At 63.9% G+C, this 115343-nt stretch carries 92 protein-coding genes, 3 tRNA genes and 1 riboswitch (1 of these 96 cut by a window edge); of the genes, 43 read left to right on the top strand and 52 right to left on the bottom strand.

Annotation, left to right across the window (positions count from 1 at the left end; genetic code table 11):
* On the bottom strand, positions 1–1009 hold the 5' portion of the coding sequence (locus A5724_RS17675; RefSeq protein WP_067804515.1) for an FMN-binding glutamate synthase family protein. The gene continues 569 nt to the left of window position 1, outside the view; the window shows 1009 of its 1578 coding nt (coding positions 1–1009); the start codon lies at positions 1007–1009; its stop codon lies off the left edge, out of view.
* A gap of 87 nt (positions 1010–1096) precedes the next feature.
* On the opposite strand from A5724_RS17675, the gene A5724_RS17670 reads away from it, so the two are divergent.
* Complete coding sequence (locus tag A5724_RS17670; protein ID WP_067804511.1) at positions 1097–1606, top strand: DUF4232 domain-containing protein; 510 nt, start codon at positions 1097–1099, stop codon at positions 1604–1606.
* A 28-nt stretch (positions 1607–1634) separates the two neighbouring features.
* Here the strand turns inward: A5724_RS17670 and A5724_RS17665 are convergent, their stop codons facing one another.
* From A5724_RS17665 to A5724_RS17640, 6 genes are all read right to left on the bottom strand, one after another.
* Positions 1635–2594 (bottom strand): ABC transporter substrate-binding protein, encoded by a 960-nt coding sequence (locus tag A5724_RS17665; RefSeq protein WP_067804508.1) that lies wholly within the window; start codon positions 2592–2594, stop codon positions 1635–1637.
* A 12-nt stretch (positions 2595–2606) separates the two neighbouring features.
* Positions 2607–3425 carry an ABC transporter permease gene (locus tag A5724_RS17660; protein WP_197518701.1) on the bottom strand — a complete coding sequence of 273 codons (819 nt, stop codon included), beginning with the start codon at positions 3423–3425 and terminating at the stop codon, positions 2607–2609.
* A gap of 5 nt (positions 3426–3430) precedes the next feature.
* Positions 3431–4237 carry an ABC transporter ATP-binding protein gene (locus A5724_RS17655; RefSeq protein ID WP_067804502.1) on the bottom strand — a complete coding sequence of 269 codons (807 nt, stop codon included), beginning with the start codon at positions 4235–4237 and terminating at the stop codon, positions 3431–3433.
* A gap of 55 nt (positions 4238–4292) precedes the next feature.
* Positions 4293–5309 (bottom strand): TIGR03617 family F420-dependent LLM class oxidoreductase, encoded by a 1017-nt coding sequence (locus A5724_RS17650; protein WP_067804499.1) that lies wholly within the window; start codon positions 5307–5309, stop codon positions 4293–4295.
* Between the two features lie 59 nt (positions 5310–5368).
* The gene (locus A5724_RS17645) at positions 5369–5647 is read right to left on the bottom strand and encodes an AAA family ATPase (protein WP_067804495.1); all 279 of its coding nucleotides are present in this window, start codon (positions 5645–5647) and stop codon (positions 5369–5371) included.
* A 63-nt stretch (positions 5648–5710) separates the two neighbouring features.
* A complete protein-coding gene (locus A5724_RS17640) occupies positions 5711–6289 on the bottom strand; it encodes a YdcF family protein (protein WP_067804491.1) in 579 nt (192 codons plus the stop codon).
* A 180-nt stretch (positions 6290–6469) separates the two neighbouring features.
* Here A5724_RS17640 and A5724_RS17635 point away from each other — a divergent pair, with 180 nt between their 5' ends.
* Entirely contained in the window at positions 6470–7087 is a 618-nt protein-coding gene (locus A5724_RS17635; protein WP_067804489.1) for a DUF1942 domain-containing protein, read from the top strand.
* A gap of 141 nt (positions 7088–7228) precedes the next feature.
* A complete protein-coding gene (locus A5724_RS17630) occupies positions 7229–7987 on the top strand; it encodes a triacylglycerol lipase (RefSeq protein WP_067804651.1) in 759 nt (252 codons plus the stop codon).
* On the opposite strand, the gene A5724_RS17625 is transcribed toward A5724_RS17630, so the two are convergent.
* On the bottom strand, positions 7975–8415 hold the full coding sequence (locus A5724_RS17625) for an MOSC domain-containing protein (protein ID WP_067804486.1): 441 nt from the start codon (positions 8413–8415) through the stop codon (positions 7975–7977). The two genes, A5724_RS17630 and A5724_RS17625, sit on opposite strands and share 13 nt — an antisense overlap.
* 42 nt (positions 8416–8457) lie before the next feature.
* On the opposite strand from A5724_RS17625, the gene cynS reads away from it, so the two are divergent.
* Together cynS and A5724_RS17615 are read left to right on the top strand one after the other, a co-directional pair.
* Positions 8458–8931 carry a cyanase gene (gene cynS / locus A5724_RS17620; RefSeq protein WP_197518705.1) on the top strand — a complete coding sequence of 158 codons (474 nt, stop codon included), beginning with the start codon at positions 8458–8460 and terminating at the stop codon, positions 8929–8931.
* Between the two features lie 124 nt (positions 8932–9055).
* Positions 9056–10327 (top strand): Ig-like domain-containing protein, encoded by a 1272-nt coding sequence (locus A5724_RS17615; RefSeq protein WP_067804480.1) that lies wholly within the window; start codon positions 9056–9058, stop codon positions 10325–10327.
* A 5-nt stretch (positions 10328–10332) separates the two neighbouring features.
* Here A5724_RS17615 and A5724_RS17610 read toward each other — a convergent pair whose 3' ends face one another.
* Positions 10333–11967 (bottom strand): fatty acyl-AMP ligase, encoded by a 1635-nt coding sequence (locus A5724_RS17610; RefSeq protein ID WP_067804477.1) that lies wholly within the window; start codon positions 11965–11967, stop codon positions 10333–10335.
* A gap of 276 nt (positions 11968–12243) precedes the next feature.
* Between A5724_RS17610 and A5724_RS17605 the strand changes: the two genes are divergently transcribed.
* Positions 12244–12567, top strand: a complete 324-nt coding sequence (locus tag A5724_RS17605) for a hypothetical protein (RefSeq protein WP_369830645.1) — start codon at positions 12244–12246, stop codon at positions 12565–12567.
* Here A5724_RS17605 and recD read toward each other — a convergent pair.
* Genes recD through recC form a run of 3 tightly spaced genes read right to left on the bottom strand, consistent with a single transcriptional unit; the run spans position 12551 to position 20594 of the window.
* Positions 12551–14167, bottom strand: a complete 1617-nt coding sequence (recD, locus tag A5724_RS17600) for an exodeoxyribonuclease V subunit alpha (protein WP_067804472.1) — start codon at positions 14165–14167, stop codon at positions 12551–12553. The two genes, A5724_RS17605 and recD, sit on opposite strands and share 17 nt — an antisense overlap.
* Positions 14164–17346: an exodeoxyribonuclease V subunit beta gene (recB, locus tag A5724_RS17595; protein WP_067804648.1), complete on the bottom strand. Its 3183-nt coding sequence runs from the start codon at positions 17344–17346 to the stop codon at positions 14164–14166. Before recB ends, recD begins: the two co-directional genes overlap by 4 nt.
* Positions 17343–20594, bottom strand: coding sequence for an exodeoxyribonuclease V subunit gamma (gene recC / locus A5724_RS17590; protein WP_067804471.1), 3252 nt, complete (start codon positions 20592–20594; stop codon positions 17343–17345). The genes recB and recC overlap by 4 nt, the downstream gene beginning before the upstream one ends.
* 104 nt (positions 20595–20698) lie before the next feature.
* Between recC and A5724_RS17585 the strand changes: the two genes are divergently transcribed.
* Positions 20699–22165 (top strand): carboxylesterase/lipase family protein, encoded by a 1467-nt coding sequence (locus tag A5724_RS17585; protein ID WP_232004877.1) that lies wholly within the window; start codon positions 20699–20701, stop codon positions 22163–22165.
* Between the two features lie 40 nt (positions 22166–22205).
* On the opposite strand, the gene A5724_RS17580 is transcribed toward A5724_RS17585, so the two are convergent.
* Positions 22206–22847: an HD domain-containing protein gene (locus A5724_RS17580; protein ID WP_067804644.1), complete on the bottom strand. Its 642-nt coding sequence runs from the start codon at positions 22845–22847 to the stop codon at positions 22206–22208.
* 74 nt (positions 22848–22921) lie between these two features.
* A complete protein-coding gene (locus A5724_RS17575) occupies positions 22922–23560 on the bottom strand; it encodes a hypothetical protein (protein WP_082965113.1) in 639 nt (212 codons plus the stop codon).
* Between the two features lie 67 nt (positions 23561–23627).
* Between A5724_RS17575 and A5724_RS17570 the strand changes: the two genes are divergently transcribed.
* Complete coding sequence (locus A5724_RS17570) at positions 23628–24794, top strand: zinc-binding dehydrogenase (protein ID WP_067804465.1); 1167 nt, start codon at positions 23628–23630, stop codon at positions 24792–24794.
* Positions 24795–24805: 11 nt separating this feature from the next.
* Positions 24806–24916, top strand: a riboswitch (SAM riboswitch).
* Between the two features lie 29 nt (positions 24917–24945).
* A complete protein-coding gene (locus A5724_RS17565) occupies positions 24946–25326 on the top strand; it encodes a hypothetical protein (protein ID WP_067804462.1) in 381 nt (126 codons plus the stop codon).
* On the opposite strand, the gene A5724_RS17560 is transcribed toward A5724_RS17565, so the two are convergent.
* A complete protein-coding gene (locus A5724_RS17560) occupies positions 25292–25942 on the bottom strand; it encodes a DUF3060 domain-containing protein (protein ID WP_067804459.1) in 651 nt (216 codons plus the stop codon). The genes A5724_RS17565 and A5724_RS17560 overlap by 35 nt on opposite strands.
* 109 nt (positions 25943–26051) lie before the next feature.
* Between A5724_RS17560 and A5724_RS17555 the strand changes: the two genes are divergently transcribed.
* Positions 26052–28859 (top strand): AAA family ATPase, encoded by a 2808-nt coding sequence (locus tag A5724_RS17555; protein WP_067804456.1) that lies wholly within the window; start codon positions 26052–26054, stop codon positions 28857–28859.
* A gap of 352 nt (positions 28860–29211) precedes the next feature.
* Here the strand turns inward: A5724_RS17555 and A5724_RS17545 are convergent, their stop codons facing one another.
* Genes A5724_RS17545 through A5724_RS17520 form a run of 6 tightly spaced genes read right to left on the bottom strand, consistent with a single transcriptional unit; the run spans position 29212 to position 38022 of the window.
* Entirely contained in the window at positions 29212–29751 is a 540-nt protein-coding gene (locus A5724_RS17545; RefSeq protein WP_067804450.1) for a sigma-70 family RNA polymerase sigma factor, read from the bottom strand.
* A complete protein-coding gene (locus A5724_RS17540) occupies positions 29748–31202 on the bottom strand; it encodes a catalase (RefSeq protein ID WP_082965112.1) in 1455 nt (484 codons plus the stop codon). The genes A5724_RS17545 and A5724_RS17540 overlap by 4 nt, the downstream gene beginning before the upstream one ends.
* Entirely contained in the window at positions 31202–31675 is a 474-nt protein-coding gene (locus A5724_RS17535; protein WP_067804446.1) for a hypothetical protein, read from the bottom strand. Before A5724_RS17535 ends, A5724_RS17540 begins: the two co-directional genes overlap by 1 nt.
* A 12-nt stretch (positions 31676–31687) precedes the next feature.
* The gene (locus A5724_RS17530; RefSeq protein WP_067804443.1) at positions 31688–32341 is read right to left on the bottom strand and encodes an HD domain-containing protein; all 654 of its coding nucleotides are present in this window, start codon (positions 32339–32341) and stop codon (positions 31688–31690) included.
* Between the two features lie 53 nt (positions 32342–32394).
* Positions 32395–35232: a LuxR family transcriptional regulator gene (locus tag A5724_RS17525; protein WP_082965111.1), complete on the bottom strand. Its 2838-nt coding sequence runs from the start codon at positions 35230–35232 to the stop codon at positions 32395–32397.
* A 21-nt stretch (positions 35233–35253) separates the two neighbouring features.
* Positions 35254–38022: a LuxR family transcriptional regulator gene (locus tag A5724_RS17520; protein ID WP_082965110.1), complete on the bottom strand. Its 2769-nt coding sequence runs from the start codon at positions 38020–38022 to the stop codon at positions 35254–35256.
* Between the two features lie 191 nt (positions 38023–38213).
* Here A5724_RS17520 and A5724_RS17515 point away from each other — a divergent pair, with 191 nt between their 5' ends.
* On the top strand, positions 38214–40322 hold the full coding sequence (locus tag A5724_RS17515; RefSeq protein ID WP_067804440.1) for a tyrosinase family protein: 2109 nt from the start codon (positions 38214–38216) through the stop codon (positions 40320–40322).
* Here the strand turns inward: A5724_RS17515 and A5724_RS17510 are convergent.
* Together A5724_RS17510 and A5724_RS17505 are read right to left on the bottom strand one after the other, a co-directional pair.
* On the bottom strand, positions 40319–41641 hold the full coding sequence (locus A5724_RS17510) for a hypothetical protein (protein ID WP_067804633.1): 1323 nt from the start codon (positions 41639–41641) through the stop codon (positions 40319–40321). The genes A5724_RS17515 and A5724_RS17510 overlap by 4 nt on opposite strands.
* A complete protein-coding gene (locus tag A5724_RS17505; RefSeq protein ID WP_067804437.1) occupies positions 41638–43389 on the bottom strand; it encodes a hypothetical protein in 1752 nt (583 codons plus the stop codon). The genes A5724_RS17510 and A5724_RS17505 overlap by 4 nt, the downstream gene beginning before the upstream one ends.
* 216 nt (positions 43390–43605) lie before the next feature.
* Between A5724_RS17505 and A5724_RS17500 the strand changes: the two genes are divergently transcribed.
* The gene (locus A5724_RS17500) at positions 43606–44739 is read left to right on the top strand and encodes an NAD(P)/FAD-dependent oxidoreductase (protein ID WP_067804433.1); all 1134 of its coding nucleotides are present in this window, start codon (positions 43606–43608) and stop codon (positions 44737–44739) included.
* On the opposite strand, the gene A5724_RS17495 is transcribed toward A5724_RS17500, so the two are convergent.
* The 4 genes from A5724_RS17495 to A5724_RS17480 are packed head-to-tail and all read right to left on the bottom strand — an operon-like array spanning position 44681 to position 48725.
* On the bottom strand, positions 44681–45664 hold the full coding sequence (locus A5724_RS17495) for a magnesium transporter CorA family protein (RefSeq protein ID WP_067804430.1): 984 nt from the start codon (positions 45662–45664) through the stop codon (positions 44681–44683). The genes A5724_RS17500 and A5724_RS17495 overlap by 59 nt on opposite strands.
* On the bottom strand, positions 45661–46410 hold the full coding sequence (mddA, locus tag A5724_RS17490) for a methanethiol S-methyltransferase (RefSeq protein WP_067804429.1): 750 nt from the start codon (positions 46408–46410) through the stop codon (positions 45661–45663). Before mddA ends, A5724_RS17495 begins: the two co-directional genes overlap by 4 nt.
* Positions 46411–46458: 48 nt before the next feature.
* Positions 46459–48000: an HD domain-containing phosphohydrolase gene (locus A5724_RS17485; RefSeq protein ID WP_067804428.1), complete on the bottom strand. Its 1542-nt coding sequence runs from the start codon at positions 47998–48000 to the stop codon at positions 46459–46461.
* Positions 47997–48725, bottom strand: coding sequence for a hypothetical protein (locus tag A5724_RS17480; protein WP_067804427.1), 729 nt, complete (start codon positions 48723–48725; stop codon positions 47997–47999). The genes A5724_RS17485 and A5724_RS17480 overlap by 4 nt, the downstream gene beginning before the upstream one ends.
* A gap of 110 nt (positions 48726–48835) precedes the next feature.
* Between A5724_RS17480 and A5724_RS17475 the strand changes: the two genes are divergently transcribed.
* The gene (locus A5724_RS17475; protein ID WP_067804424.1) at positions 48836–49159 is read left to right on the top strand and encodes a hypothetical protein; all 324 of its coding nucleotides are present in this window, start codon (positions 48836–48838) and stop codon (positions 49157–49159) included.
* Between the two features lie 70 nt (positions 49160–49229).
* On the opposite strand, the gene A5724_RS17470 is transcribed toward A5724_RS17475, so the two are convergent.
* Both A5724_RS17470 and A5724_RS17465 read right to left on the bottom strand, forming a co-directional pair.
* Positions 49230–49814: a TetR/AcrR family transcriptional regulator gene (locus A5724_RS17470; RefSeq protein ID WP_067804422.1), complete on the bottom strand. Its 585-nt coding sequence runs from the start codon at positions 49812–49814 to the stop codon at positions 49230–49232.
* Complete coding sequence (locus A5724_RS17465; protein WP_067804419.1) at positions 49814–50515, bottom strand: crotonase/enoyl-CoA hydratase family protein; 702 nt, start codon at positions 50513–50515, stop codon at positions 49814–49816. The genes A5724_RS17470 and A5724_RS17465 overlap by 1 nt, the downstream gene beginning before the upstream one ends.
* 81 nt (positions 50516–50596) lie before the next feature.
* Between A5724_RS17465 and A5724_RS17460 the strand changes: the two genes are divergently transcribed.
* Positions 50597–51250: a YhjD/YihY/BrkB family envelope integrity protein gene (locus tag A5724_RS17460; RefSeq protein ID WP_197518699.1), complete on the top strand. Its 654-nt coding sequence runs from the start codon at positions 50597–50599 to the stop codon at positions 51248–51250.
* A 38-nt stretch (positions 51251–51288) separates the two neighbouring features.
* Positions 51289–51582 carry a hypothetical protein gene (locus A5724_RS17455; protein WP_156752333.1) on the top strand — a complete coding sequence of 98 codons (294 nt, stop codon included), beginning with the start codon at positions 51289–51291 and terminating at the stop codon, positions 51580–51582.
* Here the strand turns inward: A5724_RS17455 and A5724_RS17450 are convergent.
* The 4 genes from A5724_RS17450 to A5724_RS17435 form a co-directional block, all read right to left on the bottom strand.
* Complete coding sequence (locus A5724_RS17450; protein WP_067804630.1) at positions 51579–52379, bottom strand: hypothetical protein; 801 nt, start codon at positions 52377–52379, stop codon at positions 51579–51581. The genes A5724_RS17455 and A5724_RS17450 overlap by 4 nt on opposite strands.
* A gap of 253 nt (positions 52380–52632) precedes the next feature.
* Positions 52633–53556 carry a hypothetical protein gene (locus tag A5724_RS17445; RefSeq protein ID WP_067804413.1) on the bottom strand — a complete coding sequence of 308 codons (924 nt, stop codon included), beginning with the start codon at positions 53554–53556 and terminating at the stop codon, positions 52633–52635.
* Positions 53557–53585: 29 nt separating this feature from the next.
* The gene (locus A5724_RS17440) at positions 53586–58079 is read right to left on the bottom strand and encodes a hypothetical protein (RefSeq protein WP_156752332.1); all 4494 of its coding nucleotides are present in this window, start codon (positions 58077–58079) and stop codon (positions 53586–53588) included.
* Positions 58080–58100: 21 nt separating this feature from the next.
* Positions 58101–61919 (bottom strand): LysM peptidoglycan-binding domain-containing protein, encoded by a 3819-nt coding sequence (locus tag A5724_RS17435; protein ID WP_067804408.1) that lies wholly within the window; start codon positions 61917–61919, stop codon positions 58101–58103.
* A 323-nt stretch (positions 61920–62242) separates the two neighbouring features.
* On the opposite strand from A5724_RS17435, the gene A5724_RS17430 reads away from it, so the two are divergent.
* The 6 genes from A5724_RS17430 to A5724_RS17405 are packed head-to-tail and all read left to right on the top strand — an operon-like array spanning position 62243 to position 71208.
* A complete protein-coding gene (locus A5724_RS17430) occupies positions 62243–63619 on the top strand; it encodes a hemopexin repeat-containing protein (protein WP_067804405.1) in 1377 nt (458 codons plus the stop codon).
* Between the two features lie 45 nt (positions 63620–63664).
* The gene (locus A5724_RS17425) at positions 63665–65569 is read left to right on the top strand and encodes a hypothetical protein (RefSeq protein WP_156752331.1); all 1905 of its coding nucleotides are present in this window, start codon (positions 63665–63667) and stop codon (positions 65567–65569) included.
* 11 nt (positions 65570–65580) lie between these two features.
* A complete protein-coding gene (locus A5724_RS17420; protein WP_156752330.1) occupies positions 65581–66909 on the top strand; it encodes a hypothetical protein in 1329 nt (442 codons plus the stop codon).
* Positions 66906–68999: a caspase family protein gene (locus A5724_RS17415; protein ID WP_197518698.1), complete on the top strand. Its 2094-nt coding sequence runs from the start codon at positions 66906–66908 to the stop codon at positions 68997–68999. Before A5724_RS17420 ends, A5724_RS17415 begins: the two co-directional genes overlap by 4 nt.
* On the top strand, positions 68996–70087 hold the full coding sequence (locus tag A5724_RS17410) for a ComEC/Rec2 family competence protein (RefSeq protein WP_067804396.1): 1092 nt from the start codon (positions 68996–68998) through the stop codon (positions 70085–70087). The genes A5724_RS17415 and A5724_RS17410 overlap by 4 nt, the downstream gene beginning before the upstream one ends.
* 5 nt (positions 70088–70092) lie before the next feature.
* Positions 70093–71208 (top strand): DUF2235 domain-containing protein, encoded by a 1116-nt coding sequence (locus A5724_RS17405; RefSeq protein ID WP_067804623.1) that lies wholly within the window; start codon positions 70093–70095, stop codon positions 71206–71208.
* 1 nt (position 71209) lies between these two features.
* Here the strand turns inward: A5724_RS17405 and A5724_RS17400 are convergent, their stop codons facing one another.
* The 5 genes from A5724_RS17400 to A5724_RS17380 all read right to left on the bottom strand — a co-directional run bounded on the left by A5724_RS17400 (position 71210) and on the right by A5724_RS17380 (position 77234).
* The gene (locus A5724_RS17400; protein WP_067804392.1) at positions 71210–73828 is read right to left on the bottom strand and encodes a LuxR family transcriptional regulator; all 2619 of its coding nucleotides are present in this window, start codon (positions 73826–73828) and stop codon (positions 71210–71212) included.
* Between the two features lie 54 nt (positions 73829–73882).
* Entirely contained in the window at positions 73883–74872 is a 990-nt protein-coding gene (locus A5724_RS17395; RefSeq protein ID WP_067804389.1) for a DUF2235 domain-containing protein, read from the bottom strand.
* A 106-nt stretch (positions 74873–74978) separates the two neighbouring features.
* Positions 74979–75629: a hypothetical protein gene (locus A5724_RS17390; protein ID WP_067804386.1), complete on the bottom strand. Its 651-nt coding sequence runs from the start codon at positions 75627–75629 to the stop codon at positions 74979–74981.
* Positions 75630–75650: 21 nt separating this feature from the next.
* The gene (locus tag A5724_RS17385) at positions 75651–76361 is read right to left on the bottom strand and encodes an MBL fold metallo-hydrolase (protein ID WP_067804384.1); all 711 of its coding nucleotides are present in this window, start codon (positions 76359–76361) and stop codon (positions 75651–75653) included.
* 9 nt (positions 76362–76370) lie between these two features.
* Positions 76371–77234: an NYN domain-containing protein gene (locus A5724_RS17380; RefSeq protein ID WP_067804381.1), complete on the bottom strand. Its 864-nt coding sequence runs from the start codon at positions 77232–77234 to the stop codon at positions 76371–76373.
* A gap of 74 nt (positions 77235–77308) precedes the next feature.
* Between A5724_RS17380 and A5724_RS17375 the strand changes: the two genes are divergently transcribed.
* The 16 genes from A5724_RS17375 (at position 77309) to A5724_RS17300 (ending at position 87837) form a co-directional block, all read left to right on the top strand.
* Positions 77309–77827: a DUF4352 domain-containing protein gene (locus A5724_RS17375; protein ID WP_067804378.1), complete on the top strand. Its 519-nt coding sequence runs from the start codon at positions 77309–77311 to the stop codon at positions 77825–77827.
* An 82-nt stretch (positions 77828–77909) separates the two neighbouring features.
* Positions 77910–77982: transfer RNA gene (locus A5724_RS17370), tRNA-Thr, on the top strand.
* Between the two features lie 29 nt (positions 77983–78011).
* Positions 78012–78085: transfer RNA gene (locus tag A5724_RS17365), tRNA-Met, on the top strand.
* Between the two features lie 36 nt (positions 78086–78121).
* On the top strand, positions 78122–78289 hold the full coding sequence (gene rpmG / locus A5724_RS17360) for a 50S ribosomal protein L33 (RefSeq protein ID WP_006246868.1): 168 nt from the start codon (positions 78122–78124) through the stop codon (positions 78287–78289).
* Between the two features lie 81 nt (positions 78290–78370).
* On the top strand, positions 78371–78823 hold the full coding sequence (hadA, locus tag A5724_RS17355; protein WP_369830647.1) for a (3R)-hydroxyacyl-ACP dehydratase subunit HadA: 453 nt from the start codon (positions 78371–78373) through the stop codon (positions 78821–78823).
* Entirely contained in the window at positions 78810–79238 is a 429-nt protein-coding gene (gene hadB, locus A5724_RS17350) for a (3R)-hydroxyacyl-ACP dehydratase subunit HadB (RefSeq protein ID WP_067804370.1), read from the top strand. Before hadA ends, hadB begins: the two co-directional genes overlap by 14 nt.
* Before the next feature lie 3 nt (positions 79239–79241).
* Complete coding sequence (gene hadC, locus A5724_RS17345; protein WP_067804366.1) at positions 79242–79757, top strand: (3R)-hydroxyacyl-ACP dehydratase subunit HadC; 516 nt, start codon at positions 79242–79244, stop codon at positions 79755–79757.
* Positions 79758–79885: 128 nt separating this feature from the next.
* Positions 79886–79958, top strand: a tRNA-Trp gene (locus tag A5724_RS17340).
* Between the two features lie 70 nt (positions 79959–80028).
* Positions 80029–80466, top strand: coding sequence for a preprotein translocase subunit SecE (secE, locus tag A5724_RS17335; RefSeq protein ID WP_067804620.1), 438 nt, complete (start codon positions 80029–80031; stop codon positions 80464–80466).
* Positions 80467–80491: 25 nt separating this feature from the next.
* Positions 80492–81283: a transcription termination/antitermination protein NusG gene (nusG, locus tag A5724_RS17330; protein ID WP_067804363.1), complete on the top strand. Its 792-nt coding sequence runs from the start codon at positions 80492–80494 to the stop codon at positions 81281–81283.
* Positions 81284–81308: 25 nt separating this feature from the next.
* Positions 81309–81737 carry a 50S ribosomal protein L11 gene (gene rplK / locus A5724_RS17325; protein ID WP_067804360.1) on the top strand — a complete coding sequence of 143 codons (429 nt, stop codon included), beginning with the start codon at positions 81309–81311 and terminating at the stop codon, positions 81735–81737.
* A gap of 74 nt (positions 81738–81811) precedes the next feature.
* Positions 81812–82519, top strand: coding sequence for a 50S ribosomal protein L1 (gene rplA, locus A5724_RS17320; protein WP_067804357.1), 708 nt, complete (start codon positions 81812–81814; stop codon positions 82517–82519).
* Positions 82520–82707: 188 nt separating this feature from the next.
* Entirely contained in the window at positions 82708–83064 is a 357-nt protein-coding gene (locus tag A5724_RS17315) for a hypothetical protein (protein ID WP_156752328.1), read from the top strand.
* Positions 83065–83648: 584 nt separating this feature from the next.
* Entirely contained in the window at positions 83649–85103 is a 1455-nt protein-coding gene (locus A5724_RS17310; RefSeq protein ID WP_067804350.1) for a sugar transferase, read from the top strand.
* Between the two features lie 36 nt (positions 85104–85139).
* Positions 85140–86669: a hypothetical protein gene (locus A5724_RS17305; protein ID WP_067804347.1), complete on the top strand. Its 1530-nt coding sequence runs from the start codon at positions 85140–85142 to the stop codon at positions 86667–86669.
* Between the two features lies 1 nt (position 86670).
* A complete protein-coding gene (locus tag A5724_RS17300) occupies positions 86671–87837 on the top strand; it encodes a glycosyltransferase (RefSeq protein ID WP_082965100.1) in 1167 nt (388 codons plus the stop codon).
* Positions 87838–87864: 27 nt separating this feature from the next.
* Here the strand turns inward: A5724_RS17300 and A5724_RS17295 are convergent, their stop codons facing one another.
* The 4 genes from A5724_RS17295 to A5724_RS17280 form a co-directional block, all read right to left on the bottom strand.
* Positions 87865–88788 (bottom strand): glycosyltransferase family 2 protein, encoded by a 924-nt coding sequence (locus tag A5724_RS17295; RefSeq protein WP_197518697.1) that lies wholly within the window; start codon positions 88786–88788, stop codon positions 87865–87867.
* Between the two features lie 86 nt (positions 88789–88874).
* On the bottom strand, positions 88875–90413 hold the full coding sequence (locus A5724_RS17290; protein ID WP_067804341.1) for an oligosaccharide flippase family protein: 1539 nt from the start codon (positions 90411–90413) through the stop codon (positions 88875–88877).
* A gap of 234 nt (positions 90414–90647) precedes the next feature.
* Positions 90648–91544 carry a glycosyltransferase family A protein gene (locus A5724_RS17285; protein WP_067804338.1) on the bottom strand — a complete coding sequence of 299 codons (897 nt, stop codon included), beginning with the start codon at positions 91542–91544 and terminating at the stop codon, positions 90648–90650.
* Between the two features lie 260 nt (positions 91545–91804).
* Positions 91805–93037 (bottom strand): O-antigen ligase, encoded by a 1233-nt coding sequence (locus A5724_RS17280; protein ID WP_067804334.1) that lies wholly within the window; start codon positions 93035–93037, stop codon positions 91805–91807.
* A gap of 1296 nt (positions 93038–94333) precedes the next feature.
* Between A5724_RS17280 and A5724_RS17275 the strand changes: the two genes are divergently transcribed.
* Together A5724_RS17275 and A5724_RS17270 are read left to right on the top strand one after the other, a co-directional pair.
* Positions 94334–96607 carry a nucleotide sugar dehydrogenase gene (locus A5724_RS17275; RefSeq protein WP_232004876.1) on the top strand — a complete coding sequence of 758 codons (2274 nt, stop codon included), beginning with the start codon at positions 94334–94336 and terminating at the stop codon, positions 96605–96607.
* Between the two features lie 174 nt (positions 96608–96781).
* On the top strand, positions 96782–98101 hold the full coding sequence (locus tag A5724_RS17270; RefSeq protein ID WP_255397283.1) for a sugar transferase: 1320 nt from the start codon (positions 96782–96784) through the stop codon (positions 98099–98101).
* A 74-nt stretch (positions 98102–98175) separates the two neighbouring features.
* On the opposite strand, the gene A5724_RS17265 is transcribed toward A5724_RS17270, so the two are convergent.
* The 4 genes from A5724_RS17265 to A5724_RS17250 all read right to left on the bottom strand — a co-directional run bounded on the left by A5724_RS17265 (position 98176) and on the right by A5724_RS17250 (position 101446).
* Positions 98176–98685, bottom strand: a complete 510-nt coding sequence (locus tag A5724_RS17265) for a low molecular weight phosphatase family protein (RefSeq protein WP_369830646.1) — start codon at positions 98683–98685, stop codon at positions 98176–98178.
* Between the two features lie 22 nt (positions 98686–98707).
* Positions 98708–99478, bottom strand: a complete 771-nt coding sequence (locus A5724_RS17260) for a WecB/TagA/CpsF family glycosyltransferase (protein WP_067804323.1) — start codon at positions 99476–99478, stop codon at positions 98708–98710.
* A gap of 32 nt (positions 99479–99510) precedes the next feature.
* Positions 99511–100581, bottom strand: a complete 1071-nt coding sequence (locus A5724_RS17255; protein ID WP_067804321.1) for an NAD-dependent epimerase/dehydratase family protein — start codon at positions 100579–100581, stop codon at positions 99511–99513.
* A gap of 166 nt (positions 100582–100747) precedes the next feature.
* Positions 100748–101446 carry an FkbM family methyltransferase gene (locus A5724_RS17250; protein ID WP_067804318.1) on the bottom strand — a complete coding sequence of 233 codons (699 nt, stop codon included), beginning with the start codon at positions 101444–101446 and terminating at the stop codon, positions 100748–100750.
* A gap of 765 nt (positions 101447–102211) precedes the next feature.
* Between A5724_RS17250 and A5724_RS17245 the strand changes: the two genes are divergently transcribed.
* From A5724_RS17245 to A5724_RS17230, 4 genes are all read left to right on the top strand, one after another.
* On the top strand, positions 102212–103195 hold the full coding sequence (locus A5724_RS17245) for an NAD-dependent epimerase/dehydratase family protein (RefSeq protein WP_067804315.1): 984 nt from the start codon (positions 102212–102214) through the stop codon (positions 103193–103195).
* A 120-nt stretch (positions 103196–103315) separates the two neighbouring features.
* Positions 103316–104590, top strand: coding sequence for an O-antigen ligase (locus A5724_RS17240; protein WP_082965095.1), 1275 nt, complete (start codon positions 103316–103318; stop codon positions 104588–104590).
* 104 nt (positions 104591–104694) lie between these two features.
* Positions 104695–105879 carry a hypothetical protein gene (locus A5724_RS17235; RefSeq protein ID WP_156752327.1) on the top strand — a complete coding sequence of 395 codons (1185 nt, stop codon included), beginning with the start codon at positions 104695–104697 and terminating at the stop codon, positions 105877–105879.
* A 448-nt stretch (positions 105880–106327) separates the two neighbouring features.
* On the top strand, positions 106328–107665 hold the full coding sequence (locus A5724_RS17230) for an O-antigen ligase (protein ID WP_197518696.1): 1338 nt from the start codon (positions 106328–106330) through the stop codon (positions 107663–107665).
* Positions 107666–107901: 236 nt separating this feature from the next.
* Here the strand turns inward: A5724_RS17230 and A5724_RS17225 are convergent, their stop codons facing one another.
* From A5724_RS17225 to A5724_RS17200, 6 genes are all read right to left on the bottom strand, one after another.
* Positions 107902–108618 carry a class I SAM-dependent methyltransferase gene (locus tag A5724_RS17225; RefSeq protein ID WP_082965094.1) on the bottom strand — a complete coding sequence of 239 codons (717 nt, stop codon included), beginning with the start codon at positions 108616–108618 and terminating at the stop codon, positions 107902–107904.
* Positions 108619–108951: 333 nt separating this feature from the next.
* Positions 108952–109887: a class I SAM-dependent methyltransferase gene (locus A5724_RS17220; protein WP_067804292.1), complete on the bottom strand. Its 936-nt coding sequence runs from the start codon at positions 109885–109887 to the stop codon at positions 108952–108954.
* A gap of 152 nt (positions 109888–110039) precedes the next feature.
* Positions 110040–110960, bottom strand: a complete 921-nt coding sequence (locus A5724_RS33185) for a glycosyltransferase family 4 protein (protein ID WP_082965093.1) — start codon at positions 110958–110960, stop codon at positions 110040–110042.
* 228 nt (positions 110961–111188) lie between these two features.
* Positions 111189–112817: a murein biosynthesis integral membrane protein MurJ gene (gene murJ / locus A5724_RS17210; protein WP_197518695.1), complete on the bottom strand. Its 1629-nt coding sequence runs from the start codon at positions 112815–112817 to the stop codon at positions 111189–111191.
* The gene (locus A5724_RS17205; RefSeq protein ID WP_067804284.1) at positions 112814–113914 is read right to left on the bottom strand and encodes a glycosyltransferase; all 1101 of its coding nucleotides are present in this window, start codon (positions 113912–113914) and stop codon (positions 112814–112816) included. Before A5724_RS17205 ends, murJ begins: the two co-directional genes overlap by 4 nt.
* A gap of 176 nt (positions 113915–114090) precedes the next feature.
* A complete protein-coding gene (locus A5724_RS17200) occupies positions 114091–115053 on the bottom strand; it encodes a hypothetical protein (RefSeq protein WP_067804279.1) in 963 nt (320 codons plus the stop codon).
* Between the last annotated feature and the right edge of the window lie 290 nt (positions 115054–115343).

Here is a 115343-nt window from a genome sequence, read left to right as displayed (position 1 = left end):
ACGGCGCGGCACCGGTGCCGCCCTCGCCGCCGTCGATGGTGACGAAGTCGACGCCGCGCCCCGTGCTTTGCATGAGATCGGTGAGTTCGTACCAGAATTCGAGGTCGCCGACGGCTGACTTGATGCCGACGGGAAGGCCGGTTTCGTCGGCCAGCAGCTCCACCCAGTCCAGCAGGCTGTCCGGGTCGGAGAATTCGGCATGCCGCGACGGGCTGACGCAGTCGCGGCCCTCCGGAATTCCACGGGCGGCGGCGATCTCGGCTGACACCTTCGGCGCGGGCAACAACCCACCCAGGCTCGGTTTGGCGCCCTGGCTCAGCTTGATCTCCAGCGCCCGCACCGGCGCGCCGGCCACCACGTCCTTGAGCTTGTTCAAGTCGAAGCGGCCATCGGCGTCGCGGCAGCCGAAGTAAGCGGTGCCGATTTGGAAGAGGAGTTCGCCGCCGTTGCGGTGATAACGGGAGATGCCGCCTTCTCCGGTGTTATGCAGACAGCCCGCCAACGCCGCGCCGCGGTTGAGCGCCTCGACCGCGTTGCCCGACAACGAGCCGAAACTCATGGCGCTGATGTTGACGACGGACGTCGGCCGGAACGCGTTGCGTCGGCCACGTGCGGCACCGAGCACTTTGGCGCACGGCAGGTCGACTTCGTGGCCGGCCCTCGGCGCCGTCCGCGGCACGGCCCGGCCGAACGTGCGGTGCTTGATCACCGGATAGCCGGCCGTGTACTCCAGGTCGTTGTCCGTGCCGAACCCGAAGTAGTTGTTCTCGTGCTTCGACGAGGCGTACACCCACCGGCGCTGATCGCGGGTGAACGGGCGCTCCTCGTCGTTGGCCGCGACGACGTACTGCCGAAGTTCGGGGCCGATCGCCTCGATCAGATACCGCGCATGCCCGACGACGGGGAAGTTGCGCAGCAGCGCGTGCTTACGTTGGAAGAGGTCACGGGCGGCGACGGCCCCCAGCGTCGAGGCGACGGCGGCCGCGACCGCGCGGATGGCCCGGCTCATGGAGGCAGTGTTTCCGCTCGGCTTCTGGGCGAAACTCCGCGCGCGGTGTCAAGAATCTGCCAAGCGGTCGGCGGCATCCTTGCCGACATGAAGCGAATCGCGCTGCCGTTGATTGCGGTTGCTGTGCTGGCAGGCTGTTCTTCGGAGCGGCCGGCACCTGCACCGGTGACCGTGACCGTGACCAGCACCTTCAACGCGCCGGCGCCTGCGGCGCTCGGCCCGTGCATCGACGACCTCGAAGTCACCAACGGCACGGTGGAGTCGGCCAACACCCAGCGCCACGTGATCCTGTCGTTCAAGAACACGTCGTCACATCCGTGCACGCTTGTCGGCTATCCGGGAGCGGATCTCGTGACGCCCGCCGGCGGTGTGCTGATCAACGTGCCTCGGCGGCCGGCCAACGCCGCACCGCATCTGACGCTGAACCCGAACGAAGTCGCCACCGCGGACGTCACGGCCTACGCGATCGACACCGCGACGGGGGACCCGTGCCCCCGCTGGGGCAACCTGGTGGTCACACCACCTAATGGCTTTGTCTCACACCCGATGACTGTCGACATGCCGATCTGCGCCGCGAGCATCAGCGCGGTCACATAGCTCTATTCCGGGGCTCGACTCCGGGGCTCTACTCCGGGCTGACGAACGACGCGTCGACCAGAGTCTTGAGATCGAGGTTCTTGACCGCGGGATTGGTCGGCGCGAGTTCGTTCACCGAGGTCTGCAGCTGCTCGATGGTGGGCGTCGGCACGTCCGGCAGCACCTTCGTGTAGTACGCCCAGGTGTCGTGTAATGCCTTGGGATCGGTCACCTTCAGATGTTTGGACAGCACGCTGACGGCATACGCCTCGTCGGTCTTCTCCCGCTTGATCGCCTGCTGCACGGCTGTCATGAACCGGCGGATCTGATCGCCGTGCGACTGCACATAGGCGTCGGTGGCCGCGATGCCCACATTCGAAGTCGGGATGTTCTGCGACGCCAGGTCCAGCATCGAGTGGAATCCCTCCGCCTCCAACTGAGTCGTGGTGGGCGGATGCGACATGGCGGCGTCGATCGTGCCCGCCACGAGTGCGTTGTTCACGTTTGTCACCGAACCCAACGGCGTGAGCGCCACATCGCTCGGCTTCAGCCCCAGCTGCTGGAGCGCCTCCACCGTGGCGATGTAGAGCGAGCCGCTTGTCGACGTGATACCGACCCGCTTGCCCTTGAGCTCCTGCGGCGTCTTGACTTTCGTGAACAACTCGTAGGTGAACACCGGCGTCAGCGTCGCAAGGTAACTCACCTGCCCGCCAGACGCGGCGCCGGACACCATCTCCGGCGCCCCGATCGACGCGAGTTGCGTCTGACCGGAGATCAACGCCGGGAAGCCGTCGGAACTGCTGAGGTTGGTCAGCTTCACATCCAGGCCCTGTGCCTTGAACAGCCCCGCCTCATCAGCGATCCAAAACGGAAGCTCGTCGGCGACTATCTGGCTGTAGCTCAACGTGATCGAGTTCGGGTCACCGCCGGAGGCCTGTGTCCCCGCGTTGTCACCGCACGCGGTCATCGCCATGGCGGCGGCTGCGGCGAGAATCCAGATGCGTTTCATAGTCTTTCTCCGTCAATGAGTTTCGGGCCGCCACGCGGCGAAGCGTTGTTCGACGGCGCGGAGCAGTCCGGTCAGCACCACACCGGTGATCGCGAAGATGAACAGCCCGGCGAACACCACCGAGGTCTGGAACTGCTGGCCGGCGTTGTTCATCAGCATGCCGACGCCGTGGGTGGCGCCGCTCAATTCCGCGACGAAGACTCCAATCAGCGCCTGGCCCACCGCGAGTCGAAGACCGCTGATGATGAACGGCACCGATCCCGGCAGCGCGATGGTGCGGAAGATCTGCAGATCGTTGGCACCGAAACAGCGTGCAACCCGCAGCACCGCCGGATCGAGATTCTGCACGCCGCTGGCGGTGTTGATGAGAATCGGGAAGATCGCCATCAGGAAGACGATCGCGATCTTCGACGTCTGGCCGATTCCGAGCCAGATGATCAGCAGCGGGGTCAGCGCGATTCGCGGGGTGGCGTAGAGAAAGTTGATCAACGGGCTGGCCGCCCAGGACAGCTTGCGGTACCAGCCGATCAGTAGACCGAGCGGCAACCCGACGAGGGTGGCGAGCACCAGTCCGTAGAGCAGTTCCTTGCCGCTTGTCGCAAGGTCGGTCCAGATGGTCGCGCTGGCGAACAACTGCTGGAACGCCAGGATGACGTCGGACGGGCCTGGCAGGATGATCGCCGGCTTGATCCGCAGCATCGCCACGATCTGCCACAGGGCGAGCACCGCCACGACGGCGCCGGTGCCGTAGGCGAACTTGGCGTTGAGCCGGAGGCGTGGTCGCGAGCTGTCCGGTTTCCGGCGGGCGGTGACGGGCCTTGTCGCGGTCACGGCCATCAGCGCACGCCTCCTGCGATCGCTTCAGGGCTGTAGAGCAATTCGGATATCTCCTCCACCAGCGCGAGGTACTCCGGTGATCGGCGGATGCTCTGCGCGCGCGGACGTTCGAAGGGCACCTCGACCTCACGGATGATGCGGCCTGGGCGCGGGCCGAACACGCACACGCGGTCGGCCAGTAGCACCGCCTCGCTGATGTCGTGGGTGACGAACAGCGCGGTGACGCGTTGTGCGGCGCAGATGCGGAGCAACTCGACCTGCATGACTTCGCGGGTCTGGGCGTCGATCGAGGCGAACGGTTCGTCGAGCAGCAGCAGTTGCGGTTGTACGGCCAGCGCACGGGCCAGGTTGACGCGCTGCTGCATGCCGCCGGACAGTTGGGCCGGATAGCGGTCGCCGAAACCGGCGAGGCCGACCAGTTCGAGCAGTTCGTTGGCGCGGTCGCGGGCCTCGCGCCGCTTGAGTTGCTTGCCCAATTCCAGGCCGTAGGTGATGTTGTCGATTACTTTGCGCCACGGCAGGAGGCTGGGCTGCTGGAACACCATGGCCCGGTCGGGGCCGGGGCCGGGGATGTCGTGACCGTCGAGGCGCAGCGCTCCGCTTTCGATGGCGGTGAAGCCGGCGACGGCGTTGAGGAAGGTGGTCTTTCCGCAGCCCGACGGGCCGACGATGCAGACGAAATCGTTGCGTGCGACGCTGAGGCTGACGTCGGCGACGGCGAGTGTGGGAACGGCACGCGTGTCGGGATTGCGATATTCGATCCGCACCCCGTCGGCTTCCAGATGCGCGCGCTGTGCTCCAGGCATGTGAGCCAGGTTACGGTCTGATGTCAGGCTGAATCAAGGCCAGACCATAAGGCCATTACCGTCTGCTGAGGCTGCGTGCGACGGTTCCGTACTTCTCGAACCGCCCCTCGTCGCCGAGTGCGTTGTACAGCACGATGCGGGTGGCGATTTCGCCGTATTTGTTGGTCAGCGCGTCGGCCAGGCCGTCCCACGTCGATTCGGTGGCGAACGTGGCGATGTGGTCGTCGGTGATCTGCGCGGCCATCCCCTCGAAGTCGCCGGCTTTCTGCTTTTCGCGGATTCGCGCCGTCGTCCCTTCGAAACCGGCCTCGTCCCAGATGAACGCGTAGTTCGAGGTGCTGCCGTAGAAGCTCATGCTGGCGCGCACCAGTTCGCGCTCGTGGTGCCGTTCCGCGTCGGTGTCGCCGACGATCGTCATCACCGGCACGATCACCGCGATGTCGGCCGTCGACCGGCCCAACTTCGCCGCTCCCTCAGCAACATTCGGCATCACATGCCGAGCCAGGTAGCCGGGTTCGCCGAGCGGATGCACGTGCACACCGTCGGCGATCTCGCCGGCCATCCGCAGCATCCACGGATTCACCGCTGCCACATCCACTTTGGGATCGGGTGCATCGATGGGTCCTGCGCTCCACTGCGGCGTGATGAAGTCCAGCTGATAGAACTCGCCGTGGTGATCGAGCTTGCCAGTGCGGAAGGCTGCAAAGCAGGCCTTGACCGCGCGCACGTAATCCTTCAGTCGCGGACCCGGCCGCTCGAACTCCACGCCGTAGCGCCGCACCACATGGGTGCGCACCTGGGTGCCGAGGCCGAGGCGGAACTTTCCGGCGGTGGCTTCCTGCAACTCCCACGCCGTCGCGGCCGTGACGAACGGGCTGCGGGGGAATGCGACCGCAACGCCGGTCGAGAACTCCAGGCCGGGCGCGGCCTGCGCCGCGACGGCGGCGTTGAGGTACGCCGTCCGACCGGTTTCCGTGAACAGCATCCCGTCGAAACCTGCGGCCTGCGTCCGGCGAGCGAGGTCTCCGATCTTGCCCAACGGTTGCGGGACCGTCATCACGTCGACGCGCACGGTCGAACAGTACGCCGTTGACTTTTGCGGGCGGCAGGTCAGGCGACTACCGCGGTGAATCAACTCTCGTCAGACACGACGCCTCGGTGTGGGGCTGTGCGGTCGGCCCGCCGGCGTAGCAAGAAGATCACCGTCGCCAAGATCGCGATGCTCGTCAGTACTACGCCTAACCAACGGGCGCGTCGGACGAAGGAGCGCTTACCGAACAGAGCATCTGCCTCGTCGAAGAAGACAGCCGAACCACCTTCTACTGCTTCAAGCACATGCGCTAATTGCGCTTCAGTCTCGTCTAGGTAGTGGCTGACCAAAGCGGACAGATCCGACGACGCCTGCCTCATCGACCCACCGTAAGGCCGGTCCGCCTGTCGCGCACGGTTATTCGCCGTTCGGACCGCACGACGCTAGCCCACGTTGACGAACGGGCTTATCGCGTCGCGTGCGAATTGCGCGACGTTGGTGCCCGGGCTGCCGTCTGGAAAACTCACCGTCGCCAGGATGTTGCCGCCCGCGTCGGCGAAGTCGCCGTCGGCGCGGCCCTGATGCGTCGTCGACGTCACCAGGATGATCCCGGTGGTGCCCGCCTGCTTGGCCAGCGGCACCGAGAACTGAGCGTTCTGCACCGTGCTATTCGCCCTGTCCTCCGCGATGATTCGGTTCGCGGGGAAACCGAGCAGCATCAGCATGTTGCGCATCTGCCCGGCCTCGGTCTTGCCGTTCTGCGGATTGCCGCCGGTGACGATGACCGGCGACTGCGGAAAGAACTGCGCGACGATCAACCCCGTCATCACCCGGCGGCGCAGGATCGCGCGCATGGACCCGTCGGGCGTCAGGCCGTAGCCGAGGATCACGATGGCCGGCTTCGAGAAGTCCTTCGCCGCGGGCGCCGGTTGCGCCTGCGCGATCGCGGGGGACACGCCGCCCAACACGGCAGCGATCGAAACGGCGACCGCGCCAAGCGCGGCTCTCCATCGGCGACGCATGTGCCCTCCGCAACGGTTGGGACTGATGAGAAGGATGTTACTGACGATGTAATCGAGCCGACGCTCTCGTTCGTTACGGCGACACGGCGAGAACAAGATCAATCCGTTTTGCGTTTTGTTGCCCGTCCGGGAGGGTAACGTTCCCGCAGGTCGAAGCGTCATGGCATGAGGGGAGTAAGGGTGAAGGTCAAGAAATTGGCGGGAGTCGTCGCCGCCACCGCAATCGCATTCAGCTTTGGTGCTGTCACGGCCGCGCCCGCCGGGGCGGCTAACAACATCAAGGTGTTCGGTCAGCCCGAGGCGCTCGAGGACGTCTATGGCAACCCGATGATCACCTACATCGTGCACGGGTTGAATCCGAGTTCGGACGCCGTGCCCCACAACGGTCGGCTGTACGAAGCCAACGTGACCAACGAAGGCGGCATTCCGATCGCCGCGCTGTTCAACGCACGTGCTGAAAGCGGACAGAACTATCGGATCGTCGGCGGGGGCATTCCCGGCAAGATCTACTTCGATGTCGTGGGTGACACGCCAAACAGCGTTGTCTACAACGACGGTGTTCAGGATCTGCTGGCGTGGGTTTCGCCGACTCCGATCAGCAGTGGCGCGCCTGACGTCGCGGGCGAGTCCACCGAGGGCGCCGGCGGCGGTGCCGCGGATGGCGGCGGCGCCACCGATGGCGGCAGCACCACAGGCGGGAACGACGTCGCGCCACAAGTCGAAGCGCCGGGACCGTTCGGGCTCAGCGAAGCGGAAGTGGCTGAGCCAGGCTTCAACGACGGCGGCGGGCGTCGCTGATCATGTAGTCACCCGGTATGGCCCTCGTAGCCAAGGGATGTCACGGTCGAGCGATATCGCTCCGCGAGTTCGCGGTAGGCCACGTGATCATCGTGTCACCGTCGGTGAGAAGTCGGGTACTTACAGCTAATGTCGGAGTCGATGCGTTACGACGGTACCGATCTTCCCGATGCCGACACCGCGCTGCCACCGGACTACCGACTTCTCGCCAAAGAGTGGCGCACCGTCGGTGAGTACCTGGCCGCGCGGCGGTCGGTGCATCAGATATCGGCGTGGCCCGCGGGCGACGGGCATCCCGTTTTGGTGCTGCCCGGGTTTCTCGCGGGCGCCGGGTCGACGCAGTTCCTGCGCAACGTGCTGCGCAGGCTCGGGTACCGCTCTTACGACTGGCGGCTCGGCACCAATCTGGGTGTCCGGCCGGGCATGCTCAAGCAGTTGCCTGCCCGGCTGGACGACATCCGAGCGCGCAACAACGGCCGCAAGGTCAGCATCGTCGGCTGGAGCGCGGGCGGCATCTACGCGCGCGAGCTCGCCAGGGCCCAGCCCGATGACGTCCGGATGGTGATCACGCTCGGTTCGCCGGTCCGCGGCAACCAGCAGGCCACCCACGCCTGGCGGATGTGGCGGATCCTCAACCGTAAAACGCAAGCACGGCAAGTGGTTTCAGACGCGGCCCGGATCGCTCGTGAGGAGCCTCTGCCCGTTCCGACAACGTGCATCTACAGCAAGTCCGACGGCATCGTCGCGTGGCAGTGCTGCCTGAGCAGGCCGTCCGCACAGACCGAGAACGTCGAAGTGCACTGCAGCCATCTGGGCTACGGGCACAACCTCGAGACCCTCCGCGTGATCGCCGACCGGCTGGCACAGCCGGAAGGGCAGTGGCGGCCCTACTCGGGCTGACAGTCGATCAATACGGCGTCGCCGACCCGGATGGTGCCCGAACGCAGCACCCGGCATGCCGAACCGGCCCGGCGGCGCAGCGCCGCGGCGGCACCGGGTCCGATGAAGTCGTCGAGCAGTCGGCATGGTGCCGACACCCGCACCACCTCCAGTTCGACGTCGCCGATCGTCAGCCGCGTGCCAGGCTTCGTCGGGATCTCACCCGCGTCCACCGTGATGTTGCGGCGGGTCGCGCCGGCGTCGAACCCGTGGCCCAGTTCGGCCGCCGCCTTGTCGAGCATCTCCTGCGACTGAATGGTGACGTGCCGGTGCCGGGTGCCGTGATAGCGGTCGCCGACCAGACCTCTACCCGCTTCGGCCGTCACCTCGTCGACCACCCGCACCGGAAGCCGGCTGCCTGGCGCGATGTGGATGGCGCTCACCTGCATGAAGCCAGGGTACCGACGTGGCGTAAGCCTGCAGCCGGGCCGATCATTGACGGCATGACTCGAGACGAGATCACCCAACAGATCATCGCCACCCGGCTCGCCAAAGGGCTGACCTGGCAGCAGCTGGCGGACGCCATCGGAAAGCCGGTCGTCTGGACCACCGCCGCCCTGCTCGGCCAACATCCGATCCCGCCGGACGACGGCCGCACACTGGTCGACCTGCTCGGCCTCGATGAGTCGACGGTGCCCATACTCGCGGCCGTGCCGATGCGCGGCGGGCTGCCCACCGCGGTGCCGACTGACCCGACCATCTACCGCTTCTACGAAGCCCTGCAGGTCTACGGCCCCGCGATCAAGGAATTGGTCCACGAGCAGTTCGGCGACGGCATCATGAGCGCGATCAACTTCAGCGTGAGCGTGGAGAAGAAGCCGCACCCGTCCGGGGACCGCGTCGTCGTCACCTTCGACGGGAAGTTCCTGCCGTATGACTGGGTGGCCGCGGACACGGCGGGGTGAAGCGCTGAATTCGCCCGCACAACAAGACCGTTACGAATCAGTGCACCTCAACCGAGTTGCACTGATCCCACCGCGCTCTGTCTAATATTGAGCCGTCCCGGCCCTCGCCGACCCCAACGGAGAACTGTTGACGTCTACTCGCCGTGTCCAGGAAGCTTGCCTGGCGGTTGTGCTCGCGGTCCTGGCTGTGCTCGGCGGTGTGGTGTTGTCCACGACTCCAGCCTGCGGCAACCGTTGCGCGGTGACGGGCACTCCCGTCGCGCACGCCGCGACGCAGCCCGTGGCGCCGCAGCCCGCCGCGGTCTGGGTGGCGCCGGCGTCGGGCGCCGACCACGTCAGCCCGTCGGGACCGGTTCTGGTCACCGCCACGTCGGGGACGATCACGACCGTCGAGATGCGCAGCGATTCGGGCAAGGTGATTTCCGGCGTGCTCACCCCGGACGGGAGCGTGTGGAAGCCGACGACCCAGCTCGGCTACGGCCGCACCTACACCCTGACCATCGCGGCTCGCGGACCGAACGGGATGCCGACCCGCGAGACGTCCAGCTTCAGCACGCTGACACCCGGCAACCAGACCGAGGTGTACCTCGAGACGACGGCAGGCGGGCTGATTCAGGACGGCGCGACGTACGGTGTCGGCATGGTGGTCGTCGCGAAGTTCGACGAGCCCATCGAGAACAAGGCCAACGCCGAACGCCACCTCGTGGTCACGACGAACCCGCCGGTGACCGGATCGTGGAACTGGATCGACGACCAGACCGCGCACTGGCGGCCCGAGAAGTATTACGCGCCAGGCACTACCGTCGACGTGACGGCCAACCTGTATGGCACCCCGGTGGGTGACGGACTGTACGGCCAAGAAGACGAACATGTTTCGTTTCGGATCGGCGACGCGCATGTGTCGATCGCCGACGACAAAACCAAACAGGTGAGCGTCTACGACAACGGCAAGCTGGTGCGCACCATGCCAACGTCGATGGGCATGGGTGGCACCGAGACGTTCGGCAACACCACGTTGAGCTTCTGGACGCCGCCGGGCGTCTACACGGTGCTGGACAAGGCCAACCCGGTGATCATGGACTCCTCGACGTTCGGGCTGCCGATCAACTCGCGGCTCGGTTATCGCGAAACCATCAAATACGCCACCCGAATCAGCACGGACGGCATCTATCTGCACCAGTTGGATTCGACGGTGTGGGCGCAGGGCAACACCGACACCAGCCACGGCTGCCTGAACCTCAACGGCGACAACGCGGCCTGGTTCTACGACTTCTCGGTCCCCGGCGACGTGGTCGAGGTGCGCAACACCGGCGGGCCGCCGCTGAAGCTGTGGGACAACGGGGACTGGACAGTGCCGTGGGACCAGTGGCGCAAGGGCAGCGCGCTGGCTTCCTGAGCGTCCTACGTCACCAGCGACAGCGCGTGCGCGCGCCGCAGCTTCCCCGACGGGGTCTTCGGGATCATCCCCGGCTCGAGCACGACGACGTTGCGCGGGCGCACATCGACTTCGGCGAACACCTCGTGCGCGACCTGCCGCTCCACCCGGCGCACCTGCTGTTTGTCCGCGAACTCCTGGCACTCGACCGCGACCGCGAACGTCTCCCGTGACATTCCCGCGTCCAGCCGTACTGCGACCGCGCACCCCGGCCGCACGCCCTTGACGCGGCCCGCGGCGCGTTCGATGTCGGTGGGGAAGATGTTGCGTCCGGCCATGATGATGACGTCCTTGAGCCGGCCGCAGACGACGACGCTGCCGGTTTCGGTCAGGTAGCCCAGGTCGCCGGTGTCATACCAGCCGCGCTCGTTCTGCGCCGAGATGAAGCCGCCCATGGTGGTGTAACCCCTCGTCACCGGTTCACCGCGGACTTCGATGACGCCGACGCCCCGTGCGGGTAATTCCGCGCCGTACTCGTCGACGACCCTGACCTCCAAGCCCTGCAGTGGCCGGCCCAGCGTGACGAGGCGCCGGGTGTGTCCGCCGGTCACCGGGATGGCGCGGTGCAGCACCGCCAACAGGTTGGCGTCGACCTCGTCGACGACCATGCCGCCGCCGCACTCGGAGAACGACACGGCCACCGTCGTCTCGGCCATTCCGTAGGCGGGGATGATGGCTTCGGGCTTGAGTCCGAACGGCGCTCCGGCGATGCACAGGTCTTCCACATCGACTGGATCGACTTGTTCCGCTCCAGAAAGTGCCCACCGCAGCGAAGACAGGTCGAAGTCTCCGACGGTGGCCTGCTTGCGTAATCGGTTCGCGAACATGTTGTAGGCGAAGTTCGGCGCGGCCGTCATGGTGCCCTTGTACTTGTCAATCAGCCTGGCCCACAACAACGTATCGCGCAGGAAATCCATCGGCGTGATCTTGACGAGCTCGGCACCGACATACATCGGCACCGTCAGATAACCCGTCATACCCATGTCGTGGAAGCAGGGCAGCCAGCTGACGATCACGTCACGGTCCGGATCGAAATCACAACCGGCCATCATCGCCTCCGCGTTGGCGACGACGTTGGCGTGCGTGATCTGAACGGCCTTCGGGGATCCTGTTGAGCCCGAGGTCAACTGCATCAGGGCAACGTCGTCGTCGTCAGTGTCTACCGGCGTGATCGGCGCGCTCGCGAGCAGCGACTCGGCGGTCAGCACCGTCATACCAAGCCCGTACAGCACAGGCGCGGCGGCCATGAACGGATCTGAGATGACGACAGCCTTGGCTGTGATCATGTTGATGACATCGGCTGTTTCCTTGGCCCAGCGGACCAGATCGGTGCGTGGCGTCGGCTGATGCAGCATGGTGACGCTTGCCCCGCGCATCCAAATGCCCTGGGCAGTCGGAGCGATCTCGACTGGGGCTCCTGCCAAGACGGCTACGGCGTCACCGGGTCCGATGCCTGCGGCGGCCAATCCTCCTGCGACGCAGCGGGCTTGGTCATGTACCTCGGCCCAAGAATGTCGAACAGGGATGTGTGGTTCCCCGGTGACCATGCCCTTGGAGCTGCGCTGTGCATTGCGGTACATCGTTTCGGTAAATCGACTCACGCGAATTCCCTTGCCTGCGCGCGATACGCGTAGTTGGGTTCTTGTTCCGGAAAGCCGCTGGGTTCGACGATGCCTGCGGAGGTCCTCGACTCCGCGTTGTTCACCCCAGTAACACCCGCCACCCCGGCTTGGGCGGCGGGTTATTCGCCAGACGCACCGACTGTACAGACGACATACCCGATTGGACGTCGCAGCGCGCCGGATTGAGCGCGGATCATTAGAATTGTGGCCGAAAGTTCGCCAAAATGCCGGTCAATTCCGGGATGCACTGTTCGGATGCCTGCCAGAATCGAAGCCATGAACGGATTCGGTGCCCGCGGCCTCGCGCTGGTCGGGATGTGCGCTGTGATGGTCGGGCTGTCGGCGGTCGCAGATCCGGCAACAGCGGACGCCGACGTCTGCGGGTCGGTCGGTGGCCGCCACGTATCGGTCAACGCCTGCGGCAGCGTCGCCGACGCCATTGCTCAGTGGGCGCCGCCGCCCGCGGAGTACGCGCCGTTACCCGAGGACTTCGAAACCGCACCGCCGCCGCCACCACCGCCCAACGTCAACGTGTGCGCCAACTTCGGACGGCGCATCAGCGTCAGCGGCTGCGTCTAACCGCGCGCAGCCGCTGCGCCAGCCCGGACGCGCGCACCGCCCGCCGCTCGATGGCCGTCCGCACCGCGGCCTCGGCACCTACCACGCGCACCCGCCGTTTCGCCCTGGTCACCGCGGTGTAGAACAGCTCGCGCGTCAGCAGCCGCGAATCCTCCTGCGGCAGCAGCACTGTCACCTCGTCGGCCTGACTCCCTTGCGACTTGTGGATGGTCATGGCGTGCATGGTCTCCACATCGGCGAGCCGACTGGTCGCGAACGACGCGTCGCCGATGACCGCCCGCAGCAACTCGTCCCGCACCACGGTCACGCCGGTGTCCCCGTTGTACAAGCCAAGCCCATAGTCGTTGGCCGTCACCAACACCGGGCGACCCGCGTACCACGCCGACCAGATCGGCTCGCCGGTCTCCTCGGTCAGCCACCGCTCGACCTGCCGATTCCAGTACGCGACGCCGAAGGGCCCCCGCCGGTGCGCGCACAACAACCGATGTTCGTCGAGCACCTCCAACGCGGCCTTCTGGTCGCCGAGGATGGCTGCGGTGCGAAGCGCAACAGCATGCGGCACAAGCACTTTGCGTAATTTGTCCCGGGGATCGTCTGTCTCGACCCATTCGATGTGCTCGCCGCCGGCCCGCAGCACCTCGATGGCCGCGTCCGCATCGCCGTCCCGGATGGCTGAGGCCAGCGCGCCGATCGACTCGCCGAACCGGTGCGACGTCTTCAGCGCCGCGATCTGCGCCTCACCCAGCCCGTCGACCAGATCCGCCAGCACCGCACCGGCTTCCACCGATGCCAGCTGATCGGGGTCGCCGACCAGCAACAGCCGGGAGTCCGGCCGCACCGCCTCCAACAGCCGGGCCATCATCGTCAACGACACCATCGACGTCTCATCCACCACGATCACGTCGTGCGGCAACCGATTTCCGCGGTGATGCCGGAACCGCGCCGACGTGTCCGGCCTGCTGCCCAGCAGCCGGTGCAGCGTCGTCGCGTGCAGGCCGCTCAACGCCTGCTGGTCGGACGACGAAAGCTTGCCGACCTCCAGTTGCACCGCCTCCTGCAGCCGGGCGGCCGCCTTACCGGTCGGCGCCGCCAGCGCAATGCGCAGCCGCTTACCGCTGGCCAGTAACGCCAACAACCGCGCCACCGTCGTCGTCTTGCCGGTGCCCGGGCCGCCGGTCAATACCGTGAGCCCTTGCGACAGCGCGAGTTCCGCGGCCGCCTGCTGCTCTTCGAAGCCCGCAGGGAACAGCCGGTCGATGTCGGGTGTCGGCTGCGCGGGCCGTGGCGTGACCATCGCGAGGATGTCGTCGCACACCTGCTGCTCCTCGAGCCAGTACCGGTCGAGGTACAACAGGTCGCCGTTCAGTCGGAGGATCGGCGGGTCGGCCAGCAGCGGGCTCACCCGTACGGCCTCGGCGAGGTCGGCCATTTCGTCGGATTTCAGGTCGACGCACACCGATCCGCCGCGCAATGCCCGCACCAGGTAGGCGACCGCCAGGGTCACCCGCTCGTCGGGTTCCTTGGCGAGCGCGGTCAGCCGTTGCGCCACATGCACATCCGCAGGCTCGAAGACGTCGTTGATCGCGAGTTCGACGGTCATGCGACCAGCTCCGAGACCGCGAGGATCAATGACGCGGGCGGTTGCCAACTGAACACACCCGTCGGATGCCCGTCGACCACCGGCGTCGACGCGCCGCACATGCCCCGCACGAACAGGTACATCACCCCGCCGAGATGGGCCTGCGGGTCATAACCGGGCAGCCGCCACCGCAGGAACCTGTGCAGCACCACCGAATACAGCAGCGCCTGCAGCGGGTAGTCGGAATGCAGCATAGCCTCGGTCATTCGGGGCCCGTCGTAGTCTGCGGACGTCAGCGGGCGGTCAGCGTCGCCGAGCCAGTTCGTCTTGTAGTCGACCACCACATACCGGCCGCCGACCCGCAGCACCGCGTCAACCGAGCCGCTCAGATAACCGCGCAGCGTCTGCCCACCCAGCGCCGCTCCGGTGAGCCGGTCGGCATACGACGCGAGCGGATCGTCCTTCGATAGGTGCTCGCGGAGCAACTCCCCCGCGTCCCGCAGAGAGCCACCGGCCAACGGGAATTCGAAGTCCATCTCCCGCAAGCGGTCGCGCAGGCCGATCTGACGCAATGTCAGGCCGTCGGCCAACGGGCCAAGCGGGGTGTCGTGCATCGGTACCATCGCCGCCGCCAACTCCGACGCCTCGACATCCACCGGCCACCAGACCGCGTGTTTTTCGATATGCGCCTGCAACTCCGCGGCCAGGTCGCCGGCGAACGGGTCCGCGGTCTCCAGCACCGCGTGTACCAGCGTGCCGAACTTCGCCCCTGTCGGCAGATCCGCCATCGGCGACGGCACATCCGGCCCGGAAGACCGTGCCGCAACCGGAATCTCGGCGACCTCGTCGTCCAATTCGACGACTTCCGGTTCACTGGACACCCCGCTGGTCTCCGCGGCCCGGATCAACCCCGAATACGACGTGCGCCGCCAGGTGGTGTCGATGGCGCGGTGGAAGTGGCGGACCTCGAACGCGACCTCCTCGACGGGCCGGGCGACCGGTGCGGCGTCGGCCACCATCGATTCCTCGATCACCAGCGCGTCGGCGGCCGCCCACTTCTGCAGTCGCGCCATGGCGTCGTCGTCCGAGATCTTGGCGGGCACGCAGCGATCCGGAACCGAACGCTCGCCGGGCTCGCGTCCGCGTAAGAGTCGCGACAGTCCGCCGTTGGGTTCGGCCCACGCCGGCGACCACCACGCCACCACCTGTGACTGCGCCCGTGTCATCGCGACGTACGTCAGTCGGCTATCGTCGCTGGCGTCCTCTTTGCGGCCCTGCGCGGCGACCTCGTCGTAGTCGGCGCTGCCCTTACCGCCGACGTGCAGGCAGCGGGTCTCGCCCTCGTGGTAGAGCACCAGTTCGCGGTCGGAGACGTTGCGGTAGAAGTTGAACGGCAGATACACGACCGGGAACTGCAGTCCCTTGCTCACCCACACCGTCATGATCTGCACCGCCGCCGCATCACTGTCCAGTCGGCGGTTGCGTTCGGTGACGGCGCTTCGCTCTTCGCGTTGTGTCCTCAGCCAGTCGCGAAGCGCGGGTAGGTTGTAATGCTCGCGGTGCGCGGCGTCCTGAAGCAGTTGCGTCATGTGCGCCAGGTCGGTCATGTGGCGCTCGCCGTCCTGCCACGACAGCACGCGGTCACCCATGCCGTTCAGTTGCGCGGCCTCGTAGATCGCGGCGACGCCGCGCTCACGCGCGTGGCTGGCCCACTCGCGCAGGGTCTCGGCGATCCGGTCGGTCAGCTGATCACCGCCTGCGACAAGGGTTTCGGCGGTCTCACCGAAGAACATCGTCGCCGCCACGGCGCGCACCACACCGGAGCGGTGCGGCTGATCGAATGCCTCCAACAACGCCAGCCAATCCGCCGCGGCCTGTGACCCGAACACATCGGAGTCGCCGGTGTACACCGACGGCACCCCGGCGTCGAGCAGCCCCCGATGACAGACGCGGGCATCCTTGTGGCTTTCCACGATCACCGCGACGTCGCCTGCTTCCAGCTTCCTGCCGTCGAAGGTCGCGTCGCTGGCCAGCAGCACACGAATGTCGGCGGCCAAGTCCCTGCTGATGTGTGCCCGCAGGTCGTCGATCGCGAGATTCTCGATTCCCCTGCGACCGAACGTCGCTCGCTTGACCACGCGCAGCCGGAACGGATCACAGCTCGGCGCGCCCGCGAGTCGGCTGCCGCGGTGATGGGCATCGACCTCGTGCACCACGATGCGCGGGTCACCGAGTTCGGCGCCGAGCAGCACCTTCTGCAGCCTCTCGACGAGGGCGCCGTCGCTGCGCCAGTTGGTGCCCAGTGTCTTTTTCTCGCCTGCGGTCTCGGCCGCCGTCAAATAGGTGACGATGTCGCCGCCGCGGAACGCGTAGATGGCTTGCTTCGGATCGCCGATGAGGATGACGGTCGAACGCCCGCTGAACGCGCGATCGATCACCTGCCACTGCACGGGGTCGGTGTCCTGGAACTCGTCGACCATGACGATCGGCCAGCGCAGGTGCATCCTGATGCGCGCGGGGGAGTCGTCGCCCTTCAGCGCGTCGGCCAGACGGGTCAGCAGGTCGTCGTAGCCAAGGATGCCGAGGCGCCGCTTGCGGATTTCCAATTCGGCAGCAACGTCTTTGGCGAATGAAACGCACACCTGGGCCCGGGAGTCCGGTTCCGGGTCGAGCGGTCGCAGTTGCGTCGCCGGATGGTTGACCACCTCGCGCGCCAGCCGTAGGGCGTCCTTGTAGGTGAGGACAGGATCGTCGCGCTCGTGCCCGAAGTGCGCCAGATACAGATCGTCGACGATCTCGGTGATCAGGTCGTCGAGGCTCTCCACCAGTGTGACACCCGTATCGCCGTCGCCGGCCACGCCGAGTGACTTCAGCACGAGTTGGCAGAATTGATGTGTGGTGGCGATGGTCGCGGCATCGAAACCCGCCAACGCGTCGCGCAGCCTGCGGCGGCGGTCCGGTTGTTCCTCCGTGGCTGCCGCTTCGACGAGTTGGGCGCGAACCCGGTCCCGCAACTCCTGGCTGGCGGCGCGGCCGAACGTGATGAGCAGCATCTGGTCGAGCGTCGCGGCGCCCTCGGCGACATACCGAGTGACCAGGCCCGCGAGCGTGAACGTCTTTCCGGTGCCTGCGCTGGCCTCCAGCACCGTGGTCGAGTTCGCTGCGGGCAGTGGGTCCTGCAAGCTGAACGGTGGGATCATTCGGCCGGCCTCCCCGCGCGCAGCATCGGCAGCCACACCCGTTCGGCGTAGTCGCCGAAACCTTTGTCGATCAGAATCGACAGATCGGCCCGCTCGCCCCATGCCCGCACGTGCGCCGGTTCGGCGTCCTCGCCGGGGTATCGGTCACCAGATTTCCACCGGTATCGCGCCTCGCCTTCGGGGCTGTCGCCGCAGTGCCGTGCCGCGGCCCAGGCGTAGGACGTCTTGATGGGCAACGGGATCGGCTCGCGACGCCCGGAGTCGTAGACCGCGACGAGGTCGCGCAGCAGGACCGCCGCATCGACTTCCGGGCGGCCGATACCTTCGGTGCGCAACATGTCACGCTTCTTCGCCCTGCCGATGCAGATCGCCTGCCAATCCCGCGCGGAGTCGTGGGCATACAAGGCCAGCAGCGGAATCCACGACGCCAGCAGGTGCTTGCCGTCCAATTTCGAGTACGTCACCGACACCAGCCGATCACCGAACACCGGCGACACTGTGCCGGTCAACCGCCTGCCGGCGCCGAGGTCGACGTCGACGTCGTAGGCCCGCGGTTCGGTGTTCCGGTAGCGCAGCGCGCGCTGGGCGAGTTGCGCGGCCTGCTTGGTGATCTCTTGTGCCTTGCGCCAGCCGAGCTGGCCGGGAGGCAGTGTGCCGCGGCACCATTCCGCCTGCCGCGCGTCCTGCGGCGACATGCCGCGCAGCATGTCGTGCAGCATGCGGTCGCCGACGGTCCACTCCTCGAGGGCGTTGATGTCGACGGGCATCGCGTCCTCGACTCCGTCCACGTCCCAGGGCAGCGTGTAGTCGAGTGCGCGGAAGAATCCCTTCACCGGATCCCGGTAGAACCCGATCAGGTCCTCGAGCACGACGTCATCGAGCGGTGTGGGCGGCAGCGGGCCGGAGATGAACGGCGGTTGCTCGGTGCGATGGCCGGTGCTGGCGATCGCGGCCCGCTGCACGGTCGGGTCGAAGGTGAACGGTTCGCCGGGTATCAGCTTGCCGGGGATGACGTTGCGAATGTCGAAGGGCTGCAACGGATGTTTGACGACAATGCGGTCGCGGATCCTCTCGCCGGTGGTGAGGTCCAGGGTGTCGAGCAGTTCGGCGAGCGGTACCGCGGGCGGCCGGTCCTGGCCGGAGAACTCGTTGGAGCCGGTGTAGGTGATGACGAGGTTCTCGGTGGCCGCGCCGATCGCGTCGAGCAGCAGTTGGCGATCCTCGGACCGGATGTCGCGTTCCCCCGTCATCGGGTCGCGGGCCAGCACGTCGTCGCCGTCGACGATGCCCAGCCGGGGGAAGACGCCATCGTCGAGGCCGACCAGGCACACCACCCGGTGCGGCACCGAGCGCATCGGCACCATGGTGCACACGGTCAGCGTGCCGGTCCGGAAGTTGGCCCGCGTCGGCCTGCCTGCCAGGTGTCGTTCGAGCAGCGCCCGGATGTCGGGCAGCCGCATGATCGTGTCCTTGCGCGGCCCCGCCGTTTCGAGCACGTCGGCGAATTCGCGTTGCATCTGGCTGGTCTGCCAGGCGTCGTTGTCGTCGACCTTGGTCAGTGAGGTGATGCCGTCGGCCAGCGCGGCCAGCCAATCCTGCAGTGGCCGTGCACCGTTCAGCGAGTCGACGGTGTGCTGGAGGCGGTGGACGTACTCGGCGAGCTGACCGGCCAGCTCGACGCGGTTGCTGCTGACGTCGTCGAGCGGCAGCGTCGTGGCGATCCAGGCATGCGAGTCATCCGACAGTGCGACACCCGCGAGAACGCGGTCGATGCCGAATCGCCACGTGTTGTGGACGAAGTCGACGCCGAACGGCTTCCGGTGCTCTTTGTCGAAGCCCCACCGGATGTTGGCCTGCCTGACCCAGCGGGTGATGCTCTCGAGATCGTCGTCAGTGAAACCGAATCGGGCGCGCACGGGCGCGGTCTGGGCGAGGTTGAGCACCTCGCTGGCGGTGACTCGGCTGCCCGCCAGGGTGAGCAGTTGACTGGCAACGCCGAGCAGCGGGTTGGTCTGGATCAGCGAGCGGTCGGCGAGGCGCACCCGCAGACGATGCGCCGGGTGCGCACCGTGCACGACGTCGCCAAGCCCGAAGTCGGCGTTGATCAACGGCGCGTAGCTCTCGATGTCGGGGCACATCACCAGGATGTCGCGGGGTTCCAGGGTGAGGTCGTCGGCGAGCAGGCCGAGCAGCACCTCGCGCAGCACGTCGATCTGGCGGGCCGGTCCGTGGCAGCTGTGTACCTGGACGGAGCGGTCGCCGGCGCGCAGGGTGCGGCCGTCGGCGCGGACGGTGTTGGCCGCGATATCGGACTGCAGCCAGCCGAGCAGGGTGTCGGGATGGCTTGCGCTGCCGAGATATTCGTCGGTCTGCGGGGCGGCGGGCAGGCTGCGTTGCAGTTCACGAAGGTCGCGGCCGAGGGTGGCCAGCAGCGGATGGTCGACCTGGCGGTGGCTGGTGTCGTCACGGCGGGGGATCGGGCCGTGCTGGTCGGTGAGCCGCTGCCAGAGGTCGTCGCTGGGATGCGGCAACCACAGGTGCAGGTCGTGATGGGTAGTCAGCGCGGTGAGCAGCTCGACCTCGGTGGACGGCAGCCGGGTGTGCCCGAACAGCGACAGCCGTTCGGGTAGATCCAGCGGCGATTGCTGCAATCGGGCAAGGGTTTCGGCGTGCCGCACGTGCGGTGGGTCGGCGTCGACTTTGTCGAGAAGCGCGCGCCACAGCGGCGGCTGCCATGCGAGGTCGGGGTCGATGTCGCCGGTTGTGCGCTGCTCCCAGTCGATCAGCAGCTGCGGGCGCTGCCGGCCGTAGGAGGCGAACAGGCCGGCGAGCCGTCGTGCGACTGCGTAGCGGCGGCCCTGGCGGAGCTCCTTCTCCTCACCTGCTTCGAAGTGGCCGAGGTGGGTGGCCAGCGGCTTGCACCAGGCCTCGGTGCAGCTGGCGTCGATGACGTCGAGCAGCGGCCAGACCATGGCATCGGGCGCCCAGGGGTCGTCGTCGACGGTGCCGGTGATTTCGGCGATCAGCGAGCGCGGATTGCGGAACGCGATGCCCGCGCAGACACCGTCCTGGCCCGCGCCGCGGCCGAGGACGTGGGACAGTCGCTGGCTCAACCAGCGCTCGATGCCCTTGGCCGGGACGATGATCAACTCTTCGGTGAACGGGTCGGCAAGGGGAGTGGACAGCAGCAGGCCCAGACCGTCGGCGAGAAGATCGGTGCGCTCAGCGCGGTGGAGGTGCAAACCCATCGAAGCCCACCATAGGAGGTCGACGACGCTGGAACACTGCGTGTGGCTCCAACCCGCGGCGCACGATTGTGCGCTCGCAGAGACATTCCGCTTCAATCGGGAAGGTGACACGCAATGTGATGGACCGCCCCATCGTCGAGACCGAGTCGGGCAGCGTGCGCGGAACCTTCGACGGCGCCCTCGCCGCGTTCCGGGGAATTCCCTATGCCGCGTCCCCGGTTGGGAACCTGCGCTTCGCCGCACCCCAGCAGCATCCGACGTGGTCGGGCTGCCGCGACGCCGCCCGTCCAGGCCCGTCCGTTCCGCAAGGCCGCTCGCGCCTGGAAGCGATCATGGGTCCGCGCACTCCCGATTGGAACGAAGACGGTTCGCTCACCGTCAATGTCTGGACGCCGCGAGATCCGGTCACCGGCTCCGCCCGGGCCGCCCGACCGGTGCTGGTCTGGTTTCACGGCGGCGGGTTCACCAGCGGCTCCGGCGGCTGGGATTGGTATGACGGCCGTGCCCTCGCTGCCGCCGGCGAGATCGTCGTCGTCACCGCGAACTATCGGATCGGCCCGCTCGGCTTCCTCTATCTGCCGGACGCCGGCGTCGAGAACCTCGGCTTTTTGGACCAGTGTGCGGTGCTCGATTGGGTCAAGCGCAATATCGGCGAATTCGGCGGAGATCCCGATGACCTCACCGTCGGTGGCCAGTCTGCCGGCGCTTTCTCCTCGCTCTACCTGGCCGCGTCACCCGTTACCGGTCCGCTGATCAGGCGCATCATCACCCAGAGCGGCCCCTTCGGGCTGGCACCGCAATCCGGCGCCGAGGCGGCCGCCAGCGCGGGGCGGTTCATCGAGATCCTTGGTGTCAGTGGCGCCCAGGACATGCTCGCCGCGCTGCGCGCCGTTCCGGTCGACCGGCTGCTTTCCGCCTACGGGCAGCTCGCGGCAGAGCTTTCCGCCCCGGTCAAGGTCGCTCCGCCGATGTATCCCGTGCTCGGCGCTTCCGGGATTCCGGTGACCTGGCAGGAGGCGCTGGCCACCGGACGCCTCGACGGCAAGGACTTGCTGACCGGGACCACCGAGAACGAGATGGCCGCGTTTCTGGCTTTCGACCCGCGAATTCAGGCGATCACCGCCGAGGACGCTCGCCAACTGCTGGCCAGACAAGTGGACGGGGGTGCCGCCCTCTACGACCGCGCCGCTGCTCGGCGCCAAGACGTGGCGCCAAGCGACGTGCTCACCGAGGTCGAGACCGAGATCCTGTTCCGCGACGACACGCTGGCCATCGCCGACCACCAAGCCGCTGCAGGCTTCCCGACTTACGTCTACCAGTTCGACTACGCCCCGTCCGACGACCCAGCACATATCGGCGCCGCCCATTGCAGCGAGCTCCCGTTCTTCTTCGACACCATCGACGCGTACCCCGACAGCCCCATGCTCGGCAAGCCCACCGCTGAAGTGCGTGACCTCGCCCATACGTTCTCCCGCGCAGTAGCGGCGTTCGTTGCCACCGGTCTCCCCGCCGACAGTCGTTGGCAGCCATACGAGTCGGCGAACCCAGCGACTGTTCGGCACTTCGCCTGATACCGGCAGTTATGAGTGCGCGGTACCAGCTGCAACGCGATTACGTCGAAATGCTAGCTGCGCCAGCGCCTTCCGAGCTTGCGATGCCGTCGGCGACTTCGCCCTTGAGCTCGTCGACGACTCGTCCGAGTTCGTCGACCATCCAGCTGCCGAGCCCGCGGTTGCGAAAGGCGGCGAGCAACTCCGCGTAGTACCAGAGGTGGTCGTGCGGGTTCTTGCGGTTGAAGCGTTCCCAGAGGCTCGGGCCGTGTTCGTGGTAGTCGCGCAGCATCGACCGCGCGTTGTCGAGTTTGTCGGCGACGGAGACCAGAAGGGTGTCCTGGCCGACCTCGGCGAGGTGGTCGATGTAGGCGCGCTTGCGGTCGAGCCAAGGCGGCTTCGGCTCTTCGGCGGTGTCGCTGCACTCGTCGACGATGCGGGCGACGTCGTCACCGAAGTTGGTGCGGATCTCCTCGAGTGTCGGGGGACCGCCCTGGTCCTCGACGGCGTCGTGCAGGAGCGCCGCGATGGCTTGCGCCTCCGAACCGCCGTCGTCGATGACGAGACCGGCGACGCTGAGTAAATGCCCGATGTACGGGATGTCGCCGCCCTTGCGGACTTGGCTGTGATGTTTGTGCTCGGCGTAGACGAGCGCCTTGGCGAATTGGTCGGTCAGCTTCGGAGTGGAGGTTTGCTCAGTCAAATTCGATGTCCATGTCGATTTCTCCCCTTTCAGCCTGACCATAGCGGGGGGGGGGCCGACACGAGTATTTGCCGTCAGTTCCCCGCGAACCACGCCGTGGCCACCGCCCGCCGCCGCGGCGACTCGAACGGCGTATCGCGCGGTCCCAACTCGCCCACCCGCACCACCCACACCGGGCCGGAGCGGTCGATCGCCGCCAGCGCATCCTCGCCAGCCGCCACCAGCACTCCCATCGATGTCTTGCCCGGATTGCATCCGTACACCGGCACCATGTCGTCAGCCCTTGCGCCCCAATCGATTCCGTTCGGCAGGATGCACCGCGTCCCGTCATCGAGCTGCAGCGCGAACGGCATCGCCACGGGCGGCGGGTCGACCGCGGGTAGCGCACCGGGCTTGGCGAACCGACGCAACCCCCTGCTCCACGGGTCGGCGAGACACAACATGAAGGCCGACGCCGGCCAACACACTTCCGCCGCTGCCTGCGCCGGTTCACAGGAGTAGATGTTCGGCGCGACGGCCGCCGGCGAAGGTCCCGGGCAAACCGACAGGTTCGGCGAGCCCTGTCGATTCACCACCTGATATCCGCCGGCCGGTTCGCCGTTGGCCGATACGGCGGCAACCGTGACGATGCCCGTCGCGGCGGGGGCAGCACTGGCCTGGGGGACCTGCAGCGCGAGAACCCCTGCGAGTGTGAAGACCGCCGACCGCAACACCAGAGCCTCCTCATCCAGGATGACGCATTCGGCCTGTGGCTAAGGCGGAAATCACTAGGCTCGGCTCATGAAGGCAGTCACCTGCATTGACGGCAAGCTCGACGTGGTCGACCTGCCAACTCCGACCCCCGCCAAGGGCCAACTGCTCATCGATGTCCTGCGCTGCGGTATCTGCGGCTCAGACCTGCACGCCCGCCACCATTGCGACGAACTCGCCGATGTGATGGACGAAACCGGCTACCCCGACTTCATGCGCTCGAACCAGTCCGTCGTGTTCGGCCACGAGTTCGCGGGCGAAGTCCTCGACCACGGCCCGAAAACCCGCAAAGCCCTGAAATCCGGCACGCCCGTCGTCGCCCTGCCCTTGCTCCGCCGCGGCGAGGAGGTGCACGCCCTCGGTCTCAGCAGGAAGGCTCCTGGTGCCTACGCCGAACAGATCGTCGTCGAGCAATCCCTCGCCCTGCCCGTCCCCAACGGCCTGCCCATCGCCCACGCCGCCCTCACCGAACCCATGGCCATCAGCTGGCACGCAGTCCGCCGCTCCGAGATCGCCAAGGGCCAGGTTGCCATCGTCATCGGCTGCGGCCCGATCGGCCTGGCCGTCATCCTGATGCTCAAGGCCCGCGGCGTGCGCACCGTGATCGCCAGCGACTACTCCGCCGGCCGCCGAGCGCTTGCCACCACCTGCGGCGCCGACATCGTCGTCGACCCCGCTCAGGACTCGCCGTATGCAAAGGCAACCGGCCACGGCCACCTCGAAACACCGCCCGACGTTCTCGATCTCGTCATCGGCACGATCGAGAAAGTGCAGAAAGCCCGCCTGCCGTGGTGGCACGTCTGGCGCGCCGCCGACGCCGTCGGCGCCGCCACCCCCAAGCACCCCGTCGTGTTCGAATGCGTCGGCGTGCCTGGCATCATCGAACAAATCATCACCAGCGCTCCGCTGTTCTCCCGCGTCGTCGTGGTCGGCGTCTGCATGGGCGCCGACAAACTGAGGCCCTCGATGGCGATCGTCAAAGAGATCGACTTGCGCTTCGTACTCGGTTACACCCCAATGGAATTCCGCGACACACTGCACATGCTCGCCGACGGCAAGGTCGACGTCACTCCACTGATCACCGGAACCGTAGGCCTCGCGGGCGTCGAGAACGCCTTCACCGCGCTCGGCGACCCCGAAAAGCACGCCAAGATCTTGATCGATCCCAAGAGCGACAGCTCCAGCCCGAGGCTCTAGACTCAACCCAGCTTCACGAGTTGCCGTCGCCAAGCTCCGACTTGACGGCACGCCAACCCCACGCTCGTGGGTGGCTCGGATGACGAAGCGGCCGCACCGACCGGTGCCGGCAAGAGCGCCTCCCCAGCGGAGGCCCCGAAAAGGGAGCTGCATGCGCAAGCACTTCTTCCGCTCGTTCGTCGCTGATCCCGTGTGCGCGTCCTCGGACCCCGGCCACCACATCGACGTCGGGCGCTATTTCATGGCCGTCGCGAAGTCTGCGGTCACCATCCCGGTGAAGGCCCATGTGCGCGACGGACTGGTCCGTCTGAATACGGCCGAAACCCTTTGGCACCACCGCCCCGACGATGTCTCCTACGCGCTCGCGAGCACCGACGGCCACGCCGAGTGGGCCCCCGAATGGCAGGTGCTGCTCGTACCGGGCGCAGCCCTCGCCGACGAGCGAACCGTGTTCACCCTCGCCCATCCCGACGAATACACCGACTGCGCAGCCGAACTCAGCCTTGTTCGACCCGGTTGGCACCGCTGTTGATCACGTCCGGCGAACCGGAGTGGTAGATCACCACGTTGTTGACGCCCGACGCGGTGATCTGGTCGGACCCATCGAGCGTGACGTTGTTCTGCATCCCCGACACCGTGACTCTGGTGCAGTGACCGGTGATCGTCACCGTGTTGCCCATCCCGCTGACGGTGACCGGGTTGTCGTTGCATTCCAGTGTTCTGTGCTCGCCCATGCCTGACACGCTGAGTTGCTCACCGGGCGCCGCGGCGGTCGGTTGCGACGGCATGCTCGGTGCCGACGGCACACTGATGCTCGGAATCGTGACGCCAGGAAAGCTCGGGATCGAACTCGTCGACTTCTGAACGATGAACCAGCCCACGCCGCCCGCGATGATCAGGAACACCACGGCGGCGATCCCGAACACCACCCACGGAATGCCCGCCGACGACTTGCGCGGCGGCTGCGACCACGGCGCGCTGTAGCCGGGCGGCCGGTACGGCCCCTGCGCCTGTGGCGGCATCGGCGGCAGCGGCGGCGGCGCATAGCCGGCGTACCCGGACGCACCCAGTTCGGTGGCCCTTGCCGTCTCGGCGAGCGGTTGCTCGAGCGCCCTGATCCGCGCCTCGGGATCGTCCTGTGGCTCCATGCGCCGATGGTCCCATAGAGGTGGGTCCCGCGTGTGGTGGTTGGCTGCGGCCTGGGTTTGCTAAAAATGCTGCAACGCGCGCGTACCCTTTTTTGCGGAGTTGACCACCATGCGCCACGCCACGTCGACCACGGCAGGGCCGCCGCCCCTGCGCGGCCGAGAAGACGAGCTGACGCTGTTCAACGCTCTGCTCGACGCTCTCGCCGATGGGAGCGGCGGCGTCGTGGTCGTCGAAGCGGCACCGGGAATCGGCAAGAGCCGCTTGGTCGCCGAGGTCATGGCGCTTGCCCGGCAGCGCGGCGTGCGAACGCTCTACGGCGAAGCGTTCGAATATCAGCAGTCGGTACCGTTCTGGCCGCTTCTCGTGGCCACTGTGCACGCCGATCCGCCGGTCGGCGACATGGAGGCGTTGACCCGGCTGGGCCCTTCTGCCGACATGCGGTACTGGGTGACCCACGAGGTCGGTGGCGCGATCGCGCGTGCCGCCGCGCAGACACCACTGGCCATCGTGCTCGAGGATCTGCACTGGGCCGACAATGCGACGTTGACCGCGTTGCGTGCGCTGACACGGGATAACGGAAGTGTGTCCCCGCTGTGGATCTTCACCGTGCGCAGCGGCGCTGGCGGACCCGCAGTTCTCGATACGATGACAGCGCTGGAGCGCGAAAACGCCACATTCCTTCGGCTGCAGCCGATTGACGATCGGGCAGTCGCCGACATCGTGCAGGACGCCATCCGCGCGAAAGCCGACGACTCGCTGCTGAAAATGTCTGTCAAGGCGCACGGTAGCCCGTTCCTGCTGCATGAGATGCTGCGCGGACTCGATGAGGACAACCGGCTCACCAGGACACAAGGCAGCGTCGCGGTCAGTGGCGACGAGCTGCCGCGCCGGCTGACATCGCATATGAGGCAGCGTCTCGAGCATCTGTCGGTCGAGACGCGCGAAGTCGTTTCGGTCGCCGCAGCGCTGCCAGATCGGTTTTCGGTGGTATTGCTCGCCGCGATGATGCAACGGTCGCCGGCATCGCTGGTGACGGCCATCGACGAAGCGGCGCGCGCCGATCTCCTTCTCGAGACGGGCGAGAAAATGCGGTTCCGCCACGACTTGCTGCGCGAGGCCACCAGGCGTTCGTTACCGCGCTCGCTGCTGCGGGCGATGGAACGGCAGTCGGCCGCCACCTTGCTGGAGATGGGTGCCTCGCCGGAACACGTTGCGACGCAACTGGTCCGCAGCGCCGATCCGGGTGACCGGCCCGCGATCGACGCGTTGCGGCGCGCCGCCGCCTCGGTGTCACGGGGCGACCCCGGCGCGGCCGCGGAGTTGAGTCAACGCGCCTTGGAACTGCTGCCCGAGCAGGACCCGGAACGCGGGAAGCTGGTCACCGAGACGGTGGTGTACCTGAATCAAGCGACTCGCTACGACGAAGCCCGCGAGTTGGCCGGCCGTACATTGTCGGCCCGCATGCCCGCCGAAGCGGAGGCTGGAATTCGGTTGCGGCTCAGCTCGGGCGCCGAAACTCCTCAGCAGCGCGTCGAGATGAGCGAGCGCGCGCTGCAGTTGCCCGACGTCAGCGATTTGACTCGGATTCGGCACCAGGTCTGGCTGACCTACAACCAGACGATCAATTGGCTGCCAGGACGAGGCACCACCGCGGTCGGTGACGCCGCATCGCTCGCGGCGTCAAGCGGTGACGTCGAGGCGACAATGGTTGCCGAAACAGCCGTTGCGATAGCCGAGTTCACCGACGGTTTCGTCAGGCGTTCGGCGCAGCGCATGCAGGACCTGCACGACCGGGCGCGCGGCGGAGAAATCACGCTGGGCCACATCGTCGCCGGCATCCACTGGCCCACGATCCTCGCATACGCCGATCACCTCGATGAAGCCACGACGCTGGCTGAAGACGGCGCCCGAGTGGCACGGCAGCAGCGCGACGGATTGTCAATTCCGAGTTGGACGCTCAATGAGGCGTTGGTGTACTTGGCGGGAGGAAGACTCAGCGACGCGCGTGCTGCAGTCGAATCCGTCCCCCGGGCCGACTGGGGAACGGCCACCGAGATCAACATGAACCGGATGCTGTGCCTCGCCGAGATCGGAGTCCACACTGACGATCGTAACCTGCTGCAACAGTTGATAATCGAGGCCCGCGATGCTCAAATCGAAGGCTCCCCTCTGGTAACGCGCGGCGCGGCATACGTGTTGGCGCTGGCGGCCTGGCACCGCGGTGACGTCGATGAGGCATTGCGTCTACTCAGCGGCGATGCCGCAATGCTGGTAACGCCGCTGTTCGCCAATCTGTTTCATCAGTTGCTGTTGACAGCCCGGGTGGCAACCGTCACAGGCGATGCCGGTTTACGGGCCCGCATGCTGGACTGCGCGGGGTTGCTCGAGCGCGAGCGACCACCGGCCGCGACCGCGACGGCGGTCACCGACTATCTGTACGGGATACTCGAACGCGACGCGGAACGACTGATTGGCTCCGGCGAGGCGTTGGATCGCCTCGGCTGGCCATTGTTGTCAGCAGGCGCCGTTGAAGACGCGGCCGATGAGTTGCTGCAACTCGGTCAGCATTCAGAGGTGCTACATCAACTGAACCGTGCGTTCGACACCTACACCGCATACGGGGCGTTGGCAGATGCCCGACGCGTCGGCCGCGCATTGCGCCAACTGGGCGTCGAGCGACGAATCGGGTCTCACCCGCGTCCGAGAACCGGATGGGAAAGCCTCAGCGAGTCCGAACTGCGTGTGGTCAGCCTGATCGCAGGCGGTGCCACCAACACTGAAGTCGCTGAGCATCTGCGGCTTTCTCCGCACACCGTGAAAACCCATGTGCGCAACGCGTTCAGCAAGCTGGGCATCAACTCGCGGATCGACCTGCGGCGGCTTCTGCGCTCCGACAATGCGTCACCGCCTTCGTGAACCCACACCGTGATCGCGGATGCCTTTCACAGCAGCTGTGACGGCGCGCGCCTTGAGCACCGGCCAAGTGCTCAAACCGAAACACCACAACGGCAATGGCCACGGCTTCTGCCGCTTGCACTTGTCTCGGCCCGGTTCGAACTCCAACCATGGCGTCCATACAGGCGGCTGGTCTTGGGCGTCTTCTGCGGTCGTGGATGTCTTCGCGTCGGGCTCGAGGGGCACGACATGCAGCTCTGGAGCAACCCCCGCCGCCCCCCGGTCGTCCGCCGAGGCGGGGCCGGCGAACACAACAGCCGCGGCGATGAGCAATGAGGCTCTCACCATCAGGTGGCACCCCCGCCGCATGGCGTCACGCAGCTTGCGCTGATACTCGAGAGAGGCTGGCGCGAAGCTGTCTTCGCCCTCGATGCAGTCGCGAGGACACCGTTCCGATTGGGCAATCCGTGATGACCGCGATCTCCTTGCAGGTGAACTGGAGGACATCTGCGTAGTAGAGGGCAGTGCGGATTCCGTCGTGCAGGCCTGCCAACGCGGCGCGCACGTTGTCGTCAGTCATCGCGTCGAGCGCACAGTCCTCTGCGGACGGAGAGACGTGCGCATGCAACGCTTCCAGTTGCAACTCGGATATGCAGTCCGCCGAGACCTCCGGGGGGCGGCATCTGCTCTTGCGGTACTGGCTGATCCACGTGTTATGCAGAATGCGATACAGCCAGGCCTTCAGACTGGTGCCTTCCCGGAATGAATCGAAGCCCGCGTACGCTCGCAGCAGTACTTCCTGTGTGAGATCTTCGGCATCTTGTCGGCTGCGTGCCATATACAGCGCGCGCGCCATAATCTGGTCGGCCATCGGAACCACGTCTCGGTGGAACCGGTCCATGACGGTGTTCATGATTGCGCCGCAACGGCCTGCTCGATTCCGTCACCGACCTCTTTGTCGATGTTCTTCCAGTACTCGAACGCCCGCTGCAATACCGGTTCGGACACGCCATCACGCAGATGCCCGGCGACGTTACCGACCAGCCTGTTACGCGCCGGTGCATCCATCACTTCCCGCACCAGGATGCCGGCCTGCGTCCAGTCGTCGTCATCTGGCCGCAAGGTGTATGCGGTGCGGACCATTTCGCCGTCGGCGTACCAGCTGGCCTCGGCTGTTCGGCTGGGATCGGCTTGTGGGCCGCCGTACGAGTTCGGTGCGTAAACCGGATCGGAGGCGTTGGCGATTCGCATACGGCCGTCTTTCGAGTAGCTGTGTACGGCGGCTTTCGGAGCGTTGACAGGGATTTGTTTGTAGTTGACCCCTATTCGTGCCCGATGCGCATCCCCATAGGCGAACGTCCGTGCCAGCAGCATCTTGTCGGGGCTCAGCCCGGTGCCCGGCACCTGGTTGGCGGGAGCGAATGCAGCTTGCTCGATCTCGACGTGATGGTCGGTGAAGTTGCGATCCAATACCAGCTTTCCGACGTCAACGAGCGGATAGTCGCTATGGGGCCAGACTTTCGTCAGGTCGAACGGATTCACTCGGTAGGTTTTCGCGTCGTCGAACGGCATGATCTGAACCTTCAACACCCAACTCGGATAGTCGCCGCGCTTGATCGCCTCGTACAAGTCGCGCTGGTGGTAGTCACCGTCGACACCGGCCAGTCGGTCGGCCTCCGCCTGCGTGAGATAGTCGATGCCCTGATCCGAGATGAAGTGGTACTTCACCCACGAGATCCGGCCCTCGGCGTTGACCCAGCTGTACGTGTGGCTGCCGTACCCGTGCATGTGGCGCCACGTTCGGGGAATGCCGCGATCACCGAACAACCACGCCACTTGATGGGCGGACTCCGGTGAGAGCGTCCAGAAGTCCCACTGCATGTCGTTGTCCCGCATGCCCGTATCGGCGCGCCGCTTCTGCGACCGGATGAAATGCTGGAATTTCATTCCGTCCCGGATGAAGAACACGGGCGTGTTGTTGCCGACGATGTCGAGATTGCCTTCTGTCGTGTAGAACCGCAGTGCGAAGCCGCGCGGATCACGCCAGGTGTCGGGGCTGCCGCGTTCCCCGGCCACCGTCGAAAATCGGGTCAAGGTGTCGGTCTTGGTGCCTGGCTGAAACACCGCGGCGCGGGTGTAGGCGCTCACGTCGGCGGTCACTTCGAAATGGCCGAATGCGCCGGAGCCCTTGGCGTGCGGTTGGCGTTCCGGAACCCGCTCCCTGTTGAAGTTCGCCATCTGTTCGATCAGGTAATTGTCGTGCAGCAGGATGGGGCCATCCGGGCCGATCGTGAGCGAATGGTCGTCACTCGGCACGGGTATGCCCGCGTCGGTTGTGGTAGGAATTCCGTTCTGGCTGTTCACTATTCGCTCCTGTAGTTGATTCGTCGTGACTCCGATGCGAGCAGCGGGGTGTGCATATCGACGTTCTGTCCGACATCGCGCAGCAGATCGGCGATCGACGGCTCGGTATCGTCAAGGCTGTCGCAGACGCTGCGAATCGTGGTGATCAGCACCGCGATTCGGTGGGTGATCATGTTGACCGCGGCAGTGGCGCACCGCTCGCCGGGACGCAGCCCCGGCACAACTGGCGGAATGTCGGTGAGGACCAGGCGCCGGATGCCGTCACGGTCAAAGCCGCGCACGACGTCGGCGACGGTGCCGGCTGCGCGGCGCGCAGTCTCCACGACACCTTCCAGTTGTTGCTGCATCCCGGTGAACCTTGTTCCGATGAAATGCGCGTGCGCCTCTACCGCTTGTACGTGCAGTTCGAACAGCTGGCCGAGCACTGCCTGCAAGTCTTGCCGCAGCGTCGGCGTGGTGGAGGTTTCCGACATGGCTGCCTGCGCCTATTCCGGCCAACTGTTGCCGAGGATGGTTGTCACGAAGTCGTCGCGAACGAAGGACGGGTCGAAATGCGCGAGCACATCGGCATTCATGGTGCCGAAGGTGCTACGCGGACGGTGCTTCATACCCTCCGTAAACGCCTGCAAGATACGTTGTTTGAAGTCGGGACGCGGGTGCGCGGCGGTGACCGCCGACAGGTCCTCCTCCGGAAGATCGTCTCGCCCGAAACCAAGGACGTCGGTTTCCACTCCGGCGGTCACCAGTGCGATCTCAGGCTCGAGAAATTCCGGCACGCCGGGGGTGGTGTGCAACGCGATGCTCAGCCACACCCGGCGAGCATCGGTTTCGGCGACCCCATGTTGCAGCAGGAAGTCGCGAGCCGCGTTGGCGCCGTCGACCTCGAACCGCAGACTCGACGAAGTGCGGTACGGGTCCGTCAGCCCGATGTCATGAAACATCGCCCCCACGTACAGCAGTTCGAGGTTGGGCGCGAGACCGCGGCGCCTGCCCTGCAGTGCGCCAAAGAAGAACACCCGGCGCGAGTGGTCGAACAGCAGATCGTTTTCGGAATTGCGGATGTAATCGGTGGCGTCGCGCGTGAGCGCGGTGTCGGGAACGGTGATGCCTGCGACGGTGTCGAGTAGATCGGTGCTCATGGATCAACTGTGCTGTCGGCGTCGGTTCCTGACCATCACCCGCCGGGTGATTTTTAAGGCCGGCGCTGTGCCAGTTGGCTACGCGAATTGATGCCGAGTTTGGCGAACGCGCTTCGGACATGGGATTTGACCGTGTGCGGCGACAGGTGCAACCGCTCGGCGACAGCGGAATTCGTTGCGCCTTCGCCGATCAGGTTGACGACCTTCAACTCCGCCTCTGTCAGGCTGTCCCAGCCGGTTTTGTCGCGCGGATGGCCGGCGATCCTGCGCGTCACTCCCAGCGAGCGCAGGTGGCGAGCGACCCTGCGGGCGTCGGCCACCGCTTCACAGTCGACGAACCGATCGAACGCGGTGTTGAACGCCTCGACTGCCGCCGCGTTACTGCCCACGTGGGCCAGCGCCGCGCCCGCGTCTTCGGCGGCGGATGCCGACAGCAGCGGACGATCGGTGGACAGGGCTGCGGCAGCGTCGACCAACGCAGGGCCGTCGCGTTCCAGGATTCCCGTGGTGTAGCCGCTGATAGCCGCGAACAGCGGAACCTCGCTGCGGTCATGGTCCAGCAGTTCCAGGCTGCGCAGCACGCGTGCCCGCAGTCCCGCGTCACCGGTGGCCACCGCGATCTGTGCGGTCCTGGTCAGTTTGTCGAAGGCGTTGGGCCACAACGCATTCAGCACCGGCGGTCCGTCACCGCTCAACCAGCGGGCCGCTTCGTGCATGTCGCCGCAGTGCCACGCGGCCAGCGCGAGCACGAACGCCGCGCCGCGGTTCACCAGTGTGATTCCGCTCGGATTGGCCGCACGCACCTCGACGACGCTGCGCTGCAACAGCTCCTGATCACCGGTGTGTACTGCGACTTCGGCCAGCAGCAGCCAGCGGTTCATGCTCATCTCGCTGGTGGTACCCCATGAGGCCGGTGCAACCGATTCCAGCGTCGAGCGCGCGGCAGCCAACCGCCCCGCGGCGAGGTCGAGCTCCGCCCCCTTCAGGGCCCACAGGGCCGAGGCCATGTCGCTGCCGTCGCGGCGTGCCGATTCGACCCCGACGCGGACGACGGTGGCAGCTTCATGGCACCGGCCGATGAAGCACAGCACGTTCGTCCGATGAACGCACGCCAGCACGTTCGCGAAGGTGGGGTCGTCGCCGCAAGCCGGTAATTCGAGGCTCTCGAGCCGCTCGAGGGCGCGCAGGGCGCGCCCGTCGACATAGTCGAGGATGGCCAGCGATATTCCGGTGATGAGTCGGCTCTCCGAATCACCGGTGGCCTCGGCGGCGGCCACGGCCGGTGCAATGATCGACTCGTCGGGTGGCATGCCGCTGACCGCGTGGTTGCACAGCAGCCAGGCGTGATGACGGGCGCGGGTGGCGTCGGTGATGTCGGGCAATTTCAGTGCGCGCCGATTCTGCTCGACGCGGTCTTCCAACGAGTCGGCGGCCGCAGGCGTGCGCAGCCTGGCTTGGGCTTCGTCCTCGGGCGACAGGTGTTGCAGCTCCGCCGCTGCGAGATCTTCGGCCTCCTGGTAACGGGCCGACCGGTTCAGCAGGCCAACGGTTTCGGTCACCAGCGACCCCCGCTGAGGATCGTCGGCCGGCAACAGCTCCAGCGCTCGCCTGCTCAGGTCCGCGGCGCCGCTCTTGTCGGTGGCCGCCACATATCGGGCGGCGTCGCGCAAGACGGCGATGGCCGCCAGGTCGCCGACGTCGGCGCTGCGCACAAGCTGGGTGGCCACCTCCGTCGGGGCGGCGCCCATCTCCAACATGACGGTTGCCGACTGGCGCTCTATGGCGCGCCGCAGCGATCGTGGCAGCGATTGTCGGGCGGCATCACGAATCAGGTCGTGGCGGAATCTCAAGTAATCGCCGTCCTCCACAAGAAGATCGGCGCGCACGGTCTCCTGCACCGCCGACACCAGAGCGGCGGGCTGGCGCTCCATCATCTGCGCCAGCAGCGCGGCGGTGAACCGGTCGGGTAGCACGGCGGCGATCTGGATGACCTCCTTGGCGCTGTCGGACAACGCGTCCAACCGCTGACTCATATTCGCGCTCATCCGCCGAGGCAAGGTGTTACCCGTGGCCACCGCGCAGCCGCGGGTGACGCGCAACCGGCTCTCTTCGTCCAGACCGCCGAGAATTTCGCTGATCAGGAATGGGTTTCCGTGTGCCTTGTCGATCAGGTTCAGCAGCGAGACGTCGGCGCGGGCCCGCACCGCGTCCTCGACCATGTCGATTACGCCGTCGCGCCCGATGGCCGACAGCCGGATCAGCGCCGCGCCCCGGCGCTCCAAATAGTGGACAAGATCGCGGACCGCGGGACCGCCCGCGCCGGTGCGGACGCTGAGCACCCACAGCACCGGTGACTCGTCGGGCAACACCGTCAGGGCCCGCACGGCCAACAGGGTGCCGATATCCGCCCAGTGAATGTCCTCGAGCAGGATCACCAGCGGTGCGTTCGCCGCTGCCGCAGGGATCGCGCTGCGCAGGCTGTGCACCACCCAGTAATGCGATTCCGGCGAATTGCCCAGCTGCTGTAGTGCTTTCGCATCTCCGACCGGTGTGTCGGAGTAGACCGTTGCGGTGAATAGGGAAAAGAACGGCACGGTCTGCTGGTATTCGAAGGCCTGACCGAACAGCGTCCGCATGCCGGCCCGCTCCGCCATCAGCCGCGTTTCGGTCAGCAAGCGGCTCTTGCCGATCCCCGGCGAGCCCTCGACGATCAGCACTCCGCCGCGTCCATGGCCCAGTGTGGACACCAGCGAGCCGACGACCTTAAGTTCGGCGGCCCTGCCTCGAATCGGCCGGGGTCGGGATGAGGCGGACGTGCATGACCGGCGATCGATCGGATCGATGACGCTCGTCACGTCATCGACAGTGCCGCCTGCCGCGGTCCTTCGCATCCACCAGTGCCTAGCAGTCGGCTAGTTCAGCACGTATTCGAGCTGGCTGCGCGAGGTGATGTCGAGCTTGGTGAAAACTTTGCGCAGGTGGTACTGCACTGTCTTGGAGCTGATGAACAGGCGGGTGGCGATATCGGGGTTGGACAAGCCCTCGCGCGCTAGTCGTGCGATCTGAGCCTCCTGAGCGGTCAATTCCGGTGTCCGCATGACGGCGGTCCGCTTACGCGACGTCTCGCCGGTCGCGAGCAGCTCACGGTTGGCGCGCTCGGCGAAGGCCGCCATCCCCATCGACTCGAACATCTGGTGAGCAGTGCGCAGATGTTCACGGGCGTCGACGCGCCGCCGGTCACGGCGCAACCATTCGCCGTAGATCAGGTGCGCACGCGCCAGTTCAGTCCGCACCCCTCCCCGGTCGAACCGCGCGATCGCCTCTGTGTAGAGGTCTTCAGCCTGCTGGCCGTCGGCCAGAAGAGCCCGCGAGCGTGCCCCCACGGCCAGTGCCCATTCCGTGCCACTGGCGTCGGTCATCTCGATGAGCCAGCGCAACGTTTCGGCGGCTGCCTCGACCATCCCGGCGCGGACCGCGGCCTCTATGTGCTCGGCCGCCGCCCAATTCGCGACGCCCGGATATCGGACGTCCGGATACTCCTGGTGGTACAGCGCCTGTTCGGCGGCGGCCATCGCGTCGGTGTACTCGCCGAGCCCGTTGTGCAGAACAGCTTTGGTCCACTCGGCGACTGCCATCCCGATGCCTTCTCCGCGATGTGGCACCTCGCGCGCGGTCTGGTCGATCAACGCGAATGCGTCGGCCCGGTTGCCGCGCAGCGCGGCCAGTCGCATCGCGGCGTAGGGCGCGAGGTTGCCGCCCGTTGCCTCGGTCACCGCCCGCTGTTCCTCCACGAGCGTGCCCGCCGCCGTGAGGTCCCCAGCGAACAGCAGCAGCATGGCGCGGGTGCTCAGCGCCAGAGGAAGCTCACTCAACGCGCCGGTCGTCCGCGCGAGTTCGAGATAGCGGGCCGACAGCGGGTCCCAGTGGTCGTCGTCCCACAAGTGCAGGGCCGCCAGGTTGATCAGCCACATCCACCGCAGTTCCTCGTCCGGCGTCATGTCCTCACCGAAGGTGGTGAGCGCCGCCCGCAGGTCACCCACCGCCGCCGGGTAGCCGACCGCGAAATTGGTCGCAAGGCCGTCGAGCAGGCGATCTGTCGCGCGCGGCGAATGTAGGGGCGCAGGGGTATCGATGGCGGCCCGTGCCACCACGAGGACGTGCCCACCGGGGGTGGCGAGCCGTCCGGCGAACGCGGCGGCGTTGATCGCGTCCAAATAGGTCTGGCGGGCAAGGCCCGCATCGATGGGCTCGAACCGCTTGGCGGCTCTGAGCAGGAGCAGCGGAGCATCACCGCCGCGGTTGGTCGCGAACGCCAGTGCGCCGCGCAGCAGATCGATGCTCGCCTGCTGGGCTTCGTCAAGCGGTCCGTTCTCGGCCATGGCGAGCAGTTCCGTCGCCGCGTCGAACGCGCCGGCCTGAAATTTGGTGCTGGCCGCGGCGAGCGCCCGCCCGGCACGGTGTGCCGGGTCCAGGGTCAGCAGCGCGGCGCGTTCGAGGAACGCGGCGGCCGCGGCCAGTCCGCCGCGGGCGCGCGCCTGTTCGGCGGACCGCTCCAGTGCCGCTGCGATTTCTTCGTCGGGCCCCCGGCTGGCCTCGGCCAGGTGCCACACCCGCCGGTCGGGATCCAGTGCGGGATCGGTGACGTCGCCGAGCGCGCGGTGCGCCGTGCGGCGGTCGTCGAGCGGCGCCGACCAATAGGCCACGGCACGAGCCAACGGGTGGCGAAACCGCACCCGCGTCCCGATTTCGGCGATCCCCGCCTCGATTGCGGCATCGGCCGCCGCGGCTGGGATGCCGACCTGTGCAGCCGCTCGCCACACCAGACCGGGGTCTCCGGTCGGGTCGGCCGCGGCGAGCGCCAACAGGCGGCGGGTGTCGGCAGGAAGTTCGGCGATGCGGCGACGGAAATTCTCCTCGACCGCGCCGGACAGCGGTTCCGCGGCGGGCACACCGAACCCACCGGCCAGGTCCGCGGGCGACAGTCCGCGCGGAAGCTCCAGCAGCGCAAGAGGATTGCCCCGTGTCTCCGCGACGATCTGATCGCGCACCCGCTTGTCGAGAGGACCAGGAATGGCCGAAGACAGCAGCTCACGCGCCTCGCTTTCGGGCAACCCCTCCACGAGCAGGTCCGGCAGGCCTGCCAGCTCGTCACTGGGTATTCGGGTCGCGAAGATCATTCCCACCGACTCCGCGCCAAGCCTGCGCGCCACGAACGCGAGCACCTGCGCCGAGGCTCGGTCCAACCACTGTTGATCGTCGATCAGGCACAGCAGCGGCTGCTCTTCGGAGGCCGCGGACAGCAGGCCCAGTACGGACAACCCGATCAGGAACTGGTCCGGCGCCGCCCCCGCGACCATTCCGAACGCGACGCGCAGCGCCTGTCGTTGCGGCGACGGAAGCTCGTCGAGACGGTCCAGCATCGGCGCGCAGAGCTGGTGCACGCCCGCGAACGGCAGTTCCATTTCCGACTCGATGCCAGACGTGCGCACGACCCGGCAGTCCGGCACCCGGCCTGCCAGGTTCTCGACGAGCGCGGTTTTCCCCACTCCGGCCTCGCCGTGCACGACCAGCGCGCCGCTCTCGCCGCGGCGCAGCGCCGCCACCAACAGGTCGAGCGCCCGGCTCTCGGCGCGGCGGCCGGTCAGCTTCGATGCCGGGCTCCCTTCCGCCGGGTTTGACATGGAAACCGACCGTAGCGGAGCCGCTGCCAGCAAATGGGATATTTGGGGTCATCACCATGGCGTCATACGACAACCCTGCAGTTCGCATACCGCGCCATCCGAATTGCGCATTCGCGGCGTGTCACCGAACTCCTGTGGTCTCATTGAAATGTCAACAGCACAGCATGACCTTGGGGTTTGGGGGAACACCGATGGCGACGCTGACCGAACTCCGCGACAGGGGAGCGGAGTTGTTCACCGAATTGATGACCGTCCAGGAGCCCGGGCACGCTACGCCGCCCATTCATCTTGACGGACAGCGCTTCTCGTGGTTCGACGCGCAGCAGGGCGTCGACGCCAGCCTGCTTGCACTACGGTTGAGTGCCGCCGCCGCCACCCGGTCCGGCGAGACGGCGGGCCTGTCCGCCGCGCTCGCCGTCGTCGACGAGGAACGCACGCAGCAGGATCCCGAACTGGTCCGCCAGGGCTTCGCCCTGTTCGTCACCCACAACGACCGTGGGCGTCGACTCTTCAAACCCCGAGTGGTGCAAGCCGCGCCGGGCATGTTCACCGCGCCGACCGCCAAGCGGATCGGGCGGCGACTCTCCATCGGAGGCCTGTCACCGGATCTCGACTACTGGCGCGAAGACATGCTCGCCAACGAACACCACCAGCACTGGCACGAGGTCTACCCGTGGACCGGCCGCCCGCCGGAATCCTTCCCGCAGTGGGTGCAGACAGTCACCAACGCCGAGAAGGTGACGCTGCTCGACACGATCTCGCCCGGTCCCAATTGGTCCGCCCAGTTGCAGAACGCCAGCCCGACACAGGTCGCCCAATTCGTCGTCAACGGACTCAACGGGCAGGGCCGCCGTCGGCTGATCAACGCGGCGTTCGCCGAACCGCCGACGTTTCCTCGCGCGCTGTACCGCAAGCTGTTCCGGCTCAACGACCGCCACGGCGAGTTGTTCCTCTACATGCACCGGCAGATGCTGGCACGCTACGACGCCGAACTGCTCTCGCACGGCAAGCAGCGGGTGAAGGCCTTCACCCCGAACCAGTGGCCGAGCCCGATACCCGAGGGATACGACCCGGAAGGCCTACGCGACCAACAAGGCGTCCTATTCACGACCCGCAAGCAGAACAAGACCCTTTCCGCGGCCTGGCGCAACCGCCTCGCATCGTTGACTCAGGGCGTCGACGACGCGCTGAGCAGCGGGACAATTCCCGGTGCCGACCCCTCAGAACCCGACGTCGCGATCGCGATCTCGCCGCTCGGCGAGTTCATCGAAATGGGCATCCACAACAACGGACACGGCGCACTTGGCGCGCTGTCCGAACCGATTCCGCCGGGGCAACTCGGTCAGAACCAGCCGAACGGCGTGATGAACAACCCGCTCGGGGCCATCCGCGATCAGGTGTTCTGGCGCTGGCACAAGCTGATCGACGACCTCGCCGAACAGTGGCAGTCCAGGCAGGCCGCAGAGGATTTCAGCGACGGACCCGCAGTGCTGATCCGCGAGGGGGCCGCACCGTGGGCAAGCCCCGACATCATCCTGGTGCGTACGTCGGATCTGCCCGCCAATCAAAGTGTGGCGCAACGCCAACAACTCGGCGAACGCCTGTTCGGCGGCCCCAACTGGGACACCGACTTCACCGAGGCGGCCGCGCAATCGGGCAACGTGTCGCTCACCACCACAAGCGAATTCGTGACGCTGATCTCGACGGCCAACGTGGCAGGCCGGCCCAATCCGGTGAAATTCCTCAACCACGAACCGTTCGTCTACTTCATCCGCGTCGAGAACACCAAAAACCAACCCGTCGCGGTGACCGTACGAATCTTCTCGGTGCCGACGGCGTTCGAATCTGATCGGACCGCGTGGATCGAGATGGACAAGTTCACCACCACGCTGGCCGCGCGGCAGAAGGCGGTGCTGTATCGGCCGGACACCGAGAGTGCGGTGATCAAGCGCAAGGCCGAAACGTCGCCGACGGCGATCGAGAATCGGCCGCCTGGCGGACGCACGTCGTACTGCGATTGCGGCTGGCCCTACACGCTGCTGTTGCCGAAAGGCACTGCAGCGCCGGGTATGCCATGTCGGCTGCTGGTAATGTTCACCGACGCGGCGATCGACAACGTCGGCCAACCCGGCGAGTGCGGATCGATGAGCTTCTGCGGAGCCCGCGACCGCTATCCCGACAACAGGGAGATGGGCTATCCGTTCGCCCGCCCGTTCGGCCAGGGAGCCAACGCGATACGCGACACCTTGCTCGCCCTGCCCAATGCGTCGGGCAGATCGGTGAACATCCGCCACGCCTAGTGAATCGGCACCGCCACGTCGACCCACGGTCTCTTGCCGGTACGTCGTTGCGTGCTGAAGTGCTCAGAGAACTGTTCGAGCACCTCGCGTAGCGGACCCCGCGGCACCTCCGTACCCCGCCTGGCGTCGCCATGCTTCCCGGACTTCGTCGACATGACCGACACCAGACGGTTCGCCGTGGCGTGTGCAGCGTCCTGCTTGTGGCTGAAGCCATTCCACAGCGTTTTGGGCGTGGCGTTCAGGCTCCCGTGGTGGCCCACCTTGTAGACATTGGTCCCGGCAAGGCGCTCGCGAATCGCCTTGTGGTTCGGCGCATCGAAGAGGGCGTAGCTCCAATTCTCGATCTGGGCGTCGCCCGGGAACAGCAGTGTGGTCCCGCCGATCTGCATCAGCAGGATCAGGCTGGTGTTGTTAAGCACCTCGTCCATGATGCGCAGGATGCCCAGCATGTCGTCGGCGTAGCCGCGGGTGATCTGGGGCACCAGCCACTTGGCGGCCTGTGGGACGTCGGCTCGTATCGCATTCGGAAACAGCGGCGCCAAGTTCGAGCTTCCAGCCGTCGCGTCTGGTGCCCCGGCCGCGGCCAGCCGACCCCAGGAGGCGGCGAGGTGCCAGAACTCGTCGGCGTTCGTGCGGGCCTGATGGGCGATGGCGGGTGCCTGCTTGAGCGTGGGCGGCCCCAGCACATCGATCGTCACTCCCGGCAGCAGGCCGCGGACGTCGATACGGTCACCGAACTTGGCGTACTTCGGTTTACGCACGCCCATCGTCATCAGCCGCTTGACTGCGGCCTCGTTCTTGATGTTGGTCTCACCGAGGAAGTTGAGCCGCTCGGCGACGGTGGGCGGGAAGCCGGCGAGGCTAGCCAGGCGCAGCCCTTCCACGCTGGCCCCGGCCGCGAACGCGTGCATGTTCGTCAACGTCCGCGCTAGCGCTTTGTGGTCGGTCGGCGCTGCCCGGCCCCTCGGTTGCGCGGCATCGGTTTCCAGATCGGGGTCCTCGGTCCACGGCTGCACGACGAGTTCGGGTCGCAGACCCTCGATGATCGGACCGGTCACGGAATCGCCGAAACCGCTGATGTGGTCGGCGTGCCGGTGCGTGGCCACCACCACGTCGAGCTTGCCGCCCGTTTCTCCTGCGATGTTGTTGGCGATCACCTCCATGTGGTTCTTGACCCGCGAGTCGGGCAGCCTGGTGCTGCCGAAGTCGAACAGCACACTTCGCACCGGCCGCTCGCCCTCGTCGTATGTAAGGGTCAACAGCAGGCAGTCGCCGAATCCGACGTTGTACGCACGCAACCGCGCGTCGGTGATCTTCATCGGTTCCACCCCTCGCTGGCGCGGCGTTCCTTGGCTTCCAACTCGACGTCGGGGTCCACTGAGCCGGCCGCCAGAGCCCGTTGACGGTGGAACGAGGCGAGCGCCGATGACCGGCTGACCGCGAAATATCCTCGATCCCAGAGATATTGGAGGCGGCGCTCCCACGCCTGCTTTTCGACTCTGGTCGCGGGCGGCGGAAGTCTGTTGGACACTTCGAACTTGAGCTCACCGTACTCGTCGAGAATGAACGTCGAGCCGCCCTCGAGAACCACTTCTTGGTCGTCCGGCATCCCGGCAGGCTTTCTGATCCGGTACTGCGGCCACAGTTCGGCGGCGGTGACCTTCAGGTACTGGACGAGTTCGACAACGGTTTCGCGAATCTGGAATCCGTCGTCGGGTGAGACACGCACACATGGGCGCACACTCGTGATGCGGGTCAGCGCATCGGTGTCGAGTTTGAGATCCAGTCGGTTGTTCCAGATGTGCCGGAACATCTCTGTCGGATCGGACTGCAGCGCACTCAAATGTGAACCTTCCCGTACCAGCTTCAGTGCCGCCGGTGGCCAGTAGCCGCCGTCTTCGCGCGATTTCGGCAGAATCCCGTACTGCGCCATCTCCGTCAGCAGGTGCCCTCGCAGGTGGTAACGGCTGTCGTCGCTGCGCACCTCGTTGTCGGCGGTGAGCATCGCGCTGAGAAAGTCACTGAAATCGATATGGATCGGCGGGGTGTAGTCGATGGCTCGGATCACCATCGTCAGAAGGACATCGGCGATGTCGGCACCCTGTTCGGCGACGAGACTGACATCCACCAGGCCCTCTGGGTCGTCGTCGCCGAGTTGTCCGATGCGGGCCACCCACGCCGACAGGAACGCGCGCATCACCGCCGCAACCAGCACCTCACCGCGTCGATGCTCCTCCTCGAACTCGAGGCGGTCGAGGATGTGCGGATTCGGGTCGATCTCGACAGACCGACGCAAGGCGTTGACGCGGGCATCGGCGGCTTCGGTCCGCATCTCCTCTGCGAGCCCGAGCAGCGCCGAGCGTTTGAGCTCATTCCAGGTGAGCTTCGATTTACGCACCAGACCTGGGGGTGCAGTGCGGTCCTGCTCTTCGATCGGGGTGATCAGGTTCTGCACCAGTTCCGGCAACCCGAACACGGACAACAGCGCGACGATGTCGGCGAACGCCTCATGCAGCGCCGCCTGATCCGGCGACGACGGGGCCATGAACTTGTCGCGCAGCCCGTCCAACAGAGCATGCGCCGTCTCGTGCGCGACGATGTCGTGCGACAGACACAAGAAGGTCGGTTCACTGCGCCGGATGTAGCCGAACAGCAGCGCCTCCATCTCGGGTGAGTAGAACGCGTTGGCTTCCTCGAACGCGTGCGGGACGATCTTGAGTTGGTGACCGTAGATGCCCCAGCCGACGCGGCGCCCGAGTGCGAACTCGAATCGCAGCAGCGTGCGCATCGCGATGGCATACGCGTTCATCGCGTGGTAGCCGGGGTCGGCGAGGAGTCCCTTCCTGCCGCCCTTCGGCACCGTGACGGCCTCGGCGTTCTTCAGCGGCGGCGGCGCCTCGTACATCGTGTTCGTCGACGCGTCGTAGTCGACGACGAACAGGGAGTAGCCCATCGGACCGCGGGCCAGATCCTCGAGCGGAAGGCTGACCGTCGCGGTCAAGACCCTGCCGTTGCGGTCGCGCACACTCGGATCCTGGGCAACAATCTCGAATTGGCGCTTTTGCATAGCGAAATAGTCGCACTTCCGCGCGCCCGCCGAGTCGAATCTCAAAGCGTTGCGGAGTGGGACAATACGACACATCTGTCGCAGGCATAATCCCCACTCAGCTAACTAGATTTCTCCACTTGCCCTGCCAGCAACCCACAGCGTCGTTGCCTGTGAATTTGTGACCAAACCATGACAAGGGGCATGAGCGGGCCGCCGAGGTGGTACCCAGGAAATGTGGTGGCTCCAGGTTTCACGGCCATCGGCAGTGGTCCGGCAGGGTTGAGCGCGGCGGAGACGTTCCGCAGCAAGCATCCCAACATTCCCGTGCGGATTCTGACCAACGACCCCGCGCTGCCGTACGCCAAGCCGCCTCTGAGCAAGGAATACCTGTGCGGCCGCGAAGCCAAGCTCGACCTACACAGCGCGGGCTGGTTCGTTCGCAACAACGTCGAGCTGATCCGCGGCGTCACCGTCGACCACATCGATTTGGCCAGGCAGGAGGTCGTCACCGAGGGCGGCCGCCGTTACCCGTACTGGCATCTGATGCTCGGCTGCGGCGCCAACGCCGTCCCGCTGCGCATCCCCGGCGGTGAGACGGCGCTGTCGCTGCGCTCGTTCGCCGACGCCGTGATCCTCCGAATGGCGGCCCGCAGCGCCGATTCCGCCGTGGTGATTGGTGGCGGACTGATCGGCTGTGAGGCCGCGGCCTGCCTGGCTGAACAAGGCGTGCCGACGACGATGGTGGCTGCCGAGCAGGTGCCGTTGCAGCGCCGCTTCGGCGAACAGGTCGGTGAACGGGTCGCAAAAATACTGTCCGACAATGGTGTTCGGTTCCTCGGCTCGACGACGGTAACCCGCATCGACGGCCCCGAGGTCCACCTCGACAGCGGCGGCACCCTCGACGGCGACGTCGTCGTCGCCGCCTCCGGTGTGCGACCCGATCCACACCTGGCCGTCGACGCCGGACTCGAAACGTGCGACGGCCGTATCGTCGTCGACGAACACATGCACACCTCGGCGCGCAACGTCTACGCCGCGGGCGACGTCGCGCTGGCCTACAACGTCGCCGCGGGACGCCGCATCCGCGCCGAGCACTGGCGCGACGCCGCGCAACAGGGCCGCATCGCCGGACTGACTGCGGCGGGGCAGGCCGCGGCGTGGAGCAAGGTCCCCGAATTTTCGTGCACCATCGGTGAATCGACGTTGCAGTATCGCGGCTGGGGCGTCGACTACGACCACGCCCGGCTCCAAGACCACCGCGACGGGTTCACCGTCTACTACGAGTCGGACGGCGAACCCGTCGGCGTCCTCACAGCCAGTCTCGGCGGCGGAACATCCAGTACAGCGCCAACACGATCAGCACGATGACGGAGGTGCTCGTGAGGAAACCGCCGACGGTGTCGATGCCGGGATACTTCACGTTCTGCCCATAGAACCCGGTGATCGCCGTCGGCACCGCGATGATCGCGGCCCAGCCCGTCAGCTTCTTCATCACCGTGTTCAGCCGCGCGTCCTGAAGCGACAGGTTCGTCTCGAACACCGTTGTGACCATGTCGCGCAACGACTCCGTCCACTCCGACACGCGCAGCACGTGGTCGTACAGGTCGGAATACAACGGATCGAGCTCAGGTGCGGTCTTGGCGTCCAACCGGCGATGCTGAATGGAGCTGACCACCTCACGCATCGGCAGCACGACCCGCCGCAGCTGGACAAGATCCTTCCGTAACTGAAAAGTCTTGCGCTGCAACCCTTTCTGCGCGTTGTTCTCGAACAGATCGTCCTCGAGCGACTCGATGCCGTCGTCCAGCTCCCGCACCGCCTCGAAGTGGCCGTCGACCACCACGTCCAGCAGCCCGTGCACCAACGAGCCAACGCCGTACTCCTGACCGCCGAGCTCGTCGAACCGCTGCGACACCACATCCATGTCGAGATGCGGCGAGAGGCGCACCGTGATCAGCCCGCGCGGCAGCACGAAACCGGAGATCCGATGGATGTCGAGCATCGACCCCGCCTCGTCGGCAGGCTGCTTGGTGGTGACGCCGTACACGGTGAAGAACGTGTGGGTCCGGTAGACGACGGCCTTGGTGCGTTCGGCCTCGGCGAGCGCGTCCTCGACCGCCCACGAGTTCAGCCCCAGCTCCTCGGCCAGATCCTTGAGGATCGCGTGGTCGGCGTCGTAGATATCGCACCAGACCAGCGCGTCGTCCTCGGCCAAGTAGTCCGAGATCGAGGCGAAGTCGAAATCGTCCTGGGGTTTTCCTGCCCGCCAGACTCGGCCTCGGACGTGGGTCACCCCACCATCATGTCAGTGCACCGCTTCCGCAGGCCCGGCACCAGCATCGGCACCCGCTTGCGATAAGCCGCGTACCGCTCCCCGAGCTCTGCGAGAAGGTCATGCTCCTCGAATTGCATCGCGACCAGAATCCACGCCGTCGTCATGGCGGCGAACAACAGGTGTCCCGCCGTCATGGTCGGCGCAGCCCAGAACGCGACGATGAAGCCGAGATTCAGCGGATGGCGCACCACCCGGTAGAACAGCGTCGTGCGGAAGCCGGTCTGCGCCAGCGGCCGCGCCCGCCAGACCGCGAACACCTGCCGCAGCCCGAACAACTCGAAGTGGTTGATCATGAACGTCGACGCCAGCACGATCGCCCAGCCGAGCCAGAACAGCGCCCAGATCGCCAGCCGTGCAGGTTGGAAATTCACCTGCCACACCACGGCAGGGATGTCGCGCCACTGCCAGAGCAGCAGGGCCAGAACCATACTGGCGAGCAACACGTAGGTGGAGCGCTCGACCGGCCGCGGCACGTAGCGGGTCCACCACCGCTTGAACGCCGGCCGTGCCATCACGCTGTGCTGAGCGGCGAACAGCGCGAGCAGTGCGGCATCGACGGCCAACGCGGGGATGGTCGGGGCGGCAATCGCATTGTCGACATTGCGCGGGGTCAGTCCGCCGACAAAGCCGATCGCATAGACGAAGACCACGAGGAACAGGGCGTAACTGATGACGCCGTAGGCCATTGCGAAATATCGGTTCATGGGCTCAGCGTCGCTCCGCCGCGACCCTGCAGGCATGAGGCAAATGCCTCAACTGTCGACGCGACCGACCAGCCCCCGCTCGAGCGCGTACATGCTGGCGCCGATCCGGTTGGACACCCCGATCTTGGCGTAGGTGCGCTCGACGTGATTGCGGGCCGTCTTCTCACTGATGACGAGCTTGGCGGCGATCTGCTTGTTACTGGCGCCCTGCGCGACGAGCCGGAGCACGTCGACCTCGCGGGCGGTCAAGCCGTCGGGGCGCGGCGTGGTCTTACGTGGCCCGTGGCCAGCCGCGTGCAGTACGGCGTCCGCCGCGACTTCGTCGAGTTCGCCGTCGGTGACGCGTCTGCGCAGTCGTCGTGCCGCGCTCTCGGGTGACATCGCCTCGCGGTACGGCCGCGGCTCCAGGGCCGACTGGTAGCTGACCGCGGCGGCCAGGATTCGGTCCGGCATCGTCAGCTGCCGCGCCGCCAACCCATGCGGATACCCGGAGCCGTCAAGGCACTCATGATGATTGGCAGCGACCAAGGCCACGTCTTTCAGGCCGGGCACCCGATGCAGGATGCGTTCGGTGAGATAGGGGTGCAGCCGCATCCGCTCGAACTCGGCCATCGTCAGTTCACCTGGTTTGGACCAGATCTGGTTGGACACCCCGATGCGGCCGATGTCGTGGATGTGCGCGGCCCTTCGGGTCAGCCTGACGGCGTCGGCGTCCAGCCCGGCGGCGCTCGCCGCGTCGGCGGCCAGTTGCGCCGTCGCCCGTGAATGGCCAAGTGTGAACGGACATTTCAGGTCGACGAAGTCGCCGATCGCCACCAGAAGGTCGTCGAGCGCATGCTCGTCGAGCTTGGTGTGCCGGTCGGGTGCCTGCTGCAGCGCCATCGCCCAGACGTCCCCGGTCGCGGGAACGGCCAGCAGCGATTCGGCGTCCTCGGTGAACGCGTCGACCACGGCGGGGTCGAACTGGCCGCCGCGCCTGCTGCGGGCCATCGCCACCGCGCCGACGGTGCCGTACTCGCGCTGATGCACCTCGACCATGTCGGCCACCTGGGCCACCCGCATTTCGATCGGGATGTCTTCGCCCGCAGCGCCGTTCGGCAGTCCACCGCCGTCGAAACGCTCGAATGTGTAGCCCAGCGCGGTCTGCACATCGGTGCTCAGACCGATCCGGTCGGCCAGCAGCGCGGCCGAGGTGCAGTGCGAATGGATCAGGCTCGAAATGTGACCGCGGGCATTCACATACAGCGTCGAGATGGTCTTCAGCCGCTGCAGCAGCGATTCGCCGTGCCGGATGTTGGTGAGCAGGAAGCGTTGATAGGGCAGACCCGACCAGTCGACCAGATAGGAACTGCGGCGCACCGAGATGTCGTCGCCGAACCACCGCGCGTATTCGTGAGAGTCGGCGTGGCAGCCTATCCACATGATCAACGTCGAGTAGTAGACGCACTCGCGCTGCGACTCGGGCAGGCCCATCCGGTCGGCCAGCCGGGTGGCGATCAGCGCGGAGCGCAGCATGTGCTCGGCGGGCTGACCCAGGCCGAGGTCGACGGCCACCGACAGCGCCGCCAGCACCTCCGCGCGCGTGGTCATATGCCGATTCTGTCCCCGTCGCGATGCCGGGCGATGTCGAACGGTTCGAACCGGCCTTGCGCGACGACGCAGATACCGCGCTGCGGCAGATGGAAGTCGGCGAGGTTGCCCTGTACGGGGTGCGGGCCGACGGGGCCGAGGTCTTCACCCTTGACGACGGCCGTCGAATCGGCGACCGCCCACACCCGTTTGGGGGCGATCCGGAATTCCTGTCCGTTGGGCAGGTTGCCGGTCAGCCGCAGCCTGCCGACGCCGAGCAGCGGCCCGACGAGGTGGCTCATGGCCCGCAGGGTCCTGCGACTGGTCCACGCCGCGGCGGGCATGTGGCCGCCGATGACGCTCATCAGCCGGGTCGCCGCGGTCCGGGTGACGTCGACGCGCCAGTCGAGCAGGCCGTCGATGAACACCCGCAACGTCCACGGCGTGGTCCAGGTCGAGCGGATGTCGCACACCACCGGGTCGACCGGTGTCACGGAGCTGAAGTAGCGCGAGCAGCTCTGCGGACCCGGCGTGGTGGCGTAGAACGTCCAGACGCCGTCGGGGGTGCGATGCCACACCGACAGGTAGGCCGGCGAGAAGGACGTCGCCGGGAAATCGCGAAAGGCCAGGTAGTGGCCGTCTGCGAACGGCAGACCCATCACACCGAAGCCGACGACTCGCTCGTCGTCGCCGGTGGGCAGGTCGAGGTGTTTGGTGGCGGCCGCGGCCGCTTGGGGAGTGGTCATGTGGCAATGGTCCGGCTGGGAGCCGCGCGTGGGCATGAGGCAATTGCCCCAACTTGGGATCGGTAGGGGGCGGGGCGGGCTCTACTTGTCAGCAACGAAAGGAAAAAACCATGAGCCGATTCACCCGGTTCGCCACCGTTGCGGTGGTGTCCGCCGGTCTGAGCCTGACTGGACTCGGCACGCCCACCGCACAGGCGGACGGCCCCAGCTACCAGGGCGGCAACTGTCCAGGCAGCACCACATGCACGCACTGGTGCCCAGGGGACCCGTTGATCCCGGGCAGCCAGGTCATCAGCTGGGACTGGAACATCTGCCACGACTGGTTCTGGAACTCCGAGGGCGTGGTCGACGTCAACGCCAACGTGATCTACCCGTGGCGCGGCACCCCGCATCCCGCCGGTCTGCGGCCGCCGTACTCGTTCCCGCCGCCGTAAGAGACTGCGTCGGCCCGTCACCTCAAGAGGCGGCGGTGGCGGGCCGACGTTTCACGCGGGTAGGCCCTGGCTACTGCAGCCCGGCGAGCAGCGACGTCACCCCCAGTTTCCATCGTCGCTCGAGCACCTGCCCCGACCCGAGCCATCGGCCGGCCTCCTGCACCGCCAAACCCTGTGCGAGAGCGAGCAATACGTGCGCCATATCGTTCGGGTCGCCCGATAGCAGGCCCGCATCGATGCACCGCTGAATGCGCCCGACGAACACCTCCCGCACCGCCGCGCCCGCCGCCAGCTCCTGCGGCCCCGGCTCGAAATCGGCGAACGGGCGCGAGAACATCACCTGCGCCAGCCGCGGATAGGCCCGGCAGAACAACCGGAACACCGGAACCAGACGCTCGACGTCGGCCAACGGATCCGACGTGACAGGCACTTTCGCCAACTCCGCGCCCAGCAGCCGGAAGCCTTCGAAGAACATCGCCCGCACCAGGCCGGCCTTGTCGTCGAACAGCTCGTAGACCGCGGGCACCGACGTGCCTGCCCGCTCGGCCACCCGCCGCGTGGTGAACCGGGCAATGCCTTCCTCGGACAGGGTGGCGATCGCGACCTCCAGCAGGCGGTCCCGTAACTCGGGGGTGCGCTGCTTGGCCCGTGGCATCAGCCGAGCGTGAATTCCGCGGCAAGCCCGTCGATTCCGGCCCTGATCGCCTTCAACGCGGAATCGCGCGCCTTCAGTTTGGTCGCCAGGTGCGCACCCGCATGCAGGGTGGCGGCTGCCTCGGCGGCCACCTGCTGAGCGCGGGGCAGCACGTGCTCGGCGTCGACGATCTCGTCGAGCCACCCGCCGGCAACCGCTTCGTCGCCGACGAACGTCGCCGCCAGCGCGGCGCCACGCTCGAACGCCGCGGGCGTCAACCGCGCCCGCATGATCTCGATCGCGGAGATCGGAATCGTCATACCGATCGCGACCTCGATGGCCTGGCACCGCGACTTGGGCTGCCCGATGCGGTGGTCGCCGGAGAGCAGCAGAAACGATCCCATCGCGATCGCCGGGCCCGTCGCGGCCATGACGACCGGCACCGGGAAAGTCAGGCAGCGCACCGACAGTTCGAAGCCGCCGGAGAGCATCCCGAGCGCCGCCTTCGCGTCGCCGGACTGAAACACCGCCAGGTCGAAACCGCCGCTGAACACCCGCTGATTGCCCGCGATCACGACGGCCTTGGCCGAGTCTTTCTCCGCCTTGTCGAGCGCTTCGTTGATCGCCGCCTGCATCGCAGGCCCAAGCACATTGACCTTGCCGTCGTCCAGCGTGATGGTCGCGACGGAATCGTTGAACTCGTATTTCACGGTGTCAGCCATGGTTAACGATGTTACGTAACGACGTTACGAAAGCCAATGGCGAATGTGGGTACTCACCCGCCACTTACCGAGGGGCGGCCGATGAATCCCGTAGAGCGAATCACACGTCGGGTCGACTGCTGGCAGCAGCGCCACCCCGTGGTCGCCGGGCCGGTCGCGGTGGTGAAGAAGTTCGGCGACGACGAGGCAGGAAACCTTGTCGCCCTGCTGACGTACTACGGGTTCCTCGCCACCTTTCCGATGCTGATGGCGTTCACCGCCGTACTGGGAGTGGCGCTGCGCAGGTATCCCCAGTTGCACGCGAAACTGGTCAACTCGGCGTTCGCCGAGTTCCCGATCGTCGGCGGCGAGATCCACCAACAACTCGGTGTCGAGAGGTTCAGCGGCACAAGTTTCGCGTTGACAGCGGGGATACTCGTGGCCATAGTCGGCGGACGCGGTTTCGCCCATGCCCTGCAAAACACCTTGAACACCGTGTGGGCCGTGCCCAAGACCGACCGCCCCGGCTTCGTGCCGCGTTACCTGCGGACACTCACCCTGCTGCTGCTCGGATCTATCGTCGTCGTCACCGGCGCCGCAGGCACGTCCGCGGCGGCCGCGACATCGGTGGGTTTCGGCGGCCTGCCTGCCCGTCTCGTCAGCTTCACGGTCGGCACGGTGCTGGGTTTCGCGTTTTTCCTCGCGCTGTTTCGGGTGGCCGCCGCGGGACACGTGCCGACCAGGATCTGCTGCTGAGCGCGGCGATCAGCGCAGTCGGCTGGCAGGTGCTGCTGATGCTCGCGGGATACGTTGTCGCACACCAACTTCGGCATGCACAGGCGATCGCCGGCCTGTTCGGGGCAGTGCTTGGTCTGCTCGCCTGGCTCGCGTTGCAGGCCACGGTGATCGTGTACGCGATCGAAATCGACGTGGTCCGCGTCAAGCGGCTGTGGCCGAGAAGTATCGTGCAGCCGCCGCTGACCAAGGCCGACGAGGCGTACTACACCGACAGATTGCGGGCCGAAACGCAGCGGCCGGAACAACAACTCGACATCGAATACGACAAGCAGCCCGCCGATCCGCGCTAGTTCAGGTCGCGGCGATGCCTGCCGTTGATGACCGTGGTGTGCGCCTCTTCGAACGCGGTGTCGACGTTGTTGCGCAGATGCGCCGCGTTGTACTGGGTGCGGTACCGGTCACGCAGATCGTCGGCGGCGGCCTTGACCCGGTTGATCTCGACGCGCAGCACTTCTTCGCGGCTCTCACTGGCCGCGTAGTGGTAGTAGGTCAACAGGTTGCGCAGCAGTTCGAGCTTCTGCTTCTCCTGGCGGGCCAGGTCGTGTGTGGTGAGCAGCTCGAGTCGTTCGACGGGATGCAGCGTCGCCCAGTCCAACACCGCGCTCGACCGGTACTGGGGCCTGCTCTGCCCGCGTCGCCCGGTGTCTTTCGGCCGGTCGTAATACGTGACCGCGCCGTGGAACCGCGACGCGATGGCTTCGCCGAGTTCCCGGCGGTCCAGCGCGGAATCCCACACGATCCGCCACTCCTGCGTCGGTGCCAGATAAGGAATCTCGGCGGGCAGGTTGAGTTCGGTGATGTCGACGTAGCGGTCTTCGTAGGCGCTTTCGTACTTGCCGACCGTCGGCGGGTTCGCGAACTCGAAGCGGATGCCGTATGCCGGGGTTCGGCCGAAGTTCTTGACCACGAGTTCGATGAGGTGCCAGTCGCTGGCGCTCGGCTCCATGTACATCGCGACGTTCGGCTGCAACAGCTCCGCGGCGTCTTCCTTGGCTCGCTGGTACTGACGCCATGCGTAGATCAGCGCCACGATGCCGACCACCACCGCCAGCCACGCCGCCAGCGCCGTCCATGCTCCCGACGACATGCCGAGCACGTGGTCACCGAACCAGTCCACGCAGCGAAGTAAACCACGGTCCGCGGCGGGCTTCAGCATTCGCCAGCGCGGGTCTTTGCCCATTGCTGGAAAATCGCAGCACGGTGTGTCACCAGGGGCAGAAGTGCCTAACGGGACGGCGACCTGATTGCCGACTTCGGCAAATACTTATCGCTGGGCGAACGGGAGCGTACCCATCCGCAGCAAGCGTTCAGGAACATGAAGGCCCCCTGCTTCCAACGATTCACGGCGACGGAAGCGGCGGAATGGCCGGTTCGTTGCCGTCCGAGTTCACTTGCCGATCGCGATCGAACAGGAACGCGACGATCTGGGCGATCGTGTTCGCGTTGGTCAGCGCCTCATCGACATTGCTGACCGAATGATCGCCGAGACCGACGAGATGGAAGTACTCGTGGGTGATCACATCGCGACGGAGATCGTCCGACGCGGTGAAGAACGGATCACAGACGCTGACCCGGGGATGCGGGTCGCCCGCGAGGGTGGCCGCGAAGGGAACGCCGCCGGGTACCAATGCGCACCGGCCGCTCGTTCCTTGGTCGACGACGGTCACCGGTTGCGCGAGGTTCTGGTTCATCAGTCCGATGGTTGCTTGCAGAGCCGAGCGCAGACCCGCATCCAACGGTTGGGCACTGACGAGCAGGCGCCGCGACAACACCTGCATGTCGCGCGCATGGGACACACTGATGATGCCTGCCTCGAATGTCCTTGCAGGTTCCGGTAATTGGTCGGCGATGTCGATTTCGGACTGCAAGCCGACCAGGCGGTCGCGGACCGCGGTGAGCGAGTCACGGCTTCGCCGGTGGGCGATCGAGAGCTGGCTGGCTCGTGTGACGCCGCCGGCCAGCAACTCGTCGTCTAGAGACTTGATCGTGCGCTTCCCGACGATGTTGTCGGCATCCTGCTGAATCGCGAAGTTGATGATTCGCCGAATCCGCTTGTAATGCAGTACCGCATCGGCCGTCGCAGGCCCGTATGTGAGATTGTCCTTCTCGTCGAACGGGATCTCGATCTGCTCCAACGTCTCGAGAGCCAGTTGAATCTTCAGGACGTGCGTGCCGAAGCTGCCCGGCGTGACGTGACTCGCGTCGTCGACGAGTGCTTTGTTCAACCTGTCGTCCCCGGCGAACTGGGCTGATTGCAGTGGCATTGTTGTCGTCCCCCTCTGATGGATATTGGTTAGAGCCCAACGTGATCCGCGTAGACCAGCCGCTCGCTGGTGGACAGCCCCCGCTCGCCCGGCTTCGGGTCGGCGGCGAGCACTTCGAACTCCTCGACCAGCACGCGCAAGTCATCCGACGTGCCAGGCGTGAGAAGCTGTTCGGCAGGTTCCAGCTTCAGTGCCCCTGTCCACGACGCTTTGAATGCGGTCGCGTCGACGCCCGCCAGCTCACACGAGACCGACCGCACGTCGGTCCAATCGAGATCGGATTTCGCCCCGGCGGCCCGCGCCTGCAGCGTGGCACTGACCCGGCGGGACTTCGCGAGCCCGACCCGCAGTGACGTGCTGTCGGTGGGGGCCACGGGTTTCTCTGCGCCCGGTTCCGCTGTCACCGCGGTGACTCCGGTCAGCGTGATACGTACCTCATCTGCCTCGGGCCGGCTCAGCGTCGCGATCCGTTCGGGGGGCAGTTGCACGAAGTCCGTCGCGACGACTTCGGAAAACTCTTTCCCGGCAATCGAGTTGGGCTGATACCGAGCCAGCGAGAGTCGCAGGAACGACCACACCGCCGTGGCCGAGTCGAGAACCACGTCGACGAACCACCGCTTCCGGCCCTTGTGGAATTCCGGCTTGAACATGTAGGCGTTGACCACCTTGTCCCGGTCGGCGAACTGATCGGACTTGCGCTGCTTGACCACGTGCATCACCGGTCGGCCGGGTCCTTCGAGCGGTGTCATGGCCAGTTGGGCTGCGCGCTGCTGCCACGCCGGCAGCACCGGCACTTCAAAGGAGTTCGCCATCGCCGGTCCGGCCAGGATCGGGTCACGCGCCCACAGGCTGACCTTCTCGTCCGGTGTCAGCCCCGGATCTCCCGTAGTCAGGACGGCCAACAACTCTCCGCTGCCGCTCGAATACCAGGGGCGTTCCAGCCAGATGCGGACACCGCTGCGCCGGATTCGGCGAGTCGCGAACGGGTGATCGGGTTCAGACGTCTGCTCCCACATGAACATCGGGATCACGGAGTGCACCACAGGTGGTGCGGGCACCGCGCAGCTGGGAATGTTCACGGCGACTTCGTTGCCCGCGGATTCAGGGTCGTCTGCGGGCGGAAGTTCGGTGGGCGCGAAGAACTCCCGGTATCGCGATGTGCCATGCAGCCGGTAGTTGACCACTCGCGCCCTGGTATCCGGCAACTTGTGGATTGCCGTCCGGACGGCGACTTCCGATGTGCGGTCACCGACGTGCTCGGCATCGGACTGCAATGTCAGCAGGGAGTACCGTTCGTGCTCCTCGATCCGGTGATCGACGACGATCTCCTTGGAACTGACAAGGGTGGTTTCGTCGGTAGCGGGATCGTCGATCAGATCATCCCAGCGCGCACGAAGCTCGACCTTTTCGGTGCTGGCGCCGTGCACGTCGATGACGCCGTCGAGGTTGGCGGTCGGGATGTCGGCTGCCCGTGGTTGCGCCAGCAACCGGGTGATCATCGGGGGGCGGGCGGGCCGCGCAGTGGCATGGACCAGCCGCAGGCTCTCATCCGGGGTCAACCACCACAGCCAACCGTCTCGCGCCGCGCGAGCGAGCGTGTCGCGGTCTGCCTCAGGCACATTCGGATCATGCACAGGATGCAGCTTCCACAACGCCATCTTGTCCAGATGGTCGGCATCCAGCGTGGTGGAGAACGCCACCGCCACCTGCTCGCCTGGAGGCAAGCCGACGTTGATGACGTTGCCGTCCTGCTTGGCATCCAGTCGCGGCGCGGTGTGCAGCACCAACCGCAACGGTTGCAGCTCCGGCCACTGACCGGCGTACTTGATCGCGACCGACTGAAGGACGCGGGGATTGGCCATGCGGTGATCGGCGCCCGCTTCGTAGAACACCAGCGCCACACCGTGGGCCATCGGGTCCGGCAAGTAGGGCAGCACAAGGTTGTCCACGTCGTGAACGATGTACTGCCCTTCGGCCGGTTGCTTGTCGTGCTTCGGGTCGTTGGTCGGATTCTGCAGGTCGTCGAGATCTACGAGGCCTGTGGCGCCGGGGGTGGCCAGCAGCGCCATGCCCGGTTGGACGATCGTCGCAGTGGGGGAGTTGAGGTCCTGGATCCGGGTGTGGAAAAGATTTCCGCGTTCCTTCAGCGCGATCGCGTACGCGCGCGCGTGGTTGCCCGCCCGCATCAGTGCGTCGAACCGGCCGTCGAGTTCAGCCTCCATCTGGCTGCCCTTCGGCGGCACGACGTGGCGCTGGCAGAGCCCAGGATCTCCGACCAAGCCCGTCCGAATGACCATCCGCTGCAACGACTCCCCGGCTGTGTACGCGACGCGGGGCACCAGCGTCGGTGCCGGGATCGGATCCCACCGATAGAACGGTCGCGGCGTGCTCACCGTTTGCGGATCACCGGAGTCGGCGAACAATCCCGCCAATCCTTCCGGCTCGATGTCCAACTGGGGGTTCATCCGCACCGCCGACGCGTGTTCAACCGCCGACGCGGACGCGCGTTCGATCTCACCGGGAGTGCCTTCGGCTTGCGGCGCCCGTGGCCGTGCCAGTCCGCTGTCGCGCAGCGATGCGAAGACACCGGCCTGCTCGCGTTGGGTTACGTTGGCACGCAACGCGTCCAGGTGCGCCTGCGCGGCCGCGACCAGCGGTGTGTCGGGTTGTCCCGTCGGCAGCGGATCCATCGGCACACTGTTGCCCGCCAGATCGACCCCGGCGATCCGGAACGAGTACTTGCGGCCGTAGCGCAGTGCCGGAAGCGAACCCTGTGCCGCGGTGGAATGGACCTCGATACCGGGCGGTTGCCCTGCTTGGTCGCTGACCTGCTCGGCGTTCGTGGTGACGTCTTCCTCGCCGTCCTTGTGGATGACCATTTTGCCCGGCTTGGGCGCTGACAGGCTCCAGCCGTCCCATCCGGCCAGCACCTCGTGGACGTAATACGGGTTGTTCTCGTTGCCCGGAACCCGGTTCATCGGCGGGTTCTGCAGGAAGCCGATGTCGCGGGCTCCGCCCAGGATCGCCGCATCGGCGAACGACGCGTCCACCCGTCGTTCGTGCAGGCTGTGCCAGACCTTCGTGGCGTCGTCCCACACCTCGACCCGGCTGCCGCGCAGCAGCCCCTCGTAGTGGAATTGGTGGCGCGACTGCGCAGTGCCCGGCACCTCGACCACTGGTTCGAGTTGTTCGGATTGTTGCAGGCGGGTCTTCAGGTCGTCGGGACGGTTCAGCTCGGCGACGCAGAATCCCGTCGCGCGCAGGCCCGCCGGGGCGAACGTGCTGCGGTCGCCGTTGGCCTCCGTGGCCAGCGCGCGGACCACGTCGCGCAGCAACTGCTCGAGCTTGAGTCCGGCCGCGTCGGGGTCAAGGTCCAACACCCGGTACCGGTCCGGGTCGCCGAGTGCGAGTCTCCCGGTCCGCCACCGGTCGCTGGTCGGCTTGGCGAGGAAGCGGGAACCTGCTGTCATGCAGTGTGTTTCGGGTGAAAGATACTCCTCGGCCCCGTCGACGATGACGTCACAACGGATGCGCGTCGCGGTGCGGAGGGCATCGAGATCGTGGACGCGGACGTCGACGACGAAGCCAAGGGTCCGCGCCAGCGTGGGCACGTTGGCCGTCGACGCTGCCCGCTCGTGGAAGTCCGGCGAGGCGTGCGGTGTGCGCGGCGGTTCCTTCTGCCCGTGGATGGGCCGTTGCTCGTACTTGCGGGCTTCTTCGGTACGGTTGTAATACTTCTGCGCGGCGTGCACGTCGGCGAGCATCTGCAGCATCGGCGTGGTGATCAGCCGCGGATCGGCGACGAGCCGATCAAGGAACGCGGTGATATCGGCGTCGAGTTCGCGATCAGCGAGCAGGAGTTCGATCGGCGAACGCCACGGCTGCGGTGTGATGACGTCGCGCACGCGGACGACAGGGCCGACGTCGGGTTCGAAGATCGCAGGCGTTGGACGATCCGGGCTGACGGCCGCGCGCGCATCGTTGTCCTGATCACGCGTCAGCACGGCGCGGTGATCGATTGCCGCTGCGCGGTATTGCCGAAGCGCGCGGATGACGCCGTTGCGCGGTCTCGCATCCTGGAATACGTCGAGCGTGGCCTCGGCGAGCGGATTGCCCGCGACGCTCGGCCGGTTGACCGGGCAGGAACATGCCGATGCGTAATGGGCATCCAACGCGTGGTCGCGCATCCGGTTGGCCGGAAATGACCGCCAGGAATTCTGCGTCACGGTCGGCTTCGGGAAGTCGCGAATCTGCGTGGTGGGGGGAAATGCTGTAATCCAGGCAGATTCAACCGGCGGCACGATCGAAGGATCGGGGTCGGGGTCGAGCAGCGGTGTGCAGTCGATCTCCGACAGACTCGAGTCGGTGTGTAGCCGGAAGGTGGCCTCGCGCAGCACCTTGACCCAGTTGACCATGGCTGGGTAGTCGGCCAGTGTGCCGCCGCCCTCTAGCCGATGGGAGAAGTACAGCGAGACGTGGAAGGGATCATTTGCGTCCACCGAAAACGGTAGAACGGTGGTCATCACCCGAGTGGTCGCCATGGCCTACGCTCCGATCGCGAACGAATTGAAGTACAAATCCCACATGCGCTGCCCGCCCTCGTTGGGCGGCATGATCATCAGCAGGGTCGGATCGCCCTTCGAGCCGGCCAGTTTCCGCTCGCAGGTGATCTCGACCGATGCGGAGAAGAAAGCGATTTCGATCTCCACCCGCAGGCTGGCCCGGCCGATGAGCTTGCCTGAACCGAAGTCGTAAGTCAGGGACAGTTCCAGGGTGATGGACGCCGATGCGATGCCAAGCACCTCGACTTCGCCGCGGATACGGAAGTATCCGGTCAGCTGCCCCTGTTCGCCTTCCAGCCGAAGGTAGACGCCGATCATCACGGATACCGAACCTGAGGCAACGCCGAGGTCGACGCTCAGCGAGGCACCGGCCTCAAGGCCCATCTCCAGCATCACCAAACCCTTGGGCGCCAACCGAATTGCGACCCATCCGCCGCCTCCGATGGCCATCACTGTCAGCCGGAACGGGGCCTCTTTGCTGCAGAATCCGAAGCCGACGGTGACGGCCTCGCCGAGGAACGGCACGCGGCAGTCAGCGGACAGCGCGATGTTCTCCAACGTGAATACGCCAACCGCAACGCTGGGCAGCGCGAGTTCGAACCCTGCCGTCGCGCCCTGGGGAGAGACATCGACGTAGGGCGGGTCGGCGAAGCCGTCGAACGGGATCAGCTGTCGCAGTTTTTCGATGAATCCCAGCGCACCGAGGAATTCCAGCTTGTCGAACTGGACGTCGACCTCGGGCTTGCCACCGGTGGCGACGCGGAACCCGACACGGCTGAAAACCATTGCCATCAAAGGCGCGCCGGGCAGCAGCTGCAGCCGGAAGTTGCGTAGTTGTGCGCTGACGTCGGACTGCGGTTCGCCCTGGGTGGGGATGCGGACCTCGACGGCGATCGCCAGCGCATTGTCGGGATCTGCGGGGATGAACACGCGGTTGTCGTCGCCCGGCGTCGGACCCCAGCCCTGGATGGTCGGTGTCCACTCGTAGCGAATCGTCGCGTTGTCGAGGGGGTTCTTCAGTGCATCGAGGAGCTTGTTGCTCTTCGCCACGTCCAGTGCGCCGGCCAGTGCCTTGTATGGCCGCTCGACCTGGGCGCGCAGATAGGCCGGTAGGAAAGCGCTGTCCGCGAGATCCTTCGCCTTGCCGGCGGCCGCGTGCAAGTCGGACGCCAGGTTCCCGACGGCGCCGACGTCACCGGTGACGGCCTTGGCCAACGAATCGATCAGCGGTTGAACTGGTTCGGCGGCCAGGTTGTCGATCGCAAGCTGACATTGGTCTCGCAGGGTCTGCAACCGTTGCTTGGCGCCAGCGGTCGTGGCCGCCGTGATATCGGCGTCGAGCGTGGTGCGTGCCGTCTGCAGTGCCGTGGCGAGATTCTGGTAACCGGCAAGGACGGAGCCGATGAAGTCGAGTTGGTCCGCGATCAGTTTCGGCGCCTCGGTCAAGGGCAGGTTCTTGACCAAGATGTCTTTGAGGTCGAACAGGCCGAACAACCGCGGCATGGCGTTGCCCAGAAACGCGTCGGGATTGAATACGCCTTGTTTGATGCCGTTGGCAGCACCCTTGTCGCCGACGGCCCCCTGCGTTCGCGACACCGCGTTGATCGCCACATTGGGCTCGATGAAGCCACCGCCCCTGTCACTGCCGCCGGTGAAGTCGAGCTTGCTCGCGGCGTCGAGCACAAGGAAGATCTGCGCTGGTTCATCCGTCACGAATCCGTTGGTGACATAGTCCTTTTCATACGTGACGGGTACCGGGCCGCCACCGCGATTGATCGCGGCCAGGGCGGGCATCGTGACGTGCGCCTTCACCATCCAGGGCGCGCTGGTGAACTTGTCGGCGTCGCCGGTGAGGTCCAGAAACTGTACTCGTGCTGTGGTGTCGCCTGGGACGTTCGCCTTGGCGAACGCCACCTCGGCGCCGCCGACGTCGATTGACTTGTTCTTGGCGATCTGTTGATTCCAGGTGTCCAAGGCTTTGGTGTGGAAGCCCTTGGGCACAGCCACCAGTGCGGTGGTCATCGTGATCTGGCGGCCGGCCCAGTCGACCGCGGTGATCTTCCATTGGTACTTGTCGGTGCCGACCGTCGGCACGAAGCAGTCCGCGGGCGGGTCGACGATCCCTGTCAGGTCCGGTGACACCACCGGGTCGATCGACACGGACCTGAATGGCAGTCGCCGGTCGTCGTAGCTGCGGGTGCGTTCGCGCAGAACGATGAAGAATCGCTTGAAAAGATGCGCGGCGTGATCGCCGTCGACGGCTTTGATTTTGCGTTCGGTGAGCTTGACCAGGGTGGCGCGGTGCCCGAACGGGAAGAGGTAGATCGGCCTTTCGACCCGCACGTAGGCGTCACGGCCCATCGGCGCGAGATGCCGATATGCCGACAACGCGTCGCCCAGGTATTCCTCGAACCGTGGCCAACCCGCGCGCCAGTCGATCCATGCGCCGAGCGCGGAGACGAACAACTTGTCGACCGTCAGCGGTTCGGGTTCGATGTCGGGCCCGTGTTCTTGGTTCGGTTTCGGGTTGGCGGTTTGGCGGACGATGGCCCGCCGGTCGGCGGGACCCAAGGAACCGTAGGTCGGGTCGGCATCTTGCGTGTCGTCGTCGTCCCGCGTCCACACCGCTCGCACCGTTCGGCGCGTGTCGTCGTCCTCGTCGACTTCAACGAACTCGCCGTCGACGACGCGGCGTACCCCGAGTCGGGAGTGCCACAGTTCGATCCGGCTGGAATCGCTTGGTGCCGCCGCGGCGTCGGCCGCATGGGTGAACCCGCCGTTGACGTCGGGCGACACGACCAGTCGATACGGCGCCTCGATCGCAGTCTGGTCTTCTTTCGGCGCGGAAGGTGGCACCAGCGCCTCGGGCGCACGCTGCCCGCCGGGCTCCAGCTTCGGCACCGCCAGCGGCGCAACCCGCAGTCCGAGTGTGGTCAACGCGGTCAGCACACCGGCCGTCGTGAACGGGATCTCGGTGCCCTTGGGTAGTTCGAATACGATCCGTGAATCGTTGGCGGCGCGGGAGCGGGCGATGTCGGGAGGAGTGGTCCCCGCCTCCGGTGCCTCCTCATAGATGTTCTGCGGGCCGAAGGTGACAATGAGGTGCGCGTCAGCGACCACCGCCACCAGTCGTGTGCCCTGCGCTGTCGGGCCGCCGATGCCGGGAATGACGAGGACCTGTCCGGGAAAGATGAGCGACGGGTTCGCGATGTTGTTGGCAGCGGCGATTTCCCTGTACCGGAACGGATTTCCGTAGAAGCGCTGCGCCAGATCCCACAAGGTGTCTCCCGCAACCACGACGTGCGTCACGGGTGGCGGAGGCGGTGGCGGACTGGGCCGTCGCGGGATGCTCAGCACTGTGCCGGGGAAGATCAGACTCGGGTTCGGGATGTGGTTGGCCTCCGCGATCAACCGGTACAGCCGGCCGTCGCCGTAATAGTGGACGGCCAGATTCCATAGGTTGTCGTCCTTGACGACGGTGTGCCGGGCCAGCGGCTCAGTCGGGACTGGCCCGTCGGTGACCACCCGGCAGCCGATGGCGGTGCACTGCACGTTCAACAGGTCGGCCGGGCGCAACAGCCGGAACGCGACCGGGTCCGGCGGCTCCTGTGGGTCGGGGTCCGGCCCCGGATCCGGCGGGGTGATGTCTGGAATTCGCAGCACCTGCCCGGCGAATATCCGGTCGGGGTCGGCGATGCCATTCGCCTGAGCGATGATCGGGAACTTGGTGGCGTCGCCGTAGAACCGCTGCGCGATACCGGACAGCGTGTCGCCGCGAATGACCGTATAGAAAGTGTCCATGGCTTCCCCCCGCCGCGCCATTCCTCGCCCACCGGCGAAACTACGGTCGACCGGCACCCCTGGCCTGAGTAGGTGACTACTCGATTTCAGCGCCGGATTGTGTTCTGGCGCCCGCGTATTGATCGCACTGTAGGCAGAGCAAATCGGTGGGTTCGTCGCTGAAGGGCAATATGGTGTCTTTCGGCAATTCAGGAGGATTTCGGCAAATCGGCCAGCGGCAACTGTTCACTCCGATTCGAATTCGAGTAGTCGAGTACTCATGGCGCCGCATCGGTGCGGATCTACCGTCGATACATCGATCCAGATCGGTGATAGGAACTGCAGTGGCATACATCGGCTGCACCATCAAGCAAGTACCGCCTGACAGGCTTCTCGAGTCGGCGGCGAGGGCCATCGACATCAACCCGGCGAACGCGCCCAACACCGCACTGCTACCACGGGAATTCACGCCGTCGCCGAAACAGCTGGCGGTGATGACTCAGAACTACTGGGGACCCGAAGGCGTCCGGCTGACCGTCGGATTCCTCGACAATCCGTCGGCCGAATTGCAACGTCGAATCCTCTCGCACATGAACGCGTGGGGCGCATGGGCGAACGTGGTGTTCACCGCGACCAACACGGACCCTCAGGTGCGGATCGCCCGCATACGCGACGACGGCTACTGGTCGTACCTGGGGACCGACGTGCTGTCGATCCCGGCCGCCGAGCCGACGATGAACCTCGACAGCTTCACGATGAACACCACCGACTCGGAGTTATACCGCGTCGTCCGGCACGAAACCGGTCATACGCTCGGCTTCCCGCACGAGCACATGCGCAAGGCGATCATCGACCGTATCGACCGGGACAAGGCGATCGAGCTCTTCATGCGCACGCAGGGCTGGTCGCGCCAGGAGGTCATCGAGCAGGTGTTGACGCCTTTCGCGGCGTCAGCGCTGCGGGCCACCGCCGCCACCGACGAGAACTCGATCATGTGTTACGACCTTCCTGGCAGCATCATGAGGGACGGCATCGCAGTGCCGGGCGGGGAGGACATCGGCAATCTCGACGCGGCTTTCGCGGCCAAGCTGTACCCGGGACCGGTGTCGCCGTCCGGGGTGTGGCCCAACGGCAAGGTCTACCTGTTCAAGGGCGAGCAGTATGTGAGCTACGACGTGGCGTCGGACAAGACAGACCCTGGTTATCCGGTCGACATCTCCGGGCAATGGGAGGGTTTCCCGGCCGAGTTCAATGAGGGTGTCGACGCGGGCGTCATCTGGACCAACGGAAAGGCCTACTACTTCAAGGGTTCCCAGTTCGTCCGCTTCGATCTGCCGGCCGAGCGAGTCGACCCCGGCTACCCGAAGTCGATCTCGTTGAAGTGGCCGGGGGTGTTCACCGAGGACATCGACGCGGTCGTGGTCTGGCCCAACGGCAAGGCCTATTTCTTCAAGGGTGCGGAGTACATCCGGTATGACATCGCCCGCAATAAGGTCGACGCAGGCTTCCCGGCTCCGATCGCGGGCAATTGGCCGGGGATGCCGGACGATTTCACGTCGGGTATCGACGAAGCCGTGGTGTGGAACGACGGCACGGCCTACTTCTTCAAGGGCCCGCAGTACGTCCGCTACGACATCGCGGCAGACCGCGTCGAGCCGGGTTACCCGAAGCCGATCGCGGGCAATTGGCCCGGAGTTTGGGCCGATGGCGTCGGTCGCTGAGCGTACGCTGTAGCCACAGTGTCCAGCTAGGTGGGGGAGATGGACATGACGATCACCACGGCGGCAAGCGGGGGCGCGGCCATCACACCCGGCAACGGTGAGACGCGCGAAAAGTCCCATCTGCCAACCAGATCAGACGCGGCCTCGATAGCGGGTCCCCTGGTGCCCACACCGCGGCGCCGGCGCCTGCGCACTTTTGCCTTCGACCCGATGTCGACCCGGCTGTCCGGGCGATATCTGACCATCAGCGTGCCGTACGAGACGATTCTCCGGAAAGGGCCGCAGGGCAAGCTGCTGCGCGTCGTCGACTACGACCCGGTGCACAAAACCTGGTATGCGCTCGTCGATCTCGATGATGCATTCATTCTCGCGCAGGACGGCCTGCAGCCGTCTGAGGGCGACCCGCGGTCACACCAACAGATCGTCTACGCCGTGGCGTCCAGTGTCATCGAACGATTCGAGCGCTACCTCGGCAGGCGGTTCCGTTGGCGCGGTCAGAACAAGCTGTCCCTGGTGCCGCACGCCTTCGAGGGGCGCAACGCGTACTTCGATCCGAAGAGAAGGGCCGTGCTTTTCGGCTACTACCGTGCCGACGCCAACGACCCGGGGGCGAATCTGCCTGGGCAGGTCATCTTCACCTGCCTGTCGTCGGACATCATTGCCCACGAAGTCACCCATGCGATCGTGCACCGGCTGCGCCCATATTTCGCTGAGGCGACCAATCGTGACGTTTTCGGGTGGCATGAAGCTTTCGCCGATCTGATCGCGCTGTTCCAGCACTTCGCCTACCGGGAGGTCGTCCTCGAAGCAATCGCGTCGACATCCGGCAGCCTCGAAAAGGGAAGAGCCCTTTTCGATCTGGCATCGGAGTTCGGCCAGTCCACCGGCCGTGGCGCGGCACTCCGGTCAGCCATCAATCCCGACATACCCGCCGGCCAACTCCGGTCGCCGGATCGTTTCGACAACGCGACCGAACCCCACGAGCGCGGCGCGATCTTCGTAGGCGCGGTGTTCGACGCGTTCCTCGATCGCTACCAAGCCGCCGTCGCCGACCTGCTCCGCATCGCGACGAACGGTACCGGAGTACTGCCAGAGGGAGCGCTTCACCCAGACCTTGTCGCGCGGGTCACCACCGACGCGATCCGGACCGCTGACCGCTACCTCGCGATGGTTGTCCGGGCGTTCGACTACCTGCCCCCCGTTGATGTCACATTCGGCGACGTCATCCGCGCGATCGCGACATCGGACCATGCCCTCTATCCGACTGACACGCTGCAATTGCGCGGCAACCTGATCGAAGCGTTGCGCCGCCGCGGCATCTACCCGGAGCGCGTCGATTCGCTGACCGACAGTTCGTTGTGCTGGCCGGGTGGTAACGGCCTGAACCTGTGTGACGGCCAGCCCGAGGTGCCGCTGGAGACGCTCGTCATGGAGGCGTCGATGAACCTCGACACCGACGCCAATTACGGTGTCGTGGAACCGAAAGCGGTCTACCGGCAGTTGACGAAATGGGCGCACAACCACGCGGTGCGGATCGGGCTGGAACCCAACCACACGATCGCGGTCGCCAGCTTGCACGTCGCCTACCGGCAGGCCGAGGACGCGCAGCCGCGCCCTGAGATCGTCGTCCAGTTCACCCAGCGGCGCAAAGACCTCGAGGAGATCGAGCAACCCGACCTGCCGGACGAAGCCCGGACCCCGCTGCGCGCAGGGACGACCCTGATCGCACGGGTCAACGGCGAAGTGCAGCACATCATCTCCAAGCCGCTGCCGTTGAAGAACCCGGGCACCGACGAGGACTCGCGCTACGTCAACATGTTCGGCGAGGACCGTCTGGAGAAGATCAGAAACTACTTCGGTGAGGTCTCGGAGGCCGATCCGTTGACCGCCTGGAGCGATGAGCCTGCCGTGCACCGGCTCAATTTCGCCAACCTGCACTCGAACTGTTAGGCGGATCCGCGATGACTATGACAAGCGAGACCACCACCGGAACCGTCGAGGTGCGGATGTACAACGTCGGGTTCGGCGACGCCTTCCGGATCACCGTGAAACGCAATGGATCCACGTGGCGGATGCTGGTCGACTGCGGTGTGCATTCGCACGGCGCTGCGCGGCCATTGAAGGAGTCGGTGAAGAACATCATCGATGACCTGAAAGCCGACTGTGGCGGCACGGCGCGCCTCGACGTCGTGGTGGCCACCCATCACCACCGCGACCACATCCGCGGGTTCGCCGAAGACGATTGGGCCGAAGTGGAGGTCGACGAGGTCTGGCTGCCGTTCGTCGAAAACGAAGACGACGACGATGCCAAGAGCCTGCGTGAGGCGCAGCGGCGGACCGCGCTGAAGTTGGCGATGCTGATCGGGGAACGTCAGCAGAAACTGGGCGCCGAAGGGGCCAGGGCGAATCCGTCGCTGGCACAAGCCATGGCGATGGCGCAGAACTCGCGAGGCAATGCCACCGCCACCAACCGATTGTTGGGACGCGGCCTTGGCTTCGCCAACCCCCAGCACGCCGTGCGGTACCTGCCGGATATCGACCCGGTGAAGAACACGGTCCGATTCGACGGATGCGGTGTCGTCGCACACATTCTGGGCCCGCCTCGCGACGCCGCGATGCTCAAGAAGATGGACCCGCCCAGGAACGCCGGATGGCTCACGCTCAACCTCGACGACGTCGTCGACGCTGAAGTCGACGGTGACGAGCCGCCCAAGGCAACCGAGCGGGCGACCGAGGACGGCATGCGGCTGTTCAACAAGAAGTACGTCGTCGCCGATACACAGGTGCCGCGCGAACTGCTTGACGCGCGGGCCAAGCTCGACCTGGACGGGTTGAGCAACGACATGGGTCTGCTGGCGGCGGCGTCCGTGCTCGAACAGTCTGTCAACAACACCAGCCTGTTCTTCGTGCTCGAGGTCGGCGGGCTGCGGCTGCTGTTCCCCGGCGACGCTCAGTACGGCGCCTGGGAATCGGTTCGTACCGATCCGAGATCGTTGGAGCTGATCAGCAGTGTCGACTTCTACAAGATGGGCCACCACGGGTCACACAACGCGACGCCGATGTCGTTCATCGAAAAACAGTGGAACAACAGGCCGGGCGACGTGATGGTCCCGTGGGGGCTGGTCAAGCTGTGGAAGGACTCCATTCCCTATCAGCCGTTGATGGATGCGCTCACCACCGAACATCATCGGGTGATCAAGCCGAACAAGAACACCGTCGGCGACAACCCGGCCAGTGACCTCGTCGAGACCGAGTGGTGGTCTCAGCTGACCTTCAAGGTGGGTCAGTGAGCGATCTGTTCCAAGCCGCGGGAAACGCAGACCCCGCCTATCATGCGCTGATCATCGGCGTAAGCCGCTATCCCCATTTATCCGGCGGCACTGGCCCTTTGACCGATGAGCCATTGGCGGCCGGGTTGACGCAGTTGCGAGCAGCGGCTACCTCTGCCGTGCGGGTGGCTGCGTGGATCCGTGACAACCTCGAACACCCCACTGCCAGCAAGGGATCGATCCGGTTACTGGTCTCACCCTCCGACAACGAGGTGCCGTTACCGCACGGCATCACTGCACCGCCGGCGACATACCAGAACGCGTCTGATGCAATCACAGCGTGGCGCAGGGATGTCCGCGCCAACGCAGATAACCTGGCGATCCTGTACATCGCCGGTCACGGCATACAGACCGGCTTCGGTGGTGGAATCCTGCTGCTGGAAGACTTCGGCGCGCCCAACGCGCCGACCCCGTTGCACGCCGCCATCGATGTTGAATCGGTGCGACGAGGGATCGTCGCCGACCCGAACCGACCGGCCACCGCAACACCCAAGCTCCAGTTCTACTTCTACGACGCATGCCGAATCGACCCTGAGGCCACGGCGAGCTACGAGACACTTTCTGCGGGCATCAGACTGGACGGTCCGCGCGGGCCCGAGGCGGAGGCGTCGTGGGTGTGTTTCGGTGCGCGGCCCAAGGATTACGCGTTCGCCGATCCCGCGCGACGAGCCACGTTGTATTCGCAGGCGTTGATCGAGTGCCTGGAAAGCCGAGCGCCCGTCGAAAACGACGGGTGCACGGTGCAATTCAATGAGCTCACCTCCACGTTACGGCAGGTGGTCAAAGACCTTGGCAGGCAATACGGCGAAGAGCAGCGGACCACGCTGGGGGGCGACGGCGACCTCGATGTAGCGGTTCATCGTCGTCCGCAAGTTGCCGCGGGCGCAGGCATGCCGATACCCGCCTGGGCTCCCACCTTCGATGTGGATTCACCACTGGGCCAGTTGCGGTTCGTGCGTATCGCGGTACATCCGCAGCGGCCGGTGTCGGTGCGACTGGCGGGCAACATTCTGGCCAGCGAGACTCGAATGCTCACAGACAAGCCACTCGAATTGGCGGTCGGCAACTACGAGGCCGTTGTGCCGTTGCCGTGGGGCGGAGAACACGTCCACGGATTCGTGGTGACACCGGGAGACAGTGAACTCGTCATCGATGTCGAAGTGCCCTCGGACCAGTTGACCGCGCCGCCGGAACTCGGCCTGGTGCCCATGCCTTGGTACATCAGGTTCTTCCGATGGGCGGACGGCGCATTCCGTCTGCACGAGTCTCCGCCGCCCCTGCAGTCGTACACCCCATCTGCGGGAGTGAACGACCTGCACAGGCTAACGATCCGTGACATGTGGACGGCACCGGTGTTCTTCCAGATCGAGTCCGACGGCGGGCAGCAGTCGCCGATGGTGGCCCTACCGATCGGCGGCGGACGCGCGCCCTGCGAGGTGTACGTCGGCGTGGGATTCGACAAGGTGACCGCGATCGCCCGTCCAGGCGATGAGGAAGTGAACACCATTGCGGGATACCTGAATTCGGGCCGCGCGGACCGAGCGGTGATGAGTATGGCCACCACCGCCGAGGACATGCTGCGAGAGAAGATGGCAGACCCTATAGGTGCGATCATCGGCGGCTACGCGCTGCTGAAGTTGCACGAACTGGACCGCATGCACAATTGGCCGGACAATCTCGCCGAGATCTTCGACCTGTTGCCGGACGGCCCGGTTATCGCCGGTGTCCTCGCGGCGCGGCGCGGCGACGACGAAGTGGCCGCTGGCTGGTTCAGGACAGCGATCAAGCGCGGCATCCCGATCTTCTCGGAGGGTCTGTCGCTGCTTGCCGCCGAGAGCAATGCACTGAGACAGCCACAGCTCGGCGACGCCCTCGACATCGCCGAGGTTGCCCGGACCGCGGCGGCTCTCGCGCCGTTGGCCGACTTCTCCGCACTCTGCACGACGCTGCACGTACATGAGCGCCTGATGGCCGATGTTCCGCCGAACGCCGGCTGGAAGCAGGTCGGGCCGCCGCGCGGCGATTTCGATAGAGGATGGGTGGATCGATGAGTGAGGCGACGTTCCTACTGCACGCCCTGCCAGCCGGTAACGGCGACGCGTTGGTGCTCGAGTACGGCACCGACGGTCAGATGAGCCGAATACTGATCGACGGCGGTGTCGGGCCGGCCGCGGCCGCCGTCGGCCAGTTCCTCGGTGCGAATGCGGATCTCGATCTGCTTGTGGTCACCCACATCGACAACGATCACATCGCAGGAATGGTCAAGCTGTTGAAACAGACTGATCCGCCTGCGCCGAAACAAGTGTGGTTCAACGGGTTCCGTCATCTTCCGGATACCGCATTGGAGCCGATGGGGCCGATCGAGGGCGAGAAGCTCACCACTCTCATCGTCGACCGCGGATATGCCTGGAATACGTCCTTCGGAAAGGGGCCGGTCGCCATCACCGAACCCGCCCCCGCGAAGCCACCGACGCCAGACCCGATCAACGGTCTGCGGTTCACGGTGCTGTCGCCCGGCATGGAGCAACTGCGGAAACTTCGCAAGGGCACCAATTGGGCCGACATCGTGCGGGCCGCGGGGTTGGATCCGCACGTTCCGCCCCCTCCGCCCCCTCCGCCTATGTCCGGGGCGGAGCGGATGGGACCGCCCGACGTCGATGCGCTAGCCGATCAGAGCACCGAAACCGATGACACCGTCGCCAATGGCAGCACGATTGCCCTGTTGGCCGAATTCTCCAACCGCACTTGCCTTCTCGCCGGTGACGCACATCCGGATGTGCTGATCGCCGGTATCGATCAACTCGTCGGCGCGGGAAATGCGCTCGACGTCGATGTTTTCAAGTTGCCTCACCACGGCAGCAAGGCCAATGTCACCCGCAACCTGCTGTCTCGAGTGCGCGCCCACACGTATGTGTTCTCCACCGATGGCAGCGGCAATCAGAGGCATCCCAACGATCAAGCGGTCGCGCGGGTCATCAAATACGGCGGTCCCTCACCGGTACTGGTCTTCAACTATCGATCGGATCGAAACAGCGTTTGGGATAGCGACACACTGCGCGACAAGTGGGGTTACCAGACCGTCTACCCGCCCCAGGGCAAGCCGGGAATCCTAGTCGACTTGCTCGCGATCGAGAGGTGAGTGAAGTGTCCAAGAACATCCTGATCTGCCTGGATGGAACGAAGAATCAGGTAGAGGCGAAAGAGGTCACCAACGTCTTCAGCATCGCCGAGTTCGCCGATCTGACCAATCCAGCCGAGCAGGTGCTCTACTACGGCCCCGGCGTCGGCACCATGGCCCCACCCAGCGCTTGGACCGGACTGGCGCAGCGGGTTTCGTTGGTCGGAGGATTGGCGCTGGGCCACGGCATGCGACAGGACATCGCCGAGGCGTACACCTACCTGATGAACACGTGGGAACCCGGCGACAAGGTCTTCGTCTTCGGTTTCAGCCGTGGCGCGTACACCGCCCGGGCCCTCTGCGGGATGCTGTACCGGATCGGGCTGTTGCGGCCCGGGTCGGACAATCTGGTTCCCTACGCGGTGCGCACCTACGCACGCAAACCCGGCAAGGACTCCGACCTCAGCAGGACAGAGGGTTGGGGCCGGATGAAGAAGTTCGCCGAGGGCCTGTCGCGACAGATCGAGGGCGAAAGCTTCGCGTTCCCGGTGGAGTATCTCGGCCTCTTCGACACCGTCAAGGCCACCAAGGCTTTCGGCCGCGACATCCGCTGGCCCTACACTCGGCAACTGCCCAACGTGCGGGTGGTGCGGCACGCCGTTTCGATCGATGAGACCCGGCCTCAGTTCGTGGAGTACCTCGTCAAACCCGATTCGGAGGAGAAGTACCCCTCGCTGGAGGAAGTGTGGTTCGCCGGCGTCCATTCCGATGTCGGTGGCGGATTTCAAGACAAAAAGCTTGTGCTGTCGAAGATCCCGATGCGCTGGATTCTCGACGGCGCCATCAGATGCGGACTCAAGGTGCGGTCGGGGAAGTACCGTTATCACCTGACCAACTTGGGCGAAGCCGAGGCATGTTCGGGCATGCGCAGAAACAGCACAACCTGGCGGTTCCTTCAGGCACCTTGGCGAGCAGCGGTCAAGCCATGGCGGACCCGACCCATCCCCGACGGCGCAACCATCCACAGCAGCGTCGAGATACGCATGGCCAAGATGAATCCCAAGTATCAGCCGCGGCTACCGGACAAATTCACTGTCAACGACGAGCCGTGGTCCGGGCCGCCACCCCCAGCAGAGGTGTGAACTACCCGCGACCGCCCTTGAGTATCAACGCAGCGAGTTCCTCGCGGTCGTTGATGTCGAGCTTGGTGCACGCGCGGTACAGATGACCCTCGACCGTACGCACGGACACCGTGAGCCGGTCGGCGATCTCGCGGTTGGTCAACCCCGCGGCGGCGAGGTTGGCGATCTCGCGCTCCCGCACCGTCAGCGGCAGCGGGTGAGACGCCAAATTCAACGCGGGCGTGCGGATCCCACCGCATTCGGCCGCTAGCCGGTTCGCCACCGCGGCGGCCTCCACGCTCCGCCGGCGATCGTCTGCAGCCTCGAACAACACCGCAGCCTGCGCCGCAGCGTCAGCCGCCGACAGCAGCGCGCCGAGGTCCTCGAATTGTCCTGCCGCCGCGGCCATTCCCGTGGCATCGCCGTTGCGAAGCGCTTCGGCATGCGTCGCGATGACAGCCGCGAGCCTGCCGCCGGTCGCAGTGGCGACCTCGACCAGCTCGTCCAGACAGGTCGAGTCGCCGAACCGGACCGCGTCGTGCAGCGCCAACATCTGAATCGCCCGCTGCCCGGAGTCCGCCGCTTGATGCGAAGCCTCGAGCGCGAATCCTATTGCCGCGCTGACATTCCCCTCCGCGGCGGCCAACCATGCTTCCGCGATCTTCAGTTGCGGCCCGAACACCGCGACGTGCCGGCCGTACCGCGTCTTGACCTCGGCCATCATCCTGGCGCCCGGTTCCGCTCTGCCGAGCGCGCAGTAGGACTGGGCCAGCAGCAGCCGCGCCGGAAAGCTCCACGACGAGGCCGACTCCGCTGTGAGCGCCGCGACGGTCTGCTCCATCCTGGGCACCGTGTCGGCGAACACCCCGCGGGCCACACCGACGGTGCCCATCAGCACGTTGGCCATGCCCCACGCCAGGTACTGGCCCGCCGAGGTGATCCGGATGATGTCGGCGGAACGCTGTGCGGCAGTGTCGAAATCGCCCGCCAGGGTGAGAGCCTTGACTTCGCCGAACGCCGCCAGATACCGCAGCAGCCCGTCGACCTTGTTCTCGACCTGATGCCCGCGCGACGCGACGGCTGCCACCTCGTCGTCGCGGCCCATCAGTGCCAGCGCCAATGCGCCGCCGAAGGCCGCCCACTCGACCGCGGTCGGATGGGCAGTCGGGTCGGCAAGCACCCGTCTGGACAGCGCGGTGGAGTCGACAAGCTGGTTCTCGAAGGTCCGCGATGCGGATGCGACACCGTCGATCATCAGCCGCAGCCGGTCGTCGGTGACCTTCTCGTACAACAGTTCCAGCACTTCGTCGGCGCTCTCGGCATCGCCCATCGACCAGTGCAGGTTGGCGATTCGCGCCAACCCCCAACGCACCAGATCGAGTTCGTCCATCACCTCGGGCTCGAAAGAACTCAATGTCTCCTCGGCTTCGGCCGCCTTGCCCTGCCACAGCAGCGACCGGGCCAGCAGTTCGCTGGCGACCAGCCCGGCGCCGCGGTTCACCGCGGCCCGCGCCAACCGCTCACCGAGCGTGACGTTCGTCAGTGCGATCGCGTCGCGTGCCGCGCTTACGAGCAGGTCCACCTCCGGCTGCTGATCGCTGTCGAGGGTCAACTCCGCCAACCGGATTCGGTCTGCCGGGCCGCTCAACGGCTGGCCCTGGAGTGCCTTGACCACCTCGCCGCGCAGCCGCCTCGCCGCCGCCATGCCCAGCCGCCGCCGGATCACCTCGCCGAACAGCGGGTGGTTGAACCGTGCTTCGATGCTGGAGTGGTCCTCGGCGATGCGGATCAGTCCGCGGGACTCCGCATCCTCGACGGCTTCCGCGCCGACGATGTCGGTGAGCGTGTCGAGGTCGAGCGGCTCGCAGAACGTCAACAGCCGCAGCGCGTGCAGGACGTTGTCGGGTAGCTGCTCGATTCTGGCATCCAGCAGCGATGCGAGCTCGGACGTGACCGCGGTGCGGCCCCGGAGCTGCCACACGCCGCGAACCTGACGCAGCGTGCCTGCTTCCAGGGCGCCCTCGACCAGATGCCGGACGAACAGGGCGTTGCCGCCGGATGCTTCCCACATCAGATCCGCGGACAGGCCCTCGACGCGGCCGCCCAGAGCCGATTCGATCAGCGAGACGCACTGGTCTCTGGTGAACGGCATCAAGTGCAGCCGCTGCAGATAGCCGTCCTTCCACAGCGATGTAATGGCGTCGGGTACCGCCTCGCCGGCCCGCACGGTGGCCACGATGCGCACCTGGCCGTCGAGCGCCAGTTGATGCAGCAGCGTCGCGGACAGCTGGTCGAGCAGGTGCGCGTCGTCGACGCCGATCACCGAATGCCCCTCGGCCAGAATGGTCTCTCGCGCCGCGGACAGGAACGCCACCGGATCCCTGGACGTCGCGGCGCCCACCAGGTGGGCGAAGACACCCAGCGGGATGCTGCGCGCCGATTCGGTGCCAGCCACCCACTGCACCCGCGACGGCAGGGACTGCGTCACCAGCCGCGCCAACGTCGTCTTGCCGACGCCGGCGTCGCCGATCAGGACGATGCCGCACACACCGGTTTGCTCCGCCAGCGCGCTGTGGATCTTTGCGAACTCGATGTCGCGCTGGACGACTGGCCATCCGTGGGCCACCGCTTCAACGGTCATGGGACGAGTCTGCGGGCGATTCATGGCGCTGATGCGAGTAGAGGGCTACGCGAATCACGACGCCGCGGCGGCGAACTCCGCCTGCCGTGCCTGCGCGGCGGGTTCGGTGTGCACCAGCCGTTCGCTGCGGGCCAACCAGTCGACGTCGGCCCACACCACGTGGGAGGGTAGACGCCGCCAGTATTCGGGATGCGCCCGCAGATAGATGTCGACGCTGGCGTGCACCAACGCATCGGCAGGCGGCCTGCGCAGCGAAAGCGTGCGGGCACTGCCGGCGAGGGCGTCGTATTGGGTCGGTGCGGGCGCATCGGACTGGCTGGGATCACGCATCGCGACGCCGGCCCGCACCGCACCGTCGAGCACCCAGTCCAGCGCGATGTCGGCCAGCGCCCAGCACGCACCCGACCCGCCCGCGATATCGCAGTGCGCGCCGCGGAACCAGACCTCCTCGACGCAGTCCGGTGACGACACCAGATGTGCGCCGCCGAGCCGGCCGTCGATCGCGACCGCGTGCCTGCCGTCGACCACATTCGTCAGCGGTACACCCGACGGGTGCCGATCAGGCACGCTGATCATGTCCCAGAGCCCCAGAAACTGCACCGGAACACCGGTCTGAGGACACCCGGTCAAGCTGGCGGCCAGTTTGGTGAGCCGCCTCCAGTCCTGCGGATCGCGATGTGTCCGCGGTACGGAGTAGGCGGCGAGTACGTAGTCCATCAGATCGGGCAGCAATCCGACGGTGCCGAGCAGTCGGGTCAGTGCGCGCGCGCAGTACGCCCCGCGACCCACACCGAACAGGTAGATCCGATCGCCCCGATCCCAATTGTCGACCAGGAACTCGTAGGCGTCGGCGATCGTGGCGCGCGTTTCCTGGGCTGCGTTGCGGCGGTATCGCAGTCGGTCCACGTTGCTCTGCGGGTGCACCGGCGTGCCCGAGTGATACCAGTTGAGCTGTGCATCGCTCTCGTCGAGCAATTTCAGCAACGCCTCGGCGTTGGTGGCATCTCGACGCACGCGATCGAAGCACAGCACGATGTTCTTCACGACGACCCCCGACGGAAGTGTTTTCGCTGTTGGGATTAGTTTGCTCCGCAAAAATCGCCGTGTCCTGCGTATTGCACTACTCGAATTGCGAACCCCTTCGAATTCGCTACAGGGCGACCTCGGTGGGCGCGGAATCCGCGAGCGTGATGCCGCACGCACGTCCGAATTCCTCCGCCGTGAGCCCGTCCGCAGAGTTCATATCGCAGCGGCCGAACGGTGGTGCGCCCTCCGGCAGGCCGCCGCCGTAGCCGGATCCGTCGGTGTATTGGTGAGCCACCTTCCCGGGGTACGGCGGGTTGCGCCCGTAGGCCGCGACGACGAGCCGGATGCCGGGTGGTTTGGCCGGCCACAAGGTGTTGAGGTCGCCCACGTTGCCGTAGCCGATCACCTTGGCCGTCGAGCCTACGAACGCACCGACGGCCTCGTAGGCGGCGTTGATGCCCGCCGACCGGTCACCGCGGACCTGCCCTCCCCACGACTCGATGTCGATCATCACCGTCATCTTCGGATGCGGCGCACCGACCATGTCCGTGAACGTGTCGACGGTTTGCTGCCAATTCGGCCGCCAGACGAAGTACGCGATGAAGAACGTCAGCCGCCCGCTGTCGGCGTTGCGCAGACACCATTCATAGTTGTTGTCCCACCGGCGATCTCGATGCGTCCCGTCGTTGGACCGGATGCACAACACCGGATACGGATAACTGTCATCGACGCCGACCTGCCACTCGGACACATCGGCGTAGAGCGTGTCAGGCACGCCTTTCAGTTTGCGCGACGACTAGGCTCCCATCAGCATCCGCCACTGGTCCAGATTGCTGGCCCGGTACACATAGTTGGTGCGTTTCACCTCTGACAGCGACGCGCTCGGCTCGGCCGAATACCAGTGGCCAGGAAACACCGTGGGGTCGCCGGGCAACTGCGCCAGCGCCTGCAGGCTGTGGTAGATCGCCTCGACGTCACCGCCGGGAAAGTCGGTGCGCCCGCAGCCCTCGAGGAACAGCGTGTCGCCAGCCACCAGTCGCCCGTCGAGCAGGAAGCACTGGCTGCCCGGGGTGTGCCCCGGCGTGTGCAGCAACTCGATGTCGATGTCGCCGACACTGACCACATCGCCGTGCTCGTGTGTGGTGAGCTCCGAACGCGCGATCCCGGTCACCCGCGAAACCCAGTCAGCCTCAAGGGAATTCACGTGTACAGGCACGCTGGTGCGCTCCAGCAGCTCAGCAAGGCCCTTGAGTTCGAAGCCCATCATCGACCCGCCGACGTGGTCGGGGTGGTGGTGGGTGACCAGCACCCCGGACAGGTGCATGCCGTCGGCTTCCAGCGCGTCGACCAGATCGCCTGCGGCGTAGGCCGGGTCCACCACGACGGTGTCGCCGGTCTCCCGGTCGCCGATCAGGTAGGCGAAGTTGCGCATCTGCGCTGCGATCATGTCGCCGGCCGCGAAGTCGCGTCCGGAGAGCAGCTGCCGAAAATACAGGCGGTCAGTCATGACTTCAGACTAGGTTGCGGTGGTCTTCAGCCGAACCATGCGGGTGGTGCTGCTCTCGTCGAGTTCGACGATGTCGCTGCGCGACCGAAGGAAGTCGCTGAACGACTTGAACCCCAACGACTTCTCGGAGAACGAGGGGTCCATGCGCTTCATCTGGGCCTTGACCGCGGAGTTGTGCAGCCAGTCCGCGTCGTCCTTCTCGTGGCCGATGCGCAGCGCCCGCTCCAGCAGCCCGGTCGCGGCGGCCTGCGGGTCAGGCTGCTCCGACTCGTCGTCCGCCTCCGGCGCCTTGGCGCGTTTGGCCCGCTTCTTCGGTGCGGCCACCGGGACACCGGGCAGCGCGTCGTAGGTGACGAACTCGTCGCATGCGGCCGTCAGCGATCGGCTGATCGAGCCGGTGATGCCGATGCCGACCACATAGCGGCCGAGGCGTTTGCAGCGCTGCGCCAGCGCGATGTAGTCGGAATCGCCCGCGACGATCACCACGTGGGTCAGGTCGGGCAGCCGGAACATGTCCTCGACCGCGTCGACGGCCAACCGAATGTCGGCGCCGTTCTTCGCGTAGGCGGCGGCGGGGAAGAGCTGAACCAGGTCGACGGCCCGACCTACCAGCTGGCCCTGATACTCGGCGTTCACGTCGGCCGACCAGTCGGCGTAGGCCCGCGTCAGCACCAGCGTCCCGAACGACGAGGCGAAATCGATGATGGCGCCGACATCGACGACCGCCTCGGTGAGGCGCCCTGGTCGTTTGTGGAACCCGGCTGCCCTGTCGCGCTGAAACGAGTTGCGGCCGTGCACCTGGTCGTAGCGGGAGATGACGATGTTGTCGAAGTCGAGGTAGACCGCCACACGCGGCGTGTTGGGTTCGGTCATCCGTCTGTCCTATCACCTCGGTATCCGCGGCGCGCCGCCATCGAACTGGTGGCCAACCGAGTTCCAATTGCTGCGTGAGCCGACACGCCGCACCGCGCAGGCGGTCGGGGCGCGAGCTGGGCCTGCTGATCGGGCTGGGCGTGACGGTGGTGGCGGCGATCGGCGTCGTCGTCGCGGGGGTGGTGCTGGCGGTCAGGATGGATGTCGACGAACCGGCCGTCGCGGCGCAGACCACCAGCGCCGAGGCCGCCTCAGCGCCTCCCGCCCCCTTGCCCGCGGTCCAGATCCCCGCGGCCGACGTGGCCGCGCCCGAGGTGGCGCCGGGCGAGTTCGTCGTCGTCCAGATGACAGTGACGAACGTCGCCGCCGAGCCGCGCACCTACACCGGGTCGTTCCACACGCTCTCGGACGGCGCCACCGCGTATACGCCTGACGACGAGGCCTGGCTGTACTTCGGCAACCTGCCACCCAGGCTCAATCCCGGGGAATCGACGGACAGCTCTGTGGTGTTCGACGTGCCTGTCGGCGCAGACGTCGAATCAATAGAACTGCACGACGGGCCCGGTTCGACCGGGGTCACGGTCCATCTGTAGCGGCGCGACGACCTGCGGTTTGGCACGACAATCCGCGAGAATGTACCCTCTTTAAGGCCCACGCCGCTGCTGCGAGGGTCTGGCCCCCTTAGCTCAGTCGGTAGAGCGTTTCCATGGTAAGGAAAAGGTCAACGGTTCGATTCCGTTAGGGGGCTCGGTGGTCGCCAGTAGGTGGCACCCGGATGGCGGTGTAGCTCAGCTGGTTAGAGCGCACGACTCATAATCGTGAGGTCGGGGGATCGAGTCCCCCCACCGCTACAGGACACGAAGGCATTTGAGAAAGAGGCAGTTGACGTGGCGTCAAGTACAGATGTACGGCCGAAGATCACTTTGGCGTGCGAGGTGTGCAAACACCGCAACTACATCACCAAGAAGAACCGTCGCAACGATCCCGATCGGCTCGAGCTGAAGAAGTTCTGCCCGAATTGCGGCAAGCACCAGGCTCACAAGGAATCGCGCTAGCGCGTCACCCCATTCGGCTATCTGCCAGGGGTTGACCCGAGAGGTTCGTTCACCGTGGGGCTGTCACAGCAGATCGTCGGGATGCACTACCGCTATCCCGACCACTACGTCGTGGGCAGGGAGAAGCTGCGCGAGTACGCGGTCGCCGTCAAGAACGACGATCCCGTGTTCCACGACGAGAAGGCCGCCGCCAAGCTCGGCCACGATCGGCTGCCCGCGCCGTTGACGTTCATCTCGGTATTCGGTTACCAGGCGCAGTTGGCGTTCTTCGAAAACGCGAACATCGCGATCCGGGATGCCCAGATCGTCCAGGTGGATCAGGTGCTGAAGTTCGTCAGGCCCATCTATGCCGGCGACACGCTGTACTGCGACGTGTACGTGGACTCCGTCCGGCAGGCACACGGCGCCGACATCATCGTGACCAAGAACATCGTCACCAATGACAAGGGTGACGTCGTCCAGGAGTCGTACACGACCCTCGCGGGTCGCTCGGGTGAAGAGGGAGAAGAGGGTTTCAGCGATGGCACTGCGTGAATTCGACTCGGTGAAGGTAGGTGACACCCTTCCTGAGAAGGTGATACCGCTGACCCGTCAGGATCTGGTGAACTACGCCGGGGTGTCCGGCGACCTCAACCCGATCCACTGGGACGACGACATCGCCAAGCAGGTCGGACTGGACACCGCGATCGCGCACGGCATGCTCACTATGGGCCTGGGTGGGGGCTACGTGACGTCGTGGGTCGGCGACCCTGCCGCGGTCACCGAGTACAACGTCCGCTTCACCGCGGTGGTGCCGGTTCCCAACGATGGCGTCGGCGCCGAAATCGTGTTCAATGGTCGAGTGAAATCCGTTGAGCCGGAAACAAAATCAGTGACCATCGCGCTGTCGGCCACAACGGGGGGAAAAAAGATCTTCGGTCGCGCCGTTGCCACCGCGAAGCTGGCGTGACCAATGGCACTCAAAACTGATATCCGGGGGATGGTCTGGAAGTACCCGGACACCTTCGTCGTCGGCCGGGAGCAGATCCGGCAGTACGCGGCGAGCGTCAAGTCGATGGACCCGGCTTCGCATGATGAGGACGCCGCCGCCCAACTCGGTCACCCCGGGTTGATCGCGCCGCCGACGTTCATGTCGATCTTCGCGGTGATGATCCAGCGGCACTTCTTCCAGCACGTCGACGTCGGCTTCGAGACGCTGCAGATCGTGCAGGTGGATCAGAAGTTCCTGTTCCACCAGCCGATCAAGGACGGTGACGTACTGACCGGCACCATGTACATCGAGTCGGTCAACGAGCGGTTCGGCGCCGACATCGTGACCACCCGCAACGTGTGCGCACGGCCCAACGGCGACGTCGTGATGGAGTCGTTCACCACGCTGATGGGTCACGAGGGCGACAACTCGATTTCGGCCGGGTGGGACCCGGAAACCGGGCAGGTCGTGCGCAAGCCCGTCAAGCACGACGACTAGAGGCGGATTAGTAACTATCACGGGTGGCGCGCTACACTCGGTCCTCGGGGTTTTCCCAGTCCAGCGCGCTGTCCGTCGGTTTTCAATCGGCCGAACGGGGAGCGCGCAAATTGTGTGAGCCCCGATGAAGGGGCGTAGCTCAACTGGCAGAGCAGCGGTCTCCAAAACCGCAGGTTGCAGGTTCAAGTCCTGTCGCCCCTGCTCAACTGAATACTCGACAAGTGTGGACACTGGAAGGTGACCACACGTGAACCCATACGAAAGGCATGCGGTGAGCGACGAGCGCGACGGTGTCAGCTCCGCAGGCGACGACACCGTAACTGACAGCACTGGCCAGACCGCGGTGGTGACCCGCCCGGCCCGTCCGACCGGCAAACGGTCGCGACGCGGCGCGGTCGACGCCGAGAGCGAGGCCGTCGACCTGGGGACGGGCACGAAGGCCGCGCCGACCAAGAACGGTGGGGGCACCGCGACCAAGACGGCCAAGAAGTCCGCCGATCGGCCAGGAAAAGGTGGGCGGAACCCGTTCAAGTTCGTCTGGAACTACCTGGCGCAGGTCGTCGCCGAACTCCGCAAGGTGATCTGGCCGAACCGCAAGCAGATGGTCAACTACACCGCCGTGGTGCTGGTCTTCCTGGCCTTCATGGTGGCGTTGATCGGCCTGGTCGACATGGGCCTATTGAAGCTCGTGACGCTGGTGTTCGGCTAACGAGCGAATGAGAGAGGACTGACAAGTGACTTCCTTCGAGGGCGAATCGCCTTCGGCCGAGAGCGTCGACGTCATCACAGACGAGAGCAACGTCGATCCGGTGACCGAGGACACCGACGCGGCTCCTGATGAAGCCGACGTCGCGGCCGACGCTGCCGATGACGCGGCTGCGCAGGACGCGCCGCAGGACGAGGAAGAGGATCCGGCGGTCGCGCTGAAGAAGGACCTGCGCACCCGGCCCGGTGACTGGTACGTCATCCACTCCTACGCCGGCTACGAGAACAAGGTGAAGGCCAACCTCGAGACCCGCGTGCAGAACCTCGACGTCGGCGACTACATCTTCCAGGTCGAGGTGCCGACCGAAGAGGTCACCGAGATCAAGAACGGCCAGCGCAAGCAGGTCAACCGCAAGGTGCTGCCGGGCTACATCCTGGTGCGCATGGACCTCAACGACGAGTCGTGGGGCGCCGTGCGCAACACGCCCGGCGTGACCGGCTTCGTCGGGGCGACTTCACGTCCGTCGCCGCTGTCGTTGGATGACGTGGTGAAGTTCCTGCTGCCGCCCGCTGCCGCGAAGAAGCCGGCCAAGAGCACGGCTGGGGCGGCCGCCAGCTCCGAGGCGTCGATCGAACGTCCGGAGATCCTGGTCGACTTCGAGGTCGGTGAGTCGGTCACCGTGATGGACGGGCCGTTTGCGACGTTGCCCGCGTCGATCAGCGAGGTCAACGCCGAACAACAGAAGCTCAAGGTGCTGGTGTCCATCTTTGGCCGCGAAACACCTGTCGAATTGACCTTCAACCAGGTCGCCAAGATCTAAGTCCGAGAAAGGAACACCGCACGACATGGCCCCGAGGAAGAAAGTCGCCGGGCTGATCAAGCTGCAGATCCAGGCCGGGCAGGCCAACCCTGCCCCGCCGGTCGGTCCCGCGCTCGGCCAGCACGGCGTCAACATCATGGAGTTCTGCAAGGCGTACAACGCCGCGACGGAGAACCAGCGCGGCAACGTCATCCCCGTGGAGATCACCGTCTACGAGGATCGCAGCTTCACCTTCAACCTGAAGACCCCGCCCGCGGCCAAGCTGCTGCTGAAAGCCGCTGGCGTGCAAAAGGGTTCAGGTGAGCCGCACAAGACCAAGGTCGCGAAGGTGACCTGGGATCAGGTGCGCGAGATCGCCGAGACCAAGAAAGAAGACTTGAACGCCAACGACATTGATCAGGCGGCCAAGATCATCGCCGGCACCGCCCGGTCGATGGGGATCACCGTCGAATAGTTTTCGGCGCGCGATCCCGTGGGAGGGCTGGCATCGGCCCGAACAACCACAACTCTGACAACTAGGAGACACGAATGAGCAAGACCAGCAAGGCATATCGCGAAGCCGCCGAGAAGGTCGACCGGGACCGGCTGTACACCCCGCTGGAGGCCGCGAAGCTGGCCAAGGAGACGTCGTCGAAGAAGCAGGACGCCACCGTCGAGGTTGCGATCCGCCTCGGCGTCGATCCGCGTAAGGCCGATCAGATGGTGCGCGGCACCGTGAACCTGCCGCACGGCACCGGTAAGACAGCGCGCGTCGCGGTGTTCGCGGTCGGTGAGAAGGCCGAGCAAGCCGCCGCCGCGGGCGCCGACATCGTCGGTAGCGACGACCTGATCGAGAAGATCCAGGGCGGTTTCCTCGATTTCGACGCCGCGATCGCCACCCCCGACCAGATGGCCAAGGTGGGCCGGGTCGCGCGTGTGCTGGGTCCGCGTGGTCTGATGCCGAACCCAAAGACGGGCACCGTCACGCCGGATGTGGTGAAGGCCGTCAACGACATCAAGGGCGGCAAGATCAACTTCCGCGTGGACAAGCAGGCCAATCTGCATTTCATCATCGGCAAGGCGTCGTTCGACGAGAAGGCGCTGGCTGAGAACTACGGCGCTGCGCTGGATGAGATCCTGCGGGCCAAGCCGTCGTCGTCGAAGGGCCGCTACCTGAAGAAGGTCACAGTCTCGACGACCACCGGCCCGGGCATCCCGGTCGACCCGTCGGTCACGCGTAACTTCGCGGAGGCGTAGCCACCTGGCGCTCGGCGCCTCATCGATACATCTCTGCGCCGAGCGTTCGGTTCTCGTTAGGATCGCGCCGCCTTGGGACCCGGAAGCGCAAAGCTTAGGGAAACACCTGATACGTCCGCTTCACCGCTGTCGATAACCTCGTGGAGTTAGCTGGAGCGCTCGGGTGGGTGCGCGGGGGAGGCGGCAAGGTGACAGCAGAGGCGTGCGCGGCGCAGTCAGATCCGCATGAGAGTGCAGACGTTGAACTGGCGGATACGTGCTTATCCGCAGCACCGCGAGAGGCAGTCTCGACGGTGGAACAGGTCGCCCGTGTTGTCTCGGATTGTTCCGTCATCGGCGAGGCTAGAAACGCGCTCAATGCTGCTGGGTGGACTGCGAAGATTGCTGCGAATCGCATTTCTGTCGATGAAGAGATTCTTGTCCAACTGATCCCAGCGAAGTTCGGGACCTACGGCCTCGTCGGCGCTCGTTGGGTTGTCTACTCGATTGCTAGCGCTCAGCCCGTCTGGATTGTCGGCGCCGAACCGTCCCTCGGGTTCGATTGACCGTGGGCCGCGCGACTGCATCGGCTACCGCGCGGTCAAATTAGCGACCCGGTTAAGTGTCGCCACGGCTTGGGCTGTGGTGTCCATGGGTGTTGCGCCATACCCGTGCGACGCATGCGATTGCAGCTAACCTGGCCTGGCGGCGGCGGCCAAAGAGGTCAGGGGATTCGCGTACGTGTCCTATCGCCCCCATTTGTTTGCCAAATCGTGGGAGCATCGAGCAGTCTTGTGCGCCGTTTAGACGACAGCGTCAAATCAGCAAAGTTCGAAGGATTGGCCTGGAGAACTAGATCGGTACCCACCGTCTGGACAAAGCCGCAGATGATGGGGTTTATCTAGTTAGTGCATAGGGAAACACCTAATTCCCTAGCGCTGTATTGGTTAATAAGATATCTTCAGCTTGAGAAGGTCGGAAGCTGCGCTCGCGACGAGCGGGAGGGGTTGCAGGACTCGCAACGAGGTCATCAAGCGGGACCAGGTTTCCAACCTCTCAGTAGCAAAGTTGTCACGGCAGACGACTCGGGGGGACGAGATGGCAAGGGGAACTTCGCGCACACGTGCAATCGCAGCGTCGGGGTGCGACCATGACCGTCGTTGATCCAGGTCCTGGCGTTGCCTCGATGAGCCCATCGGCCGAGCCGACCAGTGACGCGACGACACTTCTAGATCAGTTCAATTCGGACCGTGCTGCCGTCAAAGAGCGTTCTAGCGTCCTCAGCAGCATTAGGGCCTGGATGCTCGTCCCACTCGTGGATTTCGGGCTGAGCATATTGCCCTTGGCGTGGCGGCCGATGCAGATCCACGCTGTCGTGGCGATGGCCGCGCTGGGAACGTTGTTCCTGGCTGGAGGCGGCCGACATCGCGCACGACTTCACCTAAGCGTGCTGGACGAGCTGCCGACGATCTTGACACGGATGCTGGCGGCCACGGGGACGGTGATCCCGGTGATGATGTACCTGCATCAAAGAGATGGGGTTCTCACGTTTCTGGAAACGTCCGCCCAGGGAATTGCACTGGTAGTGGTGGGCCGCGTCATCACCACACGGGTGATCGCCTTCGCGCGACGGCATGGGATCGCCCAATACCACACAGTGCTGATCGGAGGCGGTCCGCTGGCCGCCGAGCTGGTCAAAACACTAGAGGCGCACCCGGTCTACGGCCTGAAAGTGGTTGGATTTGTGGATGACGGCGAGGACTTTGCGGTCGACGATCGCGTGCCGCGTCTCGGCCGCCTTGCCGACCTCGACTTGGCGGTTGCCGCAACTGGTGCCGGCACCCTACTGGTTGCCGATGGAAGCTTCGATGAACGCGCATTGGTGGACGCGGTACGCACTGCACAATGCCAGGCGGCAGACCTTTTGGTCGTTCCACGGATGCATCAGTTCCACACGCAGACGGGAATGGCCGAACACATCGGCTCAATCCCCATCATGCGCATCCGGAATCCCAACCTGCGGGGGCCAGCGCGGCTGATCAAGCGCATCTTCGACATCGTGTTCGCGATGACTGCCTTGCTGGTCCTGTCGCCGATGCTCGCCGTAGTGGTGCTGGCCGTTCGGCTAGAGGGTGGCCGCGGCGTCATCTTTCGACAAGTGCGAGTCGGTCGCGACGGGAAACAGTTCGAACTGCTGAAGTTCAGGTCAATGCGCCCAGCCGATGAACTCGAGTCGCAGACGAAATGGTGCGTGGCCACCGACAATCGCGTCGGTCCGGTGGGTCGTTTCCTGCGCTGCACGTCGATCGACGAATTGCCGCAGCTGTGGAACATCATTCGTGGCGACATGACTCTGGTTGGGCCCCGGCCCGAACGGCCGCACTTCGTCGAATTGTTCTCTGCACAGTACGACAGATACGCCCAACGGCATCGCGTACAAGCAGGTCTCACCGGATTCGCCCAAGTCAGCGGACTGCGCGGAGACACATCAATCGCTGACCGCGCCCGCCATGACAATTTCTACATTGAAAACTGGTCGCTGTGGCTAGACATCAAAATCATCCTCAGGACTTTTCGTGAAGTCGTCCTCCGCCGCGGATGCTGAAACTCCCCTCACGATCGCCACAAGAATTGAGTCGTAGTGAACATCAAACGTCAGCTGATAATGGTCGAGGCGAATGAAATTCCATTCAGGATTCTCGACGACTATATCGAGGAACGACCGTCTAGTAATCTAGCGCGATTAATGGCTGCATCAAAACAACTGGCTACTGTCTGCGAAGACCAGGTGGAATTGGATCCGTGGATCAGCTGGTCGACGCTGCATCGTGGAGTCATCGATGAAACGCATCAGATTTTCCACCTGGGCCAGTCGCTCGACTTCGCGGACCAGCACTACCCGCCGATCTGGCGACTGCTTTCAGCGCAAGGAGTGAAAGTCGGCGTAATGGGTTCGCTGCACAGCTCCAATGTTCCCGATAACGTGGGTGATTACGCCTTCTACCTTCCTGACTTCTTTGCAAATGAAGCATTCGCTTACCCGGCCGATGTCGTTCCGTTTCAGCGATTCAACCTGAATATGACACGGCGGTCGGCGAGGAATGTCGAGACAGCAGTGCCGCTGGATTCTGCCGCTGATTTTCTGAAGTTCTACCCGACCCACGGTATGTCGGGTGCCTCTCTCAAGATGACCGCGAAAGCGCTTGCCGCAGAAAGCCTTCATCCGCATCTGCGTTGTCGCAGGCGGTCCATCCAACCACTGCTTGCACTCGACGTGTTCACGCATTTGATGAAGAAGACCAGGCCGGAATTCGCGACTCTCTACACGAACCATGTAGCAGCTGCCATGCACCGATTCTGGGCTGCTGCATATCCAAACGATCCTGGTGGAACCCCCATGCCAACTGATTGGCAACATCGATACGATGGTGAGATTCGGTACGCCATGGATTGTCTCGACCTCATGCTCGGGCGGCTGATGAAGTTCGCGAACAAGTATGACTACACGCTGGTCGTTTGTAGCAGCATGGGGCAAGCCGCGAGCCAAGGCAACGAGACAAGCGGCTTCATCACAATTGTTGACCTCGATCGGTTCATGACCGAATTGGGCCTTTCGCGCTCAGAGTGGACTGAGCGATACGCGATGGTTCCGTGCGTGAGTGTGACCATCGATCCCGCGAAGGCTGACTATTTCGAGCAGCGGCTACGCAGCATATCGTGCAATGGCCATGCAATGTCCTTGTCGAAACGCGAGATTGCGCCGTTGAGCTATGACCGCGTGGAAAACAGCTTTCACCTATTCATCTATTTTGAGAAGTTCGCCGGACAGCCTGAGCTTCAACTTGCCGGCGCGCGTTTGCCATTTGCGTCGATCGGCTGGGGGTTCCGCGAGCATCAAGACAACATCGACTGCTCCGCCCGACACACTCCGCACGGGATGATGCTCGTCCACGACCCTGCTGCCCAGAAGCCGGGACCAGCCGGTCGCCCCACAATCTCGACGCTTCATATCGCACCCGCCATGCTGGACTACTTCGGGATCACACCGCCCAATTACATGCAATCTCCTGACAACTCAATACTCGACATGTCAGCTTCTGGCGTCTCTGTTGTGGTCGCAGCCGAAGGCGGTGGCGTCGAAGAAACGGTAAAGCGAGTAGTACGGAGCTAACGTGAGCACCTCGCGGATTGATCTGAAAACACGGCTTGGGGATGTTGAAACCTTGGTCGCCCACGAATGGATTGAAGAGGTCGGCGGCTCAGAGAATGCGTTTGAGCAGATCCGCCTTGCGGTCCCACACCGTCGGGCAGTGTGCTTGTGGAACGACGACTCGGTTCGTTTCGGTGGCGTCGAAGAGAGTTGGTTGGCTCGGACGCCACTGCGCAGATACAAGGTCGCGGGGATGCCATTCATGGAAAGCGCTTGGCGACGTGTGGACCTAACAGGGGTTGGGAAGGTTGTTGTGAGTTCCCACGCGTTTTCGCACCACCTCGCGAGCAGAGCTGCTCGAAACGGTATTCCGGCATTCGCCTATGTCCACAGTCCCGCACGGTATGTTTGGGTTCCGGAACTCGATAAGCGGGGCAACACGCTAGTAGGTCGCGTTGGTCGACGATATTTCCGCAGGCGGGATCGCCGCGCCGTTTCCAACGACGTCAGTTACGCAGTGAATAGTCAGTTCGTAGCAAAGCGAGTGGCCGACACCTGGGGGGTGGATGCCTCGGTCATCTATGAACCGGTGGATATCGAACGCATTCACGCTTTCACAGGAGAACTCTCCGAGGCTGATGATGCGACCGCAAGAGGGTTGCCCCGCGACTTTGTCCTGGGGGCTTCGCGCTTCGTTCCATACAAGAATATTGAGGCTGCTATCCGCGCGGGCGAGATAGCAGATCTACCAGTTGTTCTCGTCGGGTCGGGTCCAGACGAGCCTCGGCTGAGAGCGGTAGCGGAGCATGCACGCACGCCCGTACATTTCATCGGACGCGTGAGCGATGATCTCTTGATCGAGATCTACCGCCGTGCAGCTTTGTTCGTGTTCATGGCAATAGAAGACTTCGGCATCATGCCCGTCGAGGCGATGGCGTGCGGTACCCCGGTGCTTGTCAACGAGCTTGGCGGCGCTAGGGAGAGTGTTCTCGCGGTGTCCGGGGGACTTGCCACAGGATTCCAGGACTCGCGCTTCACCGATCCTCAAGCGGTGCAAGCTGCCATTTCGATGGACATGACGAAAGTCAGGTCCACAATCGGCATATTCTCAAACTCGAGTTTTCGAAAGACGTTCTGCGCCTGGGTCGAACACGGGGCGATGGACGCCAATAATCTAGTCCACTCGTGATTACGCACGATCGGACGCGTTCGCGGTCTATTTCGCTTCGTGCGTTGCCGGGGCACGACTAGTAGGCCACCTGAGCCCGTGCACGTACCACCTGACCCGAGGCGGAAGTCGGTAGAAGAGGCGTGAAGCTAGCTGCTGGTAAGGCAGCGCGCGACGAGCGCGCCGAACCGCCGCGGAAACGCGTCGGTCGTCAATCCGCCCAGAATCTTCGAGTTCCTGTAAGTAGTCGAGGAAAATACGTCGTCGCGTGGACCAATCTGACGGGGACAATTGCCCAGAGCAAGAAGCGTCATGCTGCCGATAGCGGTACCACGGGCGCGACGAAACATAGATGGAATAGCGCATAAAAATCTTGATCAGGAACGCCTGATCCTCGTAGCGCCCGCGGAACCGCTCCTCGAAACCCCCGACGGCCTCGTAAGCACTGCGTCGGACCATCATGTCGACGCCCGCGGTGGCTCCGCGACCGAGCGGGTATAGCGCTAATGCTGCTTCCGGAGGATCAAGTCGACGCTCTGCCAGGCCGCCTGTCAATACGATGCGGTCCTCCATGGTTGACGCCGCGTCCCAGCTGTGCCAGTAGCGAAGTGCACCGCAGACCAGCGCCACATCCGGCATGTTTTCCAGGATGTTGACCCGCTCGGCTAGCGTCTCCGGTTCCCACACGTCATCAGCGTCGAGAAAGGAGATGTATTGCGCGGTGGTGTGTGCTACGCCAAAGTTACGTGAGGCGCTCATTCCGCGATTCTGGTGACCTGGATGGTCGATGTAGCGAATCCTGTCATCTTCTGTCGCAAGGCTGCGGGCGATAGAAGTACTTCGGTCGGTGGATCCGTCATCGACGAGGATCAATTCCCAATCCGATAATGTCTGTCCGCGAATGCTCTGCACGGCTTCTTCCAGAAAACCACCGGCGTTAAGAAAAATCACCACAACAGATACGAGCGGCACACTGAAAGTCTCGCAGATGACTGACAACGCGCATGGCAAATCTCTGAAAAAATCGTCGGTTCTCAGCTCAGGCCGATTCCAAAATCTCAGTCAGGTGCGGCGGGGTCTTTCGTCGCTGGTGAGACGAGTTTGAGTCCCCATGAAAGAACAGGTCTGAGCCGTTGCGGCGAGTTCGCGACGACAGTGTCGCCCAACAACGGGTCCACCAATGGGAACACCGCAAAGACGCGGATGGCAACCAAGTAGACAACAATCGCGGCCGGAACGGCGAGCGCCACGGCGCCGACGCCCCCCCATTTGACACAAATCGCGTATGCGACGCCGCCCTGGAGGATGGCGGCAAGAGTGATCGCTCCAAGCGCTCGATACGGCGGCCGGTAGCCAAGGCGCCTAGTCACATACCAGAGCTCGATCACGACGCACAGCATCTGAACGGATGCGCGCGACCAGGCGGCTCCAATTAGTCCGAAATGCGGGATAACGAGGAAACCCAATGTGATCGTGCCGACCATCCCGGCACCGTTTGAAATAAGAAGGAGGCCGATCTTGCCGGTGCTGTAAATCAACCGCACCGTCGTTTGAGCAATGCAGGTCACCGCTGCGGCGATCAGCAGCACCGTGGCGACGGGTACTACCTCAGCAAATTCCGAACCGAAGACTAGCGGCACGAGGGCTGGCGCAATGGCTGCAATGCCAATGCACACCGGCACCACTACCAGCGTCAGGATTCCCGACATCATCCGGTAAAGGCGCTGTATCTGGTCGTGTGCGCCAAGGCCCTGCTTCTCGCTGAAGGCGGGCAGGAGAGCGGTGACGAGAAGCACTGGAAGCTGCATCGCCATGTCCGCCAACATCGACGCCACCGCAAACAACCCCACCGTGCCTACACCTGAATAGTGCTCGAGGAACACTATTTCTGTTCGGCCCCACAGCAGGCCGCTGATTACTCCCACCGACCAGCCGGCGAAGGCGAAGCGGACAACGTCGCGTCTGAGTTCCTGCCCGACGACTGGCTTATTCCGCAACAATCTGCGGATGCGAGGAGCTCCGATGAGCGCGGCGGCGAAGTAGCCACAAAGGGCTCCGACGACTCCGAAGAGCCACGCGCCCAATAACGTCACGACCAACCTGGTCAATGCCGAAAGTGCGGACAGTCGAGCAAACTCACCAAATCTCTGCTCGCCCTTGAGGTAAGCCATGTAAGTGCCCGACATGTTCAGAACGATGAACCAGGCCACAATCACCGCGATGAGTACCGCGCGAGGAACCTGCAAGGGTGCCGACATTGCGCTGGCGCCCGGTCCGTGCAGCCAGCCCACAAGCAAAACAGTTCCCACGATCGCTGCAAAGACCGATAGGCGTGCGCCCGCGCCGACCAGACCTTCGGCCGCCTCCGGCTTGTCTTCGGCGCGCAGAGTGGGGATGAATCGCTGCAGCACCATTGCGATGCCCAACTCCGTGACGGTCGCCACCGTCGTGACGCACCAGACGGCGTACGCAAAAACTCCCATGCCCTGAGGCCCCAGAAGCCGCGCAGCGATTGTGGTGCAGATGAAGCCCCCCAACGCGACGGCCGCACCAGCGACAAAACCGAGAAAGGTATTTCGGGCAAATTCCTGCGGCATCAGAGTTTCGTGCTCGCGACTATCGCAGTCTGAGGACAGGTTTGATCAGCTGAAAGGCGGCAGTATCCGCAGTGAACCTTACGGGCGGACTCATCGACACTGGATCATGTTAATGCTCACCGGTAGCGACACTTTGCGCTTCGCCAAACCCATCCGGCTAAGTCACTCCGTCAAACGGACAGAAGCGTGCAGTAAGTCGTCAAGTAATTGAGCCGGGGCGATGCAAATACGATCTCACGGTCGACCCGCAAGGGCGCGCAGTCGCAACTGCAGACCCTCGGGGAGGTGGTCGAACACTTCGTAGGCAGGTGCCGTGAGCCTTCTGTACGGGAGTTGGCGCCGGGCGCGCCGTATAGCTGTAATCACGCGCGGGTCACCGTTCGGTCCAACATAGGACTCCAACCACTCGAGGAAGACGCTTCGCAGCCGCCAGGATTCGAACCGGCTCGTACTGCCCACGCTGGAAGCGTCATGCCGGCGGTAGCGAGTCCACGGACTCGCCGAGATGTAGATGGGGTAGCGCAAGTGGATCTTCGCTAGGAAGGGCTGATCGTCATAGGGTGCACGAAAACGTTCTTCGAACCCACCCACCGCGTCGAAGGCGGTGCGCCGAACCATGCCCGTTACTGCGCCAGAGGTCCCTCGTCCGAGCGGATAAAGAGCCAGAGCCGCTTCTGGCGGATCTAGACGCCGGTCGGCCATCCCACCCGTCAGGACGACACGGTCCGGTCGCTTGGATTTCGGATCCCAGCTATACCAGTACTCGATGGCACCCATGACCATCGCGACGTCGGGCATCTTCGCCAAGAGGTCGACCTGATCCGCGAGTTTGCCACGCATCGCTACGTCGTCCGAGTCGAGAAAAGCGATGTATGGCGCGCGTGCATGGGCGACGCCGAGATTGCGGGACGCGCTCCCGCCTCGGTTTTCGTGTCCAGGGTGCTCGACGTAGCGGATCCGAGCGTCCTGTGCCGCAAGATCGTGAGCCAAGGCTGTACTGCGGTCGGTAGAGCCGTCGTCGACGAGGATTAACTCCCAATCGGAAAGCGTCTGGTCGCGAACACTCTGTACCGCTTCTTCTAGGTAGGTCTCCTGATTGAGAAACGGCATTATGACGGAAACGAGCGGCATTGCATCATTATGCGGACGCGATACATGTCTGGCAAGGGAGTGCGTGTTGAGCTAGCAAATCATTTAAAAGTCAGGTGATCGCTACTGGTACGCGTTGTCGATGGTCAGTTGGAGAAGCCTTGGCGGCTCGGCCAGGGCTCAAACGCAGCGCGGTCGTCTTCCGTTTAGTTGTGCGCGGGTTGTAAAGAATTTTTACGGCCTGACCTCGCGGGTCATCAAGTAGCGTGCACTTAATGTATAAGATCGATCGATGTCGCGTCTTAATCGTGTAGATGTGTTTCGGACAGGATGCCATCCTGCAATTGCCCAGCATCGCGCCTCGCGACGATTATCACCAGGAAAACGAGGCCAACGACCGGAAACAATTCCAAATTCGGAAGAATTTCCCAGACAGCCTCAGTGGTCGATACCGCCAAAAAAACAATCAGGTACCCGAAACACGCAATTTGATCGCGAGTGACGACCAATGCGCGGGTCGACCGCAACGCGGCGAACAAAACGGTCATTAGAAAGCACAAACCTACGAGCCCAGACGTCACGAGCGTCTGTATAAGAAGATTATGTCCTGACCCTATGTACTCGTAGTCGATGTATAACTCCGGCCGTCGCTGGCTCTTGAAGAAAGTGAGGCCCAATCCGACCAACGGAGATTCATGCCATGCCTTGAGGCTTCCTGTCCAGATCTGACCGCGCCCCGATAACGTCTTCGAACCCAGGCCAAGGAGTGGAATAGCCGCCACAGCGGCGGCGCACATGCACGCCACCACTGTGCCCGCGAATCGGATCGATACAACCGATCGGAACCAACAAATCGTCCACCAAAGTCCCAAGACGCCCGTCGCTACCAGCGCCGTCCGCGACGCTGAACCGACAATTGTCGCGATAATAATTAGTCCGGTTAAAATTCTGAGAGGAATGTTGGCCAGCAATGGTGTCAGCGCGAGCGCGAGGACGCAGTAGATTCCTAGTACATTGCTGTGCATAAATGGGCCAGCTAAATTGACATCAGCGATGAGCGCCTTCGTTGACTTGGCCTGGAACATCATGTGTTCTGGGTTTATTACCGCCCCGAGTATCGAGTATGCTCCAAACACCGCGCCGCTCAACGCCACCCATTTCAATCCGTCGACGGATGGGGCGATATTCCATACCGCAACAAATACTGCCACCGCGATAGCGATGCGTACAAGGTCTGCCGCTCCTGGCAAAGCGGGGCTGAAAATGTACGGGACGATGAGCGCGAGCAGAAGTACGACTAGTCCTGTGAGATTCCGGTCTGGGTGCCCGCGCACGAACGCAACCGCAACGCAGACCACAAGCACAAATCCCGCCGCTACAAGATTAGCAACACGCGGAAACGGCTCTAAATTCACGCCTGCGGGGGATGTATGCTTAACGTTCAAGTAATTTATCAGCCCAGGAATTACCGCAAGCCCGATTACGGAAATGACTACGAATAGGAAGCCCACACTGTGAGGATTGAACTTGTCCATCGATGCTGAATTGTCGCCGCGTGCAGTTCGGCTTAGGGCAGACCAAGCCAGAGCCAATCGATTCGTTGAGGCGCTCATCAGTTTCGCTATTCCGTCTCCAAGAAGTGGCGACAAGGACCGCTCATATTTGTTTTGTGTGCCGCTTTCTTTCCGATTGGCCCGCAGGAGTAGCTAGCGACCGGTCTGACGAGATCGCCGTGGTCCCTGTGGGTGGCCTTCTTACCTGTGGGCCGAGGCGAAGCCCCGTACAACTTCGAGGGAATCCCCGGACTGGCCCATTGCCCGTGATCATCGAGAGCACGTTGCTGTCTCAAGGCCCCCCTCGAACGCGTGCGTCCTTGCCTCTCCGCGTCGCGGAGCGGTTCCGGCGTTTTGCTGGAGTATATACAGTTTTGGCATCACGCTGAGGCTGACAGTCGTCCTGACCAGTGGGAGGCGCAAAAGCGGGCACGCAATGTCGATGCTTGAGCGTTCGCTGCGGACACACGAGATGCGGGTATCGGCTCCTAGCGTCCACCACACACGGCCTAAGTGGCGCCGACCGGCTTGGGGTTAACCCGATCGCCTCGTCCCGTCCGGCGGCCGGGCGCGTCATGGCGGGCGGTTGCAGGGACGTTGTCTGTGATCGTCGCGAGCCAGCTAATCAGTTGTCCGGGGAAGACGCGGTGAGGCGTTCGAACACCTTCATCAATTGTCAGACGCTGCATGGGCGTCGCGATGGTAGCTGATCCCGGCACGCGTGTAGGTCGTTTGTACGACGTCGTCGATTCAGCAAAGGTCACGAAGAGAATTGGCAGAATCGCCCCAAAAGATATATAGCGAGGTAGACCGCGTATCGCTCGGTAACGATAGGGAAACACCTGATTCCTAGCGTCGTTGTGGTTAATAGACTATGGTTTGCTAGAGACGTCGGGCTACTGTGCTGGCCGATTGCCGTGCTTGCCTACGGCTAGGGCCGGGGGGCTGCGGAGCCTGAAGTCTCAGCAGCAAAGTTGTCGCCGTCCGACAACCGGGGGTAGAGATGTCAGAGCCGTGCTTTGCACGTAGGGGTGCGTCCGAAATCGGTGCGCCACGTGAGTCGCGTGACGGCTTGAAACGCGGCGTCGATGGCTTCGTGTATCAGGGGCCCGCCATGCATTGGCGCTTCGCAATGTCGCGCTCTGCCAGCGATCGACAGCCGAGCGGAACCACATCAGCTTGCGTATCTCGATGCGATCGGCTTGAGACGCTAAATACGGAGGGGTCATGCGCCAACGCGCTGTACTGACGGGCGGAGCGGGGTTCGTTGGCTCTCACTTGGCCGAACGCCTGCTAGCGCTCGACATCGATGTCGTGTGCGTGGACAACTACGTGACTGGCTCGGCCGAGAACGTTGCCCACCTCGAGGGCCGACAAGGTTTCAGTGAGCTTCACCTTGACGTTAGTGACTACATTTCGATCCCCGGCCCCGTGGATTTCGTGTTGCATTTCGCCTCGCCAGCTTCCCCCGTCGACTATGCCGAGCTTCCGATCGAGACGATGAAGGCCGGGTCGCTTGGCACCCTGCACACCCTTGGCTTGGCGAAGAAGAAGGGCGCCCGCTACCTACTGGCGTCAACGTCGGAGTCATACGGCGACCCGCTTGTCCACCCCCAGCCTGAAAAGTACTGGGGGAATGTCAATCCGGTCGGCCCTCGAGCGTGCTACGACGAGGCCAAGCGTTTCGCAGAGGCATTGACAACTTCGTATCGGATCAAGCATGGCGTGGACACCGCGATCATGCGGATCTTCAATACGTACGGCCGGCGGATGCGCCCCGAGGACGGTCGAGCAATTCCGAACTTCATCAACCAGGCCCTGTCTGGCGCGCCCGTCACCGTACAGGGCGATGGGAGCCAGACGCGATCCGTGTGCCACGTTGACGACCTCGTCGAGGGAGCGCTACTGCTGCTGTTCTCCGACCTGTCCGGCCCAGTCAACATAGGTAATCCACATGAGATGACCATCCTGGAGTTAGCGAAACTCATACGCGAGCTCACCGGGTCAGACTCGCCGATTCAATTCATCGACCGCGCCAAAGACGATCCGTCGCAGCGCCGGCCTGACATCACGCTTGCGCGCACCGAACTTCATTGGGAACCGAAAGTCGACGTGCGTACCGGTTTGTTGGACACGATCGCCTGGTTCCGTGGTCGCGGTAAACCCGCAACCCAGGAAACCGGGCCGACTCGGACACAGGTCGAAGTTAAGCCAGGGCCGCCGCTGCATAGGGTTGCGGTCATCGGAACCGGTTACGTGGGTGCGGTAACCGCGACGTGCTTGGCGTCGCTGGGTCACTCGGTCTGTGGCCTCGACACCGATTCCGTGCGCGCCGCGCAACTAAATGAGGGGCAGGCGCCTTTCCACGAGCCGGGCTTACCGGAGCTCTTGAAGTCAACCCTTTTGACCGGCCGCTTGCGGTTCATGGACCAGCCCAGTGAGGCCTTGTCTGATGCCGACTTCGTCTTCCTCTGCGTGGGGACGCCGCCCGGTCCTGATGGTTCGCCAGACTTGTCACAGCTGCAGACCGCAATCCAGTCCTTGGCTCCATATCTGCGAGCGGAGGCGATCATTGTCAACAAATCGACCGTGCCCGTCGGCTCAGGAGGCTGGACACGCACGATTCTCGAAGATGCCCTGGAAGGAAACCGCGACGTCGCGTTCCACGTCGTTTCCAACCCCGAGTTCCTTCGCGAGGGCTGCGCCATCAATGATTTCCTCTATCCGGATCGGATCGTCCTGGGAGGCGCCGCGACAGACGTCGGCTCCGTCGCCGAGCTGTACCAGCCGGTGCTGGACCAATCCTTCAAAGGCGGCCGCCGAGGTCTCGAGGTTGCACTGATCACGACGGACCTGGCGTCCGCCGAAATGATCAAGTATGCGGCCAATGCATTCCTGGCGACGAAAATCAGTTTCGCGAACGAGATGGCGCAGATGTGCGAGTTGTTCGGCGCCGATGTCCGCCAGGTTCTCCCCGCTATCGGCGCCGACCACCGCGTTGGTACCGCCTTCCTGAACCCCGGTGTGGGGTGGGGTGGTTCCTGCTTCGGTAAGGACGTAGCGGCGCTGATCGCAACTGGTGGGGAGTACGGCTACATACCTTCGATGCTTCAGGCGACGGTAGAAATTAACAGAGCTCAGCGGGCGAGCGTGGTGCGCAAGCTTCAGCGGGAGCTCCACATGTTGAAAGGCCGCCGAATCGCGCTTCTCGGGTTGACATTCAAGCCCGGGACGGACGACCTACGCGACGCTCCGGCCCTTGACATTGCTGGCCGGCTGTTGGCCGCAGGTGCCGTAGTATCTGCATTCGATCCGGTCGTGAAGGCGCTGCCCGAAGAGTTCAAGGCTATCCGGCTGACCCGCGATGCTTACGATGCGGCCGACAGGGCAGACGCAGTTGTTGTAACAACCGAGTGGCCGGAGTTCCGCCTCATTGAGACTGCCGGACTGCGCCGTGTCATGCGCGGCGACCTTGTCCTCGATGGTCGGAATTGCTTGCCCGAAGCAAGCTTCGAGGGTTCTGGACTGCGACTCATCGGCTTCGGCTGGTAAACGCGGGACTTGGGGGAGAGCGTGACCATCGAAGCAACACCTCAGATTTCGGTAACTCGTGCTCGGTTTGGCCACAAGAGGCTAACGCCGCCACGAGCTCAGATCGACATCAAATCACAATCAATCGCGCCTGCGCTGGGGCGACGATATCGGTACCTACTCGAGGTCTCAGACGTGGCGACGATAACCGCTTCCGCAGCCTTGGGTGCCGTGACCGTCAGCCTTTTCAGCCCTGTACGTGCGGGCAACCTCACGATCCGGGATGCTGCGGTAGTCACGATCGCGCTGATCGCCGCGTTGCACGTGCGTGGGTTATACCGCCGGCCCGCGTCGCGGCTCCGGCCGAGCGAGTGGTGGGGACCCGGCACGATCACGCGCTGCCTTCCAACCGCTGTCCTATTAGCTCTCGCAGTGGACGCATTCATCCTTCGCGGTGGAAGAATGACTTTGACGGCTGCAGTCGCGATGACCCTGCCCGCCATTGTGTTGGTTCCTTTCGGACGCAGGATGATCGTTCGGGCGTTCGACCCCACGGTGACCCGTATTTTGGTGATCGGAACGGGACCGATCTCGGATCGACTAATTTCGAGGTTGCAGCGCTGCCCCGATACCCTTCTCGTCGGTCATGTCGACGATAACGCGGCCCCAGGCACCCGCCTCCTAGGCGGACTTGCGGATCTGCCCGCCGTCTGCGCCGACTATGCAATTGACCGGGTCATCGTCGCGTTACCGAACACCAGCGACGCAATCGTGCTTGAAGCGCTACGCAAGCTACAGGGTCAGGTGCCTGTATCGGAGATCCCGCGCTATTTTGAACTGCACAACTGGCGCACTGAGGCCGAGGAGCTGCACGGACTCACGCTAATGCACTTGCCCACGGGCTCGCTGGCGGCGAGCGAACGAATTATAAAGCGAGTCATGGACATAACGCTCGCTACATGTGCCCTTGTGGTTGCCGCCCCGGTTCTACTCATGACTGCCCTGGCGATCAAAATGGATACCCCGGGTCCAGTGTTCTTCCGCCAGGAGCGAATCGGCTGCGCCGGTAGACCATTTCGGATATTCAAGTTTCGCTCGATGACCGCTGACGCGTGGTGTCAGCGCGACACCGTCGCACAATTCAACGAGGCGGACGGACCGCTGTTCAAGATGGAGAAGGACCCTAGGGTAACCCGGGTCGGTGCCTTGATTCGTAAAACCAGCATCGACGAGTTACCGCAGCTCCTCAACGTAATTCGTGGTGAGATGTCGTTGGTTGGTCCGCGACCATTGCCGACAGAGGAGTCCAATCGCATCGACGGTGCCGCACTTGCCCGCCTTGATGTCAACCCGGGTATTACAGGACTTTGGCAAGTTTGCGGCCGAAGTGATTTGACTTATGCCGACCTCCAGCACCTCGACTCGGCGTACGTCCGGTCATGGTCGTTGATGTGGGATCTTCGGATCATGGCACAAACGCCGAAAGTTGTGTTCGGGGGCAGCGGCGCCTACTGAGCGTCAGGCTACGATCCCGCGCTTACTCCATCCCTGAGATGAAAATGGTTCGACGATAAAGTATTTCGAACAGATCATTCATCCGCGCACAGGCGGAGTATGGGTGGCAAGAGGTCGGCGATTTGTGAGCCGACCGCCGCGAAGACTGCGGCGTTCTTGCCGATCGGGTCGGGAATATCCGTCACACCGTGCGCGGCCATCTGAGGACGGAGTGCCGCGAGGTCGGCGACGCTTCGCGCGCGGAATTCGGTCGCAAGTCGGGCGGCTTCGCTCAATGTGAAGGTTCTGCGAAGTTGGTGTGGGGCAAGTTCGAGCACGGTGTCGCGGTGTGCCCTCGTCATGGTGAGAACGAGATCGGCCTCTTCAGCAATTCTCGGCGTGAGCCGCCGCGCGGCGAAGTTTGACGCCTCACCGCCCAGCTCTTCAAGGACGAGCGCCGCGTTGCGTTCAATCGGGTGCCCGCTTAGTGCATGGGTCCCAGCACTGGACCCTTTGAGGTTCTGAATCCCATAGCGAGCGACGTAGGCGAGGGCGAGCCGCTCTGCCATGGGTGACCGACAAATGTTTCCAGTGCAAACAAACAGTAACTGCAGAGCAGGCTCCTCGTTAGACCGCGAACTCGGTCAGCGGTTCGGTGGCTGCAACCGGAGGGTTGGGCCGTCGAAGATGCACGAGTTGGGCCCCGAGCCGGGCCAGGTAAGCGGGATTGAGCAGGACATACCGCCGCCACAGGCGCCGCGGTTCCAGCGCCAGCCGCCACAACCACTCCAGGCCGTACTGCTGCATCAGGGGTGGAGGCCGACGAAGCGTACCGGCGTGATAGTCGAATGCTGCTCCCACTGCGAGCAAGGGTGCATCCACCAATGGCCGCATCGCATAGACGAACTGCTCTTGGCGCGGACAGCCAAGGCCCACAAGCACCAACCGGGCTCCTGTGTCGCGAATCCTCTTCGCTATCTCTTCCGGCTCACCGAGTCTGGCGAGTCGGAATTTAGAAGGCTCGCTGCCAACAACTTTCAGCGTCGGTAGCTGCTCGGTGAGTGCGGCCTCCAACCGCTCCAGGGTGGCCTCTGTTGAGCCGTACAGATATACCGGAAGGCCTTCGGCGGAGCACCGATCTAGCACCAGTTGCGTCAGGGTGGGGCCGTATACCCGATCGTTGAGTCTTGCCCGATGCAAGAGGTTCAGCGCCCATCGAACCGGTTGCCCGTCCGGCGTGGCGAGGTCGAAGGAGTTGAGCCGGGCAGCGTGGGCTCGGTCCTGTACTCCTGTCATGACGCCGTGCACAGCGAGCGCCGTCAGCGCGAACGGCCGCCGGTCGCGGGCGGCAGCAACTACACGAGAGACGGCAGCCTCGTAGTCGACGACATCGATCATGACGCCCAATACATTTCGCTTACCCGTCGCGATCACTGTGGAACCCAGGTGTTCGCGTTGGCGTCGTGAATCTCTCGAAGGATTGTCGGGATATCGTAGCGTTGCCTCCACTGTGGATAGTGCGACTGGAACTTCCCCATGCTGCTGATCCACCATTGGTGATCGCCGATGCGCGCCTGATCTACGTAGTTGATCACAGCCTCCCGGCCTGTGATTTCTTCGGCCAGTCGGAATGCCTCAATGTGGGAGACATTGGCGAACCGGCCACCCCCCAGGTTGTACACCTCAGCTTGCCGTGGCTGGCGGAAGTAGGCCTCGAACGCGGTCAGCACATCGTGCGAGTGAATCGCGTCCCGCACCATTTTTCCCTTGTAGCCGTACAGGTTGTAGGTGCGGCCCTCCATCACGCAGCGCATCAGGTACGCGAGGAAGCCATGCAGTTCGGCGGCCGAATGAGCCGGGCCGGTTAGCGTTCCGCCACGAAAGCATGCAGTGTTCATGCCGAAGTACCGCCCGTACTCCTGCACCATCACGTCGGCTGCAACCTTGGAAACGCCGAAGATCGAGTGCAGGCAATCATCGATCGACATGTCCTCGCTGATGCCTTGCTCGTAGCGATGGTCAGTTTCGATCTCGTACCGCGTCTCGAGTTCCCGCAGCGGAAGCGAATTCGGCCGATCCCCGTAAACCTTGTTGGTAGAACAGAAGATAAACGCAGCCTCCGGGCAGTGCAGTCGACTATTCTCCAGGACGTTGAGAGCTCCGACGGCATTCACGTCGAAGTCGGTGAATGGCTCCTTCGCAGCCCAGTCATGACTGGGCTGCGCTGCCGTGTGAATCACGATTGAAATCTCACGGCCGTATCTCTTGAAAATATGCGAAAGCCCGTGCCGGTCGCGTATATCGGTGTCGAAGTGGGTGTAGACGCCGCCGAGGTCGGAGGTGAGCCGCTGCAGGCTCCTGGCGGTGGACCCGTCGTCGCCGAAGAAGTACCCGCGCATATCGTTGTCGATGCCGACCACGTCTAGTCCGAGTCCGGCGAAATGCCGGGCCGCCTCGGAACCGATCAGACCCGCAGATCCTGTCACCAGCGCAACGCTCACGTTCCCCCCATACGCTTAGTAATGCGACGGCGTGAGTCTACGGGAAGCTATGGCGTCATTGGAGCTCAAGCCCATTATTCGCCGCGAAAATGGACTGTCCCGACTGCTGAGCGCGCATGTGTTTCGGCATGAGCCGGCAAACACCGCGAGACTTGGGATCGTAACGCTAGTTCGCCTTCGGAAGTCCGAACAGGTGCACTCGATCGGTGATGCGATCGGTTTTGTCATAAGGCACTGGTGGCTCGTTATCGTTCCACTGAATCCAAATGTCATAGGCATCGAGGTCAATAAGGGAGAGAAGTTGCTCCACATTCGTGTCGAAGTTTGCGAGCGTCTTGGTGTGCACCTCGATCATGAATTTGGGCCGCGAAGCCAGCACAGCTTGGGCGCCTTTCAGAGCGTCGACCTCGAAGCCTTCGATGTCGAGCTTCAGAAAGGTGGGCTTCTCATCCACGTATTGGTCGATTTGGACCGCTTCGACCCTCTTGCCGATCCGCTGGCCTGGGGTCACGCGGGTGTTGGACTCTTCGGTGATGCGTACGATGCCGGGGTGCGCGGCAATGGCCTTGTTTTCGCAACGCACGTGCGAGAGGTGATTGAGCTCGATGTTTTTGCGGAGAATGGCCGCGTTGTGGGGTGACGCTTCGAAGGCGATGACCTTTCCACCTTTGCCCACCCACTGACCGAGCAGGATCGTCGTCATCCCATGATGCGCGCCACAGTCGAATGCCACGTCACCGGGCTCAATCATTCGCTTGATGAACACGTTTTCGTGGCTCAGTTCGCGTGTCGAGGGGCCCCCATACCAGCGGTGCCCAATGACATCGCCGAAGTGGAATTCGAATGACGATCCGTCGATGGTCACTGCCTGTGTGTACGGTCGAAAAGAGCGTTCACCAATAGCAAAGCGTAGTCGTCGCAGCTCCACCTTGAGGCCCTCGGGCAGAAGCGCTCGCGCAACTTGTTCGACGTCTCGTCCGAGTCGCGTGGTTAGCTGCCCCATAAGCCGGCAGTCTAACACGTGACTGCAAAGTATTGGCTGGCCAGAGCCAAAAGATCGTCCTCGTCAAGGGTGCGGTTCCTTCGCGGGTGAATTGAGACCGGAGGCAGCTCTGCCCACAGAGGATAAGAACTAGCAAACCGTTTAGAGGTGGTGCCCCGCTTTCTTCCAGTCCGCCTGCTCAGCTGCGGCGCGCGGCGTGACCGCTACAGTCCGCAAGGGTTTTAGTCCGCGGTCGGAGGGCGCTTGGCACGGTCGATCCTCGACTTGCCACGCCGATGGAGTGGCAGGTCGTGTGCTGCGTCGCGTCGCTGAATATGAGGCGCTTCCCGAGGGTACGGCGCGACTTTTGGGGACTTTCCGGTGGGAAACTCGCGCCCAATCCCGGCGACATGACCGCGCCCTAGAACCACACAAGTCCCCCCTATCACAGGGGCAACGTGGGCTCCGGCTCACATCACGACTTTGCTGTGGTCGTGGGTGGAATCGCTGAGATTCTGACCGGATCTGGGAAGGTTCTGTTTGCGGAATCGCCGGTTCTAATCATTTCACCCCCTATCATCAACACATCTATTCGACTCTCTCTATTTCGATAGGACTCCTGGATATGGAACGGATCGGTGCGGGCGGGTGACCTCGGGTACACGCCGCATTGTCATCACCGGTGGAGCAGGCTTTATCGGCAGCACGCTGGTAGAACGGCTGCTTGCAGAGGGTTGGACGGTTACTGCCGTCGACAGTTTCGATCCCTTCTACCCGAGCGCGATAAAGGAGGACAACCTCGCTCGGGCGAGGGCCAATCCGGCATTCAAACTGACTCGGGTCGACACCCGAGACCGCGATGCGTTGCTCGCGGCGGTGGATCGGGCACGACCAGAAGTCATTGTTGAGTTGGCGGCACGTGCCGGGGTGCGTCCGTCGATAGCTGACCCACACGCGTACATCGACACCAATGTTCGCGGCTTCCAGAACACTTTGGCTGCAGCCCAGGCGGCGGGAGCTCGTCTCGTGTTCGCATCGTCGAGTTCCGTGTATGGAGCTGACGAGCGGCGCCCGTTTCGTGAAGACCAAGCGCAGGGACGGCCACTCTCACCGTATGGAGCGACAAAGGTTGCCGGCGAGGCGCTCGCGTATGCGCACTATTCAACAACTGGACTCCCTGTCGCTATCGCCCGACTGTTTACCGTGTACGGGCCACGGCAGCGCCCCGACTTGGCGATCAATTCGTTTGCGCGCAAGATGGTTGCCGGACAACCAATTACGTTGTTCGATGAGGGTCGGGGCAGTCGCGACTACACCTATGTCGACGATGTCGTCGATGCGATCGTCAGGTTGATCGATGTGTCCATGCCTTACACGCTGGTTAACGTCGGGGGGCATCGCCCAGTGACGACCAGCGAGCTGGTCGATCGATTAGAGACCGCGCTCGGTATTAAGGCGATACGTGTGTCGGCCCCCGCGCAGCCCGGGGACGTTCCCGCAACTTATGCCGATATCACGCGATCGCGCGAACTGCTGGGGTGGGAACCACGCGTCGGGCTCAATGAAGGACTGGCTCGTTTTACCGCATGGCTGCGAGAGTCGTTGTCCAGCGGGGCAGTAGGCAAAACGTGAAAGCGCGGTTGCCCAAAATGAGTCAAGTACCACATCTTTGGTCGGGTTGTCTCAGCTCAAGGCCGTTCACCTACGGTGGGTTGGAGTGATTTGCTCGCTAACGGACTAGGATTCGACGCAATGTCTGCTCCGTCCGATCGTCTGGCGGCGTCTCGTTTGCCGGGACTGTCGCCTGCTGACAATACGCAACCGGCGGTATTCGGCGGCCAGCAGAGGGCGTTCATTGTGTTGGTCTTCGCGCTCGTCGTGATGGCGATACTTCCTTACCTGGTGAAGAATCTGAATGTCACGCGTGTCACGTCAGATTCTGATTTGCTCGCAGAAGTTTCACTCACGAGGGGGCTGGCCACGACAGCGGCGGTGGCGCTGTTGTTGGTGTGTTCCCTTATTGTCCTGGGCCACGGCCGCGCAGACCGGAGCATTTCCGCGCCGTTGATATTGCTGGTCGCGCTGGTGGGCCCCTACATCATCAGCCCGACCTTGCCCGAAATCGAGGATCTCGTCAAGGTCACGTTGGGTGTGGCGGTGATCGTGACAGTTTGGAGTATCGCGGCACCGGTCGACGGATTGAAATGGGTGCCGATCACCGCCTCCGTGATCGGAATTTACTCCATCATCGGTGGCCTGCTCTTTCCCGAGTATATGAATCGACCGAATTCCGCAAAGGCGCTCATTGCGAATTGGGAGCTTGCCGGGCCGTTCTGGGGGAGCAATGTACTAGGTCTTTATTGTTTGTTTTCACTTGCCTTGACACCGCTCGTCACCAACGTTCGGTGGCGAATGCTCAACAGATTCGTATTGTGCGCGACAATTGTGGCCTCGTCGGCGCGAACCGCGGTGATTGTGGCCGGGATCCTGGTGCTGTGGTGGATATTTTGCCGCTTCCGATCGGAGATCTCTATTCGTCGCGCGGGTACGGTGCTGATCGGTTGCTGCGCGGCGGCCGTCGTGGCGCTACCGCTTCTGACCTCGAATCAATACGCTTTCGTTGGCCGCGGGTACGCCTGGGCGGAGAGTCTCACCTTATGGAAAGAATCGCCATGGGTCGGGCTGGGCGTTCACTTCGTGGGACCACACTTCAAAACATATTCGGCTTCCTGGACGTTTAACCACGGGCATAACCTCGTCATCGACTCGCTCGTACGATCCGGCCTGGTAGGCCTTGGCCTGGTGGTGATAATTCTCCTGACCGCGGTGCGCTCAACCCGTGCGTTTGACGACGATTCACCTCACCAAATTGCGTTGTTTGGATATCTGATCGCGTTTCTCGCCGCATCAGCCACCGAAGTTAATTGGACCCTTCTCCCGAACCGGCCACTTTTCCCGGTCGTCGGCCTCATCTTTATTGTCCTGATTTGCCGCGCACCAGGTCATCAGCGCGTGTACATGGCATGACAGACACCGGGGCAATGACAGACACCGGGGCACCAAATCGTAAGATGCTACGGCCACCCGTAATTGTGCGCGTAATTCTGGCGATTCTTTCAATTGTCACAATCGTGTTCGCACTCAAGACGGGTACTCCCTTTCGCTACCTCGACGAACAGCAGTACTTTGATATCGCCGAGAGCCTCGTCCGCGGTCGGGGTTTCGAACTTGACGGAGCCGCAACCGCGTACAGGCCTCCAGCGTGGCCGGTCCTACTCGCTGCGGGATTAGCTCTCGGGCTGCCGGGTGCCTGCTTGCCGGCCATTTCCGCGATGTGCATGATCGGTGCCGCTATTGCGGCGGCCTATATAGGAATCCGTCTCACAAATTCGCGTTGGGGTTCGATGGCAGGAGTATTCGTTCTGCTGTACCCGTTGAACCTCTACACTGCTAGTACGCTATACCCGCAAGCCATGGCAACGGCAGCATTTCTGACGTTGTGGGCGATCGCCGTTCGAGCAGAGTCGCCGTCGAATAAGTCGGCGATGCCGACTGCTTCCTGCGCGTTGGTGGGGCTTCTGACAGCAGTTATCATGCTGACCGTTCCGATTCTTGCATTTACTGCTTTTGCGATCCTGGGATGGTTTTGGTGGCAGCAGCCCGGCAACCGGATCCGTCTGCTTCTTGTTTCGGGGTTGTGCGCTGGTCTATTAATCGTGCCCTGGACTGTCCGAAATGAAATAGTTCTTGGGTCACCGGTGGTATTTAGCGCCAGCGCCGGCCAGAACCTATTCGTCGGTAACAATCCAACTGCGACACCGTCGTCCGGTGTAGCGGTGGACATGGAGGCTGCGAAGCGTAGTTCTTCCGGTATGGGAGAAATCGAGAAGGATTCTTACCTTCGTTCGCTCGCAATAAAGTGGATATCGGACAACAAGGGCGCTGCGGTACGGCTGTACTTTGGCAAGGCCCTGAATTATTTTTCGCCCTATAACCAGCCGACGACGATGTCACAGGGCGGCCGCGCCGAGAAGTGGGCTGCGATTGCGTCGTTCGTACTCCTTGTTGCTGGCGTCACCGCAAGGCTCGTGTTGAGATTCCGGCGACCTCTGAGCGGAACAGAGAAATTCTTTCTCTGTATCTTCGTGCTCAACGCATTCGTGATGGCCGTCTTCTTCACCAGAACTAGGTTCCGTCAACCGCTAGACAACATCCTCATCATCGAGACGACAGTCCCACTCGTGACGTTGTCGGCGATGGCACTCGGTTACGCGAAGGCTCGGCGCATGGGTGCGCGGGGCGGTGCCGATCCCTAAACAGCGTTCGCAGTTATTGCCGACTGCCGACCGGTGCGTTCTTCGATGAAGTAAGCCCTCGAGGTACGAAGCCCGGGGCTGTCCGAACGCATCTGGCAGGTCACCGATCGCCCCACGCCGGCACCGATCCGGCCGCACACCTCGGGCGGACCTCAGTGGTAGGGCCGCACGGCGACGATCACCTCGGCATTGCTCTACCACGTGATCGGTGATTTATGGCTGGTTGCGCTCCCGACGCGGTGTGCGGGGGCCGCGTAATTGCGGCGCCCGAACTCGGTTCGGGCAGCGGTACTAAACGTGACGAAGGGGATTTGAGGGGGCGGTCTGCACGGTGGAGCCGGTTGCGGGCGCTGATGACGACGAGCTAGACGCGACGTGCGCTTCGACCGGACCCCTCATGACGCAATTCCGGAGTGATTTGCTCGCTAACGGACTAGGATTCGACGCAATGTCTGCTCCGTCCGATCGTCTGGCGGCGTCTCGTTTGCCGGGACTGTCGCCTGCTGACAATACGCAACCGGCGGTATTCGGCGGCCAGCAGAGGGCGTTCATTGTGTTGGTCTTCGCGCTCGTCGTGATGGCGATACTTCCTTACCTGGTGAAGAATCTGAATGTCACGCGTGTCACGTCAGATTCTGATTTGCTCGCAGAAGTTTCACTCACGAGGGGGCTGGCCACGACAGCGGCGGTGGCGCTGTTGTTGGTGTGTTCCCTTATTGTCCTGGGCCACGGCCGCGCAGACCGGAGCATTTCCGCGCCGTTGATATTGCTGGTCGCGCTGGTGGGCCCCTACATCATCAGCCCGACCTTGCCCGAAATCGAGGATCTCGTCAAGGTCACGTTGGGTGTGGCGGTGATCGTGACAGTTTGGAGTATCGCGGCACCGGTCGACGGATTGAAATGGGTGCCGATCACCGCCTCCGTGATCGGAATTTACTCCATCATCGGTGGCCTGCTCTTTCCCGAGTATATGAATCGACCGAATTCCGCAAAGGCGCTCATTGCGAATTGGGAGCTTGCCGGGCCGTTCTGGGGGAGCAATGTACTAGGTCTTTATTGTTTGTTTTCACTTGCCTTGACACCGCTCGTCACCAACGTTCGGTGGCGAATGCTCAACAGATTCGTATTGTGCGCGACAATTGTGGCCTCGTCGGCGCGAACCGCGGTGATTGTGGCCGGGATCCTGGTGCTGTGGTGGATATTTTGCCGCTTCCGATCGGAGATCTCTATTCGTCGCGCGGGTACGGTGCTGATCGGTTGCTGCGCGGCGGCCGTCGTGGCGCTACCGCTTCTGACCTCGAATCAATACGCTTTCGTTGGCCGCGGGTACGCCTGGGCGGAGAGTCTCACCTTATGGAAAGAATCGCCATGGGTCGGGCTGGGCGTTCACTTCGTGGGACCACACTTCAAAACATATTCGGCTTCCTGGACGTTTAACCACGGGCATAACCTCGTCATCGACTCGCTCGTACGATCCGGCCTGGTAGGCCTTGGCCTGGTGGTGATAATTCTCCTGACCGCGGTGCGCTCAACCCGTGCGTTTGACGACGATTCACCTCACCAAATTGCGTTGTTTGGATATCTGATCGCGTTTCTCGCCGCATCAGCCACCGAAGTTAATTGGACCCTTCTCCCGAACCGGCCACTTTTCCCGGTCGTCGGCCTCATCTTTATTGTCCTGATTTGCCGCGAAATAACCCGTCCTGCCGGCGCGAAGCTGGCCCAGACGATCGGGTCTGGGGGAGCCAACCCGGCGGATCCGAGGGTTTCCAAGCGACTCCCATAGCGAGTGCGGACCACCACAGCTAACACACGTAGCTTCTTCGCCGGGCCGGCCCGTGCACCGAGGGGGTGGATGATCCGCTCGTGTATCTGGGGGCCGATTGAATTTAGGGCTCGTGACGAAACGGCTATGTGCCCGTTTATGAGCCGTTTGCGTTCCTACCAGTTACGCAGAATTCTGGGATCTCATAGGCGATGGTAAATCGCTCAGGCTGGCTGAGCAGGGTTCGCAAGGCGGAATCAAGCATTTTTTCGAAAGATAGTCGCACAATCGACGGTTTCAACCCATGGCACAGACTGCTGGAGTACCACGGTAAGGCCGTTCGCCTCGCACGCCTCGGCCACCAGTTCCTTGCTGACATTGCTGCGCCACCCCGGGTTCCGCTTTATGTCCTTGTGAGCAACGTCGCCTAGGGCCGAGTGGTGAAGAAAGCCAGAGCCACCCTGTCGGAGGACGCGGGAGAACTCACCGATATACGACCGGATCACGCTCCTCTCGAAATGCACCGCAGAGTCCCAGCAGTAGATGGCGGTCACCGAATCGTCGACCACCATCTGAAGATCAGAACCATTGTTCCGATGGTAGGTAATTTCGCAGCCATTACGAGACGTTCCCAGCCGCGCGCGCGTCTGATTCAACGCGTTCTGGCGGTAATCCACCGCAATCAGCTGGGAAGTGAGTGTGCTCAGGCGTTCGGTATTGCGGCCGCCACCAGGCGACAACTCCAGGGTCGTGGTGAAATCGAAGTCATGGATAAGCGGCCAAATGATCTCGTTCCACTGCTGCTCGAAGAGACCTTCCGCCTCCTGAAAATAGGGCTTCCAATCCGCCAAGCGGCTCTGCAACAGATTTGCAGCCTTGGACGGAAGTAGCGGCACGATGACGACGTCGGCGACTCGCCGCACTGAGCGTTGGGCGAAGTGCCAGGAGCGGGTGGCGATTGGAACGTCGGTCACGCTTGCTGCTCCTTACTGACGGTGTCGTCTCGTAGCCTCGACACTCGGGCATCGTGACATCCTACGTGATGGGGTGCGGGGTTCGCGCTAATTCATGGCTCGGCATCTTTTAAGGGCAGCTGGGCCAAAAACCCGCAGATCTTTGCCGGTAGAAGGCATGGAACCGCCATCAATTGGAAGGCCGCGACCGCCTCGCGGCAGGGAAGCGGCAAACCGCGCTGCACTACCGTGGGCGGCGGCATGCCAAATAAGCCGAAGCGGCCGACGTGGTTGCCGACGACCTGGGCGTCCCCGCATGATCACTTGCTGGACGGTGGGAGCTCGGCGGTAACATCAGTTGGCCGGATCTGGTGATTTCGTCGCGACGTAATACAGCCAGGGACTCTTAGTATCTAAGTCCGTTGACGCGAGTTCATTTCCAGTGATGTCATACACGTCGATGACTGTGAAATTGCTGGATTCAAGCTGCCGTCGCTGAGAAATCTGATCGATGTAGTAATGAAGATTTAGGTAATTTTGCGCTGCATCATTTATTATCGCATAATCCTCAGTAAATATTTGGTATTTCTTCCACTTGCTGTGATTCACTAGACCACGCAACCAACGAAGCAGTCTGGCTGCCTGTCGAAAAGGGTCGGGCGATAATTCCAATTTGGGCCCTCGGACCGCGCCCTCGTAGGTGCGGTTGTGAGAAGAAAATACAAATAATCCGCCGACCTTTAGTACTCGGTGAACTTCAGCCAGAACCTTGATACGATCCTCCGGCGGGACTTCGTCTATGCCGTTATAGGAAATCATGACGAAATCGAACTCTCCCGGACGAAATTCCCGTAGGTCTCGCATGTCACCCAGCTGGGCCTTGACTTGTGGCATGGTTTTCTTTACGAAGTCGACGAACGTGGGGGAGAAGTCGGTCCCCACATAGCGTTTCGCGAGAGGCGCAAGATAGACAGTGGTTCTACCCGCCCCGATCGCGATATCCAATACGTCTTTACCGACAATGAATGGCTGGTACTTTAGTAGGACCATTACTTCGGTGCGCATGAGTTCGTACTTGTTATACGACTTCAGCGCGCCACGGGAAAAATAGGCTCGCTTGCTCAAAGTCTGAATCATGTTTTCAGATTTGCTCATGAACCGAAACAATAGCAGCCATTCCCCCAGGTCGTAGCCGCTACGGCGCGCGCCGCTCCCCACGCACACGGTCGCAGTTGCTGGCGAGCTGCAAACGGCCACGACCCAAAGCTGTGTTCGCTGAACGGCGACCATCTCTCATCTCAGGCGACCTCTGATCGGATGCACGTACTAGCGGATCATGAGGCCGTGGTATACCCGATGGTTTTCGTTCTTCTTAACCACCATCGATTGAAGTACCCACCGCTTTGCGGAGGTGACCGATCAAACATTTGGCGCGTACTGCTTCACGCATCATCACGCACTCGCTGCGGGATGGTGAGAACGTTTGGGACGACGGTCGCGGCACTCAGTTGAGCCACCGAATCGCGCGCAGCTGATGCGGAGATCCTTGATGCGATTTCCACCGCGGGTGCAAACAGGTCTGCGCTTGCGGATGCAACCCGGGCTCCGTTCACCCCAGTCTGCACGAGCCCGTTCGGTTCGCCGCTGGGTGTCGTGACGACAGGAAGGCCTGAGGCCAGTGCTTCCACGATTGCACGCGAGTATCCCTCGAAGGCCGAGGTCATCAACAGTAGGTCGTGGCTGCGCATCACCGCCCCCATTTCAGACTTTGGGACGGCGCCTAGGAAACTAATCCTCTCGGCCGCAAGCGATTTCTGAGCATGTCGCCGCATTGCCGATTCCATCGTTCCGCCTCCCGCGACCGTGAGGGTGTATCGCTTCGGAAGTCCTGTCATGACATCGACCGCGAGTTTCGGATTTTTCCCCGGCTCAATTCGAAACGGCCAAAGAATGCGCGACCTGTCGGCGGACTGTGCCTCTGCCGGGAAGAATTCCGCAGGGTCATACCAAGTGGGCGAAAAGCGCACACGCGGGTCGATCTCCTGTAGTCGAGCAGTCCCTGGTTTGCTGAAGACCACCGTATCGACTGTGCGCGGGATGACAGTCCGCTCAAGCCAACGGTACGCGAAACGAAAGTGGCGAAAAAAAGGCCGGCTATCCCAACCCACACCGTTCTCGATGTGAAGAAATTGCACATGCTGGGCGCGCGGATAGAGTCGCATTGCCACTGCTCCGGTGTTTATCCGGTGCGTCTGGACAATGTCGACATCCAGTTTGGGGCGGTATTTGCGTAGACCTAACGCAACGCTCACAGAGCGCGGCACCGGCCTTGCAACGTTTGGATCCAGTCTTGCAACAGGCATGAATTCGACTGTACGGCCGCCGATATTGCATTCGTGCCATTCCCCCAACTGTCGATGCCCAAGTGCGTCAACGCCTATAATCTTCAATTCAATGTGTGCCGGACAGTATCGCACTAGACCGCGAATGCACGTGTCGACTCCCCCCAATGCCGACCGTTCCGGGTCAAATTGGTCAATGATAACGCGGTGCTCCACCGCTTCCCCCTTACCTCATTCACTCGATATTCTTCAGACTCTGAGCCAACGTACAAGCCGCCTTAGTGACGCGGGACTGCCAGCCGTGAGAGGGTAATAGATCATCAAGAATACTATCGTCCCGGCGAAGAACAGCGTTGTTCGCAGAAGCCAATGCTGCGGGACCCTCTCCTCGAGCCAAACCGTTCCCGGGCCCACGATCAATGCGGAGAGTCCCGCGGCGCCTAATGCTGTGCGGTATCCGCGAATGACCGTACGTGACATTCTGTATCTGAGTCGCGTATAAAGACTGCGCAGTTTCAATGGTAAGTCGACTAAGTAAGCGAGGGCAATCGCTCCTGTGATGCCCAGGAGTACCTGCTGTGGAGGAAGAAATCCACGTGCCGCGTACGCGCCCAAAACCCAAATTATTCCTATTATTGCCGCGCTTCGTAGCGGCGTCTTGGCATCGTTTACCGCGAAAAAAGGCCGGAGAAGCAGGTCATGCAGTGTCCACGGGATGAGTCCGACGGACATCACTGCAAGCACAACGCCGATGAACTGGGCTTCGGCAGGGCCCGTTTCACCGCGCGTAAACAAAAGCTCAGTACCGAGCGGGCCCAGGCATATGAAAATCGCCGTCACGGGAATGAGGAAAGCGCCTATCGCAAGAATGGCCTCGTCCAACTCTTTGGACGCCGAGCCAACGTCTCCTTCTGCGTAATGACCCGACAATCGCTGTAGCAGGACGCTCGCCATGCTCGTCGACGCGATAGAGCTTGTCGCGATCAGAATGATGGACGCATAAAAGTAGGCGGTGTAACCACGCCCGTCATAACCCAATGTCTTTGCCTCGCTCCCCGCTTGTGTTGAGAGCGCCGCGGTCAAAAGATTAGCGATTTGGAAGCAAGCGGTATTCGCCAGCGCTAGAAGTCCCAGCGAGGCGGTCACCCGGAGACCCAAGCCACGAACTTGAAAACGAAGGCGAAGACGGAACCCCGTGCGGCGAAGAAGCATGATAAGGAGGACCGACTGGAGGGCGGATCCGAACAGGGTTGAGCCTCCGAGGAGCGCCACCTCCCAAGCGCTCATTGATTCGGGCGAATTCGCTTGCACGGTGCCGATCGCTATGATCGGAATGCACGCCAGGATGACGACGAGGCTGTTCGCTGTCGGCATCCAGGCAACGGCGTTGAATCGGCCACGGGCGTTCATCAGCTGCGAAGTGATTGCGGTAAGCGTGTAGAAGAAAATCTGGGGGATGCACCAGAGGGAGAGCCGCAGACCCAGCGACGATTGGGCGTCTCCCCACGATGAACCGCCCATCAGTCGAATAGCCAGTGGGCTGAGTACGAGTAGACCTACTGTGACGACGACCCCGAACGCGGCGCCAGCGAAAAGTAGGAAACTTCCGTACTCGTCGCCGCGGTCAGCAGATGTTCGACCATGACGCATGAGTTGCGGAACGAAGACAATTGCGATCACTCCGCCGCCAAGGAGTAGGAAAATCCTGTTCGGAACTTGATTGGCAACGTTGTACGAGTCGGCTACGAGACCGGTGCCGATTGCTGCCGCAAGAGCAAGAGTCTTCGCGAAACCGATGACAGTCGCACCTAGGGTGCCGGCTGACGCAACGAGCGACGTGCGACCGGTCCCAGCTGGGCGGCCGACGCTGTCGGTCAAGACCTGTTCCCCGCTGCGCCGTTCGCCGTCCGCACCAGCGCATCGCGAAGGATCCCTCCACTGTTTTCGCACGTAAAGCGTTGCAGCCACGGCTCTACCCCGTGCACACCCTCGTCGGCGGATGCGAGGACTGCAGCCGCGTATTCTTCCACCGAATCGCCGACGATCAGCTCCCCAGTTAAGCCTGGCAAGATCGCGTCAGCTGCACCAAGAGCGCGGGACGAGACGACACTCCTGAAACCGGCCCCAGCAGCCTCGATCAAGACCGTGGGGCATCCCTCGACGATGGACGTTAGTAGCACAACAGAGCCTGCCGGGCAGTCGTCGAACCAATCCCCGACCCAGCCGCGCATGACCACCTCGACGCCTGTTTCGCGTGCTCGCATCACGATCTGGTCATGCAGCGGACCAACCCCAAAAAAGTGAAGCGTGACGCCACCCTGGAAGGCCGAAGACAGAGCGGCTGCGACGTCCACCGCGATCAGAGGCCGTTTTAGCGGCACCAGCCTGGCGGGAACGACGATGTCCAGGTGGTCTGGATCGCGAGTGCGGACGTTGCGGCGAGTCATTCGCTCTTGGACTTTGGCATACGCTGGGTTCGGGACAACGGAAACCTGGGTCCAGGACAACCGGTATTCAGCGATGGCCTCGGCGCCGACGGGGTGCGAGACGGCGACAATTAGGTCGGCGTATCGATATGTGCGTCGGCCCAGCCACCGCTGCGCTGCACGCGATGCAGAGCGAACCATGCGCGGCCCGTGGGTCAGGGTGTGCTCGCTGATTGCGACCTGAGGCCGATTTGCACCCAGCCCGCGTGCAGCGGCGATGCTGATGAGATTGCAGTACGTCTGCACCCCGACAACTATGTCCACTGGGTGGTCCTTGAGGTACCGCGCGAGATCGCGTGTCTTTGCGAGGACGTTGCCCTTCCGAGCCTTCACCAGCGACACACCTTCGGGAGCCGCATCCTCTTCCTCTGGGTGCGTGGTGTACAACGTCACGACGTCACCCTTCTGCGCCAGGTACCGTGCCCATTGCGCGGCCACGAACTCCGCGCCGCCGTTGGAAAGAGAGTGTGTAGTTAGCAGGACCCTCATTGTATAGATTTCCTGTCCGCTCCCGCCCCGCCCAGCAAAGTTTCACACCATCGTAGATGGCGAGCTATATGGGTGTGAGCCCTTGCCAGGAACTGGTTCGAGATAAACTGCCGGCCCGCGTCGGGCAAACTGGCTGCAGCACGTGGACCGAGTCGTACGCCATAGACCGCAGCGCCCTAACTACGCAGCAGCCTTTCCGCGTACCCAGTGAGAGTCTCACCCGCGAAGGACTTCGCGATGCGCTCGAATAACACCTTTAGGTGCTCGTAGAGCAGCTCGACCGATTCGGTGGTCGGGAAGTAGGGACTTCCGCCTGGCATCAATTCGGATGAGTGCAGCATGAATTCGATGTAAGGACGATTCTCGCTCATTGCACGGTCGACGCACCACATCATGTCTTCGAGATTGCGCCCGTTGGGGCGGAGCCACACAAGGTCCTGGAGTCGGCGTCCGACTTTGCCCGCAACGGCAGGCATGCGTCCTAGCCACCTGATTCGCGGACGCCGGAACATTGTGGTGACCGGCAGTTCGAGAAGTCCCTCCGCTCGTATGCTGCCGATATTCTGGGGATCGATGCAGTAGGCGTGAGCGGGGAAGACGCGGTAGTCGGGTCCCCCACTGCGGTTCGGGTCGCCCCGTTGTTCAGAGAATGAGACACCGGGCACCACAGAGCAATCAACAATATAGCCGTGATCGACAAGCATGTTCGCGTAGCGCTCGTCGAACCCCCAGCGGCCGGCGCGGTGGCTTGTCGGCTGGCGGTCGAATTTCACCGTCAGCAGATCGGTGATGAACCTGATCTTCTCCCGCATGACATCGTCGGCGTAGTCAGTGAGGTATGGCGTGTAGCGAAAGTCGTCCCGAGTGAGGGCCTTTAGCGGGGGACTGTTCCAAGCATGCAGGTGCATGCCCACCTCTGCAGCGCCACCAGCCTGTTGATCGCGCGCCCAGGCGACATAATCAGGGTCCATCGCCATCTCGTAATTAGTGAGGTAGGTGGGTTTGAACCCGTAGCGATCACAGAGCTCTTGAAAGCGCTGCAGAAATCGCGCATTGTCCGTGTGGATCTCGCGCGGACACGACCACAGATTGTCACCTTCGGTGTCAACGGTGATCAAGAACGTTGGACGGCTCTGCATGACTGCAGCGTATTCGCTGAGCCGCTAAACGTGATCACGTTGGTTCGGTGAGGGCGCGAAACGTTGGTCGATGCCGACATCATCGGGGGAAACCCCTGAGCATGGTGCCGCTGCGCTTGCCCGCCCGTACACGCAACAGTCGGCGGCTGTGTCAGCGTGACCCCGGAAGTTTGTTTGCCTTGATCTCCGCCAGCGACCGCTGATGGTGCATGCAGGATCCGACCACGGCACCACGCTGGTGGACACCAACGACACTCTCGAACCGGTCGAAAATGCCCTCAGTCCGCGGG

The sequence above is a fragment of the Mycobacterium sp. ACS1612 genome, assembly GCF_001667505.1.
Taxonomy (GTDB): domain Bacteria; phylum Actinomycetota; class Actinomycetes; order Mycobacteriales; family Mycobacteriaceae; genus Mycobacterium.
The sequence above is the reverse complement of the archived record's forward strand: the minus strand, read 5'-3'. Positions and strand labels throughout refer to the sequence as shown.

Bases quoted from the DNA above. Each gene is read 5' to 3' on its own strand.
- A5724_RS17425 (WP_156752331.1), top strand. From the start codon at position 63,665: ATGACGATCACCACGGCGGCAAGCGGGGGCGCGGCCATCACACCCGGC.
- A5724_RS17440 (WP_156752332.1), bottom strand. From the start codon at position 58,079: ATGACCACCGTTCTACCGTTTTCGGTGGACGCAAATGATCCCTTCCAC.
- A5724_RS17410 (WP_067804396.1), top strand. From the start codon at position 68,996: ATGAGTGAGGCGACGTTCCTACTGCACGCCCTGCCAGCCGGTAACGGC.
- hadA (WP_369830647.1), top strand. From the start codon at position 78,371: ATGCACTACCGCTATCCCGACCACTACGTCGTGGGCAGGGAGAAGCTG.
- A5724_RS17420 (WP_156752330.1), top strand. From the start codon at position 65,581: ATGACTATGACAAGCGAGACCACCACCGGAACCGTCGAGGTGCGGATG.
- A5724_RS17515 (WP_067804440.1), top strand. From the start codon at position 38,214: ATGGCGACGCTGACCGAACTCCGCGACAGGGGAGCGGAGTTGTTCACC.
- hadC (WP_067804366.1), top strand. From the start codon at position 79,242: ATGGCACTCAAAACTGATATCCGGGGGATGGTCTGGAAGTACCCGGAC.
- A5724_RS17640 (WP_067804491.1), bottom strand. From the start codon at position 6,289: ATGCGTCGCCGATGGAGAGCCGCGCTTGGCGCGGTCGCCGTTTCGATC.
- A5724_RS17655 (WP_067804502.1), bottom strand. From the start codon at position 4,237: ATGCCTGGAGCACAGCGCGCGCATCTGGAAGCCGACGGGGTGCGGATC.
- A5724_RS17570 (WP_067804465.1), top strand. From the start codon at position 23,628: ATGAAGGCAGTCACCTGCATTGACGGCAAGCTCGACGTGGTCGACCTG.
- A5724_RS17435 (WP_067804408.1), bottom strand. From the start codon at position 61,919: ATGGACACTTTCTATACGGTCATTCGCGGCGACACGCTGTCCGGTATC.
- A5724_RS17485 (WP_067804428.1), bottom strand. From the start codon at position 48,000: ATGACCACGCGCGCGGAGGTGCTGGCGGCGCTGTCGGTGGCCGTCGAC.
- A5724_RS17220 (WP_067804292.1), bottom strand. From the start codon at position 109,887: ATGGTCGCCGTTCAGCGAACACAGCTTTGGGTCGTGGCCGTTTGCAGC.
- A5724_RS17445 (WP_067804413.1), bottom strand. From the start codon at position 53,556: ATGCCACTGCAATCAGCCCAGTTCGCCGGGGACGACAGGTTGAACAAA.
- A5724_RS17560 (WP_067804459.1), bottom strand. From the start codon at position 25,942: ATGGAGCCACAGGACGATCCCGAGGCGCGGATCAGGGCGCTCGAGCAA.
- A5724_RS17380 (WP_067804381.1), bottom strand. From the start codon at position 77,234: ATGACCGAACCCAACACGCCGCGTGTGGCGGTCTACCTCGACTTCGAC.
- A5724_RS17385 (WP_067804384.1), bottom strand. From the start codon at position 76,361: ATGACTGACCGCCTGTATTTTCGGCAGCTGCTCTCCGGACGCGACTTC.
- A5724_RS17605 (WP_369830645.1), top strand. From the start codon at position 12,244: ATGCCTGCCAGAATCGAAGCCATGAACGGATTCGGTGCCCGCGGCCTC.
- A5724_RS17525 (WP_082965111.1), bottom strand. From the start codon at position 35,232: ATGCGAAGGACCGCGGCAGGCGGCACTGTCGATGACGTGACGAGCGTC.
- A5724_RS17545 (WP_067804450.1), bottom strand. From the start codon at position 29,751: ATGAACACCGTCATGGACCGGTTCCACCGAGACGTGGTTCCGATGGCC.
- recC (WP_067804471.1), bottom strand. From the start codon at position 20,594: ATGGGTTTGCACCTCCACCGCGCTGAGCGCACCGATCTTCTCGCCGAC.
- A5724_RS17480 (WP_067804427.1), bottom strand. From the start codon at position 48,725: ATGACCACTCCCCAAGCGGCCGCGGCCGCCACCAAACACCTCGACCTG.
- A5724_RS17505 (WP_067804437.1), bottom strand. From the start codon at position 43,389: ATGCAAAAGCGCCAATTCGAGATTGTTGCCCAGGATCCGAGTGTGCGC.
- A5724_RS17645 (WP_067804495.1), bottom strand. From the start codon at position 5,647: ATGAGGCAGGCGTCGTCGGATCTGTCCGCTTTGGTCAGCCACTACCTA.
- A5724_RS17200 (WP_067804279.1), bottom strand. From the start codon at position 115,053: ATGCAGAGCCGTCCAACGTTCTTGATCACCGTTGACACCGAAGGTGAC.
- A5724_RS17535 (WP_067804446.1), bottom strand. From the start codon at position 31,675: ATGTCGGAAACCTCCACCACGCCGACGCTGCGGCAAGACTTGCAGGCA.
- A5724_RS17290 (WP_067804341.1), bottom strand. From the start codon at position 90,413: ATGCCGCAGGAATTTGCCCGAAATACCTTTCTCGGTTTTGTCGCTGGT.
- A5724_RS17665 (WP_067804508.1), bottom strand. From the start codon at position 2,594: ATGAAACGCATCTGGATTCTCGCCGCAGCCGCCGCCATGGCGATGACC.
- A5724_RS17260 (WP_067804323.1), bottom strand. From the start codon at position 99,478: ATGATCGATGTCGTCGACTACGAGGCTGCCGTCTCTCGTGTAGTTGCT.
- recD (WP_067804472.1), bottom strand. From the start codon at position 14,167: ATGACCGTCGAACTCGCGATCAACGACGTCTTCGAGCCTGCGGATGTG.
- A5724_RS17470 (WP_067804422.1), bottom strand. From the start codon at position 49,814: ATGCCACGGGCCAAGCAGCGCACCCCCGAGTTACGGGACCGCCTGCTG.
- A5724_RS17625 (WP_067804486.1), bottom strand. From the start codon at position 8,415: ATGCAGGTGAGCGCCATCCACATCGCGCCAGGCAGCCGGCTTCCGGTG.
- A5724_RS17510 (WP_067804633.1), bottom strand. From the start codon at position 41,641: ATGAAGATCACCGACGCGCGGTTGCGTGCGTACAACGTCGGATTCGGC.
- A5724_RS17565 (WP_067804462.1), top strand. From the start codon at position 24,946: ATGCGCAAGCACTTCTTCCGCTCGTTCGTCGCTGATCCCGTGTGCGCG.
- A5724_RS17520 (WP_082965110.1), bottom strand. From the start codon at position 38,022: ATGTCAAACCCGGCGGAAGGGAGCCCGGCATCGAAGCTGACCGGCCGC.
- A5724_RS17475 (WP_067804424.1), top strand. From the start codon at position 48,836: ATGAGCCGATTCACCCGGTTCGCCACCGTTGCGGTGGTGTCCGCCGGT.
- A5724_RS17555 (WP_067804456.1), top strand. From the start codon at position 26,052: ATGCGCCACGCCACGTCGACCACGGCAGGGCCGCCGCCCCTGCGCGGC.
- A5724_RS17455 (WP_156752333.1), top strand. From the start codon at position 51,289: ATGCTCGCGGGATACGTTGTCGCACACCAACTTCGGCATGCACAGGCG.
- A5724_RS17205 (WP_067804284.1), bottom strand. From the start codon at position 113,914: ATGAGGGTCCTGCTAACTACACACTCTCTTTCCAACGGCGGCGCGGAG.
- A5724_RS17450 (WP_067804630.1), bottom strand. From the start codon at position 52,379: ATGTCGTCGGGAGCATGGACGGCGCTGGCGGCGTGGCTGGCGGTGGTG.
- A5724_RS17465 (WP_067804419.1), bottom strand. From the start codon at position 50,515: ATGGCTGACACCGTGAAATACGAGTTCAACGATTCCGTCGCGACCATC.
- A5724_RS17400 (WP_067804392.1), bottom strand. From the start codon at position 73,828: ATGACCGTTGAAGCGGTGGCCCACGGATGGCCAGTCGTCCAGCGCGAC.
- rplA (WP_067804357.1), top strand. From the start codon at position 81,812: ATGAGCAAGACCAGCAAGGCATATCGCGAAGCCGCCGAGAAGGTCGAC.
- A5724_RS17230 (WP_197518696.1), top strand. From the start codon at position 106,328: ATGTCTGCTCCGTCCGATCGTCTGGCGGCGTCTCGTTTGCCGGGACTG.
- recB (WP_067804648.1), bottom strand. From the start codon at position 17,346: ATGATCCCACCGTTCAGCTTGCAGGACCCACTGCCCGCAGCGAACTCG.
- A5724_RS33185 (WP_082965093.1), bottom strand. From the start codon at position 110,960: ATGCCTGTTGCAAGACTGGATCCAAACGTTGCAAGGCCGGTGCCGCGC.
- A5724_RS17285 (WP_067804338.1), bottom strand. From the start codon at position 91,544: ATGCCGCTCGTTTCCGTCATAATGCCGTTTCTCAATCAGGAGACCTAC.
- A5724_RS17240 (WP_082965095.1), top strand. From the start codon at position 103,316: ATGTCTGCTCCGTCCGATCGTCTGGCGGCGTCTCGTTTGCCGGGACTG.
- mddA (WP_067804429.1), bottom strand. From the start codon at position 46,410: ATGAACCGATATTTCGCAATGGCCTACGGCGTCATCAGTTACGCCCTG.
- hadB (WP_067804370.1), top strand. From the start codon at position 78,810: ATGGCACTGCGTGAATTCGACTCGGTGAAGGTAGGTGACACCCTTCCT.
- A5724_RS17280 (WP_067804334.1), bottom strand. From the start codon at position 93,037: ATGGACAAGTTCAATCCTCACAGTGTGGGCTTCCTATTCGTAGTCATT.
- A5724_RS17530 (WP_067804443.1), bottom strand. From the start codon at position 32,341: ATGAGCACCGATCTACTCGACACCGTCGCAGGCATCACCGTTCCCGAC.
- A5724_RS17630 (WP_067804651.1), top strand. From the start codon at position 7,229: ATGCGTTACGACGGTACCGATCTTCCCGATGCCGACACCGCGCTGCCA.
- A5724_RS17670 (WP_067804511.1), top strand. From the start codon at position 1,097: ATGAAGCGAATCGCGCTGCCGTTGATTGCGGTTGCTGTGCTGGCAGGC.
- rplK (WP_067804360.1), top strand. From the start codon at position 81,309: ATGGCCCCGAGGAAGAAAGTCGCCGGGCTGATCAAGCTGCAGATCCAG.
- A5724_RS17460 (WP_197518699.1), top strand. From the start codon at position 50,597: ATGAATCCCGTAGAGCGAATCACACGTCGGGTCGACTGCTGGCAGCAG.
- A5724_RS17310 (WP_067804350.1), top strand. From the start codon at position 83,649: ATGACCGTCGTTGATCCAGGTCCTGGCGTTGCCTCGATGAGCCCATCG.